Raw genomic sequence first — 85,950 nt, forward strand, 5'->3', positions numbered from 1 at the left:
ATATCGGCTCGGGCGCGCGGGCTTCGGCCATGGTGAGCCAGGGGCGGGTCTCGGCAATGATCGGGGCCAAGCCGGAGGAGCGGCGGCAGGTGCTGGAGGAGGCGGCCGGCATCAGCGGCCTCCGCGCCCGGCGGCACGAGGCGGAGCTGAAGCTTCGCCAGGCGGAGACGAATCTGGGCCGGGCGGAGGATCTGCTCGGCCAGCTGGAGACGCAGCGGCAGTCGCTGCAGCGGCAGGCGCGGCAGGCCAACCGCTATCGCAACATCTCAGGGCTTGTGCGGGGGGCGGAGGCGGAGTGGCTCGCCCTGCTGCGGGCGCGGGCCCAGGCGGCGCTGGCGCTGGCCTCGGCCGAATTCGCCCGCGCCTCGGCGGTGACCAAGGCGGCGGAGGCGGAGGCCGAGGCGGCGGCGATCCGCAGCTTCGCGGCCGATAAGGGAATCCCGGCGCCGCGCGAGGCGGAAGCCGCCGCGCGCACGGCGCTGGAGCGGCGGCGCGTCGAGGCCGAGGGGCTGGATGCCGAGGAGCGCCGGGCGCGCGAGGCGCTGGCGGCGGCCGAGGCGCGGCTCGGGCAGATCACCCGCGACCTCGCCCATGCCGAGGCGGTGGAGGGCGATGCGCTGGCGGCCGAGCAGCGGCTGGCGCGCGAGGATGCGGCGCTGGCCGAGGCGGAGGCGAGCCTGCCGGCCCGGCTGGAGGCCGCCGCCGCGGCGCTGGCCGAGGCGACGGAGGCGGCGCGGGCCGCCGAGCGCGCGGCCAATGCGGCGACGGAGGATGCGGCTGCCATCGCCGCGCGCGTCAATTCGGCGGGGATGGAGCTCGCGGCCAGCACGGAGCGCGCGCGCCGGCTGGTGGCGCAGCGGGAGGCGCTGGCGGCGGAGCATGCGGCCGCGCTGGCGGCCTGCATCGGGCCGGAGCGGCTGGTAGCGGCCGAGGCGGCGGTGGGCGAGGCCGCTGGCCGGCTGGAGGCTGCCCGGACGGCGCTGGCGGAGGCGGAGGCGGCCCGTGCGGCGGCGCAGGAGGCGCATGCGACGGCGCGGCGCGACACCGCCGCAGCCGAGGCGGAGGCGGCCCGTGCGCGCACGGCGCTGGCCGAGGCGGAGCAGCGGGCCGGGCGCATCGGTGCGCAGCATGCCCAGCTCTCGGCCGATCATGGGGCGGCGCTGGCCCAGCGCATCGCCCCGGAGCGGCTGGCCGAGGGCGAGGCCGCCATCGCCGCCGCCGAGGCCGCGCTGGGCGAGGCGCGCAGCCGGCTGGAGGCGGCCGAGGCGGCGCGCGTCGCCGCGCAGGAGGCGCATGCCACGGCCCGGCGGCGCATGGCGGAGGCGCGGAATGGGCGTGACCGTGCGCAGGCGGAGCATGTCGCCGCCGGTCAGCGCGTCGCCGGCGCACGGGCGCAGCATGCGAAGTTACTGGCCGAGCGGGATGCGGCGCGTGCCGCTGCCGTGCCGGCCGGGATCCTTTCTGCCGCCCAGGCCGCGGCTGCCGAGGCGGAGGCGGCCTTGGCCGCCGCCCTCGCCGCTGTGGGTGAGGCGGAGGCCGCGCGTGGCGCCGCCGCCGCGCGCCAGGCCGAAGCCCGCGCCGCCGCTGCCGAGGCGGAGGCCGATCGCGCCCGTGCCGCGGCCGAGGTGGAGGCCTTGAGCGAGACGCTGGCCGCCGGCGAGGCGGCCGGCAGTGCGGCGCCGCCGGTTCTCGATGCCGTCTCCGTGCCACCGGGGCTGGAGGCCGCGCTCGGCGCGGCGCTGGGCGAGGCGCTGGAGAGTCCGGTCGATCCTGCCGCTGCCCGGCATTGGCGCGCCTTGCCGCCCTTCGAGGCGGCGCCGGCCCTGCCAGAAGGGCTCACGCCGCTCGGCAGCCTCGTCGAGGCGCCGCCGGCGCTGGCGCGGGCGCTGTCCCAGATCGGGCTGCTGCCCGAGGGGGCAGATGGCGCGGCGATGCAGGCGCGGCTCGCGCCCGGGCAGGCCGTGGTGGCGCGAGATGGCGCCGCCTGGCGCTGGGACGGGCATACGGCGCGGGCGGATGCGCCCAATCCCGGCGCGGTGCGGCTGCAGCAGCGCAATCGCCTCGCCGCTGCACAGGCGCGGCTGGGCGAGGCGGAAGCGGCGGCCAGTCTTGCGGCCGGGGCGCGGGGGGCGGCCGAGGCGGCGGAGGTCGCCGCCGGCACGGCCGAGGCCGGGGCGCGCGAGGCCAGGCGGCTGGCCGAATCCCGGCTGGCGGCAGCGCGGGCGGAGGCCAGCCGGTTGGCGGCCGCCGCGGCCGAGGCGGAGAGCCGGATCGGTGCGCTGGAGCCGCAGCTTGTCCGGCTGGCCGAGGCGCTGGCGGAGGCAGAGGCCGCGGCCCAGGCGGCGAGGGAGGCGCTGGCCGCCCTCCCCGCCCCGGAGGCGGCGGCGGCCGAGGTTCAGGCGGCGGCGCGGGCGGAAGCGGAGGCTGGGGCGGCAGAAGCCGCTGCGCGGCGGCATCGGGCGGAGGCGGAGACGGGGCTGCAGCGGGCGCGGTCCGCGGCGGCCAATCTCGCGGCCTCGGCGGCGCAGGCGGAGAGCCGGATCGGCGCGTTGGCGCCGCAGCTCGAACGCCTTGGGGCGGAGCGGGCAGAGGCGGAGGCGGCGCTCGCCGCGCTGCGCGAGGCGCAGGCGGGGCTGCCCGACCTCGACGGATTGCGGCATGCGGCTGGGGCGGCGCGGCAGCGCGAGGCGGAGGCGGTCGCGGCCGAGGCGGCGGCGCGCGAGGCGCGCGGCCGGGCCGAAGCGGCGGTGCAGGCGGCACGGGAGGAGGCGGCGCGGCTCGTCGCCGCGGCGGCGCAGGCGGAGAGCCAGGTCGCCGCCCTCGCCCCGCAGCTGGAGCGCATCGCGGCCGATGCTGCCGAGGCGGAGGCGGCGCTGGAGCGGGCGCGGGCGGCGCAGGCGGCGCTGCCGGATCTGGGCGGCATCCGCTCCGGCGTGGAGACGGCGCGGGGCTCGCTCTCGGCCGCGCGGTCGCAGGAGGGAGCGGCGCTCGAGGCGCAGGCCGGCCTGCGGGCGGAGCGCGAGCGGCTGGCGGCGCGCCGGACGGCCATCGGCGCCGAGAGCGCGGATTGGGCCGGGCGGCGGGCCGATGCGGCGGGGCGGCTGGAGGAGCTGCGCCAGCGCACGGCGGAGGCCAGGGCGGCGCGGGACGAGCTGGCCGAGTTGCCGGACGCCGCGGCGGCCAGGCGCCGGCAGGCCGGGGCGGTGCTGGCCGAGGCGGAGGCAGTGCATGCGACGGCGGCTGCTGCCCTCGCCGCGGCCGAGGCGGAGCGGCAGGCATCGGCCGAGGCGCGGCGAGCGGCGGATGCCGCCTTCGCGGCGGCGCGGGAGGCGCAGCTCAGGGCTGAGGGGGCGGCGAGCCAGGCGGAGGCGGCGGCAGCCGCCGTCGAGGAGCGCGTCGCCGAGCGGCTCGGCGAGGGGGCGGAGCTGCCGGTGCCGGAGGAGCTCTCCGATGCCTCCGAGGACCGGGCGCGGCGCAAGCTGGAACGGCTCGCGCGGGAGCGGGAGGACATGGGGCCGGTCAACCTCCGCGCCGATGTGGAGATGGAGGAGATCGAGACCCGCATCGCCACCATCACCCGCGAGCGGGAGGAGATCGGCACCGCCATCGCCAAGCTGCGCGGCTCGATCGGCGCGCTGAACCGCGAGGGGCGGGAGCGGCTGCGGACGATCTTCGCCCAGGTGAATACCGAGTTCCAGGGCCTGTTCGGCCGGCTGTTCGGCGGCGGGCGGGCGCATCTGGCGCTGGTCGGCTCGGAGGATGCGCTGGAGGCGGGGCTCGAGATCTATGCCGAGCCGCCGGGGAAGAAGCTCTCGGCGCTCTCGCTGCTGAGCGGCGGCGAGCAGGCGTTGACGGCGCTCTCGCTCATCTTCGCGGTCTTCCGCTGCCAGCCGGCGCCGGTCTGCGTGCTCGACGAGGTGGATGCGCCGCTCGACGACGCCAATGTCGAGCGGCTCTGCGACCTGCTGGAGGCGATGGCGGCGGAGAGCGGCACGCGCTTCCTCATCGTCACCCACCATCCGCTGACCATGGCGCGGATGCATCGGCTCTATGGCGTGACGATGCAGGAGCGCGGGGTGAGCCGGCTGCTCAGCGTCGATCTCGGCCGGGCGGTCGAGATGGTCGAGGGGCAGCAGGCGGCGGAGTAAGGGTTCAGCCGCGGCCCCGGGCCATCTCGGCCGGGAAGTGCAGCTCGGCATGGGTGCCGGCGCCGCCCGGCCCCGGCCCGCGGTTGAAGCTGCCGCGGAGCTGCGCGGCCATGCCGCGCAGCAGCCGCGTGCCGAGCCCGGTGCCGAGCGGCCGGGCGCGAGTGCCGGTCTGCTCCTCGGGCGGGGTGCCGGCGCCGTCATCCTCGATGGTGAGGCGGAACTCGCGCTCGTGCCGCTTGAACTGCACCTGCACCCGGCCGGGGCGGTCATCCGGGAAGGCGTATTTCAGGGCGTTGGTGACGCATTCGTTCAGCACCAGCCCGACCAGGATGGCGCGCTCGGAATCGAGCGGGTGGGCCTCGGCCTCGGCCGTCAGCACCACGGGGCGGAGGCCCTCGGTGGCGTGGGTGCGGGCAAGCTCCATCGCCAGGCCTTCGACGAAGGCGCGGCTGTCGACCAGGGTCGGGTCGTCCTCGTGGATCGCCTCCTGGGCGAGGAGGGTATGGACGCGGGCCAGCGCACGCGCATGCTCGGCCGCCTCGCGCAGCCCGTCCTGCGCGGCGGAGGAGGGGGCGGCGCGGGCGCGCAGCAGCAACAGGGCGACGAGGGATTGCAGGTCGTTCCGGCTGCGGTGGCGGAATTCCTGCAGCAGCAGGCGGCGCTGGGAATCGGTGCGGGCCAGCGCGGCATGGGCGTCGCGCAGGCGCAGCAAGGTTGCCTGGAAGGCGCCGATCACCAGGCTGATGAAGAGGCTGATGGCCATGAAGAGGGCAAGCCCCCAGAGCTGCCGGGGGTCGTCCACCTTCAGGCTGCCGATCGGCGGCAGATAGGCCCAGCAGAGCCAGAGCACCGACAGCAGGGTGGCGCAAAGGCCGGCGGCCGTGCCGAACAGCGTGGCGCTGACAACGACGCCGAGGATCGGCATCAGGAAGACGTTGGTCACCGGCAGCAAGGCATCCGCAGCCTCCCGGGCGGTGAAGACGCCGGCGACGACCAGCACGGTCAGCAGGAGCCGCGCCCAGGCCGGGAGGGACCGCGCCCGGCCGATGGCCGCCATGAAAGCCGAAAAAGATATCATTGCGCCACCAACGGTCTCAGGCATCGAGAGACGCCTCGCCGCGCGGTTTCGTGAAGCGGGAGCGGGGCCGAAGCCTCGCGGTTCTTGACCTGTGGGGCCGGCGGGCGCGTTGTGGCCGCATGCCCTTCCGCTTCTTCGAGCGCCTGGTCGACCCGGTCGCGCCCCCCGGCTCACCCGCCGCCCGACTTCTCGGCACCGCGGTGCCGGAGGGGCCGCCGCCGCGCAGCCTCGCCGGCTTCTACTGGCATTTCATCGGCCAGGCGCGGGCGCTGTTCGCGGCGCTCTTCGTCGCCGGGCTGCTGGTGGCGCTGCTGGATGCGGCGATCCCGGCGATGATCGGGCGGCTGGTGGCGCTACTGACGGAGCATGCGCCGGAGCGGCTTTGGGCGGAGGCCTGGCCCACGCTGCTTGGCATGGCGGCGCTGGTGCTGGTCGGGCGGCCCTGCGCGGTGCTGCTGCAGAACCTCATCACCCAGCAGGGCATCAACGGCAATTTCACCTCGATGGTGCGGTGGCAAAGCCATTGGCAGGTGGTGCGGCAGGGGCTGCCCTTCTTCCAGGAGGATTTCTCGGGGCGCATCTCCAACCGGGTGATGCAGGCGGGGCCGGCGCTGCGCGAGAGCGTGGTGCAGGTGGTCAATGCCGTTTGGTACATCCTGGTCTATGGCACGGCGGCGCTCGGCCTGCTGGGCGATGCGGACTGGCGGCTGGCCATGCCCATCGCCGTGTGGTTCTGCGCCTATGCGACCTTGCTGCGCTTCCTGGTGCCCAGGATGCGGGACCGGTCGCGTGAGGCGAGCGCGCAGCGCAGCCAGCTCACCGGGCGGATCGTTGATAGCTATACGAATATCCAGACGGTGAAGCTCTTCGCCCGGGCCGAGCAGGAGGATGCCTTCGTCCGCGAGGGGCTGCTCGGGCTGAATGCGGCCTTCCAGCGGCAGATGCGGCTGGTCACGCTGAACGGCTTCCTGCTCGGGACGCTGAATGCTTCGATGCTGACGGCGACTGCCGCGACCGGCATCTGGCTGTGGAGCCATGGGCAGATCGGGCTGGCGGCGGTGGCGACGGCGCTGCCGATGGCCTGGCAGATCGCCAATATCTCCGGCTGGGTGGCCTTCAACGTCACCGCCATCTTCGAGAACCTGGGCGTGGTGCAGGAGGCGATGAACTCCATCGCCGTGCCGCCCACCGCGGCGGACCCGCCGGGGGCGGTGCCGCTGAAGGTCCCGCGCGGGGAGATCCGCTTAGAGGGCGTGCGCTTCGCCTATGGGCGGGAGGTGGGGGTGATCCAGGGGCTGGACCTCGCCATCAAGCCAGGGGAGCGCGTCGGGCTGGTCGGGCATTCGGGGGCGGGGAAGTCGACGCTGGTGAACCTGATGCTCGGCTTCTTCCGCCCCGAAGGCGGGCGCATCCTGATCGATGGCCAGGACATTGCGGGGGTGACACAGGAGAGCCTGCGGGCCGCCATCGGCGTCGTCACCCAGGACACCGCGCTGCTCCATCGCTCGATCCGCGAGAATATCCGCTACGGGCGGCCGGAGGCGGGGATGGCGGAGGTGGAGGCGGCCGCTGCCCGGGCCGCAGCGGCCGAGTTCATCGAGGGGCTGGAGGACTGGCGGGGGCGGGCCGGCTACGATGCGCATGTGGGCGAGCGGGGGGTGAAGCTTTCGGGCGGGCAGCGGCAGCGCATCGCCATCGCCCGCGTGTTGCTGAAGGATGCGCCAATTCTGGTGCTGGACGAGGCGACGAGCGCCCTCGACTCCGAGGTGGAGGCGGCGATCCAGGACCAGCTGGCGGAGCTGATGGCGGGGAAGACGGTCATCGCCATCGCCCATCGGCTGTCCACCATCGCCCGGATGGACCGGCTGGTGGTGCTGGAGCATGGGCGGATCGCCGAGGAGGGGACGCATGAGGGGCTGCTGCGGCGGGGCGGAGTCTATGCCCGGCTGTGGCGGCAGCAGAGCGGGGCCTTCGAGGCGGTGTAGGTTGGCCTGTCCGCCACATGAATTGGCTGAAATTTATCGGTTATGGCCGATAGCGGTGCGCGACGGATTGACACTCCGCGGGGGGGGCCTTACGAGCCCGATGCCTTCCGCCGGGGTCCGACGGAGGAGCGAGGGTTGAACGAGCGCGACGACTTCGAGCGGCGACTTCGGGAGGCACGGACCCGTCAGGGTCTCGACAAGCCGGCCGAGGATGCCAAGGGGGGTCTTCCGCCCGGTCCGATGGGGATCGGGTTCCGCGTCGGCGTCGAACTGGTCTCGGCCCTGGTGGTCGGGGTCGGGATCGGGCTGCTGCTGGACCGATGGCTCGGGACGAAGCCCTGGCTTTTCCTGCTGTTCTTCGTGGCGGGCGCCGCTGCCGGAATCATGAACATCTACAGGCTGTTCAACCCGCGCAGTGGCCGGAAGATCTGACGCGACGGGAGAGGCAGCAGTGGCCGCTGAAGGCAAAGCTATCGACGCGCTGAGCCAGTTCGAGCTGGTGCCCTTCATGGGCGCCCTCGGCGAGTCCGTGCGCTTCAGCCAGTCGAACGCGCATATGCTGCTGGCCTTCGGCCTCATCACCGCGCTGATGATGTGGGGCACGGCGAAGCGCGCCATCGTCCCCGGCCGGCTCCAGGCGCTGGCCGAGAGCGGCTACGAGTTCGTCCATGGCATCGTGACCGGACAGGTGGGCGACCAGGGCAAGAAGTACTTTCCCTTCGTCTTCTCGATCTTCATGTTCGTCCTGTTCGGCAACATGATCGGCCTGCTGCCCTACGCCTTCACCTTCACCAGCCACATCGCGGTGACCTTCGCGCTGGCCGCACTGGTCTTCGTGGTGGTGACGGTGGTGGCGCTGGCCATCCACGGCACGCATTTCTTCAGCTACTTTTTCCCGGAGGGGGCGCCGAAGGCGCTCGCCCCGCTGATCATCCCGATCGAGATCATCTCCTATCTCTCGCGGCCGATCAGCCTCTCCGTCCGTCTCTTCGCCAACATGGTTGCCGGCCACGTCATGCTGAAGGTGTTCGCCACCTTCGTCGTGATGATCGGCTCGGCAGCCGGCGTGCTGGGCCTCATCGGCGCGGTGCTGCCCATGGCGATGAACGTCGCCCTGGTCGGGTTCGAGATCTTGGTCGCATTCCTGCAGGCCTATGTCTTCGCCATCCTGACCAGCATCTACCTGCACGACGCGGTGCACCTGCACTAAGCCCCGCCGTCGTTCGGACCCTCCAACCACACCACCCCTGAAGGGACACTCACATGGAAGTCGCTGCCGCCAAGGCCCTCGGGGCCGGTATCGCCGTCATCGCGCTGTTCGGCGTCGGTCTCGGGATCGGCAACATCTTCTCCTCGCTGATCACCAGCGTGGCCCGCAACCCGGCCGCCCGCGACGCCGTCTTCCCGATCGGCATCCTGGGCTTCGCCCTGACGGAAGCGGTGGCGCTCTTCGCCCTGCTCATCGCCTTCCTCATCCTCTTCACCTGAGCATCGCTGAGGAGGGTGGCCGCCGGCCGCCCTTCTTCCGGCATGCAAGGGAGACGAGCATGAAGAAGACCATCCGGATCGCGACCCTGCTCTCGCTCGCCACCCTGCCCGCCATGGCGCAGGTGGCGTCCGAGCATCCGGGCGCGACCAGCAGCGCCGGCATGCCGCAGCTGGATTTCGGCAATCCCTGGACGATCGCTCAGGTCGTTTGGATGCTGATCATCTTCGGCGGCCTCTACTACGTGATGGCGCGCTACGCGCTGCCGCAGGTGGAGAGCGTGCTGGAGGCGCGGCGGGCGCGGATCGAGGGCGACCTCGAGAGCGCGCAGGCGGCCAAGCAGCGGGCCGATGCGGCGATGGCCGACCATCAGGCCGCGACCGCCAAGGCACGGGCCGAGGCTCAGGCCGCGGTCGGCGCCGCCACGCAGAAGGCGCAGGCCGAGGCCGCGCAGCGGGCCGAGGCGCTCAATGCCAGGCTCGCGGCGCAGATCGAGGCGGCGGAGACGCAGATCGCCTCGGCGCGGGACAATGCCATGGGCGCGCTGCGCCAGGTGGCGACGGATACCGCGGATGCGCTGGTCACCCGGCTCATCGGGCGGAGCGACAGCGCCGCGGTCGCCGCGGCGGTCGAGCATGAACTCGCGGCGCGGGGGCGGGCCTGATGGAGCATCACTACGAACACTTCTGGCTCGACCCGAAATTCTGGGTCGCGGTTTCCTTCGTCATCTTCTTCCTGCTCGTCGGGCGGATGGCCTGGGCGCGCATCACCGCGATGCTGGATGCGAAGGCGGACCGCGTGCGGGCCGAGCTCGCCGAGGCTTCCCGCCTGCGGGTGGAGGCGGAGGCGCTGCTGAAGCAGGCCGAGGCCGACCGGGCCGCGGCGCTGACCGAGGCGCAGGACCTGCTGGCGCGGGCCCAGGCCGAGGCGCAGCGCGTCGGCGAGGCGGCGGCGGCCGAGGCCGAAGCCTCGGCAAAGCGGCGCGAGCGGATGGCGCTCGACCGTATCGCGGCGGCGGAAGCCGGCGCGGTGGCCGAGGTGCGTGGGGCGGCGACGGATATCGCGGTGGCAGCGGCGCGCAGCGTCATCGCCGAGCGGATCGACGCCAAGGCCGATGCGGCACTGATCGACAGCGCGGTGGCGGGGCTTCCGGCCAAGCTGCGCGCCTGACGCTGGCTGCATCGCGGTGGATCTGGAACGGGGATCGCTACGGCGGTCCCCGTTTTTCGTTGTAGCGGCCCCAAAGGCGTGCTGGTTGCGGTTCCGCCCCAGCCAGGCCTCCGTTCACGAATCGGCAATGGCCGCGAGCGAAAAGCAGCTGGCATTCTGGGCTGTGCAACGCCAAGCCTTGGCACGCTGGGCGCGGTGCCATGACGATGGCCCACGAGCGGTAGCCTGGCCTGGAGAATGATGGTGGGACTTGTTCACGAAATGGGAAACAGCCAGGCCCCTGTGGCTGAAGCGCCGGCGGCGCAAGGCGTCACCGCCGAGGACATCGCCACCGCCTTCGAGGTGATGCTCCGGCGTCCGCCGACCGGGCCGGAGGACATCGCCTACCATCTCGACCTCGGTTTCAACGACCGCGACGAGTTGGGCGATTACCTCTGCGCCACCGACGAGTTCCAGCGCCGCCTGGACAGGCTGGCGGCGGCGGGACGGTTGCCGGCGCGGGCGCCGGCCGGGCCTTCCCTGCTGCGGACGGCGACCGTCTTCCTCGGCGACCGGGTGCTGACGCATACGCATCGAGGCTTCAAGATCTACTGCGCTCCGACGGATGTCGACCTGAGCCCGCATCTGATGGCGCATGGGGTATGGGAGCCGCATGTGGAGAGCGTGCTTCAGCGCCTCCTGCGCCCTGGCCAGTGCGCCTTGGATATCGGTGCGAATATCGGCTACCACACCCTCACGCTCGGCGCGGCGGTGGGCGGCGCAGGCCAGGTCCATGCCTTCGAGGCAAGCCCGCGGCTGCACAGCCTGCTCTATGCGAGCGTCTTCGTGAACGGCATGTCGTCCTTCGTGCGGGCGCACCCGCTTGCCGTCATGGACCGCCCGGGCTCCATCATGCTCGCCTCGCAGCCGCTGCATTTCGGCAGCGGCAATGTGGTGCCGGACCGGGAGATGGGCCGGCACTACGATGAGGATTACTCGGACCGGGTCGAGGTGCCGGCGATTGACCTCGACTCCTTCCTTCCCGCGAACCTGACCCTCGACCTGCTGCGCATCGACATCGAGGGCTCCGAACCTCAGGCTCTGCGCGGGGCGGAGGCGCTGATCCGCCGTTCACCTAACCTCCGCATCCTGTCCGAATGGTCGGTCGGCATGATGGCGGTCCGTACCGATGTGGGCGCCTATGTAGACTGGCTGACGCAGCTCGGCTTCCGCTTCTGGCTGGTGACCGTGAGCGGCGGGCTGGAGCCGCTGCAGCCCGGCCAATTGCTCGACCTGCCGCATAGCGACGTGGTGATGAGCCGCCAGGATCCGGGCCTGGCATGAGCCGGACAGGAGCGGGGCGGCAGAGGATGGCCGCTTCCGCCCGTTGTTGGAACGAGCCGATTACCTTTCCCGGGTGATTCCACCCGTCCGGGCTTTGCTCTAACGTCTCCCCGCTTCACGCGCTGGGAGACCAAGCAACAATGCGTCGTTTCGCCCTGGCTGCCGCCCTGCTCTGCGGCACCGCCCTCTGCGCCCAGGCCCAGACCTTCCGCTGGGCCAATGACGGCGACGTCAACTCGATGGACCCCTATACCCGGCAGGAAACCTTCCTTCTGTCCTTCGGCTCCAATTTCTACGAGCCGCTGGTGCGGCGGAATGCGCAGATGCAGCCGGAGCCGGCGCTGGCCGTCCGCTGGGAGCAGCCCTCGCCGACCGTCTGGCGCTTCCATCTGCGCCAGGGGGTGAAGTTCAGCGACGGCACGCCCTTCACCGCCGATGACGTGGTCTTCAGCGCCCAGCGCGCCCGCGCCCCGGGCTCCAACATCCAGTCCGTGCTGGCCTCGGTGAAGGAGATCCGCAAGGTCGACGACCATACCGTCGACTTCGAGACGAATCAGCCGAACCCCATCCTGATCCAGGAGATCACCAACTGGGGCATGTTCTCCCGCGCCTGGGCCGAGAAGAACAATTCGACCCGGCCGGCCGACCTCACCTCGCGCGAGGAGAATTTCGCGACGCGCAACGCGATGGGCACCGGCCCGTTCCTGCTGGTGAGCCGCGAGCCCGACCGCCGCACCGTGCTGCAGCCCAACCCCAATTGGTGGGACAAGCCGGTCCACAATCTCCAGCGCGTCGAGCTGAACATCATCGCCAATGATGCGACGCGCGTGGCGGCGCTGCTGTCGAACGAGGTGGACTTCCTCTACACCGTGCCGCCGCAGGACGTGACGCGCATCTCCAACACCCAGGGCGTGCGCATCATCCAAGGGCCGGAGCTGCGGACCATCTATCTCGGCATGGACCAGTCGCGGCCGCAGCTGCTGAAATCCGACGTGCAGGGGCGCAACCCCTTCCAGGACGTGCGGGTGCGCCGGGCCATGCTGCTGGCGATCGATGTCAACGCCATCCAGCGCACGGTCATGCGCGGCCAGTCGCGGCCATCGAATCTGCTCTATGGGCCTGGGGTGAACGGCTTCGTCGAGGCCGATGACGTGCGGCCGGCGATCAACATCAACGAGGCGAAGAAGCTGCTGGCCGATGCCGGCTACCCGAACGGCTTCGGCGTGACGCTGGATTGCCCGAACGACCGCTACGTGAACGACGAGGCGATCTGCACGGCGACCGTTTCCATGCTGGCCCGCATCGGCATCCGGGTGACGCTGAACGCACAGACCCGCGCCCGCTTCTTCGCCGAGGTGAACGCGCCGCGCTACAACACCAGCTTCTACATGCTGGGCTGGACGCCTACGACCTCCGACGCGCACAACGCGCTGTTCAGCCTGGCCGGCACGCGGGACGGCACGCGGGGCGTCTTCAACAATGGCGGCTACTCCAACCCGCGCTTCGACGCGCTGGTCGGCCAGATCGCGGTGGAGACGGACCCGGCGAAGCGCCAGGGCTTCATCAGCGAGGCGAGCAAGATCCTGCAGGAGGATGTCGCCTACATCCCGCTGCACCAGCAGCAGATCGTCTGGGCGGCGCGGCAGGGCGTCGAGGTGCCGCAGACGGCGGACAACTACATCCAGCTCCGCATGGTACGGATGCCGGCGCGATAGGCAGAACAGGGGCCCGGGGGAGGCGGCGTCCTCCCCCCGGGCCCCTCCCCTTCAGCTCCGCTCGGCGATGGCGAGGAAGTTGGCGCTGCTGTCCTCCGCCACGCGGAACCAGCCCTGCACGTCGCGGCGGAAGCGGTCCCAATGCGCATGCACGCGCTTGAAGCGCGGGTTGCGGTCGCCGATCTCGGCATAGGTGTCCTGCGTCGCCTTGTGGCAGGCGGCCAGCACCTCGCGCGGATAAGCGCGGAGCTGGGTGCCACCGGCGATCAGCCGCCGCAGCGCCTGCATGTTCAGCATGTCGTAGCGCGAGAGGCTCCAGATGGTGGTCTCGCCCGTCACTACCTCGAGCACCTGCTGGTACTGCTTCGGCAGCGCCTCCCAGGCGCGGGTGTTGACCATCAGCTCACCCTGCGAACAGGCCTCCCACCAGCCGGGGTAGTAGTAGTAGGGCGCGACGCGGGCGAGGCCGAGCTTCTCGTCATCATGTGGGCCGACCCATTCGGCGCCATCCACCACGCCGCGCTCGAGCGCCGGGTAGATATCCGCCGCGCCGAGCTGCTGCGCGACGACGCCGAGCTTGGTCAGCACCGTCCCGGCGATGCCAGCGATGCGGAATTTCAGGCCGTTCAAATCCTGCACGGTGCGGATTTCCTTCCGCAGCCAGCCGCCCATCTGCGCGCCGGTATTGCTGCAGGGAAGGGCCACGACGCCCTGGTCGCGGTAGACCTCCTGCATGATCTCGGCGCCGCCGCCGTGATGGATCCAGGCGAGGTGTTGGCGGGCGTTCAGGCCGAAGGGCATCACCGTGCCGAAGCCGAGCGTCGGGTCCTTGCCGATATAGTAGTAGGCGGCGGTGTAGCCGCACTCGACCGTGCCGCCGCCGACCGCATCCATCACCTGCAGGGCCGGCACCAGCTCGCCGGCGGCGAAGGGGCGGATCTGGAAGGCGCCGCCGGTCAGCTCGGCGACGCGGCGGGAGATCATCTCCTGCACGCCCCAGAGCACGTCGGTCGATTTCGGGAAGCTTCCGGCGGAGCGCCACAGGACCTGCGGCTGGGCGGAGGCGAGGTTCGGGGCGGCGAGCACCGGCGCGGCGGCGCCCGCCGCCAGAAGGCCACGGCGGTTCATGTTGGAGGTCTCCCCAGCGATTCTTGCTGGCCGCGCTCGGAGGGGCGGCCTGGGGCAAGTCTAGCCAGGGGAAGCGAGACCGGCGAAGACGAAATCGGCGGAGGTGGGCTCCGGCCGGGCAGGCCGCCCGGCCGGAGCTTGCTTCAACGCTGCGCGGTCGCGGCGGCGAGGAAGTTGCCGAGCGAATCCTCGCCCACGCGCAGCCACTGCGTCTGCTCCAGCCGGAAGGCATCCCACTTCTCGTGGATGCGCTTGAAGCGCGGATTCGTCGCGCCGATCTCGGCATAGAGATCCTGGCTCGCCTTGTAGCAGGCGGTCAGCACGTCGCGCGGGAAGCCGCGGAGCTGCGTGCCGGAGGCGATCAGGCGACGGAGCGCCGCCGGGTTCAGCACGTCGTAGCGCGCCGCCATCCAATGCCAGCTCTCGGTGCAGGCGGCGTTGAGCACGGCCTTGTAATGCGCCGGCAGGTCATCATAGGCCTTGGCATTGACCATCAGGTCCACCGAGGGCGAGTACTCCCACCAGCCGGGGTAGTAGTAATACTGGGCGACGCGGTTGAAGCCGAGCTTCTCGTCGTCATAGGGCCCGACCCATTCGGCGCCGTCGATGACGCCGCGCTCCAGCGCCGGGTAGATGTCCGGCCCGCCGATTTGCTGCGTCACCACGCCGAGCTTGCCGAGGACGTTGCCGCCATAGCCGGCGATGCGGAATTTCAGCCCCTTCAGATCCTCGACCGACCTGATCTCCTTCCTGAACCAGCCGCCCATCTGCGCCGCGGTGTTGCCGGCCGGGATGCCGACGACACCCTGGTCGCGATAGACCTCGGCATAGAGGTCCCGCGCGCCGCCATGGGTCAGCCAAGCCCAGTGCTGGCGCGTCGAGAGGCCGAAGGGAAGGCAGGTGACGATCGCCAGCGAGGGGTCCTTGCCGAGATAGTAGTAACCGCTGGTGAAGCCGCACTCGACATTACCGTTGCCGGCGGCGTCGAGCACCTGCAGGGCCGGGACCAGCTCGCCCGGGCCGAAGACCTGGATCTGGAAGGCGCCGTCCGTCATCTCCGAGACGCGCCGCGCGATGAATTCCTGCGTGCCGTAGAGCGTGTCGAGGGATTTCGGGAAGCTGCCCGGGCAGCGCCAGCGGATGCGCGGCTGGGCGGAGGCGAGGTTCGGCGTGGCCAGCACAGCGGCGCCGGCCGTGCCGGCGGCACCCGTCGCGATGAAGCGGCGGCGATTCATGCAGGATGACTCCCTTGGTTCGGTTTCCTGGCGCCAGATTGCGCGGAATGCGCCCCTGGCGCAACGACCCGGTGGCTTCCGCGCCATGCAGCGGGATGCCAGTCTGCGCGCCTTCAAGGAGGGACGTATGAGCGACAGGATCGGGTTCATCGGGCTGGGGCGGATGGGCCGGGGCATGGCCTCCAGCATCCGCCGCAAGCAACATCCGCTGACGGTGCACGACATCGCGCCGGGGCCGGTGGCGGCGCTGGAGGAGCTGGGCGCGGCCTCGGCCGGCAGCGCGGCCGCCGTGGCGCAGGCGAGCGACGTTGTGCTGACCATGCTGCCGGGGCCGCGCGAGGTTCAGTCCTCGATCCTCGGCGCGGATGGCATCCTCGCCAACATCAAGCCGGGCGGGCTGGTGATGGACATGTCGACGGTCGATCCGGAGACGACCGACGCGCTGGCCGCGGCCTGCGCCGCGCGCGGCATCGGCTTCGTCGATGCGCCGGTCGGGCGGCTGGCCTGGCATGCGGACCGGGGCGAGTCGCTCTTCATGGTGGGCGCGAGCGATGCCGACTTCGCCCGGGTGAAGCCGCTGCTGGAGGCGATGGGCAGCACCATCCATCATTGCGGCGGGCCGGGCGCGGGGACGCGGACCAAGCTGGTCAACAACTACCTCGCCATCATCCTCTGCCAGCTGAATGCCGAGGCGCTGTCGCTCTCGGCGGCCTTCGGCCTCGACCTTGAGAAGACGCTCGAGGTGCTGCATGGGACGACGGCGACCAACGGGCAGCTCAAGGTGAACTGGCCGAACAAGGTGCTCGCGGGCGACACGGAGCCGGGCTTCGCCATCGACCTGGCGCACAAGGACCTGTCGCTGATCGTGCAGGCGGCGAATGCGGCGAAGGTGACGCTGCCGGTGGCGGCGATCGCGCGCGAGGCCTTCAGCAGCGCGCGCGGCCGCGGCTGGGGGCAGAAGGACTTCTCGGCGATGCTCGACGCGCAGTGCGAGCTGGCGGGGATCAAGCCGCCGCGGCTGAAAGGCTAGTCGTCGCGTCCGCCCGGTGTGCTGTCGGTGACGCCGGGCGGGTCGGGGTAGAGGTCGGAAGGCACCTTGGCCTTCGGGTTCGTGGTGGTGCCGCCCTGCTGGACCTTCTCGGCCGTCGTCTTCGATTTGGGGTCGGCGGAGTTCATCGTCTCCGAGGCCCCGGTCGGGGTCTTGTCCGTCATCAGCCGAAATCCTTGCAGGTGAGGCGGTCGCCCGGCGCGAGCAGGCCGGGCATGCCGGCGAGCAGCGCCGCGCGCGCGGCGGCATCGCCGAGCAGCGTGGCGCGCAGGAAGCCAACGGCGAGGCCAGCGGTGCGGGCGTGGAAGGTGGGGTCGGCCCAGCGCGGGCCGGCGGCGCGCTCATCGGCGAAGGCGGCATGGGTGGCGCCGGCCAGCACGGCCAGTGCCTGGGGCGGGCCGCTGATGGAGCGGAAGGGCAGTTCCCGGTCCTCCGCCGTGGCGCCGTCGATGAAGCCGGAATCGAGCGTGCCGGTGACATGCAGCATCGGCCGGGCAATGCGGCCGAAGGCGTAGCGGGGCGAAAGGCCGCGCGGCGGGATGGGCGAGAGGGCGACGCCGGCCTTCAGCCGCACATCCGGCAAGGAGAGGCCGTGGTCGCCGCCGGGCAGGCGCTGGCCCAGCAGGTGCTGCACCAGCCAGGCGCCGTAGGAATGGCCGGCGATGGCGAGGCGGGAGGCATCCACCCGCTCCCGCAGGCCGGGGCGGCGGGTCAGCTCGTCCAGGGCGAAGATGCCGTCCTGCAACCGGGCGAAGGCCTGGCCGGCATCGAGCGCGGCGGCGGCCATGGTGGCGGAGATGTCGGCCCGGCCCTGCCAGATGCCGGCATCGGTGCCGGGATGCTGGATGTGGAGGACGAGGAAGCCGGCTTCGGCCAGCGCCTGGCCGAGATAGGCGAGCCCTTCGCGCGAGCCGCCGAGGCCGTGGGAGACCAGCACCGCGGGCGCTGGCGCCTCGGCATCGGGCAGGCGAATCAGCACCGGCAGGCGGCGGTTGCGGGCCGGGTCGGTCCAGTCCTCGCGGATCATGGGCGCGGGCACGGCGGCCAGGGGAGCAGGGATCGTGGCGAGGCCCGCGAGGGCGAGGAGGCGGCGGCGCTGCATCGGGTCCGGGAAGGGTTCACCCGGGCGGAACGCCGCGTGCCGCTGGCGGTTCAGGCGGCCTCGCCGCCCTTCGGTCCGTAGAACATCATCCAGGCGCCGAAATCGGCCGAGAAATCCTCAAACCGATGATCGCTGCCGACCGGAGCGAAGAGCAGGTCGCCGGCGCGGCAGGGGGTGGGGTCGCCGTCGCAGCGGAAATGCTCCTCGCCGGAGGCGATGACATAAACCTCGTCGTGGTCATGCGGCGTCTGGTTGCCCATGCCGAAGGGGGCATACCAGCGCATGTCGAGCGAGCCGTGGCGGAAGACATCGACGGAGATGCAGCCGGGCCGATTGGGCAGCCGCGCAGCGTGGGCGGCGGCGAAGACATGCGGCATGGAGGCGTCCCTCCCCTTCAGGTGCCTATCCGAGCGCGTTCCTGCAGGGCGAGCAAGAGGCTACCCACATGGTTGGCATTGCCGATCAATCCCTCGGCCAGGCCGGCGAGGACGGTGGCCAGGGGCAGCAGCTCGACGGTGATCTCCTCGCCATGGTCGAGGCGCTGGGCGGCGGTGGGGACGGCGCCCTCGGCGAGGACGACATGGACACGGTTGCCGGCATGGGCGGGGTCGTTCCGCAGGCTGGCGACGAGGTGGAAGGAGGGAGCATCGTAGCCCGTCTCCTCGGTGAATTCGCGGCGGGCGGCCTCGGTCGGGTCAGCCTCCTCCGCCTCGACCATGCCGCCGGGGAGTTCGAGCGCGATGGCGCCGAGGCCCGGACGGAACTGGCGCACCAGCACCAGCCGGTCATCCGGCGTCAGCGCCACGACATTCACCACATCGGGCCAGTCGAGCATGTACCAGGGGTCGAGGACCGCGCCGTCCCCGGTTTCCCAGGATTCGGCGCGGAGATGGACCCAGCGGTCGCGGTGGACGGTGCGGTTGGCCGTCCGCCGCCAGGGCCGCACCGTCACTCGGCGGCCTGGAGGTGCATCCGCTCCGCATAGGCCTCGAGCGGCGCGCAGGTGCAAACCAGGTTGCGGTCGCCATAAACGTTGTCCACGCGCTTCACCGGCGGCCAGTACTTGTTGCCGCGGACGAAGTGGAGCGGGAAAGCCGCTTCCTCGCGGCTGTAGGGATGCGTCCACTCGCTCGCCATGACCTCGGCGGCGGTGTGGGGCGCGTTCTTCAGCGGGTTGTCGGCGCGGTCGCTGCGGCCCTGCTCCACCGCGCGGATCTCGGCGCGGATGGCGATCATGGCATCGCAGAAGCGGTCCAGCTCCTCCTTCGGCTCGCTCTCGGTGGGCTCCACCATCAGCGTGCCGGAGACGGGCCAGGACATGGTCGGTGCGTGGTAGCCGTAGTCCTGCAGGCGCTTGGCGATGTCCTCGACCATGACGCCGCCGCCCTGCTGGAAGCCGCGGCAGTCGAGGATGCACTCATGCGCCACCATGCCGCGCAGGCCGCGATAGAGCACGGGGAAGTGCCCTTCCAGCCGCCGGGCGATGTAGTTGGCGGAGAGGATCGCCACCTGCGTCGCCCGCGTCAGCCCCTCGGCGCCCATCATGCGGATATAGGCGTAGGAGATGGGCAGGATGGCGGCACTGCCGAAGGGCGCCGAGGAGACCGGGCCGTAGCCCGTCGCCGGGCCGGCGCCGCGGTGGAAGGGATGGTTCGGCAGATGCGGCGCCAGATGCGCGGCGACGCCGATCGGGCCGACGCCCGGGCCGCCGCCGCCATGCGGGATGCAGAAGGTCTTGTGCAGGTTCAGGTGGCAGACATCGGCGCCGATGGCGGCCGGCGAGGTGAGGCCGACCTGGGCGTTCATGTTGGCGCCGTCCATGTAGACCTGACCGCCATGGCTATGGATCAGGGCGCAAATCTCGCGGATCTGCTCCTCGAAGACGCCATGGGTAGAGGGGTAGGTCACCATCAGCGCGGCGAGCCTCTCGGCATTCTGCGCGGCCTTGGCCTCCAGGTCCTTCAGATCGACATTGCCGTCGCGGTCGCAGCCGACGACGACGACCTTCATCCCCGCCATCACCGCACTGGCCGGATTGGTGCCGTGGGCACTGGAGGGAATCAAGCAGACATCGCGCTGGTCGTTGCCCTGGGCGCGGTGCCAGGCGCGGATGGCGAGCAGGCCGGCATATTCGCCCTGGCTGCCGGCATTCGGCTGGAGCGAGACGGCGGCGAAGCCGGTGACGGCGCAAAGCCAGGACTCCAGCCGCTTGATCATGGCGAAGTAGCCCTCGGCCTGGTCCTCGGGCGCGAAGGGATGGATATTGGCGAAGCCGGGGAAGGTGACGGGGATCATCTCCGCCGTCGCGTTCAGCTTCATCGTGCAGGAGCCGAGCGGGATCATGCTGCGGTTCAGCGCGACGTCCTTGTCCTCGAGCCGCTTGAGGTAGCGCAGCATCGCATGCTCGGAGTGATGGCTGCGGAAGACCTCGGCGGTGAGGTAGGGGGTGCGGCGGGCGAGCGCCTCGGGCAGGCTGGCCTCGGGGCTCAGCGCGTCAAGCGTGCCGGCGCAGAGCAGCTCGGCCAGCGCGGCGAGCTCGTCGCGCGTCACCGTCTCGTCGAGGGCGATGGAGACGCAGCCCTGGTCGACGCGCCAGAGGTTGAAGCCGCGGTCGAATGCGCCCTGCATCAGCGCGTCGGCACGGTCACCCGCCTCGATGGCGATGGTGTCGAAGAAGGTATCGTGACGCAGGGTGAGGCCGCCGCGCCGGGCGGCATCGGCCAGCAGCCGCGCCTGGAGGTTCACGCGGCGGGCGATGCGCGCCAGCCCCTCCGGCCCGTGCCAGACGGCGTACATGCCGGCCATCACCGCCAGCAGCACCTGGGCGGTGCAGATGTTGGAGGTCGCCTTCTCGCGGCGGATGTGCTGCTCGCGGGTTTGCAGGGCGAGGCGCATGGCCGGGTTGCCGGCGGCATCGACGGAGACGCCGACGAGGCGGCCAGGGAGCAGGCGCTTGAGCCCGTCCTTCACCGCCATATAGGCGGCGTGCGGGCCGCCATAGCCGAGGGGGACGCCGAAGCGCTGGGTGCTGCCGATGACGACATCGGCGCCCATCTCGCCGGGCGGCGTCAGCAGGCAGAGCGAGAGCGGGTCGGCGGCGACGATGGCGAGGCCACCTACGGCCTGGACGGCGGCGATCTCGGGCGCGAGGTCGCGGATCTCGCCGGTGGTGCCGGGGTAGTTCAGCAGCAGGGCGAAGGGCTTCTCGGCCGCGGCTGCCTCGGCGATGCCGGCGGGTGGGGCGACGATCACCTTGATGCCGACCGGCTCGGCGCGGGTGCGGACGACGGCGAGGGTTTGCGGATGCAGGTCGGCGGCGACCAGCAGCGTGGCCGACTTGCCCTTATGCGCCGCATGGGCGAGCGCAACCGCCTCGGCCGCCGCCGTGCCCTCGTCGAGGAGGGAGGCGTTGGCGACGGGCAGGCCGGTCAGGTCGGCGACCATGGTCTGGAAGTTGACCAGCGCCTCCAGCCGCCCCTGGGCGATCTCCGCCTGGTAGGGCGTGTAGGCGGTGTACCAGCCGGGATTCTCCAGCACGTTGCGCAGGATCACCGGCGGGGTGTGGGTGCCGTGATAGCCGAGGCCGATCAGCGACTTCACCCGGCTGTTGCGCTCCGAGAGGGCACGCAGCTCGGCGATGACCTCGGCTTCGGTCGCCGGCGGCGGCAGGGCGGAGAGGTCGGCCCCGGCGATGGCGGCGGGGACGGTGCGGGCGGCCATCTCCTCGAGGCTGGCGGCGCCGACGATGCGCAGCATCTCGGTGATGTCGTCCGGGCCCGGGCCGATATGGCGGCGGGCGAATTCGGTGCCTTCCTCGAGGGCCGCCAGTTCGGCGAGGGCGCTCATGCCTGGCTGTCCACGAAGGCGGCGTAGGCCGACTCGTCCATCAGCGCGGCGATGGAAGAAGCGTCGGACGGCTCGATCTTGAAGAACCAGCCCTCGCCGGTCGGCTCGCGGTTGATGAGGCCCGGGTCGTCGGTGAGGGCCGAATTCACCTCGACGATGCGGCCGGCGATCGGGGCGTAGACATCGGAGGCGGCCTTCACGCTCTCGACCACGGCGATGGCCTCGCCGGCCGCGACCTCGCGCCCGACCTCGGGCAGGTCGACGAAGACCACGTCGCCGAGGGCGTTCTGGGCATGGTCGGTGATGCCGATGGTGGCGGCATCGCCGTCGGCCCGCACCCACTCATGGTCCTGGGTGTATTTCAGCTCTGGCATGGGTCGATGTCCTCAGCGGGCGTAGCGGTGGGGAACGAAGGGCATGGGCGCGATGCGGGCCGCAAGCGGCCTGCCGCGCACGATCAGCTCGATGGGGGTGCCATCGGTGGCATGGGAGCGGGCGACGTAGCCCATGGCCATCGGCCCGCCGAGCGAGGGGCCGAAGCCGCCGGAGGTGACGCTGCCGATGGTCTCGCCCCCGGGGGCGTGGATCATCGTCTCGCCGCGGGCGGGCTGGCGCCCTTCGGGGCGGAGGCCGACGCGCACACGCGCGGTGCCGTTGGCCAGTTCCTCGCGGACGCGCTCGGCGCCGGGGAAGTCCCACTCCATGCGGCGGCGCTTGCCGATGGACCAGGTAAGGGCGGCCTCGACCGGGCTCGTCGCCTCGTCGATATCGGTGCCGTAGAGGCAGAGCCCGGCCTCGAGCCGCAGCGAATCGCGGGCGCCGAGGCCGGCGGGCTGTACGCCGGGCAGGGCGAGCAGGAGCTTTGCCAAGGCTTCGGCCGATTCGGCGGGGGCGCTGATCTCCCAGCCATCCTCGCCGGTATAGCCGCTGCGGCTGGCGATGACGGGGATGCCCTCGATCTCCGTCTCGGCAATGCCCATGAAGGAGAGCGCTGTCAGCGCCGGGGCGAGCGGGCCGATGGCGGCCGCGGCGCCGGGCCCCTGGAGGGCGAGCAGGGCGCGGTCCGGGAGGCGGCGGAGGGTGACGCCCGCAGGCAGCACCGATTCGATCAGGGCGAAGTCGTCATGCTTGCGGCTGGCATTGACGACGAGGAAGAGGCGGTCGCCGCGATTGGCCACCATGAAGTCGTCGAAGATGCCGCCGTCCTGCGTCATCAGCAGGCCGTAGCGCTGGCGGCCGGGCTTCAGCGCCTGGATGTCGGCGGGGGTCACCCGCTCCAGCGCGGCCGCCGCGCCTTCGCCGACCAGTTCGGCTTGGCCCATATGGGAGACGTCGAACAGGCCGGCGGCACTGCGGACATGCAGGTGCTCGGCCATGATTCCGGCCGGGTATTGCACCGGCATGGCATAGCCGGCGAAGGCGACCATCCGGCCGCCGAGGGCGCGGTGCAGGCCGGCGAGCGGCGTCTCGAGCAGCGATTCGGTCTCGGCCACGGGTCCCCCGGCCGCATCTGCGGCGTGAGTTGAAGTCCGTGGCCCCCCTCTGTCCGGGAACCTGAGAGATTCGGCTGGCGGCCTTGGGCCGGGCCTTACTCCTTCGGTGCCGGTGCCTCGCGGCACCAGGCTTTCCAGAGGTCCCTTCTCCGCGCGGCCCTTCTGCCTGAGCGTTTCCGGGGGCCGGTTGCGCCTTCGGCGGGGGTGTCGCCACCCCTCTCTCCCGCGCGGCATCTGCGGGTGCGACTGTCTAGCCCGGCCGGGGCCGGGCTTTCAAGCGGCGATCAGCGCGGCCCGCGGCGGCGGTTCAGCGCCAGGTCCTGCTCGGTGAGCTGGAAGGAGACGAGGATGCGGTAGTCGCCCGCACGCCGATTCGCGCCGACCGGCAGGGTGATGGAGACCGGCGCGCTGTCCACCGTGGTCCGCGTCTCGTTGCGGCCGAAGGCCACCCGGTCGGTGAAATTCTGCCGGCTGAGGATGGTGTCCGTCTGCCGGTCGAGCACGGCGACAAACCAGGGCAGATCGACCGCCCGCCCCTCGGAGGCCGGGCCGCGCTCCACGCTGAAGCCGGCGGTCATCTGCATCTCTATGCTACGCTCGCCCCGCCCGGCCTTGCAGCTGCCGTTGATGCTGACCAGCTTCGCGTCATAATCGAGACCGGTGAGGTCCGGCGGTGCGCCGGGGCGGTAGCGGGTGAGGTCGGACCCCTCCCCCAGCAGCCCCGGATTCGGGCAGGCGATCGGCAATTGGGTACCGGTGCCGGCGCCACACCCGGCCAGAAGCAGCGCCAACAGGACAACTCTCGACCGCATCACCATATCCCCCTTGAGCCCGGACGGCGGGCCGCTAGTGTGCGCCCCGCCCACTGTGCCCGCCGGCCCTTCGGCACGGCAAATAGCGCCAGCGAGCGAGAGGCACCATGGACCTGCACCCCCACGCGCCCGAGCGCAACCTGCCCCGGCTGAACGTCCTTCTCGCCGGCCCCCGCGGCTTCTGCGCCGGCGTGGACCGAGCGATCAAAATTGTGGAGGAGGCGATCCGCCGCTACGGCGCCCCCGTCTATGTCCGGCACGAGATCGTCCACAACCGCTTCGTGGTGGAGAGCCTGGAGCGGCAGGGCGCCATTTTCGTCGAGGAGCTGGACGAGGTGCCGGATGATGCGCCGGTCGTCTTCTCCGCCCATGGCGTGCCGAAATCGGTTCCGGCCGAGGCCAGCCGCCGCAAGCTCTTCTACCTGGATGCGACCTGCCCGCTGGTCAGCAAGGTGCATCGCGAGGCGGAGCAGCACTTCACCCGCGGCCGGCACATCCTGCTGATCGGCCATGCCGGGCACCCGGAGGTGGTCGGTACCATGGGGCAGCTGCCCGAGGGCACCGTCACCCTGATCGAGGATGCCGCCCAGGCCCGCACCGCGCCGGTGCCGGGCGACGTGCCGCTCGCCTTCATCACCCAGACCACCCTCTCGGTCGATGACACCACGGATATCGTGGCGGCGCTGCGCGAGCGCTTCCCCGAGATCCACGCGCCGGCAAAGGAGGATATCTGCTACGCCACCACCAACCGCCAGGCGGCGGTGAAGGCGATCGCCGACCGGGCGGAGCTGATGGTGGTGGTGGGGGCGCCGAATTCCTCCAACTCGCTGCGGCTGGTCGAGGTCGCCGAGCGGGCCGGCTGCCCGAAGGCGGTGATGGTGCAGCGGGGGCGGGACCTCGACCTGTCGCTGGCCGAGGGGCTCACCACCATCGGCGTCACCGCCGGCGCCAGCGCGCCCGAGGTGCTGGTGGAGGAGGTGCTGACCCGGCTACGCGAGCGCTTCACCCTGGTCATCGAGGAGGTGGTGGTGGCGGAGGAGACCATCACCTTCAAGCTGCCGGGCGCGCTGCAGACCGAAGGCGCGCGCTGACCCGTCGATGGCCGTCTATACCGAAGTCACCGACGAGGCGCTGCGCGCGTTCCTCGCCGCTTATCCGCTCGGCGGGCTGCTCGCCTTCCGCGGCATCGCGGAAGGAGTGGAGAATTCCAACTACGCGCTGAAGACCGAGGCCGGTGACTTCATCCTCACGCTTTACGAGAAGCGCGTCGATCCGGCGGAGCTGCCCTGGTTCCTCGGGCTGATGGAGCATCTGGCGGGGCGCGGCATCCGCTGCCCGCAGCCGGTGCAGGCGCGGGACGGGGTGGCACTGCGCGAGCTGGCCGGGCGACCGGCGGCGATCTGCACCTTCCTCCCCGGCGTCTGGCCGCGGCGGGTGCGGCCTGAGCATGGCGCGCCGCTCGGCGAGGCCTTGGCGCGGCTGCATGCAGCGGGGGCCGACTTTGGGGCCGAGCGAGCGAACGGGTTGGGACCTGCGAGCTGGGGGCCGCTGCTGGACCGGTGCCGCGCAGGCGGCGATGCGGTGCAGCCGGGCCTCGTTGCCGAGCTGGACGGGCGGCTGGCGGCGATCCTCGAGGCCTGGCCGGCGCCGGGGCTTCTACCGGTCGGGCAGATCCATGCCGACCTCTTCCCGGACAATGTCTTCTTCCTGCCGGGGGCGGGCGGGAAGCCCGAGGTATCCGGGCTGATCGACTTCTACTTCGCCTGTACCGACCTTCTCGCCTACGACATCGCCGTCTGCCTCAATGCCTGGTGCTTCGATGCGGACGGCGCCTACAACGTGACGCGGGCGCATGCGGTGCTCGCCGCCTACCAGCGCATCCGCCCGCTCATCGCCGAGGAGCGGGCGGCGCTGCCGGTGTTGTGCCGCGGGGCGGCCATCCGCTTCCTGCTGACGCGCCTCTACGACTGGACGGCGACGCCGGCCGGGGCGCTGGTGACGCGGAAGGACCCGTTGGAATACCTGGCGAAGCTCCGCTTCTTCGCCGCTGCCGAAGGACCGGGCGCCCTTGGCCTCTGACGAGACGCAAGCACCGGTCGAGATCTGGACCGATGGCGGCTGCAAGCCCAACCCTGGCCCCGGCGGCTGGGCGGCGATCCTCCGCTATGGCGGGACGGAGCGGGAGCTCTCCGGCGGCGACGCGGCGACGACCAACAACCGCATGGAGCTGATGGCGGCGATCAGCGCGCTCGAGGCGCTGAAGCGGCCGTGCCGCGTCGTGCTGCACACCGACAGCGAATATGTGCGGAACGGCATCAGCCGCTGGATCAACGGCTGGGTTCGCAACAACTGGCGCAACTCGGCGAAGGAGCCGGTCGCCAACATGGCGCTATGGCAGCGGCTGCTGGCAGCGGCCAAGCCGCATGAGGTGGAGTGGCGCTGGGTGCGCGGCCATGCCGGCGACCCGATGAACGAGCGGGCGGACCGGCTGGCCACCGAGGCGCGGCTGCGGCTGGGCTGAGGGCCGCCGCCGCCCGGCGCCGTCAGGCGGCCTGCGGGATGCGCGCGATGGCCTTGATCTCGAAGTCGAAGCCCGCAAGCCAGGTTACGCCGACTGCGGTCCAGTTCGGATAGGGCGGCGCACCAATGGCCTTGTCTCGGACGGCCATCACCGTCTCGAACTGCTCCTCCGGGTCGGTGTGGAAGGTGGTCACGTCAACCACGTCGTCGAAGCTGCACCCCGCCGCCTTCAGCACCGCATTGAGCCGATGGAAGGCCAGCTCGACCTGCTTCGCAAAATCCGGCTCCGGCGAGCCGTCCTCGCGGCTGCCGACCTGGCCGGAGACGAAGAGCAGGTCACCCGACCGGATCGCCGCGGAATAGCGGTGCTTCTCGTAAAGCGCTTCCCGTCCGGGCGGGAAGATCGCGTCGCGTTTGGCCATGTCCGGGCTCCTCATCTGGACGCGCCGGGACCCTTTCCCGGCGGCGAGGCAAGGTTCATATACGCCTCGTATGCGGAGACTTGAACACATACGCATTGTATGTCAACCGGCATGCATGGCGTATGCGGAATTCGGGAGATGCCGATGGCGGCCGGACAGCGTGCGCGGATGATGGAGGAGACCCGGGCCAAGCTCATCCGGGCCGCGCGGAGGGCCTTCGCCGAGCAGGGCTATGCCGCGGCCTCGATGGACGAGCTGACCGCGGCGGCCGGGCTGACCAGGGGCGCGCTCTACCATAATTTCGGCGACAAAAAGGGCCTGCTCCGCGCCGTGATCGAGCAGCTCGACGCGGAGATGGTGGCCAAGGCGCGCATCGCGCGGGAGCGGGAGGACACCCCCTGGCTCGGCTTCCTGGCGGAATGCATCGCCTATATCGAGCTGGCCCTGGAGCCGGAGATCCAACGGGTCGTGCTGCTGGATGGCCCGGCCGTGCTCGGCGACCCGTCGCAGTGGCCGGGCCAGAACGCCTGCCTCCAGGAGACCACGAGGGCGATCGAGGCGCTGATCGCGTCGGGCACGGTCCGGCCCGTGGATGCCGAGGCAGCGGCCCGGCTGGTCAACGGCGCCGCGCTCAACGCCGCGCTTTGGGTCGCCGCCGCGGAGGATCCGCCCGCTGTCCTCGCCAGCGCCGTGGATGCCTTCCGCTGCCTCGTCTCCGGCCTGCTGGCTGCCCGGGACTGACGCTGCCGATGCGGAACCGGTCGGGTCAAGCACGAGCTTATCCCCAATGCCGTGGAGAAAGCTGGGGATAAGCCTTGGGACAGGTGGTGAGACCGATGGCGCCGACACGCCGCGGAACGGCGTTCTCCAGCCGTTCGCCCCGGACGGCATCCGGATCGCGGCCGGCAGAGCGTGGCATCCGGGTCACATCGGTGCCGCCACGCCACGCGCCTTTTCAGCAAAAGACTGGTAAAGCACAGCAACTAGAAGGTGCTGGCCCCGCATCGCCCAGCCGCAGGGCCCGCCGAGAAGGAGTGACCCCCGTTGCAGCTCATGGTCCCGCAAGGCTGGCCCACCGCCCTGCCCCCGGTGCCGCTCGAGGTGCTGCGCCAGCAGGTCGGGCTGTCGGTGCAGCGCCCGGGCCTCGGCCATATGCTGCGGCTGACCGCGCTGGGGCTCGGGCTGACGCTGATTCCCTTCCTCGGCTGGGCGACGATGACCCGGATGGAGCAGGCCGTGCCGGCAGCGGCACAGCTCGTCCCCGAAGGCCGGCGGAAGACGGTGAACCTGCTGGAGCCGGGCATCCTGCGGCGGATCATGGTGCAGGAGGGCAGCCTGGTGCAGGCCGGGCAGCCGCTGCTGCAGCTCGACGTCACCCAGGCTGAGGCCGATGCCATCCGGGCCCGCGCCGCCTATTGGAGCGGCCGCGCCCGCGCCGCCCGCCTGGCCGGCGAGCAGGCCGAGCAGCGGCAGCTCGCCGTCCCGGACGACCTCGTCGCCGAGGCGAAGGCGGATCCGGCCATCGCCATTTTCCTCCAGGCCGAGCAGGCGCTGTTCGCCGCCCGCTGGGCCGCCTTCGACGGGCAGGTGGCGGTGCAGCAGCGGGCCATTGGCCAGCTGCGTGAACAGGCCGCCGGCATCCGGGCGCAGCGCGAAGGCGCGGCGCGGCAGGTGCTGGCGGTGCGGGAGCAGATCGCCGGCTACAATCGGCTGCTGACCGAGGGCTTCGCCTCGCGCTTCCTGATCCTGAACCTGCAGCAGCAGGAGGCGAGCTTCGCCGCCGCCATCGGTCAGGCGGAGGCGCAGGAGGCGCGGCTGCGCGAAGGCATCCTCCAGGCGCAGCGGCAGCTGGACGGGCTGCGGCTGCAACGCCTCGCCGACATCGCCGCCGCCATCCAGGCGAACGAGGCGGCCATCGCCGCCGCGCAGCAGCAGCTTCGCTCGACGCAGGATGTGCTGGACCGGCGCGAACTCCTGGCCTCGGAGGCAGGCCGCGTGACCAATATCCAGGCCTTCACCCCGGGCGCCAGCATCCTTCCGGGCCAGCCCATCCTCGATCTGGTCCCGGCCGCGGACCGGCTGGTGCTGGAAGGCAGGGTCATGCAGCAGGGCACGGAGCGGGTCACGGTCGGGCAGCGCGTCAACATCCGGCTGACGCCCTACAAGATGCGCAGCGTGCCGATGGTGCATGGCCATGTCAGCACCGTCGGCGCCGATGCGATCACGCCCACGGGTGGCGGCGAGCCCTATGTCATGGTGCGCGTCGAACTCGACCCGCATGCGCTGGCACTGGTGCCGGAGGTGCAGCTCGTCGCCGGCATGCCGGCGGAGCTCTACATCCTCGGCACGCCCCGCACGCCGATCAGCATGGTGATGGCGCCGCTCCGCAGCTTCATCCGCCGCGCCTTCCGCGATTGAGCTCAGCTCGTAGGCGGGGCGCGGAAATCGGCCATGCGGGTGAAGTCGTCCGCATCGGCGATGCGGTCGCGCGCCTCCGCCCAGATGCGGGCGGCGGCGGCGTTGAGCGGCAGGGGGCAGCCGACCTCCTCGGCGAGCGCCATGGCGAGGCCGACATCTTTGCGCATCAGCCCGGCGGAGAAGCCGCTGTCGAAGCTGCCGGGCAGGACCCAGCGCGGGACCATTGCCTCGCTCACCGCGCTGCGGCCGGTCGCGGCATTGACGACGGGCAGGACGGCCTCGGCGGGGAGGCCGGCGGCTTCGGCCAGGCGCAGGGCCTCGCCGGTCGTCACCAGATGCGCGGCGACCAGCATGTTGTTGACGAGCTTGGCGATGTTGCCGGCGCCGGAGGGGCCGACATGCATCACCTTGCCCGACAGGGCGGCGAGGACGCCCTCGACCAGCGCGAGGTCCGCCGCCTCGCCGCCGATCATCATTGTGAGGGTGCCCGAGGCCGCACCGGAGGGGCCGCCGCTCACCGGCGCGTCGAGCAGGCCATGCCCGGCCTCGGCCAGCCGCGCGGCGAGGCGGCGGGAGGTGCCGGGGTCGGAGGTGGAGGTGTCGATCACCACCACCTTGCGGTCGCGCCGCTCCAGCAGCCCGCCGGGGGCGGTGACGACGGCCTCCACATCACGGGCATAGGGGAGCGAGAAAACCAGCGCATCGGCGGCGCCGAGCAGTTCGGCGAGGCCGGTCCGGAAGCGGATGCCGGCGGCCTCGGCGGCGTCCCGCCGGGCCGGGTCGATGTCGTAGCCTTCGACGGCGAAGCCGGCCCGGGCGAGGCTGGACGCCATTCCGAGGCCCATATTGCCGAGGCCGACCACGCCGAGGGTGCGGATGTCCATGGCGGACATCCTATGGCCGGAAGGCGGCCGGCAGGCAAGCCAGGCAGCCGGGCGGCCGGACGATCGGGCCTGGAGCGGCGTCACCCATGCCATGCAAGGCGAAGCCGCTTCGGCTTGGTGTCTGTTCTAGCGGCAGGGTTGGTCGCGCACCCGCTCCGCCGGCAGCGTCACCCGCGCAGTGGTCCCCTCCCCCAGCACGCTCTCCAGCGTCAGGCTGCCGCCATGCGCCTCGGCCAGCCCCTTGGCGATCGGCAGGCCGAGGCCGATGCCGCCGACCTTGCGCGTCTGGCCGCTGTCGAGCTGCTGGAAGGGCTCCAGCGCACGAGGGATGTCCTCCGGACGCATGCCGATGCCGTGGTCCCGCACGCTGAAGACGACGCCAGCATCGGCTTCTCGCCCGACCGAAACCTCCACCACGCTGCCGGCCGGGGCAAATTTCACCGCGTTGCCGAGCAGGTTCTGCAGCACCTGGCGGAAGCGCAGCGGATCGACGAAGACCGCGACCGGCTGCTCCGAGGGGAGAAGCTCGACCGCCACGTCCCGCGTCCGCGCCACGCCGCCGACCAGGCTCACCGTCTCCGCCAGCACCGAATCGGCCGGCAGCCATTGCGGGGAGAGCTGCGGCAGCGCCTGCTCCAGGCTGGAATAGTCGAGGATGCCGTCGATCAGCGCCAGCAGGTGCCTGCCGGCATCCTGAATATGGCCGGAATAGCGCCCGACATCCCCTTGGCTCAGGTTGTAGCGCGAGCCGGGGAGCATCATTTCGGAGAAGCCGATGATGGCGGTCAGCGGCGTCCGCAGCTCATGCGTGAGGGTGGCGAGGAAGCGGGCGCGCGCCTCGCTCGCCCGCTCGGCCGCGGCCTTGGCGGCGCGCAATTCCGTCTCGCCCTGCTTGCGCAGCAGCACGTCGATATAGACCGAGAGCGCGCCCTCGATCAGCTCCTGGTCGCCCGGCTCGTAGGGCCGGCTGACATTGCTCTCGGACCGGTTGCCGAGGATGAGCGCATGGCCGGTGGAGCGGTCATGGGCCCAGAGGATGTAGGGCAGGCCGAGGATGCTGGTCAGCGCATAGGCCTGCGGCTCCAGCACGCTGCGGGAGGTGGTGAAGAAGAAGCCGGGCGGCATCGGCAGGCGGAGGGTCGGGACGGCGACCTGGCCGATGGCATGGACGACGCGGAAGCAGCCATCGTCCGTTGGGTCCTGCTGCAGCAGGGCGGCGCCGTCGCAGAGCGCGTTCTCGACGATCACTTCGAGCAGCGAGGCGCCGATCTCCTCCGACGTCATGTGCATGTCGGCCAGGCGATAGGCCTCGCGGATGAGCTTCGCCACGGTGCGGCTGCGGCGTGCCTCGCGGAAGGCTTGGCTCTGCTCCTCCTGCAGGCGCAGCAGCCGGGCACCGAGGTCGTTGCACTCGCGCCGGTAGTAGGCGAGTTCGCGTTCGATCTGGCCGAGGGAGGCGAGCGGCGCGCTGGTTGCCATCAGGAGCGCCTCCGCAGCACGGCTAGGACGCCGGTCCAGTCGAGTGGTCGGCTCGGCTGGTTGGCGAAGGGCGCGATCTCCACGCCCGAATAGAAGCCGAGGAAGGGCAGGCTGGCATCGAGGCCATGGCGGATGACCTCCGCCTCCTCGATCGGCGCGCCGCTGCGCGCGCTGGCCCGTCCGGCGCAGTCGATGTAGAGGGCGAGCAGGCTGTCCGGCCCGACCAGGCGCCGGTTGGCATCGGCCACGCCGCGCTCGACGGAATCGAGCATCAGCCGGTTGTCGCGGCTCATGATCTGCACCCGGTCGCCCTCGGCAAAATCCGGCTCGAACAGTGTCACCGAGCCGGTCGCCGGGTTGGCGCGCAGGATGAGGCGGTTGACATAGGCATTCTCGTCATGCGGCGCGAAGGGGTCGCCCTGCTTCTGGCCGAGCGTCGCCACCAGGGATAGCTCCTGGCCGCGCGAGCCGCCGAGCGGCAGGCCGAGCATCGTCTCGATCACCTCGAGCGCCGGCCTGCCGTCGAGCTCATAGACCTCGGCGCCCTGGATCCGGGTGATCTCCATGAAGGAGCTGACCGGGCGGCAGCCGTGCATGATCACCGTCTCGGCCTCGACGGCGGGCGGGAAGACCAGGGCGATGGCGGCATGCTTGGCGATGCCGGCGCCGTCGAAGACCCAGCCGTCAGAGAGGTTCATGTCGGTCAGCAGCCCGCCGCCGAACAGGCAGACGGGCTTGTTCCGCGATCCGAGATGGAAGCCTTCGACGATGCGGCTGGCATGGTGCAGCCGGGGCGGGGAGCCGCTGGCGACGCTGTCGAACAGCAGGAGCACCGCGGCGCCGTCCGCCGCGTTGGCGGCGACGGCCTGGCCCAGTTCCTCGCCGGCGGCGCGCGCATCGGCCAGCAGGCTGCGGGTGATCACTGCCTGCGGGACCAGCGCCGGGTCCTCGAAGGCGATGAGTCCGATCTCGAAGCCGCCATAGCCGAAGCCGTCGCGGCCGATCGCCCCGGCGGCGGAACCGCCATAGACGGGCACCGGGCCGAATTCCTCCCGCAACGCCGCCTGCACCGCCTCGGGCCCATGCCGCCCGCCGCAAAAGGCCAGGATCAGCTGCGGGGTCACGGGACCCATGGCCGCGGCGCATTGCCGGATGGCGACATGCGGATCGACATGCTTGCCATAGCCGAGCCGGATGGTGCCGGCAGCCTGCCGCGGTGCCCCTGAATGGGCGTCAAACATGGGATGACGCCTCGCTCGTTCCGGAACGGGTCTGCATCCTGCGATACCCCTAAAGCGCGGCGGCAATACCGGTTGTGGTGTGAGGCGCCGGCGCCCCATAAGATTGCATTGGTCCTTAAGGCATACATCCCGGGTAGAGACAGATCACAACTCTATCTGCCACGACCAACGTCTTCTCACGAGTTCGTCATCTCCGGTGCGGGGCGACGACGCTCTCGGCGACGGTCGATGGCTGCAAGGACGGCGGCGACCAGATCGTCTGGATTGAAAGGCTTCAGGAAAACCCGTTCTGTCGCCGGCGGGGGGCGCTTGATCAGCCGTTCGGGGCTCCCGGTCACGTAGAAGATAGCAAGACCAGGTAAACGGTGCCGCGCTTCCGCGGCGAGCGTCAACCCGTCATCGCCCGGGCCGAGATTGATGTCGGTGACCATGACCGCGACCCGCTGCGCCGCGTCGGTCAGGATTCCCAGGGCCGCCAGCGCATTCTCCGCCTCCAGCAGGGTGCAGCCCGCGGCTTCGAGGAAATCCGCCAACGTCGAACGTACGATCGGATCATCCTCGACCAGGAGCACGGTCATGAGACGTCTTTCAGTGGTTGCGACGGCCTTCTCTCGGATCAGAACGGATGACGGGCCAGCAGGTCCAGCAGCAAGCCAGCCTCGCACAGAGTGTTTACCCGTTTAGGTTGTGGGCCAATGAAGGATACAACTCAAAATTTAGCATTTGTCGCGGATTGGTTGAACACATCGGCTCGACAGCAACACTGCTGCCCTGTCTTACAGGGGAGGTCTGTCGATCCGGGCCACGGGAGCGCAAGGTGGGTCGGCAATTACCTTGCCTGCCTCAGGGCAACAGCGCCTGACGCAGCGCCACATCCAAGGCCTCCAACTCGAAGGGCTTTCGCAGCGTAGGCCAGACGGTGCTGTGGTGCGTCGTGTAGCCGGTGATGAAGATCACCTTCAGCGAAGGCCGCAGCACCAGCGCCCGCTCGACCAGCGCCGGGCCATCGAGACCCGGCATCCGCACATCGGTGACCAGCACCTCGATCTCGGGATGCCGCTCGATCTCGCGCAAGGCCGGCTCGCCATCCGCCGCCTCGTAGACGGTGAGGCCGAGCGAGGCGCAATGATCGACCAGGATTTCGAGGATCATCGGCTCATCGTCGACGACCAGGACGCGGCGGCCGGCGAGCGAGACCTCGCCGGGCAGCCGGGAGGCGTAGACGCCCGGCGCCTCGCTCCGCCCGCCATGCGGCAGGTCGCCCTCGCCCGTCGCTAGGGCGGCGCTGGAGGTGAACCTGCGGAGCGCTCTCGAAGCAGTCATATTCATACTCTAGGAACAGACAACGTCAGCGACCAGGGCAGCATGAGCCTCATGCCACGCACTCGTCGGTCGGCACGGCCGCGGCGGCGGCATGCGTCGCGCGCGGCAGCCAGAGCGTTACCTGCGTCCCCTCGCCGGGGCGGCTGGCGAGCTGGGCCGTCCCGCCCGATTGCCGGGCGAAGCCATAGACCTGGGACAGGCCGAGGCCCGAGCCCCGCCCGACCGGCTTGGTCGTGAAGAAGGGCTCGAAGGCGCGGGCCAGCACCTCCTCGCTCATCCCGGCCCCGCTATCGGTCAGGGTGAGGGCGACGTAATCCTGCGGCACCAGCCCGCCGCGGAGCCGCTCCGGCAGCTCGGACAGCGGGACATTGGCGGCGGCGATGGCGAGCCGCCCACCCTCCGGCATGGCGTCGCGCGCATTGATGCCGATGTTCAGCAGCGCCACCCCCAGCTCCGACTGGTCGGCGAGCACCGGCCAGAGCCCCGGCTCCAGCTGCGTCTCGATGCGGATGCGCCCGCCGAGGGTGCGCGCCAGCATGCTCTCGGCGATATCGGGCAGCAGCTCGGCGAGGGCCACCGGCTGCGGCTTCAGCGGCTGCTCGCGGGCGAAGGCGAGCAGCCGACCGGTGATGTCGGCGCCACGCCGCACTGCCCCGGCGGCGCTGCGCGCCAGGCGCAGCAGCGCCTCGTCCGTGGTCCGGCGCATGAGGAGCTGGAGGTTGCCCGAGACGACCATCAGCAGGTTGTTGAAGTCATGCGCGACGCCGCCGGTGAGCTGGCCCATCGCCTCCAGCCGCTGCGCCCGGCGGAGCATCTGCTCGGCCTGCACCCGGGCGGTCACGTCCTGCAGGGTGGCGATGGCGAGCCCATCCCGCCCATCCCTGTCGGGCATCGGGACGAGGCTCAGCTCGAGATGCAGGGTGGTGCCGTCCGGGCGGCGATGGGTCACGGGCTCGCGCTCCAACGCCTCGCCGTGGCGAAGGGCGGCGGCGATCCGGTCGCCCGCCCAGTCCAACGCCTCGGGCATCGCCGCGTCCAGCCGGCGGTCAAGGATGCGCTCCGCCTCCGGATTGGCGAGGAGCACCCGGCCCGAGCCGGCCTCGGCGAGGAGGATGCCGACGGGCATGCGCTGCAACACGCTCCGCAGGCGCTCCTCGCTGTGGCGCAGTGCCTCGGCCTCACGCAGTGCCATCGCCTCGATACGGCGGTCAACCATGGCGGCGACGAGCGCCAGGGTGAGCAGCAGCAGGGTGCAGGTTGCGATGCCGATGGCGAGCGCCTCGGCCGGAATCTCGGCCGGCCGGGCGGGCAGGCCGGGAACCGGCAGGAAGCTGACGGCCGCCATGCCGGTATAGTGCATCCCGGCGATCGCCAGGCCGAGGGCGAGGGCGCCCAGGGCCCGGGCCGGCGCGGACCGCTCGTCGAGGGCCAGCACCAGGGCAAGCGCCGAGGCGCCGATCGCTACCGCGGCGGAGGCCGTGACCAGCAGCGGGTCATAGGCCGGCATCGCCGCCAGGCGCATCGCCTCCATGCCGACGTAGTGCATGAGGCAGATGCCGAGGCCCATGGCGAGGGCGGCGGCGGCGATGCGCCCGCGGCGCGGCACCGCGCTCCGCCCGGCCGCCAGCGCAAAGCCGAGCCCGGTCGCGCCGATCGCCAGCAGCAGCGAGAGGATGGTCAGCCGCATCTCGTAGCGGATCGGGGTGCCGAGGTCGTAGGCCAGCATGGCGACGAAATGCATCGACCAGATGGAGCCGCCGGTCGCCGTCGCCGCCCCGGCCAGCCACCAGAGGCGGATGGCGTCCGCATTCGCCCGCACGCGATGGAAGAGATCCAGCGCGGTCCAGGACCCGAGCACGGCGATGAGGACCGAGAGCGCCACGAGGACCGGTTCATGCGCGCTGTGCAGGTGATGCATCGGCGGGGGCCGGACCCTTCAGTTGAAGCGCTTCCACCCTTTCATCACAGGCTGCGGCATGTATGCAAGCCGCGCCGCTTCAGACCTGCAACAGAGGGTTGGCGCGCAGTCGCTCCACGGCGAGGTCGACGAAGCTCCGCACCCGGGCCGCGGCGCGGCGACCTTCGGGGTGGATGACGTGGATGGGCAGCGGCGGCTCCTCGAATTCGGCCAGGATCCGCTGCAGCCGGCCCTCGGCGAGCAGGCCGGCGACCTGGTAGCTCAGCAGCCGGGTGATGCCGAAGCCGGCCAGCGCCGCCGCGATCGCCGCCGCATTGGTGTTGCAGGAAAGTCGCGGCTGCACGGTCACGCCGCGCGGCGCCCCGGGGCCGAAGCGCCACTCCGGCGAGGCGGAGGCGCCGATCGGGGCGATGATCCGGTGCCGGACGAGCTCGCCGGGATGGGTCGGGATGCCGTGCCGGGCGAAATAGGCCGGCGCACCGCAGACCACCCGCCGCACCGTGCCGACCCGGAGCGCCGCCATGCCGGAATCCGGCAGGTGGCCGATGCGGATCGCCACGTCGATCCCCTCCTCGACGATGTTCACCACCCGGTCGAGGAAGAGGCCGCGGAGGCTGACCGCCGGGTGGCGGTCGAGATACTCGGTCAGGATCGGCAGGACGTAGATCTCGCCGAAGAGGACCGAGGCGGTGACGCTGAGCGTGCCGGTCGGGGTGGCATAGGCGCCGGCGGCGGCCGCCTCCGCTTCGTCGATATCGGCGAGGATGCGGCGGCAATCCTCGACATAGCGCCCCCCGGCCTCGGTGAGGCGCACGAGGCGGGTGGTGCGGGTGAGCAGGCGGGTGCCGGTCGTTGCCTCCAGCGCCGCGACGGCGCGGGTGACCGCGGGCGGGCTGAGGCCGAGCTGGCGGCCGGCGGCGGCGAAGCTGCCGGTCTCGGCGACCTTGGCGAAGATGCGCATCGCCTGCCAGCGGTCCATCACGCCCCTCCCATTGGGCGGAGCCTAGCATGGCCGGGTCGTTTCAGGCCCAGCGCAGCGGCAGCGCGGCCTCGCGGCGGACGATCCGGCGCGGCGTCACGCGCCAGAGGCGCTCGGCGCCCTCGAATGCGGCGAGGTCCGACCCCTGCGGCAGGATTTCCGCTGCGCCGCTGAGCTGCAGCAGGGTGCCCGTCGCCCCATCGACGAAGAGCAGCCCGGCCCGGCGCGTCACGAGGATGTTGCCGAGGGTGTTGAAGAACATGTTGCCGGCATAGTCGGGGATGGTCAGCGCGCCATCCGCCTCGACGCGGATGAAGCCCGGCCGGCCGCCGCGATGCGAGACATCGACCTGCCGGCCCGGCCCCGCCTCGCCGACATGGCTGGCGACGAAGACGGTGTCGGCGCGCCGGATCATCGCCAGGGCGGCGGGGTCGAGGCGCGGCAGGGCCTCGGTGGCGGCCGGGGCGGGCTCCGCCGGGTCGCGGGCGAAGGCGATGCCGCGCGGGGTGATGTAGCGCGGACAATTGCCGAAGCTCTGCTCGACCGCGACGGCGAAGCCCTCGGTGCCGGGCTGCCGGAGGATGCGGCCGTTCAGCCGGTTGCGCCGCCGCGTCGGCAGTTCGATGCCGAGCAGGCCGACCGCATCGCCCGCCTCCATGCCGCGATCGGCTGGGTCGGCGGCGTCGCGCCGGGCGGCAATGCGCAAGGTCCCGGCATCCGGCACGGAGAGGAAGCCGGGATGGCCGGCGAGGATCGTGGCCCAGGGATCGCCCTCGGGATCGACCGCGCCGAGGATGAGGAAGGGAAGCTGCGGGTAGAAGAACCGGTGCTGCTCGATCAGGTGGTCGCGGAGCACGTGCTGGCCGATGGCGGCCATGCGCTCGGCCATCCCAAGCGAGGATTGCAGGGCGATCTCACCGGCATGCCAGGGGGAAGGCTGAACGGTCATGATGGGGTCCTCCGGTGCGGGCGGTGCGCCCTGCCTCGTCCTGGAATGTATTGATCCCGGCGGTGTGCTGAAGCTGCCCGACGGGGAAGGCACTGTTCCGCCACGAGGAATAATGCCCGCTCAATGGATCAGCTTGCTGAGCGCCACCTCGAGGACGATGACGAAGGCGCCGAATAGAGGCGGCGGCGTTGAGGTTGTGCAGCATGTCCGGCGTCCTGACCTCGGGCTGGCCCGACGGCCGGCCTTCCCTGACCCGAAGGATCGGCCCGCCCGCGGCGAAAGGCGAAGCGGAAGGCCGGATGCGGGTCATCCACACGGTGGAAGGCGGGCGGCGCTTGATCCGCCGGAGGAATGTCGGGAGATTGGCGCCATGCTGCATCGCCGCCCCCTGCTTGCCTCCCTCCTCGCCTGCGGGGGCGCCGTCGCGCCGGGCCGCGCCTCCGCCGGTTGGCGGATCGCCACGGAGTATCCAGCGACCGCCATCCCCGGCGAGGGCATTGCCCATTTCGCTGAGGTCGTGGGCCGGCTGGCAGGCGGCGGGTTGAGCGTGGAGCCGCGCTTCAACGCGCCCGACGGGCTGCGCTCCGCCGCCATGCCGCGCGCCGTCGCCGAGGGCCGGCTGGAGGCGGCGGATGCCTTCACTGGCGCGCTGGCGCGCGAGTCGCCCCTTTTCGAGCTCTCCGCCCTGCCATTCCTCACCGCCTCGGCCGCGGATACCGCGCGGCTGCTGCGCGTCGCCCGGCCGGCCTATGAGCGCGTGCTCGGGGCCGGCGGCCTCGTGCTGCTCTATGCGACGCCGTGGCCGGCGACCGGCCTCTGGTCGCGCCAGGCGCTGCCGGGGCCGGAGGCGCTGCGGGGCCTCCGGATCCGTACCTATGATGCCGCCAGCACCGCCGTGCTGCGCGGCGCCGGCGCCGATGCGGTGCAAATCTCCTTCGCCGATGCGCTGCCGCGGCTACGGGCTGGGGAACTGGATGCGGTGCTCTCCTCGGGCGATGGCGGCGCGGGTGCTCGGCTGTGGGAGATCCTGCCGCATTTCACAGTGCTCGATTACGCCTCGCCGCTCAGCCTCGCCTTCTGCCAGGCGACAGCGCTTGCCGCCTTGCCGGCGCCGGTGCGGGAGGCGGTGGCCGAGGCCGGGCGGCTGACCGAGGCGCGGCAATTCGAGGCCATGGCAACGCGCGGGGTGGAGAACACGGCGCGGATGCAGGCCAACGGCGTCGCCATCGCCGGCACGCCCGGCCTGCGCGCGGCGCTCGCCCAGGCCGCCACGCCCGTCATCGCCGATTGGTCGAAGCGCATGGGACCGGAGGGCGAGGCGATCCTCGCCGCCTATCGCCGTGGCGAAGCGGCTAAATAATGATCCGGCGTCGCATCTCTTGGTTGGCCTGGAACTGCGCCCGGACCAGCGGCAACGGCAAATCCCACGATTTTGTTGATAATTTGTCGCAACTACGGGGGCTTACCGCCGCACAAGCCGTTCCGGTTCCAGTCAGCGCATTGCTGTTTCATTTTCCGTCCCGGTTTGCCATCCTGTGGCCTTGGTCGAAGCCTGCGGGACGCCAGACGATGCCGCCGCATCGCTTGCCCTTCGCATTCGGCGATAGGCATGGATGAATCGGAGGAGGCCCGAATGACAACCTACTGGAACGGGGTTCCCTCGGACCCGGAATGCAGTGCCTGGCATTGGGTCGAGGACGCGTCCGGCCTCCGCCCCCTGCTCTGGCGCGGCGACGATTGGCCTGACGCCATGGACCGACGGGAATGGGAGGATGGCGTCGTGGTCTGCGCGCCGGAGGATATGCAGGAGGCAGCCTATTTCGGGCCGGTGGCGATGCCGCCCGCCGTGGCCCGCCGCTTCGCTTCCACCCGGCTGGCACCGGCCTTGTCGCAACCGTCTTTGTCCTGGGAGAAGCGGTTCGGCCTGTCCTGAGCGGCGTCCGGAGCCGCAACAACGCAGATTGTTGCGGCGCAGCGAACCAAGCAAAGCGAAATGGTTCGTGAAATGTATACCTCTGGTCGCGCTATAGCTCTCCGGTGGTCCCGGAGTGCCAAAGATGACGTTTATCAGGTCCGTTTTTTCTGCGACTCAAGATCTCGTCTCGACGACAGGTGATATCAACCCAAGGTTGATTATGGCGAGGCGCATCCGCCCCTGGATGCAGCCATTCCTGACTTGGTTGACGGCGCGTCCGGCTCCAGGCGAAGCCGCGACCGAGCGGCCCGGCGAAACCTTCGTCGCCATCGCCCTGCTGTGGACGCTCGGCGGCATCGCCCTCTCGGCCGCGCCCTTCCTTTTCGCCGATGCACCCATTCTCCTCTGGTTGATGGTGCCGCTCGGCCTGCTGGCGACGAGCTGCGGCCTCGGCCTGTTCCAGGTGGTGGTCTTCCACCATTGCTCGCACGGCACCGTCTTCCGCAGCCGGGCGCGCAACCGCCAGGTCGGCCGCCTGATCTCGGCGCTGCTGCTGTTCAAGCGCTTCGACGACTACCAGCACGAGCACATGCTGCATCACAGCCCGAAGAAGCTGCTGACGGAGGAGGACGAGTTTGCCGATTTCGTCCTCGGCCTCTGCGGGCTGGAGCCGGGCCTGCCGAAGCGGGAGCTGTGGCGGCGGGTCTGCGTCAGCCTGGTCTCGCCGGCCTTCCATGCGCGCTTCCTGCGCCGGCGGATCGGCGCCAGCCTCTTCACCGGCGATGCGGCGCATGACCGTGTGGGGCGCATCGCCTGGGCGGGCGCGTTCCTCGCGGCGGCGGCGGGTGGCGTGCTGCCGGCCTTCCTCGTCGCCTGGGTGCTGCCGGTGACGGTGCTGCTGCAGGCGGCGACAGTGCTGCGCATCCTCTGCGAGCACCGCTTCCCGGAGCCGGAACTCATCGCCATGCGCAACCGCGACTTCGTCTGCCATGCGACGGCGGGCGTCTTCCCCGGGCGGGAGCCGCCGGCGGCGCGGGCCAATACGCCACGGGGCTTGCTGCTCTGGGCCGGCTGGTGGCTGGAGATGCTGACCGTGCATCTCTTCGTCCGACTCTTCGTGCTGGTCGGCGATGCGCCCTGCCACGACTTCCACCACCGCCGCCCGGCGACGCGGCGCTGGACGGACTACATCCATGCGCGCCAGCAGGATCTCGAGGCCGGCTCGCCCGGCTTCCCCTCCGGTTATATCGAGAACTGGGGGCTGATCAGCGCGATCGACGAGAATCTCGCCAGTCTGGCGGCGACCCGGCCGGAGACGATCGGCCGGGCGCCGTAAGCGCCCTCGGGAAATGCGCGGGGGCAGGCCGCCCCCGCCGCGATCTCCATCAGGCGCGAGCCGGCCCGCGCCTGTGGACCAACAGGGCGGTCGCCGCCAGCGCCGCGCCGAAGGCCGAGACCGTGCCCCAGCCGCCAAGGCGCCAGGCCGCCATCGCCCCGGCCGAGCCGGCCGCGCCGCCGAGGAACATCCCCGTCATGAAGATCGTGTTGATGCGGCTGCGGGCCTCCGGCTGCAGCGCATAGATGACGTGCTGGTTGGAGACGAGCGTGCTCTGCACCCCGAAATCCAGGACGATGACGCCGAGCACCATGCCGGCGAGGCTCGGCCAGAGGCCGAAGACCATCCAGGCCGCCAGGGTGAGGGCGGCGCCGAACCCGATCACCAGCCGCGGCCCGCGCCGGTCGGCGAGGCGGCCGGCCAGCGGCGCCGCCGCGATCCCCACCGCGCCGACGATGCCGAACAGCCCCGCCACCTCGGCCCCGAGCCCGAAGGGCGGCTGCTCCAGCCGCAGGGCGAGGATGGTCCAGAAGGCCGAGAAGGCGCCGAACAGCGCCGCCTGCATCCATGTCGCCTGCCGCAGCGCCGGCTGGCCGCGCCAGAGATGCAGCAGGGAGCGCAGCGCCTCGCCATAGCCGATCGGCGCGGCGGCCGGGCGGCGCGGCAGCTTGGCGGCCATCAGCGCCGCGGCGCCGAGCGCCATCGGCACCGCCAGCCAGAACATGGCCCGCCAGCCGGCATGCGCGGCGACGAAGCCACCGAGGGTGCGGCTCAGCAGGATGCCGGCCAGGATTCCGCCGGTGACGATGCCGACCGTGGCCCCGCGGCGATCGGGCGGTGAGAGATGGGCGGCAAACGGGACGATCTGCTGTGCCACCGTCGCCGCCATTCCGACGAGGAAGGAGGCGGCCACCAGCACCACGGCCCCCGGCGACAGCGCTGCTAGCGCCAGGGCGGCGGCGAGCACCACGAATTGCAGGACGATCAGCCGCCGCTGGTCCAGCAGGTCGCCGAGCGGCAGCAACAGGAAGAGGCTCGCCGCATAGCCGAGCTGGGTCGCGGTCGGGATCAACGCGGTCGCATGGGTGCCGGCGAAATCCTGCTCGATGATCCCGAGCATGGGTTGGTTGTAGTAGATATTGGCCACTGCGATGCCGGCGGCGGCGGCCATGGCGAAGGTCGGGGCGGCACCGGGCGGGGCGGCATGGCCAAGCGTATCCGCCCGGCCAGGGGCGGCCTGCATGGGAGCATCGAGCATCGAGGGCTGGTCCTTCGGCGGGCCGGTTCGCGAAGAGAGAGTGAAGGGGGAAGCCCGGCCTGTTCCCCGCGCATATGGGCGTGGATGGGGCCGATTGCTGCCCATCGGCGCAAATGGACATAGCGGGGAATGGTCTGTAGTCACGCCCGCCCGGGCCGTCGACGACGCCTCGTCCTGCGGCGGGACGGGGGACACAGCGTCGTGCGCAATGCTGTTCTGTCGCTTCCGGTATAGGGCGCCGGTTTATTGTTGGCCGCCGCACGGGAGAGATTTGCATCTATGCCAGTCGCACGCGACCCCTTTGCCGGCCAGGGCGAGATGGCGGAGCGCATGCGGCACACCGACTGGGCCGCCACCCCGGTCGGCCCGGTCGAGCGCTGGCCGCAGGGCCTCCGCGCCACCGTGCGGACCCTGCTCGGGTCGCGCTACCCCATGGTGCTGCTCTGGGGCGAGGCCGACCTGATCCAGATCTACAACGACGCCTATACCGGCCTCATCGGCGCCAAGCACCCCTACGCCCTCGGCCGCTCCATCAAGGAGACCCAGGCGGAATCCTGGGACATCATCGGACCGATGATCCACGAGGTGATGGCGACGGGCACGCCCAATTGGGTCCCAGCCCAGTGCATGGCCGTCAACCGCGCGGGCTATGACGAGGAGGCCTATTTCTCCCTGTCCTATAGCGCGGTCGAGGATGACGAGGGCCGCATCCACGGCATGCTCTGCGTCTGCAGCGAGGTGACGGCGCAGATCCTCGTCGAGCGGCGGCTGAAGCTCCAACGCGACATCGCCGCCCGGGTGGGCGAGGCGCAGGACGCCGGGGCACTCTGCCGCGAGATCGGCGAGGCCATCGCCGGCTGTCCCTCCGACATTCCCTTCGCCCTGCTCTACCTGCGCGAGGGGGAAGGGTTCCGCCTCGCGGCCGCGGTGGGGCTGCCGGCGGGCCATGCCGGGGCGGCGGAAGCGGCCTGGCCGCTCGGCCGCGCTGTGGCGGGCGAGGCCGTCCTCATCGAGGATGCCGCCGCCCGTATCGGCCCGCTGTCTGGCGGGCCCTTCGGCCAGCCGGTGCAGGCCGCCCTCGCCCTGCCGCTGGCCGGAAGCGGCGGCGCGGAAGCGCTTGGCGTGCTGGTCTGCGGGATCAACCCGGCCCGCGCGCTGGATGAGGGCTATCGCGGCTTCTACGACCTGCTCGCCGGCCAAGTCGCTGCCGCCATCCGCAACGCGCAGGCCTATGAGGACGAGCGCCGCCGCGCCCAGGCGCTGGCCGAGCTGGACCGGGCGAAGACGCGCTTCTTCGCCAATGTCTCGCATGAGTTCCGCACGCCGCTGACCCTGCTGCTCGGGCCGGTGGAGGATCTGCTCGCCCGGCCGGGCCTCGGGCCGGAGCTGCGGGAGGAGCTGGCCATGGTCCGGCGCAACGCGCTGCGGCTGCTGCGGCTGGTGAACTCCCTGCTCGACTTCGCCCGCGTCGAGGCCGGCCGGGCCGAGGCCTGCTTCGTGCCGGTGGAGCTCGGCCAGGCCACCGCGGACCTCGCCGGGGCCTTCCGCTCCGCCATCGAGCGGGCCGGGCTGCGGCTCGAGGTGGATTGCCCGCCGCTCGCCGAGCCGGCCCATGTCGACCCCGACCTCTGGGAGAAGATCGTCCTCAACCTGCTCTCCAACGCCCTCAAGCACACCTTCGAGGGACGGATTGCGGTGCGCCTGCGCCAGGAGGGCGCGGCGATCCGGCTCACCGTGGCGGATACCGGCATCGGCATCCCGGCCGACCAGCGCGACCGCGTTTTCGAGCGCTTCCATCGGGTGGAGGGCGCCCGCAGCCGCACGCATGAGGGCTCCGGCATCGGCCTCTCCCTGGTGCGGGAGCTGGTCGGGTTGCATGGCGGACAGGTCTCGGTCGAGAGCGAGCCCGGGCGCGGCGCGACCTTCATCGTCGAGATCCCGGCCGGCCATGCGCATCTGCCGCCGGAGCGGATCGGCGCCGCGCCGCGGCTGTCCTCCACCGCCCTCGGCGCCGGGCCCTTCGTCGAGGAGGCCATGCGCTGGTTCGCCGATGCGCCGGCGCCCGACCCCAAGGTGGTGCCGATGCCGCCTCGGCGGGAGGCGCCGGCCCGTCGCCCCCGCCTGGTGCTGGCCGACGACAATGCGGATATGCGCGCCTATGTCGCCCGGCTGCTCGCGCCCGACTACGAGGTGGCGGCCGTGCCGGATGGCGCGGCGGCGCTCGCCGCCCTGCGTGCCGCCCCGGCCGAGCTGCTGCTAACTGACGTGATGATGCCGGTGATGGACGGCCTCGCCCTGCTGCGGGCGGTGCGGGCGGACCCGGCGCTGCGCACCCTGCCGGTGGTCGTGCTCTCCGCCCGCGCGGGCGACGAGGCGAGCAGCGAGGGGCTGGAGGCCGGCGCCGACGACTACCTCGCCAAGCCCTTCGCCGCCCGCGAGCTGCGCGCCCGCATCCGCACCCATCTGGAACTCGCCCGTCTGCGGCGCGAGGCGGAGGAGCAGGCGCACCAAGCGCGCAAGATGGAAGCCGTGGGCCAGCTCACCGGCGGCGTGGCGCATGACTTCAACAACCTGCTGGCGGCCATTCTCGGCTCGCTCGACCTGGCGGAGCGGCGCGTGGACGACGAGCGGGCGCTGCGGCTGCTGCGCAACGCCATGCAGGCCGCCCGCCGCGGCGCCGGGCTGACCGCGCAGCTCCTCGCCTTCGCCCGGCGGCAGCGGCTGGAGGCGCGGCCGACCGACCTGAACCGGGTGCTCTCCGGCATGGGCGACCTGCTGCACCGCACGCTGGGCGGCCGCATCGGCGTTTCGCTCCGCCTCGCCAAGGAGCTGTGGCCCGCCACGGCGGATGCCGGGCAGCTGGAACTCGCCGTGCTCAACCTCGCCATCAACGCCCGCGACGCCATGCCGGAGGGCGGCGAGCTGTCGATCGAGACGCGCAACCTGCCGGGCGCCCAGGGCCGCGGTGACCGGGTCGCGGTGGAGGTGCGGGATACCGGCACGGGCATGCCGCCCGAAGTGCTGGCGCGGGTCTTCGAGCCCTTCTTCACCACCAAGGGCATCGGCAAGGGCACCGGGCTCGGCCTCGCCCAGGTGCATGGGACGATCGGCCAGCTCGGCGGCGAGGTCGCGGTCGAGAGCCGGGTCGGCGAGGGCACGCTGGTGCGGCTGGTGCTGCCGCGCGCGCAGGGCTGCCCGTCGCTGGAGCCGGAGCCCGGCCCGGGCGAGGAGCAGGCCGAGGCCGGCGGCCTGACGGTGCTGCTGGTGGATGACGACCCGCATGTGCGCTCATCCGTCGTCGCCATGCTCCGGGAGCTCGGCCATCGCGTCGTCGATGCCGAGAGCGGCCGCGAGGCGCTGCGCCTGCTGCGCGGCGAGGCGGGCTTCGACCTGCTGCTGAGCGACCATGCCATGCCGGGCATGGCGGGCGGCGAGCTGACGCTGCGGGCGCGAGCCCTGCATCCGGGCCTGCGCGTGCTGATCATGACCGGCTATGCAGGGGGCGATTCCCAGCCGCCCCGCGACGGCGTGCTGCTGCGCAAGCCCTTCGACCTGGCCGAGCTGCGCGCCGCCCTGCGCCTCGTTTCGGAAAACCGGGCGCCGCGCGGCAAGGCCCGGCCGCAGCAGGCGGGCTAGCTCTCCTTGTAGCGGTAGCCGATGCCGTAGAGCGTCTCGATCTGGGCGAAGTCGTCGTCGGCCTGGCGGAACTTCTTGCGCACCCGCTTCACGTGGCTGTCGATGGTGCGGTCGTCGACATAGATGTTCTCGCCATAGGCGGCGTCGATCAGCTGGTCGCGGTTCTTCACCATGCCCGGGCGCAGCGCGAGGGCCTTCACCAGCAGGAATTCGGTGACGGTGAGCTGGATGTCGGTGCCCTTCCAGTGGCAGGTGTGCTTCGTCTCGTCGAGCACCAGGTCGCCGCGGACGATGACGCCGCCGGCCGGCGTGCCGCTGCCCTCCGCCCGGCTCGCCTCGTTGCGGCGGAGCAGGGCGCGGATGCGCTCCAGCAGCAGGCGCTGGCTGAAGGGCTTGGTGATGTAGTCGTCGGCGCCGAGGCGGAGGCCCATCAGCTCGTCCACCTCCTCGTCCTTGGAGGTGAGGAAGACGACCGGCATGGCGCTGCGCTGGCGGAGGCGCTGCAGCAGCTCCATCCCGTCCATGCGCGGCATCTTGATGTCGAGCACCGCGAGGTCCGCCGGGCGGGCGAGCAGGCCCTGCAAGGCGCTCTCCCCATCCGTATAGGTGCGCACGGTGAAGCCCTCCTGCTCCAGCGTCATGGAGACGGATGTGAGGATGTTGCGGTCGTCGTCCACCAGGGCGATCGTGGCTGGCATGGTCGGGTCTCCGCCGGCTCGTCCGTAGGGTCAGACGCTCCATATAGTGCGGCATTGTGGCACAACCCGGACGGGATCGCGTGATGGGGACGGAAAACCTGGGCTTCGAGGCTCGCTGCCTGCTTCGCGGCGCCGCCGCGGCCACCCTGGCGACGGCGGCCGAGGGCCAGCCCTTCGCCAGCCTGGTGACGCCGGGGACGGCGCCGGACGGGGCGCCGCTGCTGCTGCTCTCCTCCCTCTCCGAGCATACCCGCCAGCTCCGGGCGGAGCCGCGCTGCGCCCTGCTGGTCAGCGGCGCTCCGGAGAGCGCGAACCCGCAGACCGCACCCAGGGTGACGTTGACCGGCCTCGCCGAGCCTGTGCCGGAGGCGGAAGCCCCGGCGTTGAAGGCACGCTGGCTGGCGAAGCACCCCTATGCGGCGATGTATGCCGATTTCGGCGACTTCGCTCTCTGGCGCATCCGGCCGGGCGGGGCGCTGCTGGTCGGCGGCTTCGCCCGCGCACATCGCATCCGCCTTGCCGACCTCCGGCCGGCGCCCGAGGCTGTGGCGGCGATCGAAGCCGCGGCGGCCGACATCATCGGCCATGTGAATGCCGACCACGCCGATGCGGTCGTGGCGATCGCCACCGGCCTGCTCGGGGGCGCGCCTGGTGACTGGCGCATGGTGACGGTGGATGTAGACGGCGCCGACCTCGCCGCGGGCGAGGAGGTGCGCCGCCTCGCCTTTAGCGCCCCGGTGGCCGATCCGGGCGGGGTCAGGACAGAACTAATGCGCGCAGCCCGCGACGGCCGCTCGCGCATAGGTTAGGGGACCTGTCGTCAATGTGCGGCGGATCGCGTTGACCGGATCTGTCATCGCGCCTTAATTTAAGCATAGACACGGCGGATAGGGGCCCCATGGCGGTGCCTCGTCCCAGAAGGGGCCCGGGTGCCTCTCGCCTGTAACGAACCGGAGAAGACACTGCATGTCAGCGCCCGAGACCGCCCTTGCCGGGACCGGTGTGGCCAGCGCCACGACAGTTCATGCCAACCTGACCGCCGCCGGCCTCTATGCGCATGCGCTGCGGCGGGGCGAGGGCCGGCTTTCCGCCGAGGGCGCCTTCATGGCGGTGACCGGCGTGCATACCGGCCGCTCCGTGCAGGACAAGTTCGTTGTCGACGACCCCGAGGTGCATGACCAGATCTGGTGGGGCAAGATCAACCAGCCGATGGCCCCCGAGAAGTTCCGCGGCCTCGCCGGCAAGGTCCGCACCTGGCTCGGCGCCCGGCCGGAGCTCTTCACCGAGGACCTGTATGCCGGTGCCGACCCGGCGCACCGCATCAAGGTGCGGCTGGTGACGACCAATGCCTGGCACGCGCTCTTCGCCCGCAACATGTTCATCCGCCCGGAGCGGGCGGAGCTGGAGGGCTTCACGCCCGACTTCACCATCCTGCACGCGCCGGAATACGAGGCGAACCCGGCCGAGGATGGTTGCCGCACCAGCACCTGCATCGCCCTCTCCTTCGCGGCGAAGACCATCCTGATCGCGGGCACCTCCTATGCCGGCGAGATCAAGAAATCGATCTTCACCGTCATGAACTGGCTGCTGCCCGAGAAGGGCGTGCTGCCGATGCATTGCAGCGCCAATCTCGGCAAGGGCGGCGACACGGCGCTGTTCTTCGGCCTCTCGGGCACCGGCAAGACGACGCTCTCCTCCGACCCGGAGCGCAGCCTGATCGGCGATGACGAGCATGGCTGGTCGGATACCGGCGTCTTCAACTTTGAGGGCGGCTGCTACGCCAAGGTCATCCGCCTCTCGCGCGAGGCGGAGCCGCAGATCTGGGACGCCTCGCACCGCTTCGGCGCCGTGCTCGAGAATGTCGTCGGCGACGAACTCGGCCGGCTCGACCTCGATGACGGCTCGCTGACCGAGAACACCCGCTCCTGCTACCCGCTCGACTTCATCCCGAACACGGTGAAGGCGGGCCGCGCGGGCCTGCCGAAGAACGTGGTGATGCTGACGGCGGATGCCTTCGGCGTGCTGCCGCCGATCTCGAAGCTCTCGGCGGCGCAGGCGATGTATCACTTCCTCTCCGGCTACACGGCGCGCGTCGCCGGCACGGAGAAGGGGCTCGGCAAGGAGCCGCAGGCGACCTTCTCCACCTGCTTCGGCGCGCCCTTCCTGCCGCGGCACCCGGAGGTCTACGGCAAGCTGCTCGAGGACCTCATCAAGCGGCACGGCGCGGATTGCTGGCTGGTGAACACCGGCTGGTCGGGCGGCGCCTATGGTATCGGCAAGCGCATGTCGATCCAGCACACGCGGGCGCTGCTGCGCGCGGCGCTCGACGGCTCGCTGGCGCAGGTCGAGTACGTTGCCGACCCCTTCTTCGGCCTGCAGATCCCGAAGTCGGTGCCCGGCATCCCGGCCGAGGTGTTGAACCCGCGCGAGGCCTGGGCCGACAAGGCAGCCTACGACCGCACGGCGAAGGAGCTGGTCTCCCGCTTCGAGGCGAATTTCGAGACCTTCTCGGGCGGCGTCAGCGAGGCGGTGCTCGCCGCCGCCATCCGCGCGGCGGCCTGACGCAGCGGGCGTCGCGGCGAAGGCTGCGGCGCCCACTTTTTTCTGACCGGACCGCGTCTTGCCGCACCGCCATCACCGACGGTTAAACCGTCCGGCGGATGAGGAGCGCGAGGCCATTGCCCCAGTCAGGACAGGCGACCGAAGCGAAGCCTTCCTTCGTCCTGGCTGATGGCGTGAGACAAGCCCCGGCGGCGGTCCATGCCGACCGGTTGCCGGCCTGGCTTCAGGTGATCCTGGCGGGGCTGTTCGGCCTGGCCCATGCCGCGGTGCTGTTGCGCCTCTCCCTGGTGACGGCGGGCGACGCCTTCTGGCAAAGGCCGCCCGGCGACCTGGCGATGGCCACGATGGGCGCCGAGGCGCTGCTGCGCGATGGCTGGCACTTTCCCCTCTCGGCGACCGCGCTGCTCTCGGCCGGCGATCCCCTGCCCATCGTCTATACCGACAGCATGCCCTGGCTGGTGCTGCTGCTGAAGGCGCTCGGCCTCTCGGCGGAGCTGGTGGCGCCGATGGGCCTCTGCATCCTGCTCGGCTTCGTGCTGCAGCCGGTCGCGGCGCTGGCCCTGCTGCGGGCCGTGGGCATCCGGCGCTGGGAGGTGCTGCTGGCGGGCATCGCCTTCGCCTCCTTCCTGCCGGCCTGGATCCTGCGCCTGCACATGCATCACCTGGCACTGGCCTCGCACTGGACGCTGCTGCTGGCCCTGGCGCTGGCCGTACAGGCGGTGCGGCGGGGCGTCTCCGCGGCAGTCATCGCGGGTTTCGCGGCGCTCGGCGCCCTGGTGATCGGGTTGCACGCCTATCTCTGGGCCATGGTGGCGGGCATCGCTCTGGGCGGGCTCTTCGCCGATGCGGCGAGGCGGCCCGCCCTCGGCTCCGTGTTGCGCGGCGGGCTCGGCTTCGGCGCCCTTCTGGCGAGTTCCGTACTCGCGGCCTGGCTGCTCGGCTACCGAACGGAAAACGGAGCGCCGACCGGCTTCGGCTTCTTCTCGATGAACCTGCTGAGCCCCGTCGTGCCGCAACTCTCCGGCCTGTTCGGCACGCTATCGGCGGGGCCGGTGGCCGATGGCATCCTCGACGCCACAGGCGGCCAGTATGAGGGCTTCAACTATCTCGGCCTCGGCATCCTGCTGCTGCTGGCCGCCGCGGCGCTGCATCTGGCGCGTCACGGGTTGCGGGCGGCGCCGGGCCTCTGGCGGGCTGCCCTGCCGCTCGGCCTGGTGCTGTTCGGCTGCCTGCTCTTCGCGCTGAGCAACCGCATCCTCATCGGCGGCTTCGCGCTGCCGACCATCCCCCTGCCCCGCAGCCTGGATGGGCTGGTGAACCAGTTGCGGGCCTCAGGGCGCTTCTTCTGGCCGCTGGCCTATCTCCTCCCCGTCCTGGCGCTGGCGGTGCTGGCGCGGGCACGGCACCGGCAGGCGGTGGGCGCCGTGCTGGCTGGGTTCGTCCTCCTGCAGGCGGGCGATATGGCGCGGCTGGACGGGATGCTGCGGACGACCTTCCGCGCGCCGATGCCGGCGGATGTCGACCCGGCACCGCTACGGCATGTCGGGCTGGATGGCCGCACCGTGACGCTGCACCCGCCGCTGGCCTGTACGCGCCCGGGCGGCTGGCCGCTCGACTTCTCCCAATTCGCCATGGCGACGATGCGGGCCGGGATGCGCGTCGAGGGCGGGCCGGTCACGCGGCTGACCGGCGGGCGGAGCTGCGAGTCCGCCCGCCGGAACGCGCTGGCGGGGCTGCAGGACCGCGACGGGCTGCATGTCTTCCTCGCCGGCCAATGGCCGGAAGCCCTGCTGCTGCGCGCGGCCGCCCAAGGCTCGTGCCGCGGCTTCGAGATGGGGCTGGTCTGCGGGAACCCGGCCCTCATCGCCGGCTTCGCCCAGCCCCTGCCGGCCCCGCCGCCCCCGTTGCGGCCGGGGGTCGAGCTGTCCTTCGCCGCGGGCGAGGGCGGCATCAGGCTGCTGGGCGCCGGATGGTCGATGCCAGGGCCCTGGGGCGTGCGCTTCACGGCTGCCGAGGCGGAGCTGGTCCTGCCGATGCCGGCGGATCGGGAGGGGCCGGCGAGGCTGACGCTGCGGATGCGCGGACCTACGGCGCCCGGCCGGACGGTGATCGTCGAGGCGGGGGGAGGTGAGGTCGCCCGGCAGGCCATCGCCGCGAGCGACGCCATCACCCTCACCCTGCCGCCGGAGGTGGTGGAGGATGGCCTCCTCGCCCTACGCTTCGTGGTACCGCAGGCGGGTGGCGGCCCGATGGATGACCACCAGCGTGAGCTGGGCCTCGAGGCCATCAGGCTGGAGCCGCACTGAGGCGCTCCGGCTTCACGCCCAAGCTTGTGGACGGCACCCGGCGATCCGGCGCAGATTGGCTCCATCCGGCACCGCTGCCGGCTGTTGACCACCCGTATTGCACGGAGGCCTGCCGATGCCGGATGGCGGAATGGGACCGGGACGCTGGCCGCCCAAGGGCCAGCCTTCCGCGACCAATGTCCTGGGCGGCCCGCTGCTGCCATGCTCGGTCGCGCCGCTCACCGGCTTCTACCGCGACGGCTGCTGCAACACCGGCGTGGAGGATCGCGGCCTCCACACCGTCTGCGTGGAGGTGACGGCGGCGTTCCTCTCCTTTTCCCGGACCTGCGGCAACGACCTCTCGACGCCGGTGCCGCAATACGGCTTCCCCGGACTGAAGCCGGGTGACCGCTGGTGCCTTTGCGCCGCGCGCTGGGAACAGGCGCGGCAGGCGGGCGTCGCGCCGCGCGTGCTGCTGGAGGCGACGCATGTGGCGACGCTCGAGATCTGCGCGCTGGAGGACCTGAAGGCGCACGCCATCTCGGACTGACCTACAGCCCGAGATAGACCTGCCGCACCAGGTCGTTGTCCTGCAGCGCCGCGGCGCTCTCGCCCTCGAACTCGATATGGCCATGGACGATGACATAGCCCCGGTCGGCGATGCGCACCGCCTGGTGGAAATTCTGCTCGGCCATCAGCACGGTGAGACCGAGCCGCGCCTTCATCTCGGCGATCATCTCCATGGTCCGCGCCACCAGGATCGGCGCCAGGCCGACCGAGGGCTCGTCCACCAGCAGGATGCGCGGCGCCGACATCAGCGCGCGGCCGAGCGCCACCATCTGCTGCTCGCCACCGCTCATGCTGCCGACGAGCTGTGCGCGGCGCTCCGCCAGCCTTGGGAAAAGCTCGTAGCAGAGGGCGAGGTTCTCCCCCATCGCCGCCCGCGCCGTCGCCCGGTAGGCGCCGAGCCGCAGGTTCTGCTCGACGCTGAGCCGGGGGAAGAGCCGCCGCCCCTCCGGCACCAGCACGATGCCGAGCTCCACCACCTGCTCGGGCGACAGGCCGACCAGCTCCGTCTCCTGCCCCTCGATGCTGGCGCGGATGCGGCCCGCCGTCGCGCGGATCTGGCCCATGATGCTGCGCATCAGCGTCGTCTTGCCGTTGCCGTTGGTGCCGAGCAGCACCACCGTCTGTCCCGCCGGCACGCTGAGCGAGACGCCCTGAAGCACCCGCACCGCGCCGTAGCCGGCGTCCAGCCCCGCGATCTCGAGACTATTGCCGGCCAAGATAGGCATCCTCTACCTCTTGCAGCGCCAGCACCTCGCGCGGTGCGCCATCGGCGATCTTGCGGCCGGCGACGAACACCACCAGCCGCTCGGCGAAGGCCGTCACCGCGCGCATGATGTGCTCGATCATGATGATGGCGGTGCCCGTCGCATTCAGCCGGAAGAGCAGGGTGAGGATCTGGTCGACCTCGGCATTGGAGAGGCCGGCCATCGCCTCGTCGGCGATGAGTAGCTTGGGATCGAGCGCGATGGCCCGCGCCAGCTCCAGCCGGCGCAGTTCTACCTGCGTCAACTCCTTCGGCAGGCACTCCGCCTTGCCGGCCATCTCCACCTGCTCCAGGCACTGCATCGCCCGCGCGGTCGCCGAGGCCGCCGGCCCGGCGAAAAGCACCGGCACCCGCACATTCTCGAGCACGGAGAGGCTGCCGAAGGGCTGCGGCAGCTGGAAGGTCCGCGCCAGGCCGAGCCGCGCCCGCCGATGCGGCTTCAGCCCATCGAGCGCCTGGCCGCCCAGGCTCACCCGCCCGTCATGTGCGGCGAAGTCGCCCGAGATGCAGTTGACGAAGGTGGATTTGCCCGAGCCGTTCGGCCCAATCAGCCCCAGCCTCTCGCCTGGGCGCAATTCGAGGTCGACCGCATGCAGTGCGGTGAAGCCGCCGAAGCGCTTGCCGACGCCCTCGGCCTTGAGCAAAGCCTCGCTCATCGCCGTTTCCGGAACCAGCCGAGGATGCCGCGCGGCGCCACGGCGACGAAGATCACCAGCATCCAGCCGACAATGAAGAGGTTGAGCGCCGAGGAAATCGTCACCGTCGCTGCCTGTTGCAGGCTGCCGAGCAGCACCGCGCCGATCACCGGCCCGGCCCAGGTGCCCGCGCCGCCGATCAGCGGCATGGCGATGGCATTCACCGCATAGGCCAGGCTGAAGGCGCCCTCCGGGTTGAGATAGCCGCTGTAATAGGGCAGCGGCGCACCGGCCACCGCCATCAGCGCGCCGCAGAGCGCCGTGGCGATCAGCTTCAGCCGCAAGGTCGGCACGCCCACCGCCTCGGCCGCTCGCTCATTGTCGCGGATGGCCTGGAGGCCGCGCCCGAGCCGCGTCACCTCCACCGTGCGGGCGATGCCGACGGCCAGCACCGCCAGCACCAACATGACGAGGAAGAGGTATTCGCCATAGCTGGTGAAGGGCGCCACCTCGCGCGGCCGGACGATGTAGGCGCCGCGCGAGCCGCCGACATAATCCCAGTTCACCACCAGGGTTTGCAGCACGACGGCGAGGCAGAGCGTGGCGATGGAGAAGTAGACCCCGCGCAGGCGCAGCGTGAGATAGCCCGTCCCCAGCCCGAGCAGCGCGCCCACGGAGGCCGCCGCCGCGATGCCCGGCAGCAGGTCGAGCCCCGTCGCCTTGCGCAGCGCGATCGCCGTATAGGCCCCGGCCGCCATGAAGCCGGCCGCGCCGAAATTCACATAGCCCGCATAGCCGCCGAGGATGTTCCAGGCCGTCGCCAGCACGACATATTGCAGGATGAAGTAGCCGGCGAAGTAGCCGTAGTCGTTGCCGATCGCCCGCAAGGCGACGAAGAGCAGCACGGCGACGCCGACCGCGCCGAGCCAGAAAGGCAGGTGCCGCCGCCCGCCTGCGGCCATCGCCGGCGCCGGCGCGAGGGGCAGCGAGGCGCCGCTCATGCCAGCTTTCCGAACAGGCCCTGCGGGCGCACCGCCAGCACCACCAGCAGCCATCCGAAGGCGACCGCCGGCGACCAGGAGGGGCCATAGAAGCTCGCCGTCACGTTCTCGACCACGCCGAAGAGGAAGGCGGCGAGGATGCAGCCCGGCAGGCTCCCCATCCCGCCCATGATGCAAACGGCGAAGACGCGGCCGATGAAGACCTGGCCGGAGGATGGCTCCACAGGCTGCACCACCACCAGCGCCCCGCCGGCAATGGCCGCCAGCGCGACCGACAGGCCGAAGGCCAGACGCTTGATCCGCACTGGATTCACCGCCATCAGCCTGAGCGCCTCGGCATCCTGCGCCACGGCGGAGATGGCGAGGCCGGTGAAGCTGCGGCGGAGGAAGACCCACAGCGCGCCGATCGCCGCCATCGCCAGCAGCGCCGGCGCCAGCATCCGGAGCGGGATGTCGATCTCGCCGATGCGCCAGGTGATGAAGGCGTAGGGCGGGTCGAGGAAGCGCTGCTCCGGCCCGAAACTCATCACCAACCCGACTTCGATGATGAACATCACCCCGAAGAAGAAGGCGAGGCCCTGAAGCGCCTCGTCACCGCGCCGCTCGAAGAAATGGTGGTAGAAGGTGTAGATGGCGACGCCCAGGAAGTAGAAGGGCACCGCCAGCAGCACGGCCACCAGCAGCGGGTCGAGCCCGAGCGCGGTGCCGACCAGCACGACGAGGAAGCCACCCGCCACCATCAGCGCCGGATGCGCGATGTTGACGATGTCGAGCATGCCGAAGGACACCGCGAGCCCCGCCGCCGCCGCGGCATAGAGGCCGCCCAGCAGCAGGCCGGAGACGATGCCGTTCAGCAGGAGGGCAAGATCGCCGTCCATACCGGGTCAGGCCGGGGCGCCGTAGGGGATCCGCGGCTCGCCGGATTTCAGGTTCTCCGGGAAGAGGATCACCTTGGCGCCGGGCCTCTTGTACTTTTCGAGGTCGCCGTCGCGGATGCCCTGGAATTGCACCAGCAGGTTGCGCGGCTCCGCCCATTCGCCGTGGGCGCCGAAGCGGATGTCGCCGACGACGGTGTTGAAGGTGCTGGCGTGCATGTCCTTGGCCAGCGCCGCCTGGTCCAGCTTGCCGACGCGGTTCAGCGCCTGCTCCACCACCTGCATCTGCGCATAGGCATAGGGTTGCAGGTAATTGCCGAGCACATCCACCTGCTCCTGCACGGCGCGCGCCCGGTACTTCTCCTGGAAGGCGCGGATGCCGGGGAAGTCCATCGTCGGCTCCGGCGAATAGATGTCCCAGGTCACCAGATTGTTCAGGATGGGGCCGAGCTGCGCCTGCACCGCCGCGATCTGCGGCCCGATCATGCCGCCGCCGAACATCTGCGCGGTGATCCGCAACTCGCTGGCCGCGCGCAGGATGCCGTTGGAATCCGGAGGGTAGGAGCCGATGAAGATCAGGTCCGGCCGCGCCGACTGGATGGAGCGCAGGGTCGGCGTGAAATCGACCGTCGTCGGCGGGTAGGAGCGGTCATAGACGATGCGCAGCCCACGCTGCTTCGACAGGTAGCGCGCGCTCTCGGCCGCTTTCTGGGCGAACTCATTGTCCACGGCGAGGATGGCGATGGTCCGCGGCGGGGTCGGCAGCTTGGCCGCGACGTCGAGGAAGCCCTTGGCATAGTTGGCGCGGATGTCGTCGCCCGTGACATTCATGTTGAAGTAGCGGTCGTATTTGAACGCTTCGTTCACTCCGGCCCCGAGCAAGGTGACGTAGCACATGTTGCGCTGCATGATGACCGGCATGGAGGGCGCGATCATCACCGTCGCATAGGATGACGTGACCATGTCGACCCGATCGACATCGAGCAGCTTCGTGTAGAGGCCGGGAACATTCGCCGGGCTGCTCTGGTCGTCGTAGTAGACCAGCTCGACGGGGCGGCCGAGGATGCCGCCACGAGCATTCACATCCTCCTGCCAGATCTTGTGCGCGAGGAGGGAAGATCGTCCGTTCGGCGCCAGCCCGCCCGAGAGCGACATGGAATAGCCGATGCGGAGCGGGTTGGAGCCCTGGGCGAAGGAGAGGCCCGGCGCCGCCGCCAGCACGGTCGCCCCGGCCGCAAGCCGGCCGAGCGTCCGCCTCGTCATCCTGGTCATTGTTGTTGTCCCTCCCCGAAACCCCTGCCGCGGCTATCCTGCCGCTGGCATCAGCTTTGATGGATCAGAGCCTACCCTCCCGCCGCCATCCCCGGCGCCGAGGCGCGAGAGGCGGAAATCGTATTGCACGGCCGGCAGGTCCGCCCGCGGCGCGCCGGGCAGGCCCATCGCCTCCCGCACCACCAGCGAGCGGGAGACGCCGAAGACGGTGTCGCTGTCGATATTGGGGTCGTCGCCAAAATAGAGCGCCGTCACCAGCTCCCGGTGCCCTGGCGCGGCGACGAGGATGTGGATATGCGCCGGCCGCATCCCGTGGCGCTTCTGCTGATGGACGAACTTGCCGACCGGCCCGTCCATCGGGATGCTGTAGCCGATCGGCTTCACCGTGCGCATATGGAAGCGCCCCTCGGCATCGGCGCGGAAGCGGCCGCGCATGTCCATCACCGTGGCGTCACCCGCCTGCAGGTCGTAGAGCCCCGCGGCATTGGTCTGCCAGATGTCGATCTCCGCGCCCGGCAGCGGCCGGCCCTCGCTATCCGTCACCTGGCCGAAGATGACGATCTCTGTCCCCCCCGTGTCGTGCACGGCGATGCTCTCGCCGAGCGCGAATTCCGGCGCCTGCTCGCGGAAGAAGGGACCGAGCAGGCTGGTCTCCGTCCCCGCCGCCTCACGTCCCTCGGCGTCATGCATGAGGTTGACGAGGCGCGAGAGGCCGAGCACGTCGGAGAGCAGGATGTATTCCTGCCGGTAGGGCGTGCAGGCCTGGCCGACCGCAGTGAGGAAGGCGATGCCGGCCAGCCATTCGTCCGGCTTGAGGTTCACCTCCTGCGCGAAGGCATGCAGGTGGCGGGTCGCCGCCGCCATGATCTCCCGCAGCCTGGGATCGGGCGTCGCCGCCATCTGGGCGATCGCCTCTCGGGTGACGCTCTCGCGGTCGAGATCGGCCATGATGCCTTCCTCCCTTGTCCCTGGCGGCGAGGATTCTCCTTCCGCCTTGCGACGGTCAATCCTTGGGTTCACTCCCTCTGAGGCGGGTCGCAGGCCCGGGTCGCCATGTCGCCGGGGATGGAGAGTTCGAGGATCTCCACATCATCGGAGGTGGCGATCTCGTTATGCTTCATTCCGCCGGGAATGAGGATGGCGTCGCCCACGCCGGAGCGGGTGCGGGTGCCGTCCTCGAATTCCAGCTCCACCCAGCCCTTCAGGATGTAGATGAACTGCGCCTCGCATTCATGGGTGTGCCAGCCGGTCGGCTCGGTCATGCCGGTGATGGCCTCCATCACCTGGGCGCGGAGCTTGCCTCCCGTCGCCGCCTGCACGCCAAGGTCGCGGTAGCGGAAGAATTTGCGGCGCCCCTTCACGAAAGGCTGTTCGTCCTTCTTCGCCACGATGAGCTTGATCTCGGGGCGCGAGGCGCCCGCGACGATGCCGTCCATGGACCTTCTCCTCCGGTGTTTGAAGGGAAGGCTACACCCGGAAGGCTCCGCCGCAAGAAGGATATTGGGCGCTAGCGCTCCGCCCCCGTCTGCTGCTGCCGCTCGAAGCGGGCGCGGTCGTCGGGGGCAAGGCGCACGGTCACGTGAATGGCATCATCGCTGTCCTGCCGCCCGATCACCTCGCCATGGCCGTAGAGCCAAGCGAGCTGCGCCCCGTCCGAGGCGGGTATGTCGTAGCCGACCGTCACCATCCCCTCGGAGAGCCGCGCGTCGATCGCGCCGAAGAGGTCCGGCAAGCCCTCCCCCGTCCGCGCCGAGATGGCGATGTTGCCCGGCCGGGTCGGCACCTGGGCCGTGCCGCCGAGCAGGTCGGCCTTGTTCAGCACCTCGATGCTGCGGCGCTGCCAGTCCTCGCGCAGCGTGCCGTCCCGCACCATGCCATCGAGCACGCCGATGACATCCTCGCGCTGCGCTTGGCTGTCGGGATGGGCGGCATCACGCACATGGAGGATGAGGTCCGCCTCCGCCACCTCCTCGAGCGTAGCGCGGAAGGCCGCGACCAGCTGCGTCGGCAGCTCGGAGATGAAGCCGACCGTGTCAGAAAGGATCACCCGCCGCCCGGAGGGCAGTTGCGCGCCCCGCAGCGTCGGGTCGAGCGTGGCAAAGAGCTGGTTCTCCGCCAGCACGCCGGCGCCCGTCAGCGCGTTGAACAGCGTCGACTTGCCTGCATTGGTGTAGCCGACCAGTGCGACCACGGGGAAGGGCACGCGCCGCCGCGCCTCGCGGTGCAGGCCGCGGGTGCGGCGCACCTCCTCCAGCTCGTGCCGCAGCCGGGCAAGACGCTCGCCGATCATGCGGCGGTCCGCCTCGATCTGCGTCTCGCCCGGGCCGCCGAGGAAGCCGAAGCCGCCGCGCTGCCGGCCGAGATGGGTCCAGGACCGCACCAGCCGGCTGCGCTGGTACTGCAGATGCGCCAGCTCCACCTGGAGCGATCCCTCCCGCGTCCGCGCCCGCTCGCCGAAGATGTCGAGGATGAGGCCGGTTCGGTCGATGACCTTGCAGCCCCATTCCTGCTCGAGGTTGCGCTGCTGCACCGGGCTTAGCGCCGCATCCACCACGGCGAGGCCGATATGCTCGGCGCGGACCCGCTCGCCGAGGCTCGCCACCTGGCCGGAGCCGAGCAGCGTCGCTGGCCGCGGGTTGCGGAGGGGCAGCGCGGTACAGAACCGCACATCCAATCCTATAGAGCGCGCCAGCTCCTCCGCTTCGGCCAGTCGCGCCTCGGCGCTGCGGGCCTCCACGGCGGCATCGGCGAGGGGCAGGATCACCGCGCTCCGCATCGGCGCGGCTTCGGTGGGATGCAGGGAATCGCTCATGGTGCCGTCCGCGTCATGGATCGGGCCGTAACGCGGCGGCGTGGCCCGCGTTAACGGCGCAGCACACGAAAACGCCCCGTCCTGCCTTAGGAACTCTATCTTGCCGAATCGCGCTTAAAGGAAACTAGAGTGGAGCGGCTAGGCATGGCAGCAGATGGGATTGGACAGGGGCGCCTCGCGTGAGGCCGGCGCTCTGGGGTGGCCTCGAATGCAGCGTCCTTCGCTCCGCTTGTGGCTGGCGTGATCAGTACCGGGAAACCGGGCACCATGACCGTATCGCCGATCTCGAGGCGGTTGCCGCGCTCGGCATCCGCAGGCTGCGCTACACCGTCTCCTGGGAGCGGGTGGCGCCGGACAGCCCGCTGGAGTGCGACTGGGCCTGGCATGACGAGCGCCTGGCGGAGCTGCGCCGCCTCGGCATCGCGCCCATCCTCGGCCTTGTCCACCATGGCAGCGGGCCGGCCCGGACTGGGCTCGACGATCCGCGCTTCCCCACGCTGCTTGCGGAATTCGCCGGTCAGGTCGCGCGCCGCTACCCTTGGGTCACCGACTGGACGCCGGTGAACGAGCCGCTGACCACGGCGCGCTTCTCCGGCCTCTACGGCCACTGGTCGCCCTTCGGCACCGGCGAGGCGAGCTTCCTCCGCATCCTCGCCCATGAATGCCATGGCGTGCTGCTGGCGATGCAGGCGATCCGCGATGCCGTCCCCGGCGCGCGGCTCGTGCAGACCGAGGATATCGGCCACACCTTCTCGACCCCGCCCCTGGCCTACCAGGCGCGCTATGAAAACAGCCGGCGCTGGCTCAGCCTCGACCTGCTTTGCGGCCGGGTCGGGCGCGAACATCCCTGGCATGGCCGGATGCTCGCCGCCGGCGTGCCGGAGGCGCTGCTGGAGGATCTCGCGGCCGGCATCCCCGGCCCCATGCTGCTCGGCCTGAACTACTACGTGACCAGCGAGCGCTTCCTCGACCACCGGCCCGGCCTCTATCCGCCTGCGACCCATGGCGGGAACGGCCGCCACGCCTATGCCGATACCGAGGCGGTGCGGGTGCCGGTGCCGCTCGCCAGCACCGGCTGGCTGCCGCGGCTGCGCGACGCCTGGCAGCGCTACCCGGGCCTGCCGCTCGCCGTTACCGAGGCGCATATCGGCTGCACGGAGGATGAGCAGCTCCGTTGGCTCGCCGGATGCTGGTCGGCGGTGGAAACGTTGCGCGCCGAGGGCGCTCCCTTCGAGGCAGTGACGCCCTGGGCCTTGTTCGGTGCCGTCGACTGGTCCAGCCTGCTCACCCGTCGTGGCGGGGATTACGAGCCGGGCGCCTTCGACATCCGCGCCCCGGGTCGCCCCCGCCCGACGCTGCTGGCCGAAGGCATCGCCGCCCTCGGCCGGCATGGCCGCATCGACCATCCCTTGCTGGAGACGCCTGGCTGGTGGGCGCTGGAGGACCGCGTGCATCCCGAATTGCGGCAGACCGGTTGAGCCCCACCCGGGCACTCGACCTCCTCAACATCCTGCTCTCCGACGTCCGCTACGGGCTCGGGGCCTATCTCGGCGTCTACCTGCTGACCGAGCACCATTGGGATGCGGGCGAGATCGGCCTCGCGCTCTCCATCGGCGGGCTGGCCGGGCTGCTGGCGCAGACGCCGATCGGCCTCCTAGTCGATGCCATCCGGGCGAAGCGCGCCCTGCTCGCCGGCGCCGTGCTGGTGGTGATGACGAGTTGCCTCGTCATCCCGTTGGCACCGCAATTCTGGCCCGTCGTCCTGGCCGGCGTCGTCGGCGGGCTGGCCGGCACCTCCATCGCCCCAACGCTGGCCGCCATCTCCCTCGGCATGGTCGGGCCCGCCGCCTTCGCCCGCCGGGCCTGCCGGAACGAGGCGCTGTTCCATGCCGGCAACGGCGGAGTGAACCTGCTGATCCTGGCGATGGCGCCCCTCTTCGGCACGCCGGTGCTGTTCTGGGTGATGGCGGGGACCGGCCTTGCCAGCGCCGCGGCGGCGCTCGCCATCCCGGCCCGTTCCATCGACCATGCGGTGGCGCGGGGCCTGCTGCCGGGGGAAGCAGGCGTTGCGCCGCGCCAGGGCTGGCAGGTGCTGGCGCGCAGCCGGCCGCTGCTCGCCTTCGCCCTCACCGGCGCGCTCTTTCACATGGCGAACGGCTCCATGCTGGCCCTGGTCGCCCAGAAGCTCGCCCTGCAGAATATCGGCTGGGGCGTGGCGCTCACCGCCATCTGCGCCATCGCTGCGCAATCGGTGATGGTGCCGACCGCCGCCCTGGCCGGAGCGCGGGCCGAGACCTGGGGGCGGCGGCCGCTGCTGCTCGCCGCCTTCCTCGCGCTGGCGCTGCGCGGCCTGCTCTATACCGCCTCGGACCATCCGGCCTGGCTGATCGGCGTGCAGCTGCTCGATGGCGTCGGCGCCGGGCTGATCGGCGCGCTCTTCCCCGTCGTCATCGCCGACCTGACGCGCGGCACCGGGCATTTCGCCGCGGCGCAGGGCGCGGTCGGCACCGTGCACGGCCTCGGCGGGGTGGTGAGTGGGGCACTCTCCGGGCTCGTCGTCGTCCGCTACGGCTACGACGCCGCCTTCCTGGCGCTGGCGGCGACCGCCGGCCTCGGCGCGGCGTTGTTCTGGCTCACCATGCCGGAAACCCGGCCCCTGCCCTTCGAGAAGGACCTCGCCCATGACCATCCCGCTGCTTGAGACGGCGCTGACCCGCATGCCGGCGCTCGGCTTCGGCACCTGGCCGATGCGTGGGGCGGAATGCCAGGCGGCGGTGGAGTCCGCCCTCGGCCTCGGCTACCGCCATGTCGACACCGCCGAGATGTACGGCAACGAGGAGGCCGTTGGTGCCGGCATCGCCGGCTCCGGCCTGCCGCGCGAGCAGATCTACCTCACCACCAAGGTCTGGAACGACAAGCCAAAGGGTGCCGAGATCCGCCGCGCCGCGGAAGCCAGCCTGGAACGCCTGCGCCAGCCCTATGTCGACCTGCTGCTGATCCATTGGCCGAGCCCGCAGCTCGACCTGCCGGATGCGCTCGCCTCCCTCGCCCGGATGCGGGAGGAAGGCTTGGCGCGCGCGGTGGGCGTGGCGAATTTCCCCCTCGGCCTGCTGCGCCGCGCGGTGGAGTTGGGCATCGCCCCGCTCGCCTGCCTTCAGGTCGAGCACCATGTCTATCTCGACCAGTCCCGCCTGCTCGCCTATTGCCGCGAGCAGGGGATGGTGCTCACCAGCTACACCCCGGTCGCCAAGGGCGAGGTGTTGAAGGACGAGGCGATCGCCCGCATCGCCCGCAAGCACGGCGCGACCGCCGGGCAGGTGGCGCTGGCCTGGCTGCTCGGGATGGAGGGGGTGGCGGCCATCCCCAAGGCGGCCTCGCCGGAGCGGCAGCGGGAGAACATGGAGGCGGTGTCGCTCCGCCTCGATGCCGAGGACCGGGCGGCGCTTGCCGCGCTGCCCAAGGACCGGCGCATGGTGAATCCCGGCATCGCACCGGACTGGGATGCCTGAACCCGCCAGCCGCATCCCTCCAGCGGCTGGTGCGTTGCTGCCCTTCGGGCGACCGGAACCGCCGCCGACCAGGAGCGCCATCGTGCTGTCCAGCGACACCTGCGAAGCGGGAATTCGGAACCGGTTGCTCGCCGCCCTGCCGGAGGATGAATTCGCCCGGCTGAAGCCCAGGTTGAAGCTGGTGGAGCTGGAGCCTCGCCAGATTCTGGCGGTGCCCGAGCGGCGTATCGAGCATGTGCATTTCATCGAAAGCGGCTGGGTCTCCGTTCTCGTTCCTCTCGATGAGGGCGAGAGCGCTGAGGTCGGCCTCACCGGCGCCGAGGGCATGACCAACTGGCAGGTCGCGCTTGGCGAGGAGACCGCCGATTTCGAGACGATGGTGCAGGCCTCCGGCACCGCCTGGCACCTCGCCGTCACCGATGTCCACGACGCGCTGCAGGCGGCCCCGGTGCTGCGCAGCCTCATGATGCGCTTCGCTCTGGCGCAGCATGGCCAGCTCGCCTGGATTGCAGTTTGCAACGGTCAGCACACGATCGAACAGCGGCTCGCCCGCTGGCTGCTGATGGCGCATGACCGCAGCGAGGACGACACCATCTTCGTCACTCACGAATTCCTGTCGATGATGCTCGGCGTACGCCGGGCCGGCGTGACCATCGCCGCCGGCGGCCTGCAACGGGCCGGGCTGATCCGCTACGGCAGCGGGCGGGTCACCATCGCCGACCGCGGCGGGCTCGAAGCCACCTGCTGCGAATGCTACACCGCAGCCCGGCGCGTGCAGGAACGGCAACTCCCACGCGCCGGCATTCTCGGCTGCCGCTGACCCACCGGTCAGCCGGGCGCGGAGCGCGCCTCCACCTCATGCAGCAGCAGGCCGGGCGCCAGTACCTGCGCCGCTTCCGGCCGCGCCAGGCGGTTCAGCGCCTCCTCCATGCCGCGCTCACCCGCCGCCCAGCGGTCGGCAAGGGTGGCGCGGGAGAAGTCAAAGACCTTGCCCGCACCCGCCTCATCCTCCGCGGCGTGGTAGTTCAGCAAGACCACTGCCGCCTCGGCATGGGCGAGCAAGGCGGCCAGCTCCGCCTCCCGCTCCCGCTCCGGCGGCAGCTCGGCGGCGAGGCGGCCAACCAGCGCGCGCATGCGGTACTCGCGGATGCGGGCATTGAGCGCCTGCCGCGTCTGGTTGCCGAAGGCGAGGTCGCCCGCCCGCGCCACCGCCGCGCTGAGCGAGGCCGGCCGGCGCCCCGAGCGGGCGAAGAGCTCCACCACCAGGCATTGCAGCGGCCCTGCCCCAGGCGCATCGAGCACGATGTCGACCGGCGCATTGGTGGAGATGCCCCCGTCGGCCAGCAGCCGCCCCTCGACCTCGACCGGGGTGAAGAGCGGCAGCAGGGCGGAGGAGGCCGTGATGTGCTCCGGCCCGATCCGCGCGCCTTCGGCGGTGTCGAAGACCACGCGCTCGCCGGTTTCCACATCCGTCGCGGTGATGGTGAGGCGCGTGTCGCCGCCGTTCAGTCGCTCGAAATCGATGAATTCCGGCAGCATCCGCATCAACGGGTCGAGCTCGTAGAGTGAGGGAGCCGGTCCGAGTTCCGGCATCAGCCGCGGCCGGAACAGCGCCGGATTGCCCAGGAGCAAGGTCTGCATCGCGCTCAGCTGGTTGTACCCACGGCGCCAGAGCCCGGCCTCCGGCGGCGGGCCGAAGAACGCGCCGGTGAGCGGCATCGGCTCGGTCGCCGCCCGCTCCCAGAAGCGGCGCAGCGCGGCGACGCGCTGCCCCGGTGCGTTGCCGGCGATGATCGCCGCGTTCAGCGCCCCGGCCGAGGCGCCGAGCAGCCAGGGTGGCGCCCCGCCTTCCGCTGCTTCATAGGCGGCATAGGCCCCGGCCTCGAAGGCGCCGAGGGCGATGCCGCCCGAGAGGACAAGGGCGCGACGCGGGTCGGCAGGGACCGGGGCGGCTTCGGCTGACGGGTTCGGATGATGCATGTCCATGACGGCTTACCTCGAAACCGGGCCAGGCTTGGCCGAAGGCGCCATCGCCTCCAGCAGCCGCGCACCGGCGGTCAGGCCGAGATCGGCCATATGCATCGGCAGCGCCGCCCAGGCGAGCGGCAGCGCGGCGAGGCTGGTCGCGGTGGCGAGCGGCGCCCCGCCGGCGCCGGCCCGCTTCCGCCAGCCGCCATCGACGGCCATGCCGTCCTCGGATGGAGCGAAGAGGATGCCCGGGCTGTCGCCGCTCGGCTCGTCGGCGAGGAAGCCGCGATGCAGGCTTCGCCCCGTGAACCAGGTGGCAAGGGTCGGCGCCAGCCGCTCCTGCGCCGCGGCGATCTGGCCGAAGCCGCCGATGATCACCTCCGCCTCCGGTCGTTCGACCAGGCGCAACACGGCGTCCGCCACCTCCTCGGCGGCATAGACGGGCGGCGCCGCCTGCACGCGGCGGCCGCTGTAATTGGCGGCATGCTGGAAGAAGGGCGTGTCGACCACCGAAGGCAGCAGGGTGCAGATCTGGATGCCGGGCTGGTCCAGCACTTCCTGACGCAGCGCCTCGGACAGGCCGCGGATGGCGAATTTGCTGGCGGCATAGGCGGTGCCGTCCGGCTTCGCCGTGCGGCCGACGATCGAGGCGTTCTGCACCAGCATGCCACGGCCCTGCGTGCGGAACTGCCGCATGGCGACCTTGGCGCCGTGGACATAGCCGAAGAGGTTGATCTCGATCAGCCGCCGCCAGGCCTCCATCGGGATGGATTCCAACCGGCCGAAGGCGGCGACGCCGGCATTGTTGAACCAGACGTCGATGCGGCCGAAGCGGGCAAGGGCCCGGCGGCCAAGCTCCTCAACCTGCGCCTCCTCGGTCACGTCGGTGGGCACGGCCAGCGCCTCGCCACCCGCGGCGATGCACTCCCACGCTGCCTCCTCCAGCATGGCGGCGCGGCGGGCGGCAAGCACCACCCGGTCGCCGCGCCGGGCGAAAGCGAGGGCGGTGGCGCGGCCAATGCCGCTGGAGGCGCCGGTGATGACGATGGTGCGAGGCTCGGGCATCGGGAATCCTGTGGCTGTCATGTTGCAATGCAATATGACCAAGGGAACGAGCCGCCCCGCGTTGGGGTTCCTTCCACCCTCAACCCATGCCGGGCCGCAGCCGCATACTGTGGACCATGTAGGGCAGCAGCAGCGGCGGCGGGTCGCCGCAGGCCTCGAGAAGCTGGAGGTAGGTCTCATCCGGCAGATGCTCGAGCGTGACGACCAGCGCCTCGGCCTCGACATCACCGGGTTCGCCGGCGGACTGGATCACCGGGTTCCGCTCCAGGGCTTGCATGCAATGGCCTAGCATCGCCTGTTCCGCCGCGCTGTCGTGGCCGCGCACCGTCAGCAGGTAGCGCAGCCGCATCCCCACGCCTTCCGGCGGATCGGCCCTGGAAGCGGTCCGCAACGGCGGGGTGTTGCCAGCACTTTCCTCCGGCTGGACGCGCCAGAGAATCAGGGCGATGCCATGGCCCGGATTGGTTCGTGCCTGGGAGAGGGTCATCGCCTCCACCTCCATCCCGTGCAATTCGCCGTCGCGCTCCAGGCTGGCGCGGAGATGGCGGGTGAGGGCGGCGCTGGCGGCTGCGATGGGCATGGCGGACTCCGACGCTGTGCCGGCGCCAACGAGCAGGGCGAAGCCGGGGTTTCCGGACGGTGGTGCCGGAGGGGGTGCAGCAGGATCACCGTTCTCTCCACCGGGAGCCGGCAAGCCGCGACCGTCATCCACGAAAGTGGTATGGAGCCGGTCCATGCCGCGGCCCGTAATTGAGCTGCGGCCACACGAGGCAGAGCGGAGCCCCCCATGGGTGCACAAGAGACGAGCGGCAGCATCCCGGCGACCCTGATCCCGGGCGACGGCATCGGCCCGGAGATCACCCGGGCCGTGGTCGCGGTGCTGGAGGCGCTGGGCTCGCCCTTCGCCTGGGACGTGCAGCAGGGCGGCCTCGCCGGCATCGAGGCGCATGGCGACCCGCTGCCCGGCGTCACGCTCGATTCCATCCGCCGCACCAAGCTGGCATTGAAGGGGCCGCTGACCACGCCGGTCGGCGGCGGCTTCCGCTCCGTCAATGTCCGGCTGCGCGAGGAATTCGGCCTCTACGCCAATGTCCGCCCGGCGAAGACCATGCTGCCCGGCGGCCGCTACGAGGATATCGACCTCGTCATCGTGCGGGAGAACATCGAAGGACTCTATGTCGCCTTCGAGCACTACATCCCGATCGACGGCGACGCGCATGCCGTCGCCATCTCCTCCGGCGTCAACACCCGCGCCGGCTCGCGCCGCATCCTGGAATACGCCTTCGACTACGCAGTGAGGAACGGCCGCAAGAAGGTGACGGTGGTCCACAAGGCGAATGTGCTGAAGGCGCTGACCGGCATCTTTCTGGAGACGGCGAAGGAGGTGGCGGCCCGCTATGCGGGCCAGGTCGAGTGGGATGACCGCATCGTCGATGCCTGCGCCATGCAACTGGTGCTCGATCCCTGGCGCTTCGATGTCATCGTCACCACCAACCTCTTCGGCGACATCCTCTCCGACCTGGCGGCCGGGCTGATCGGCGGGCTCGGCACCGCGCCGGGCGCCAATATCGGCGCCAATGCCGCGATCTTCGAGGCGGTGCACGGCTCGGCGCCCGATATCGCCGGCAAGGGCATCGCCAACCCGCTGGCGATGCTGCTCGCCGCGGCGCTGATGCTGGAGCATGTCGGCCGCGGCGACCTGGCCACGCGCCTGCGCGCGGCGGCGGACGCCACGCTGACCACGGATGGCATCCGCACCCGCGACCTCGGCGGCAGCGCCTCCACCATGGAATTCGCCGAGGTCGTCATCCGCCGCCTGCGGGAGAACGGCGCATGACCAAGGGATCGGACCTGCTGGTCGCCGCCCTCGAGAACGAGGGCGTCGACCGCATCTTCGGCGTGCCCGGCGAGGAGAATCTCGACGTCGTGGAGGCGCTCCGCACCTCCTCCATCCAGCTCGTGCTGACCCGGCACGAGCAGTCCGCTGCCTTCATGGCCGCGACCTATGGCCGCCTCACCGGCAAGCCGGGCGTCTGCCTCTCGACCCTCGGGCCGGGCGCGCTGAATCTCGTCACCGGCGCGGCCTATGCGCAGCTCGGCGCCATGCCGATGGTCATGATCACCGGCCAGAAGGGGATCATGAGCAGCCGTCAGGCGAAGTTCCAGATCGTCGACACCATCGCCACGATGAAGCCGCTGACCAAGCTCAGCCGGCAGATCGTCAGCCCGGCCACCATCCCGACCCTGGTGCGGGACGCCTTCCGCGTCGCGCAGGAGGAGCGGCCGGGCCCGGTCCACTTGGAACTGCCGGAGGACATCGCGGCCGAGCGGGTGGCGAATCCGCCGCCGATGGTGCCGCCGCATCCGATCGAGATTCCGGTGGCGCATCGCGCCGCCCTCGACCGCGCGGCGGAGATGCTGCTCGCCGCCGAGCGCCCGCTGATCATGCTCGGCGCCGCCGCCAGCCGGCCGCGCGCCACCGCCGGGCTGCAGGGCTTCGTCCGCCGCACCGGCATCCCCTTCTTCACCACGCAGATGGGCAAGGGGACGGTCGCCGGCGGCACCAACCTCTACATGGGCACGGCGGCGCTCTCGGAGCGCGACTACGTGCATGAAGCGATCGAGCGGGCCGACCTCATCCTGGCCATCGGCAATGACACGATCGAGAAGCCGCCCTTCATCATGGGGCCGGGCGGGCCGAAGGTGATCCACCTCAGCTACACCGCGGCCAATGTCGAGCAGGTCTACTTCCCGCATGCCGAGGTCATCGGCGATGTCGGCCCGAGCCTCGAACTGCTCGCCGACCGCGTCGAGGGCCGCTTGCACCGGGCCGGCGCCCTGCTCGCGTTGCGCGAGGGCATCCTCGCCCGCATCGCCGACCGCGCGGAGGAGGCTCGCTTCCCGCCGACGCCGCAGCGGCTGGTGCATGACATCCGCCAGGTGATCCCGCCGAACGGCATCGTCGCGCTCGACAACGGCATGTACAAGATCTGGTTCGCGCGCAACTACCGCACCCAGGTGGCGAACACGCTGCTGCTCGACAACGCCCTCGCCACCATGGGCGCCGGCCTGCCCTCGGCGATGATGGCCTCCATGCTCCACCCGGAGCGGCGGGTGCTCGCCGTCTGCGGCGATGGCGGCTTCATGATGAACAGCCAGGAGATGGAGACGGCGGTCCGCTTCAGGCTGAACCTCGTCGTGCTGGTCCTCGTGGACAACGCCTACGGCATGATCCGCTGGAAGCAGTCGGTCGACGACTTCGCCGATTTCGGCATGACCTTCGGCAACCCGGACTTCGTGAAATACGCCGAGGCCTATGGCGCGCAGGGCCATCGCGTCGAGGCGACCGAGGCGCTGATCCCGACGTTGGAGGCCGCCTTCAAGGCCGGCGGCGTGCATCTCGTCGCGGTGCCGATCGACTATTCCGAGAACAAGCGCGTGCTGGTCGATGAGTTGAAGGCTCGGCTGCCGGTCACCTGAGGCGCTATCGCGCCTTCGGCACCGGCGCGCCGAACTCGGCATTCGCCTCGCCGAGCGCCGGGGCGCCGCGCTCCACCGGCGGCCTCGCCCGGTCGAAGGAGACCGGCAGGCCGATGCCCTTCGGCGCATCCGGCGCGGCGACAACCATCCCCAGCGCCTCGGTCTGCGGATGCGCCGCGACCGCCGCCAGGTCATGGATCGGCGAGCACGGCACGCCCGCCGCCTCCAACGCCGCCGCCCAGTCCTCGCTGCCCCGCGTTAGCATGGCCGCCTCCAGCAGCGGCAGCAGGATCTCGCGGTGCGCGATGCGGTCCTTGTTGGTTCGGAAGCGCGGGTCGGCGCCCCATTCCGGGCGGCCGAGCACGGCGGCGAATTTGGCGAAGAGCCGGTCGTTCGCCGCCGCCACCACGATCTCGCCGTCGGCCGTGTCGAAGGCCTGGAAGACGATCAGCTTCGGGTTGCCGCTGCGGTGCCGCGGCGGCTGCCGCCCCGTCTCGAAATAGCCCGCAAAATGCTGGCCCATCCAACCGAGCCCGGTCTCGAAGAGCGAGGTGTCGACCGTCGCCCCTTCCCCCGTCAGGTGCCGCCGCTGCAGGGCGGCAAGGCAGCCGAGCGCCGCCCAGACCCCGGTGCCGAGGTCCAGCACCTGCATTCCGACCCGCGCCGGCGGTGCCTCCATGCTGCCATTCACGCTGAACATGCCGGCGAAGGCCTGCACAATCGGCTCGTAGCCCGGCTTCAGCGCCAGCGGCCCGGCGGCACCGAAGGCGTGCAGCGAGCAGTAGATCAGCCGCGGGTTCAGCGCCCGCACCGCTTCCGCCCCGAGGCCCATCGCCTCCAGCGAGCCCGGCCGCATGTTCTGGACGAAGATGTCGGCGCCTTTCAGGAAGCCGCGCAGCCATTCGACCGCCGCCCTGTCCTTCAGGTCGAGCGCGATGCTGCGCTTGTTGCGGTTGATCGCGTGGAAGGTCGTCGCCGTGCCGGCATGGAAGGGCGGCCCCCAGCCGCGCGCGTCATCGCCCTCCGGCCGCTCGATCTTCACCACCTGAGCGCCGAGCAGGCCGAGGATCTCGCTGGCATAAGGGCCGGCCAGGTTCTGCCCGAGCTCGACCACGGTGATCCCCTGCAAGGGCAGCATGGCGGCGCATTCCTTCCGCGGAGGTTCCGCAGAAAGTCTGGGCGCCGCCGCCGCCCACGGTCAAGCCAAGGCGGTCAGGCCGGCTGGAAGTCGAACTCCCCATCATGCGACTGCCACTGCTGCACGGTCAGCACCTGCGCCCCGCTCTCGCTCTCATGCGGCCCGTGCACCTGTCCGGCCGGATGGGTGAGGAACCCGCCCGGCCCCAGCCGCTGCCCGCCATCGATCAGCTCGCCGCTGAGCACGTAATGCATCTCCGAGCCCTTGGTATGCGAATGCGCCGGGATGAAGCCGCCCGGCGGGATGTGGACGATGCTCGTCACCACGCCCCGCTCGGCATCCTCGTTCAGCACCTGGATGCGGAACTCGCCGCGTGCCCCTGGAATGACGAAGGGCGTCGCCGCCACCTCCGCCGCCGCCTGCCTGATCCCGTCCGCCATGCCTGTCGCTCCCCGGATTGTCGCCGGGCCAACGCCTGCCCGCCGCACCGGGTTGCCGCCCCGCTCCCGATCTGTTGACCGCCCGATCATGGCCTGACGGGTTCCGCAGCACACGCGATGCAGCATTGTGCCCACCGCTTCCCTCAACCCTGGCGCGTCAAACGGCATTGGTGACACTCCGCTTCATCGGCCTGCGCGCGTTGCCGCCTCTGCTGCTGGCTCCGGCGGCGCTTGTCCTGGCGGCGCTCGCCCTGTGGCAGGCGGATGCTGCGAGCCGCGCCCGGATCGCCCTGCCCGTCTTCCTGCTCTTCGCCCTCGCCCTCGTCATCGCCATCCGCCTCGCCCGCCGTACGGCCGAGCGCGACCGCGCCCGCGCCGGCGAGGCGGATGGCGAGCGCCGCTTCCGTGCCCTGGCCCGCGCCGGCGCCCTGGTGCTGTGGCGCGGCGATGCCGAGGGCGCCATCATCGAGGCCGAGGGCTGGACGGAACTCACCGGCCAGAGCCTGGAGGCGCTGCGCGGCACCGGCTGGCTGGAGATGCTGCACCCCGCCGACCGCGCCCCGACCATCGCCGCCTGGGCTGCCGCCCGCGCCGCCCGGGAGCCGGTCGATATCGAGTACCGCATCTGGATACGGGCCGGCGCCTGGCACTGGGTCCGCGCCCGCGCCGTGCCGACCGGGGAGGAATGGGTCGGCCTCATCGAGGATGTGCATGAGCGTCGCCAAGCCGCCCTCGACCTTGCCGAACGGCAGGAGAAGCTCCGCCTCGCCCTCGATGCCGCCCGGCTGGTGAGCTGGGAATACGATGTGAACGCCGATCGCGGCCGCCGCATCAGCCGCCTCGACGAGGTGGTGGACGCACCCGTGCTGCCAAGCTTCACCCTGGCCGACTGGGCGGCAGCCGTGCATCCCGAGGACCGGCCGGTGGCACTGGCCCGGCTGCAGGCCGCCATCGCCGGTGAGGCCGCCGAATTCACCGCCGAATTCCGCGTCGCCCGCCGCCCGCCGGCCGAGGGCTGGGCCTGGGTCTCCTCCCAGGGCGCGGTGACGGAGCGGGACCCGACGACCGGGCGGGCGCTGCGCCTCTCCGGCATCTCGCGCGATGTCAGCGAGCGGCGCGAGGCGGAGCAGCGTCGCCTCCTGCTGATGCGTGAGGTCGACCATCGCGCCAAGAACGTGCTGGCCGTGGTGCAATCCGTCCTTCGCCTCACCCGGCGCGACCGGCCTGAATCCTACATGGCGACCGTGGAGGCCCGGGTCGCCGCCCTCGCCCGCGCCCATACGCTGCTGGCGGAGAAGGGCTGGGTCGGCGCCGATCTCCGCCTCCTCGCCGAGCGCGAGCTTGCCGGCTGCCCACCGGACGCGGTGCGGCTGGAGGGGCCGTCGCTCGCCATCGGCGCCGGCGCGGTGCAGCCGCTGGCGATGGTGCTGCACGAACTGGCGACCAATGCGGTGAAGCATGGTGCCGCCTCGGTGCCGGCGGGGCGGATCAACCTCGCCTGGCGGCTGGAGGATGGTCAGCTCCGCCTCGACTGGAGCGAGCGCGGCGGCCCGCCGGTGCGAGCGCCGGCCGGGCGCGGCTTCGGCACGCGAATGCTGGAGGCGGTGCTGCGCGGTCAGCTCGGCGGGACGCTGGCGCTCGACTGGAAGCCGGATGGGCTGGAATGCCGAATCGCCCTGCCCGCCGCCCGCGTCCTGGCGGGTGCCGACCCCGCCCCGGTCCGTCCCGACCCGCAGCCTACGCCGTGAGCTGATCCAGCGGCCAGCGCGGCCGCGGCGCGTGGCCGAGCGGGTCGGCCAGGCCGCGCCGCAGCCGCTCGATCCCGGCCCAGGCGACCATCACCGCATTGTCGGTGCAGAGCCGGATGGGCGGCGCCACCAGCGCCAGCCCCCGCTCCCCCGCCACGCGGCCGAGCGAGGCGCGGATCGCCGCATTGGCCGCGACGCCGCCGGCGACGACCAGCGCCGTCGCCCCCGGCAGCATATCGAGCGCATGCCGCGCCCGGTCGGCCAGCACCGCCGCCACCGCTGCCTGGAAGCCGGCGGCGAGGTCGGCCCGGTCTTGCGCTGGCAAGGCGCCCGGCGGATGCTTCGCCACCGCATGGGCGACGGCCGTCTTCAGCCCGCTGAAGGAGAAGTCGCAGCCCGCCCGCCCGAGCAGCGGCCGCGGCAGGGTGAAGCGGCCGGGATCGCCGCCCGCCGCCAGCCGCTCCAGCGCCGGGCCGCCGGGCCAGGGCAGGCCGAGCAGCTTGGCGGATTTGTCGAAGGCCTCGCCCACCGCGTCGTCGAGGGTGGTGCCGAGGCGCCGGTACTGCCCGACCCCTTCCACGGCGACGCATTGGCAATGCCCGCCCGAGAGGAGCAGCAGCAGGTAGGGGAAGCGCACCCCGCCCTCGACCAGCCCCGGCAGGGTCGCGGTCAGCGCATGCGCCTCCAGGTGGTTCACCGCGACGAAGGGCAGGCCATGGGCGATCGCCAGTCCCTTGCCCAGGCTCGCCCCGACGATCAACCCGCCGATCAGCCCGGGCCCGGAGGTGGCGGCGATGCCGGCAAGGTCGCCGAAGCCGAGCCCCGCCTCCGCCATCACTCGCGCGGCGAGGCCCGGCAGGTGCTCCAGATGCGCCCGCGCCGCGATCTCCGGCACCACGCCGCCGAAGGCCGCATGCTCCTCCAGCTGGCTCAGCACCGCCTCGGCGAGGATCGTCCCATCCGCCCGCAGCACCGCCGCCGCCGTCTCGTCGCAGCTCGATTCGAGGCCCAGCACCGTGGCCGAGGCGTCCATCTGCACTTTCCCCTTGTTCGCTGCGGTTCTATGACGCCGCGATGCCGCTCGACGATACCCTTGCCAAGGTTCCGCGCCATGGCCGCGCCCTGCCGCTACGCGTCGGCACCCGCGGCTCGCCGCTGGCGCTGTGGCAGACCCGACACTTCCTGTCGATCATCACCCGCGTCTGCCCGGTGCTGCGGGCGGCCGAAGCCTTCGAGGAAGCGGTGATCGCCACCTCCGGCGACCGCATCCAGGACCGGCCGCTGGCGGATATCGGCGGCAAGGGCCTCTTCGCCAAGGAGATCCACGAGGCGCTGCTCGACCGGCGCGTCGATTTCGCCGTGCACAGCCTGAAGGACCTGGAGACGGAGCTGCCGGCCGGCATCAGCCTGGCTTGCACCCTGGCGCGGGAGGATGCGCGGGACGCCATCGTGCTCGGCCCCGGCTGCACGCCGCCGGACCCGGCCGACCCCTATGGCTGCCTGCCGGCAGGCGCCCTGATCGGCACCGCCTCCGTCCGGCGGCAGTCGCAGATCCTGCATGCCCGGCCCGACCTGCGCTGCGCGGTCATCCGCGGCAATATCCAGACCCGGCTCGGGCGGGTGCGGGGCGGCGACTTCACTGCCTCCTTCCTGGCGCTGGCCGGTCTGCGCCGGATGGGCCTCGAGCGCGAGGCGGGCGTCGTCCTCGATGCCGAGGCGATGGTCCCGGCCGCGGGCCAGGGCATTGTCGGCATCACCTGCCGCAGCGCGGATACCGAGCTGCTGGAGTTGCTCTCCGCCATCGAGGACCGCGCCGCGGCGGCGGTCAGCCGGGCGGAGCGTGCGCTGCTCGGCGCACTGGACGGGTCCTGCCGCACGCCGATCGGCGGCCATGCGCGGCTGCTGCCGACCGGGGCGCTGCACCTCACCGGCCTCGTCGCCCGGCCGGATGGCAGCTTCCTGCTGAAGCGCTCCGTCACCGGCGCGGCGGCGGATGCGGTGCGGCTCGGTGCCGCCCTCGGTGCGGAGCTGAGGGCCGACAGCCCGGCCGATCTCTTTGCCTGAGGCCGTGCTCGTCACCCGGCCGGAGCCGGGGGCGGAAGAGACGGGACGCCGCCTCGCTGCCCTCGGCTGGGAGCCGGTGCTGGCCCCTGCCCTGCGCCTCGCTCCGCGTCCCATGGCCGCCCCCGCCGGCGTGCAGGCGCTGCTGCTGACCAGCCGCGCTGCGGCCCGGGCAGTGCGCCCCGGCCCGCTGCCGGCGGGCCTGCCGGTCCTCGCCGTCGGCGAGGCAACAGCGGCCGAGGCCCGGCATAGCGGCTTCGTGAAGGTCGAGGCCGCGGCGGGGGATGCCGCCGCACTGGCGCAACTGGCGGCTGCACGGCTGGACCCGGCGGCCGGGCCGCTGCTGCTGGCGGTTGGTCAAGGATATGGGCTGGAGGTGACGCTGGCGCTCAGGCAGAGCGGCTTCCGGGTGCAACGCCGGGTTGCCTATGCCGCCGCCCCGGCGCCCGCATTGCCCGATCGGGCCAGGAACGCCCTGGCCGATGGCCGGGTCGTTGCCGCGCTGTTCTTCTCGCCGCGTTCGGCCCATTGTGCCATCTCCTTGTTCCACGAGGCCGGGCTGGCCGAAACCGCCGCGTCGGTCATGGCGTTGGCGCTGAGCCCCAGGGTCGCGGCGGCGCTGCGAGCAGCACCCGCCCCCCTGGCGTGGCGCGCCGTGCAGGTCGCCGACCGGCCCGACCAGGACTCGCTTCTGCAACTGCTCGGACCCAGGTTAGCGAAACGATGAGCAAAGCCCCCGACCCGAAGCCGAAGGCCTCGCGCGCCGCCACGCCCAGCCGGCCGCCGAGCGAAGCCCCAGCCGCCACGCCCGCCAGCCCGCCGGGCGCTGCCCCGGCGGCGCGGGCGGAGTCGATCCCGGCCGCTGCGGGCATCACGCCGCCGCCCGCGGCGCCCGTTGCCGCGCCCGCACCGGCCCCCGCCGCGGCACCAGCACCGGCGCCCGCCGCGGTCCAAGCCCCGGCTCCGGCCCCGACCCCGAAACCGGCGATGGCCTCACCGCTGCCGCCACCTCCCCCTCCCCCACCACGGAATTCGCCATTGAACGAGCCTGGACCGCAGCCTTTCATCGGCAAGCGAATCGACCCGGCGGCCATCGTCATCGGCATCGGCGGCGTGGTGCTGGTGATGGCCCTCTGGTGGCTGCTGACGACGCCGCGCTCTTCGCAGGAGGCCAACGTCGATCCGGCCCGCGTGGCGCAGATCGAGCAGCGGCTGACGGCGCTCGACGGGCTGCGCGGCGAGGTCGGCGCGCTGAACGGGCGCATTCAGCAGGTGCAGCCGCTCGAGGCGCGCATCAAAAGCCTCGAAGAGCGGCCGGTGGCGACCGACACCCGGCCCATCGAGACCCGCCTCGCCGCGCTCGGCGAGCAGGTGGCGGCGAATGAGCGCAATTCCGGCCAGGCCAATGAGCGCGACACCGCGGTGGAGCGCCGGGTGCAGGCGCTGGAGGCGCGGCCTGCCGTCGATCCCGCCGGCTTCGCCCAGCGCGATGCGGTGGAGCAGCTCTCCGGCCGCGTCGAGCGGCTGACCGAGCGCGTCGAGCAGCAGGCCGGGAGCCTCGACGGCCGGCTGCAGGACCAGGCCCGCGCCGCCGAAGGGCGCCTCGCCGCGCAGGACAAGGCGGTGCAGGACCGGCTGGGTGCGCTGGAGGGCACGCTCAACCAGCGCATCACGGCGCTGGAGGGCACGCTCAACCAGCGCATCACGGCGCTGGAGGGGACGCTCGGCCAGCGCATGGCCGCGCTGGAGCAGGCGCAGCAGCGACTGGCGGCGATCGAGGGGCGCACCGCCCGCCTCGCCGCCATCGACGGGCTGCGCGGCGCGCTGACGGCCGGGCAGCCGCTCGGCGCGGCGCTCGGTCGCATCGAGCAGCCGCCGCAGGCGCTCTCCCGCTTCGCCCAGTCGGCGCCGCCGACCGAGGCCTCGCTGCGCCTCTCCTTCGAGGATGCGGCCAAGGCAGCGCGCGCCGCCTCCGACGCCGCGCAGCAGGGGCCGGACGGCACCCGCGCGGGCGTGGTGGACAGCGCCCTCTCCCGCCTCGGCGGGCTGGTGACGGTCCGCCGCGGCGACCAGGTGGTCTGGGGCGATGCGGCGGAAGCCGAGATCGAGCGCGCCCGGCGCGCGCTGGAGGCCGGGGATATCGAGATGAGCCTGCAGCATATCGACAAGCTGCCGCCGCAGGCGCGGCAGGCCATGCAGGGCTGGGCCGATCAAGCCCGTGCGCTGATCGCGGCGCGCGCGGCGCTCCGTCAGCTGGCGGCGGGCTGAGCCGATGGCGCGCGCGATCTGGGTGCTGCTGCTCCTCGGCATCGGCACCGCCGCCGCCATGTGGCTCGCGGAGCTCGGCGGCACCGTCGAGATCAAGGTGGGGGATGCCTGGATCGGCACCAGCTTCCCCATCGCCCTGCTGATCCTCTGCCTCGCCTTCCTGGTGCTGCACGGCATCCTCAGCCTGATCGGCGCCATCCGCCGCTGGCCGGGGCGGGCGCGGAACCGCCGCGCCTGGCGCCACCGGCATGACGGCGACGCAGCGCTGACGCGGGCGCTGGTCGCGCTCTCGGCCGGCACCGCGGAGGCGGCGCGGCTGGAGGTGCGGAAGGCCCGCAAGCTGCTCGGCGATACGCCGCAGACCCTGCTGCTGGCGGCCGAGGCGGAGCGCCTCTCGGGCCATGACGAGGCCGCCGCCGCCGTTTTCCGCCAGCTTGCGGAGCGGGACGATGCACGCTTCATCGGGTTGCGCGGCCTGCTGCGGCAGGCGATGGCGCGGGGCGACTGGAATGCCGCCCTAGCCCTCGCCAAGGAGGCCGAGGCGGTGCAGCCCGGCGCCTCCTGGCTGCGGGAGGAGCGGGCGCAGCTCGCCCTTCAGACGCGCAATTGGCGCGAGGCGCTGAGCCTGGCGCCGGCGGATGCGCCCCGTGCGCCGCTCGCCCTGGCCGCGGCCGGGCAGGAGCCGGACGGGGCCAAGGCGGCGGAGCTGGAGCGGCAGGCCTTCCAGGCCGACGCCACCTTCGCCCCGGCGGCCATCGCCCATGCCAGGCGGCTGCGCGGCGAGGGCAGCCCGCGCCGCGCCAAGGGCGTGTTGGAGGAGGCCTGGGCGGCCGCGCCGCACCCGGACCTAGCCGAGCCCTATCTGGCCGACGATACCGACCCGCTGGCGCGGGTGAAGGCGGTGGAGCTGCTGATCCGCCGCAACCCGACGGCGGCCGAGAGCCGGCTGCTGCTGGCGCGCGTCTCGCTGGCGGCCGGGCTCACCGGCCGGGCGCGGGGCGCGCTGGAGGCGGTGGTGAAGTCGGGCGAGGCAGATCGGCGGGCCTATCTGATGCTGGCGGAGCTGGAGGAGGCGGAGCATGGCGAGACAGCCGAATCCCGCGCCGCCCAGGCCCGCTGGCTGCGCGAGGCCGCAGGCGCCCGGCCGGAGCCCCGCTGGCGCTGCGGGCATTGCGGCACGGAGCACCGGCGCTGGGCGCCGGTCTGCGAGGCCTGTGACACCGCCGGGCGCATCGCCTGGGCGGCGGAGCCGACGGTGGACCGGGATGCCGCGCCCATCGGTGGGAAGGCGATCAGCGGGCCTTTGCAGGCCGTGACCGGCTGATCTGCTTGATAGGGTGTTGCCGTGGCGAGCGGGCGCTTGTATTGAGCGCCCGTCTGCGTCGCCGACATAGCTCAGCGGTAGAGCAACTGATTCGTAATCAGTAGGTCCCCAGTTCAATCCTGGGTGTCGGCACCAGACTTTCTCCTTTGTTTTCTGTAGGTTTTGAGGCGGCGCTGGTCAGGCGGCTCCGCCAGTTAGATGGCCCTGTGGCCGGTTCTGTGCTGCCCGCCCTATGGCCACATGCAGGTCTTGGGTGCGGAGATGGCCGTAGCGGGAGGTCATCTGGATGGTCGAGTGGCCGAGGATTCGGCTCAGGTGGTAGAGATCGCCGCCCGCCTGCACGAACCATGAGGCAAAGGTGTGCCGGAGGTCGTGCCACCGGAGCCCAGTGATCCTGGCTCGCCGGCAAGCGGCACCGAACCCCTTCTTCATGTCTCCGTACCGGCTCCCGTCAGCCTTGACGAGCAGAGTGGCGGCGCCCCTTGGTCGGTCCTTGTCGGCGAGGACGGCCTGGATGGTCGTGATCGCGGTATCGCTAAGGGGCACCCTTCGTGGGGCTCCACTCTTGGTCCGGTCCAGCACGATCTCTCGGCGATGGAGGTCGAGCGCTGCCAGGGTCAGTCCGAATAGCTCTTCCTTCCGCAATCCGGTTTCGACCGCGAGGACGATGGCTGGCCGGACATGATCGGCCGCTTCCGCCAGTAGGGCTTGGTACTCGGTCGGGCTGAGGAATCGGGTTCGAGGCCGGGCCTCCTTCAGGGTTCGCTTGCTGAATGCCGTGACCGGATTCGTGTCCAGCCATCCCCATCGGGTCGCCATGGCACACATCGAACTGAGGAATGCGAGATCACGACGAATCGTCGTGTCGCTGACGCCGCCCCGCTTCCGCCATGAGACGAACTCTCCGATTAGGCGCCGGTCGATCTCGTCGAGGTGGTGCCCGGCGAAGGTTGAGCGGCACGCCCGATCAGAGGTCGCATAGCAGGCGCGGGTCTTGGGCCGGATCGACGCCTCGTCGAGAAAGCGTTGTGCGGCATCCTCGTAGAGGTGACGAGGACGATCACCTCGGGCCTTCCTGGCGTACTCAGCTAATAACCGTTGGAGAAATGCCTGCGCCTCAGCCTTCTTGGAAGTGTGGGCAGACCGGCGGACATGATGTCCATTGGCACGAAATCGAACCCAGAACACGCTGCCGCGCCGGTACACAGATGCCATCCAACCCTCCAACCACGATGACTTATCAGATCGGAGCATGGGAGATGCAGGTCGTCTAATTCAATTCGAAGAATCACTGAATTATTTGATTTGGTCACGGTCGGCGGTCGAGACGCGGACATAGAGGGTGGCGCCCTTGGCGGCGGGACGGTTGACGGTCATCCTGCGAAACAACCACATCACTTTGCGATGCCAACGAATTAGATGATTCTGAGCAGCCCCGAGGCGGAGTGAGCCCAAGCTCAAATGCGGGTTCCGGTGGGCTGATTGCAGGGGATTAGCGACCACCTGCGGCCTGCCGATTTGCGGAAGCGTCCTTTGAAGTCGCCCTTACATGGTCCCGACCTGCGATCGGCGGCGGAACCTCGGCGGCGATCCACCTCAACCCTGGGCACAAGCTTGAAGGCAACGGCACTAGCTGATCCGAGACCGAAGTGACCGATTGCTTTGATCCCGGATCGTCAGATGGCTTGGAGGCAGGGCAGGACCCGGCAGAATACGTTGCAAAATGGTCCAGACCGCAAACCATCCTCAGCCGCGACCCAGTTCGGCGATCTCGCCCGGTAGTCAGCAAACAATCTCTATACCGTTACAAAAGATGGTATCAATATCGTACAAATCGGGGGTGACGGGCGGGTTACCGGGCAGCGCGCAGGAATGGCGGAGCGGCGCCGGGATGGTTGTTAGCCAGCACGATCAAGATACCCCGCCGCTGGGCGCGACCTGGGCCACCATCCCATGCGCAATTATCAATGGCTCCCGCAGCACCTCAATCCGACATGGTGTGAGAGGCGCAGCGCAAAAATCTCCGACACTAAATAGAAGCATGCATGATCCAGCCGACTACCCCCACTCCGTCCGCCTCCCAATCTCCCGCGCTGTCCTCGGGCGTCGCTTCGAGGAAGCCTTCCAGAGATGTCGCCATGCCGCGCATATTTTGTCGAAGCATGATTGCTACATCCAAGCCATCTATGAAGACCATCAGCGCGTTGGCTACGAGTTCTGCTTTCGGAATTTACTGATGGTAATGCGGCTCTGCCTCTATCATCAGTCTGTCTTACAGGGACGGCCTTTCCCTCTCGCAAAGTGGCGGTAATGCGGTACTGGGAAATCGCAGACAGCGCAGCCAAAGTTGTCAAACCGAAGCTGCTGCCCACCAACTCAGCGCATAAAGCCTACGGCGCCAAACAGCTAGCCCGACCTCACGGCAACACCGAACGTGAGTTCATGAAGAAAGCCGCTATCCTGGCGCCGAAGCCGTGAGCCGAACTCCACGATCCACCCGCGCCATGCTCTCGCGGGCTGAGGCGCTACAATCTGATGTAATCTCCGCCCTGTTCGCTGCCGGCAGCCTTGAGGTCGCCGAAAGGCTCCAGCGCTGCCAGGAAGAAAGAATGAGTAGGCGAGGTGGTGAGGCAGTAAGGGGTTGGCCTTGGCGGTGCCGCTCCGCTGGCTGTTGGGCATGTCGCCGGGCGATATGTCAGCGCTGGTGGCAGGGGGTCACACTCTGGCCCAGCGATGCTGACCCCAGCGTCAGTCTTGTCCATCTACCGTTCGTGTATCAGCCAGGGAGGCTCCGCCCAGCAGTTCGATACCATCGCCGGGCCTGCCGGGATTTGCGGGATCGCCGAGCGCGGCAGAGCCATCGATGGCGACTGGTGGCGATGGCGGGGATGGTCTTTGACGACAGGACTATGCTGCTGGTGGCTAGGCATGCGGGCATTAACAGACGAGAGATTGCACAGGCCTTCCAATCGCGGTGGCCGGACGCTTCCGTAGGGAAGATCGGCACAATGCCGGCATCGTGGGAGTTCGATCTCGATGATGCGGTTGAGCTTGCCCGTGTCCGCCGGGGCGTGGAGCCTCTGCGAATTGTGGTGCTGCCTCAGCGTGGAGTTCATGCCGGCGTCCAATCCGAACGAAATGTGCGAACCGGCGGTTTGGAGCCGATGCCCTTTTTGTTCTAACCGAGCATCTAGCAGCAAGGGTGCTGCCGATTTGTGCGACGAGCACGACTCTTTGCAGGAGGTAACAGGGAGCCGATCACAACCCGTCCTGTGAGGGCGACTCCCTGATCATCCGCTGGCTAGAAGACAAGCCCCTGGCCCGCCTCCCCTACCCAATGATCTGCGGTGGCGCCCGCGATGAATGCCTCGCTGAAGTCATGCTCATGCTCGACATCCTTGGGATGCCCTTTGAGCCGTTGAGCAACACCATTTATGGATAAGGGATCGCGGTGGTTACCCACCGCGCCCCGTTATCAAACCCCGAACTGGTAGTCCACGCCGGAGTTGCTGGGGACGTAGTAGGCCACCCCCTCGTAGTCATACGCGTGGTCGAGTGTGCGGATCACGATATCCCGCTCCTCCTCAGACGCCGTGTAGAAATGCGTCCCGCTCTCGGGCTTGAAGAAGCGATGAACGGCGGTGAAGCCATCCTGTGGAGTGTCGCTGACCGAGAAGGTCGGTCCCTCATAGTCGTACCATTGGCCGAGGGTGTTGATGACGATATCCCGCTCATGCTCGGACGCGGTGAAGAAGTGCGTGCCGGTGTCCGACCTGTAGAAGCGATAAAGGGGGCTCACACCCACATCGCCCGGATCGGCCGCATGATAGGCCACGCCCTCATAGGTGTAGGCATGGCCGAGATTGGCGATCACACTGTCCCGCTCCTGCACGGAATCCGTGTAGAAGTGGGTGCCGGTACCCGGCTTGTAGAAGCGGAAGACCTCCGGGTTGGCGAAGTGCAGTTCGTCGATCCCGTTCAACCAATCGCTGCCATCCCGCCACGCCTTGGTGTCGGTCACGGTGAACTCTCCACCACCGTAGGAGATTACGTACTCGGAGCGCGGCCCCTGGTAGTAGGCGATGTTGTAGCCATCGCCGCCGAGGATGACATCATTGCCCGCGCCACCAGCCAGCTTGTCATCGCCAGCCCCGCCGTTGAGGTTATCCGACCCACCCTTGCCCGCGATGGTGTCGTTGCCCATGCCGCCGGGGAGGGAGTTGTCGTTGTTGTCGCCGATGATGAGGCGCGGGATGGAGGCGCCCGGTCCGGGGTTGGGAGGCACCACAACGGGCGGCTGGGGCTCCGCTGGAGGCTGTGCAGGCGGTTGCGGTTCAGCGGGAGGCTGCGGCTGTGCAGGGGGCTGTGTGGGCGGCTGCGCAGGTGGCTGAGCAGGTGGCTGGGGCTCAGCAGGCGGAGGCTCGACCGGCGGGGTGACGGCCACATCCCGCCAGCCCACCGCCATGTCCACACCGCGATCCACCGCCGTGACACCCTCGATTCGGTAGGTGCCCGCCGCCGTGCCATCGGTGCGCCACAGGCTTGGATCGCCATGCCCGGCCCAGAACAGCGCAGTGCCATCCCCCATGGCCTGGAAATCGCGGGGGTTGGAGTTGCCGGGGAAGCCGTCAATCTGCTCGGGAAGGATGTCGAGCAGCAGATGGGCATCAGTCCCATCGGTGACGTAGAGTTCCCGCCCGGTCGCGTGGTTGAAGGCGCTGAACACCATCAGCCCCGGCCGCAGCAGGGTGAAGTTGGTCGCATAGGACCCTTCGGGGCCAGGGTTGAGATATTGCAGGACGCGGGTACCGGCCTCCGTCCCATCGGTGACCCAAATCTCCGGGTCAAGCGGCTGAAGACCACTGCCGTCCGCGTGGAAGCCGAAATTCATGTGGGTGACGAAGATGGCCCGCCCATCGCCCAGGGAGGTGAGCTTGGAGGGCATGCTGAAGGCGCCATCGAAGGCGCTGAACTCGGGCACGAGGTCGTCCACCCGGCTGATCTGGTAGTCCCCTTCCGCAGCGGAGAACTCCACCCGGAAGAGTTGCCGGCCCACCGCCCCCATATAGTCCTGGCTGGCGAAGAACAGGCCCACGCCGGGCGACAGCAGGGTGAAGTCGCTCGGCTGCCCATCGACCGGGCCGCCCACATCGGCGAGCAGGCGGGTGCCCTCGGGCGTGCCATTGGTCACATAAAGCTCGATGCCGCGCTCGCTCTGCGCGCCGAAGACCGCCGTGCCGAGGTTGATGTTGCCGAGATCAAGGAACTCGATCGGCTTGGTGGGCAGGTTGCCCTCCACCAGATCGGCCAGCCGCTTGGTGCCCTCGACGGTGCCATCGGTGACCCAGGGCTCGCTGACGCCCTGCGCATCCTTCGCGCTGAACAGCACCTTGGTGGTGCCGCCCATGCCGTCCTTGCTGGGATGGAGGATGGTGAAGCCCGTAGGATCGCTGCCATCGTTGCCAGGGATGATGTCCATCAGGCGCTTGGTGCCCTCGGGCGTGCCATCGGTGACGTAAAGCTCCCGACCACCGCCCGAGCTATCGCCACTGAAGATCGCCCGGCCGCCCGGCAGCGCGAGGAAGTCCTTGGGATTGGTGGAGCCGCCGCCCTGGCCGGGGGTGAGGTCGTTGAGGATCATGGTCCCCTCGGGGGTGCCATCGGTGATCCAGGCCTCGCGCCAGTTGCCGAAGCGGAAGGCGGAGAAGATCACCCGCCCATCGTCGAGGGTGGTGAACTCGGACGGGTTGGAGCTTTCGTCGTCTGCGTAGATGTCCTTGAGCAGACGGGGGCTCTCGCCGTAGCGATTAGTGATCCAGAGTTCAGTGCCACCTTGGCCTTGGGCGGCGAACACCACATACGGGACCTGCATACAATCTCCCACGACCACAGTCCTAAGTCGTATAATGGGAGCCTTTTAGTTTCGAAATGCGTATTATAATCTACCGATCGTAAAAAGCTCGTTATATATACGTTCTACGAACAAACGAATTCAATTTTCAACCTTTTGGTGATTTAGCCCTCATTTTCGCTCATGCACGTTCTTGAGCCGAGTGCAAAGCGTTCTGATCTACTACCCAGATCGCGCAGAAATAGTCAGCAGTTTATGTGTCCGCCTGCCCATGCCCCTGAGAACTGATTTTAGTTGGTCCGGAGGCGGGTTTAAAAATGGGTGAACTCGGCGATCCATTGGTCAGCGCATGACCAAAGTTGGGTCGGCGGCAAATCGCTGTGCCACGTGATTTCTCCGGACTTGCCGTCCCCAGCGTCCGTCCACCCGCTTGCACTTACATGGCTCAGAGAATGGTTGCAGTTCAAACTGCCCTGCCGCTCAGGCGGCGATCTCCTCGCCATCCTCCTCCTCATCATCCTCGTTCAGATCATCGCCCCCCAGGCCATGCTGACGCCGGGTTGCACCATGCAGCCTCGCCAAGGCGGTCTGCGGATCGGCGGCTACCAACTTGACCCCATTCGCGGCGAGGCCCCTCAGGAGGGTTGCCTGTGCACCATCTGCCGGCGCTTCGTTCTTCGGTCCGGCACATTGGTCGAGGACCCATAATCCACCACCAACACGTCGGAGTGCTACCAGTATCCGGAGTTCGTCGGCGATGAGGTAGACGCCCGTGCCGTCAATGAGGCGCAGATGGTGTTCTGCTGCTCCCCAATGGTGCAGCGCCAAACAGTTTTGAAACTCCTTACCGAGCCGCTGAAGCTCATCAGTGCTGGCGATCAGCCGGTAGGGTGCGGGCACCAGAAAGCCTGGGTCAGGTGCCGGTAATCGCCCGAGTGCTCGCGTGAGACGGCGCACCAAGGCCGGCAGCCCCGCCTTGGGTGGGAGGTGGAGATCGTCTCCACGGACGACCCCGTGCGCTCGCAGGAATGCCACCAAGCTGTCGGCGAACTCTGCATGGTAGCGGTCCCGAAGCCTGACAAAGATGGCAGCGACCTCGGCGTCCATAGCGAGGAGTGCTTCGCAATGGGTGAGGCATGCCTCGTCGATCGCTTTGGCTTCGAACAGCGCATCAGCGAACGGACCGGCGGCGATTTTGCCGACCCGTTTGTAGAATTCCTGCTTGCGAACCCGATCTCCCGCGCGGTCGAGTGCTCGGTAAAGTCGTGACGGAGAATTCGGCAACGCGGCAGCGAGAAGGTCGCGCGGGTCGGTGTCGTTGATCATGGCAGCAATCTCAGCATCAGGCCCGGCGGCATCTGGTGCGAGGTGGAGAAAGGCGCCAATCGAATGCACGGCCTCTCTGGGCGCCATGATGAGGCGGGCGATCAGGATCGGCCTCACCCGGATCAGGGCGGCCATCCGCCCAGCGTGCCCGCCAAAGGCAAGCAGGAGAGGGGCACGCTCGGTGGCGGGCTGGCTGCGGTCGTCGCTCATCCTTCTGGCTTAGCCGAGAACCGAAATTTGGCAATGAAATCGGTCAGGTGGTGCGGTGAGGCTCGTTGGAAGCACCTTCCCGACCCCCATTGGTCCAGTCAACTAGACCCGTGCGAAACCAGATGATGGACCTCGCCGACGCATAGGGGGGGCTCTGTTGCACAAATGGCCTGAGGGGGATTCATCTCGTGAATCCAGCGTGATAGCTGGACGGCATGAGCAGACCGACACCGCCGACTTAC

At 70.6% G+C, this 85,950-nt stretch carries 75 protein-coding genes, 1 tRNA gene and 2 riboswitches (1 of these 78 cut by a window edge); of the genes, 35 read left to right on the forward strand and 41 right to left on the reverse strand.

Annotation, left to right across the window (positions count from 1 at the left end; translation table 11 throughout):
• Positions 1-4,148: the 3' portion of an AAA family ATPase gene (locus EP26_RS10230; RefSeq protein ID WP_052389018.1), read on the forward strand. The gene continues 460 nt to the left of window position 1, outside the view; 4,148 of the gene's 4,608 nt are visible here — the last part of the coding sequence; the start codon falls outside the window, past its left edge; its stop codon occupies positions 4,146-4,148.
• 4 nt (positions 4,149-4,152) lie between these two features.
• Here EP26_RS10230 and EP26_RS10235 read toward each other — a convergent pair whose 3' ends face one another.
• Entirely contained in the window at positions 4,153-5,205 is a 1,053-nt protein-coding gene (locus tag EP26_RS10235; protein ID WP_043338285.1) for a sensor histidine kinase, read from the reverse strand.
• Between the two features lie 140 nt (positions 5,206-5,345).
• Here EP26_RS10235 and EP26_RS10240 point away from each other — a divergent pair, with 140 nt between their 5' ends.
• The 8 genes from EP26_RS10240 (at position 5,346) to EP26_RS10275 (ending at position 12,905) form a co-directional block, all read left to right on the forward strand.
• Positions 5,346-7,211, forward strand: coding sequence for an ABC transporter ATP-binding protein (locus EP26_RS10240; protein WP_043338288.1), 1,866 nt, complete (start codon positions 5,346-5,348; stop codon positions 7,209-7,211).
• A 135-nt stretch (positions 7,212-7,346) separates the two neighbouring features.
• On the forward strand, positions 7,347-7,643 hold the full coding sequence (locus EP26_RS10245; RefSeq protein ID WP_043338289.1) for an AtpZ/AtpI family protein: 297 nt from the start codon (positions 7,347-7,349) through the stop codon (positions 7,641-7,643).
• A 19-nt stretch (positions 7,644-7,662) separates the two neighbouring features.
• Positions 7,663-8,421, forward strand: a complete 759-nt coding sequence (locus EP26_RS10250; RefSeq protein WP_043338291.1) for a F0F1 ATP synthase subunit A — start codon at positions 7,663-7,665, stop codon at positions 8,419-8,421.
• A 53-nt stretch (positions 8,422-8,474) separates the two neighbouring features.
• Positions 8,475-8,699: an ATP synthase subunit C family protein gene (locus EP26_RS10255; RefSeq protein WP_043338292.1), complete on the forward strand. Its 225-nt coding sequence runs from the start codon at positions 8,475-8,477 to the stop codon at positions 8,697-8,699.
• A 59-nt stretch (positions 8,700-8,758) separates the two neighbouring features.
• Complete coding sequence (locus EP26_RS10260) at positions 8,759-9,361, forward strand: F0F1 ATP synthase subunit B family protein (RefSeq protein WP_043338295.1); 603 nt, start codon at positions 8,759-8,761, stop codon at positions 9,359-9,361.
• Positions 9,361-9,867, forward strand: coding sequence for a F0F1 ATP synthase subunit B family protein (locus tag EP26_RS10265; protein WP_043338296.1), 507 nt, complete (start codon positions 9,361-9,363; stop codon positions 9,865-9,867). Before EP26_RS10260 ends, EP26_RS10265 begins: the two co-directional genes overlap by 1 nt.
• A 282-nt stretch (positions 9,868-10,149) precedes the next feature.
• Positions 10,150-11,190 carry an FkbM family methyltransferase gene (locus EP26_RS31825; protein WP_169747379.1) on the forward strand — a complete coding sequence of 347 codons (1,041 nt, stop codon included), beginning with the start codon at positions 10,150-10,152 and terminating at the stop codon, positions 11,188-11,190.
• A gap of 140 nt (positions 11,191-11,330) precedes the next feature.
• Positions 11,331-12,905 carry an ABC transporter substrate-binding protein gene (locus EP26_RS10275; RefSeq protein WP_043338298.1) on the forward strand — a complete coding sequence of 525 codons (1,575 nt, stop codon included), beginning with the start codon at positions 11,331-11,333 and terminating at the stop codon, positions 12,903-12,905.
• Between the two features lie 51 nt (positions 12,906-12,956).
• Here EP26_RS10275 and EP26_RS10280 read toward each other — a convergent pair whose 3' ends face one another.
• Together EP26_RS10280 and EP26_RS10285 are read right to left on the reverse strand one after the other, a co-directional pair.
• The gene (locus EP26_RS10280; RefSeq protein WP_043338302.1) at positions 12,957-14,033 is read right to left on the reverse strand and encodes a TRAP transporter substrate-binding protein; all 1,077 of its coding nucleotides are present in this window, start codon (positions 14,031-14,033) and stop codon (positions 12,957-12,959) included.
• Positions 14,034-14,176: 143 nt separating this feature from the next.
• Positions 14,177-15,268, reverse strand: coding sequence for a TRAP transporter substrate-binding protein (locus EP26_RS10285; RefSeq protein ID WP_043338303.1), 1,092 nt, complete (start codon positions 15,266-15,268; stop codon positions 14,177-14,179).
• Positions 15,269-15,395: 127 nt separating this feature from the next.
• On the opposite strand from EP26_RS10285, the gene EP26_RS10290 reads away from it, so the two are divergent.
• Complete coding sequence (locus tag EP26_RS10290) at positions 15,396-16,298, forward strand: NAD(P)-dependent oxidoreductase (protein ID WP_043338414.1); 903 nt, start codon at positions 15,396-15,398, stop codon at positions 16,296-16,298.
• On the opposite strand, the gene EP26_RS10295 is transcribed toward EP26_RS10290, so the two are convergent.
• The 8 genes from EP26_RS10295 to EP26_RS10330 all read right to left on the reverse strand — a co-directional run bounded on the left by EP26_RS10295 (position 16,295) and on the right by EP26_RS10330 (position 23,569).
• Complete coding sequence (locus EP26_RS10295) at positions 16,295-16,480, reverse strand: hypothetical protein (protein WP_043338305.1); 186 nt, start codon at positions 16,478-16,480, stop codon at positions 16,295-16,297. The two genes, EP26_RS10290 and EP26_RS10295, sit on opposite strands and share 4 nt — an antisense overlap.
• Positions 16,480-17,418: an alpha/beta hydrolase family protein gene (locus EP26_RS34740; protein ID WP_043338306.1), complete on the reverse strand. Its 939-nt coding sequence runs from the start codon at positions 17,416-17,418 to the stop codon at positions 16,480-16,482. Before EP26_RS34740 ends, EP26_RS10295 begins: the two co-directional genes overlap by 1 nt.
• A gap of 50 nt (positions 17,419-17,468) precedes the next feature.
• Positions 17,469-17,795 (reverse strand): cupin domain-containing protein, encoded by a 327-nt coding sequence (locus tag EP26_RS10305; protein WP_043338307.1) that lies wholly within the window; start codon positions 17,793-17,795, stop codon positions 17,469-17,471.
• Between the two features lie 17 nt (positions 17,796-17,812).
• Positions 17,813-18,370, reverse strand: a complete 558-nt coding sequence (locus tag EP26_RS10310; RefSeq protein WP_043338309.1) for an NUDIX hydrolase — start codon at positions 18,368-18,370, stop codon at positions 17,813-17,815.
• The gene (gcvP, locus tag EP26_RS10315) at positions 18,367-21,264 is read right to left on the reverse strand and encodes an aminomethyl-transferring glycine dehydrogenase (protein WP_043338311.1); all 2,898 of its coding nucleotides are present in this window, start codon (positions 21,262-21,264) and stop codon (positions 18,367-18,369) included. Before gcvP ends, EP26_RS10310 begins: the two co-directional genes overlap by 4 nt.
• Positions 21,261-21,638, reverse strand: coding sequence for a glycine cleavage system protein GcvH (gcvH, locus tag EP26_RS10320; RefSeq protein ID WP_043338313.1), 378 nt, complete (start codon positions 21,636-21,638; stop codon positions 21,261-21,263). Before gcvH ends, gcvP begins: the two co-directional genes overlap by 4 nt.
• A 12-nt stretch (positions 21,639-21,650) precedes the next feature.
• A complete protein-coding gene (gene gcvT / locus EP26_RS10325; RefSeq protein ID WP_043338314.1) occupies positions 21,651-22,757 on the reverse strand; it encodes a glycine cleavage system aminomethyltransferase GcvT in 1,107 nt (368 codons plus the stop codon).
• 46 nt (positions 22,758-22,803) lie between these two features.
• Positions 22,804-22,898: riboswitch (glycine riboswitch) on the reverse strand.
• Positions 22,899-22,901: 3 nt separating this feature from the next.
• A riboswitch (glycine riboswitch) is annotated at positions 22,902-22,993 on the reverse strand.
• Between the two features lie 48 nt (positions 22,994-23,041).
• On the reverse strand, positions 23,042-23,569 hold the full coding sequence (locus EP26_RS10330) for a hypothetical protein (protein ID WP_157033478.1): 528 nt from the start codon (positions 23,567-23,569) through the stop codon (positions 23,042-23,044).
• Between the two features lie 107 nt (positions 23,570-23,676).
• Between EP26_RS10330 and ispH the strand changes: the two genes are divergently transcribed.
• From ispH to rnhA, 3 genes are read left to right on the forward strand one after another with little or no spacing between them, the layout of a single operon-like run.
• Positions 23,677-24,660, forward strand: coding sequence for a 4-hydroxy-3-methylbut-2-enyl diphosphate reductase (gene ispH, locus EP26_RS10335; protein ID WP_043338318.1), 984 nt, complete (start codon positions 23,677-23,679; stop codon positions 24,658-24,660).
• Between the two features lie 7 nt (positions 24,661-24,667).
• Positions 24,668-25,648 (forward strand): homoserine kinase, encoded by a 981-nt coding sequence (locus EP26_RS10340; RefSeq protein ID WP_043338319.1) that lies wholly within the window; start codon positions 24,668-24,670, stop codon positions 25,646-25,648.
• Complete coding sequence (rnhA, locus tag EP26_RS10345; RefSeq protein ID WP_043338322.1) at positions 25,638-26,090, forward strand: ribonuclease HI; 453 nt, start codon at positions 25,638-25,640, stop codon at positions 26,088-26,090. Before EP26_RS10340 ends, rnhA begins: the two co-directional genes overlap by 11 nt.
• Before the next feature lie 22 nt (positions 26,091-26,112).
• Here the strand turns inward: rnhA and EP26_RS10350 are convergent, their stop codons facing one another.
• Positions 26,113-26,511: a RidA family protein gene (locus EP26_RS10350; protein WP_043338324.1), complete on the reverse strand. Its 399-nt coding sequence runs from the start codon at positions 26,509-26,511 to the stop codon at positions 26,113-26,115.
• A 144-nt stretch (positions 26,512-26,655) separates the two neighbouring features.
• Between EP26_RS10350 and EP26_RS10355 the strand changes: the two genes are divergently transcribed.
• Together EP26_RS10355 and EP26_RS10360 are read left to right on the forward strand one after the other, a co-directional pair.
• Positions 26,656-27,252 (forward strand): TetR/AcrR family transcriptional regulator, encoded by a 597-nt coding sequence (locus EP26_RS10355; protein ID WP_043338325.1) that lies wholly within the window; start codon positions 26,656-26,658, stop codon positions 27,250-27,252.
• A gap of 312 nt (positions 27,253-27,564) precedes the next feature.
• The gene (locus EP26_RS10360; RefSeq protein WP_245624365.1) at positions 27,565-28,929 is read left to right on the forward strand and encodes an HlyD family type I secretion periplasmic adaptor subunit; all 1,365 of its coding nucleotides are present in this window, start codon (positions 27,565-27,567) and stop codon (positions 28,927-28,929) included.
• A gap of 2 nt (positions 28,930-28,931) precedes the next feature.
• Here EP26_RS10360 and EP26_RS10365 read toward each other — a convergent pair whose 3' ends face one another.
• The 8 genes from EP26_RS10365 to EP26_RS10400 form a co-directional block, all read right to left on the reverse strand.
• Positions 28,932-29,906 (reverse strand): NAD(P)-dependent oxidoreductase, encoded by a 975-nt coding sequence (locus tag EP26_RS10365; protein ID WP_281177076.1) that lies wholly within the window; start codon positions 29,904-29,906, stop codon positions 28,932-28,934.
• Positions 29,907-29,939: 33 nt separating this feature from the next.
• A complete protein-coding gene (locus tag EP26_RS31830; RefSeq protein ID WP_052389021.1) occupies positions 29,940-31,292 on the reverse strand; it encodes a sensor histidine kinase in 1,353 nt (450 codons plus the stop codon).
• On the reverse strand, positions 31,292-32,533 hold the full coding sequence (locus tag EP26_RS10375) for an FIST signal transduction protein (protein ID WP_043338329.1): 1,242 nt from the start codon (positions 32,531-32,533) through the stop codon (positions 31,292-31,294). Before EP26_RS10375 ends, EP26_RS31830 begins: the two co-directional genes overlap by 1 nt.
• Positions 32,534-32,709: 176 nt before the next feature.
• Positions 32,710-33,111 carry a response regulator gene (locus EP26_RS10380; protein WP_043338330.1) on the reverse strand — a complete coding sequence of 134 codons (402 nt, stop codon included), beginning with the start codon at positions 33,109-33,111 and terminating at the stop codon, positions 32,710-32,712.
• Between the two features lie 265 nt (positions 33,112-33,376).
• Positions 33,377-33,856, reverse strand: coding sequence for a response regulator (locus EP26_RS10385; protein WP_169747380.1), 480 nt, complete (start codon positions 33,854-33,856; stop codon positions 33,377-33,379).
• Positions 33,857-33,905: 49 nt separating this feature from the next.
• A complete protein-coding gene (locus EP26_RS10390) occupies positions 33,906-35,774 on the reverse strand; it encodes an MHYT domain-containing protein (RefSeq protein ID WP_052389023.1) in 1,869 nt (622 codons plus the stop codon).
• A 79-nt stretch (positions 35,775-35,853) separates the two neighbouring features.
• On the reverse strand, positions 35,854-36,753 hold the full coding sequence (locus EP26_RS10395; protein WP_043338332.1) for a LysR family transcriptional regulator: 900 nt from the start codon (positions 36,751-36,753) through the stop codon (positions 35,854-35,856).
• Between the two features lie 43 nt (positions 36,754-36,796).
• Positions 36,797-37,702: a pyridoxamine 5'-phosphate oxidase family protein gene (locus tag EP26_RS10400; RefSeq protein WP_043338334.1), complete on the reverse strand. Its 906-nt coding sequence runs from the start codon at positions 37,700-37,702 to the stop codon at positions 36,797-36,799.
• 370 nt (positions 37,703-38,072) lie between these two features.
• Here EP26_RS10400 and EP26_RS10405 point away from each other — a divergent pair, with 370 nt between their 5' ends.
• From EP26_RS10405 to EP26_RS10415, 3 genes are all read left to right on the forward strand, one after another.
• Positions 38,073-39,062, forward strand: coding sequence for a TRAP transporter substrate-binding protein (locus tag EP26_RS10405; RefSeq protein WP_043338335.1), 990 nt, complete (start codon positions 38,073-38,075; stop codon positions 39,060-39,062).
• 273 nt (positions 39,063-39,335) lie between these two features.
• Positions 39,336-39,635, forward strand: coding sequence for a hypothetical protein (locus EP26_RS10410; protein WP_043338338.1), 300 nt, complete (start codon positions 39,336-39,338; stop codon positions 39,633-39,635).
• A gap of 226 nt (positions 39,636-39,861) precedes the next feature.
• On the forward strand, positions 39,862-40,953 hold the full coding sequence (locus EP26_RS10415; protein ID WP_169747381.1) for a fatty acid desaturase: 1,092 nt from the start codon (positions 39,862-39,864) through the stop codon (positions 40,951-40,953).
• Between the two features lie 49 nt (positions 40,954-41,002).
• Here EP26_RS10415 and EP26_RS10420 read toward each other — a convergent pair whose 3' ends face one another.
• Entirely contained in the window at positions 41,003-42,211 is a 1,209-nt protein-coding gene (locus tag EP26_RS10420; protein ID WP_245624359.1) for an MFS transporter, read from the reverse strand.
• A gap of 279 nt (positions 42,212-42,490) precedes the next feature.
• Between EP26_RS10420 and EP26_RS10425 the strand changes: the two genes are divergently transcribed.
• Positions 42,491-45,847, forward strand: coding sequence for an ATP-binding protein (locus tag EP26_RS10425; protein ID WP_052389024.1), 3,357 nt, complete (start codon positions 42,491-42,493; stop codon positions 45,845-45,847).
• Here EP26_RS10425 and EP26_RS10430 read toward each other — a convergent pair.
• The gene (locus tag EP26_RS10430; RefSeq protein WP_043338340.1) at positions 45,844-46,545 is read right to left on the reverse strand and encodes a response regulator transcription factor; all 702 of its coding nucleotides are present in this window, start codon (positions 46,543-46,545) and stop codon (positions 45,844-45,846) included. The two genes, EP26_RS10425 and EP26_RS10430, sit on opposite strands and share 4 nt — an antisense overlap.
• Positions 46,546-46,628: 83 nt before the next feature.
• Here EP26_RS10430 and EP26_RS10435 point away from each other — a divergent pair, with 83 nt between their 5' ends.
• The 4 genes from EP26_RS10435 (at position 46,629) to EP26_RS10450 (ending at position 51,942) form a co-directional block, all read left to right on the forward strand.
• Positions 46,629-47,354 (forward strand): HugZ family pyridoxamine 5'-phosphate oxidase, encoded by a 726-nt coding sequence (locus EP26_RS10435; protein ID WP_043338341.1) that lies wholly within the window; start codon positions 46,629-46,631, stop codon positions 47,352-47,354.
• A gap of 157 nt (positions 47,355-47,511) precedes the next feature.
• Positions 47,512-49,107 (forward strand): phosphoenolpyruvate carboxykinase, encoded by a 1,596-nt coding sequence (locus EP26_RS10440; RefSeq protein WP_043338344.1) that lies wholly within the window; start codon positions 47,512-47,514, stop codon positions 49,105-49,107.
• Between the two features lie 173 nt (positions 49,108-49,280).
• Complete coding sequence (locus EP26_RS10445) at positions 49,281-51,413, forward strand: hypothetical protein (RefSeq protein WP_157033480.1); 2,133 nt, start codon at positions 49,281-49,283, stop codon at positions 51,411-51,413.
• 115 nt (positions 51,414-51,528) lie between these two features.
• Positions 51,529-51,942, forward strand: a complete 414-nt coding sequence (locus tag EP26_RS10450) for a DUF2237 family protein (RefSeq protein WP_043338347.1) — start codon at positions 51,529-51,531, stop codon at positions 51,940-51,942.
• 1 nt (position 51,943) lies between these two features.
• Here the strand turns inward: EP26_RS10450 and EP26_RS10455 are convergent, their stop codons facing one another.
• From EP26_RS10455 to hflX, 8 genes are all read right to left on the reverse strand, one after another.
• Positions 51,944-52,678, reverse strand: a complete 735-nt coding sequence (locus EP26_RS10455) for an ABC transporter ATP-binding protein (RefSeq protein ID WP_245624360.1) — start codon at positions 52,676-52,678, stop codon at positions 51,944-51,946.
• Positions 52,665-53,381 carry an ABC transporter ATP-binding protein gene (locus EP26_RS10460; RefSeq protein ID WP_043338351.1) on the reverse strand — a complete coding sequence of 239 codons (717 nt, stop codon included), beginning with the start codon at positions 53,379-53,381 and terminating at the stop codon, positions 52,665-52,667. The genes EP26_RS10455 and EP26_RS10460 overlap by 14 nt, the downstream gene beginning before the upstream one ends.
• Entirely contained in the window at positions 53,378-54,361 is a 984-nt protein-coding gene (locus EP26_RS10465; RefSeq protein WP_084112445.1) for a branched-chain amino acid ABC transporter permease, read from the reverse strand. The genes EP26_RS10460 and EP26_RS10465 overlap by 4 nt, the downstream gene beginning before the upstream one ends.
• The gene (locus EP26_RS10470) at positions 54,358-55,239 is read right to left on the reverse strand and encodes a branched-chain amino acid ABC transporter permease (protein WP_043338352.1); all 882 of its coding nucleotides are present in this window, start codon (positions 55,237-55,239) and stop codon (positions 54,358-54,360) included. The genes EP26_RS10465 and EP26_RS10470 overlap by 4 nt, the downstream gene beginning before the upstream one ends.
• A gap of 6 nt (positions 55,240-55,245) precedes the next feature.
• Entirely contained in the window at positions 55,246-56,508 is a 1,263-nt protein-coding gene (locus EP26_RS10475; RefSeq protein ID WP_043338355.1) for an amino acid ABC transporter substrate-binding protein, read from the reverse strand.
• A gap of 33 nt (positions 56,509-56,541) precedes the next feature.
• Complete coding sequence (locus tag EP26_RS10480) at positions 56,542-57,456, reverse strand: dioxygenase family protein (protein ID WP_043338356.1); 915 nt, start codon at positions 57,454-57,456, stop codon at positions 56,542-56,544.
• A 68-nt stretch (positions 57,457-57,524) separates the two neighbouring features.
• Entirely contained in the window at positions 57,525-57,944 is a 420-nt protein-coding gene (locus EP26_RS10485) for a cupin domain-containing protein (RefSeq protein WP_052389025.1), read from the reverse strand.
• A 71-nt stretch (positions 57,945-58,015) separates the two neighbouring features.
• On the reverse strand, positions 58,016-59,320 hold the full coding sequence (gene hflX / locus EP26_RS10490; RefSeq protein WP_052389026.1) for a GTPase HflX: 1,305 nt from the start codon (positions 59,318-59,320) through the stop codon (positions 58,016-58,018).
• A gap of 179 nt (positions 59,321-59,499) precedes the next feature.
• Here hflX and EP26_RS37375 point away from each other — a divergent pair, with 179 nt between their 5' ends.
• From EP26_RS37375 to EP26_RS10510, 4 genes are all read left to right on the forward strand, one after another.
• Positions 59,500-60,798 (forward strand): family 1 glycosylhydrolase, encoded by a 1,299-nt coding sequence (locus EP26_RS37375; protein ID WP_043338357.1) that lies wholly within the window; start codon positions 59,500-59,502, stop codon positions 60,796-60,798.
• On the forward strand, positions 60,795-62,021 hold the full coding sequence (locus tag EP26_RS10500) for an MFS transporter (protein ID WP_245624361.1): 1,227 nt from the start codon (positions 60,795-60,797) through the stop codon (positions 62,019-62,021). Before EP26_RS37375 ends, EP26_RS10500 begins: the two co-directional genes overlap by 4 nt.
• Positions 62,002-62,829 carry an aldo/keto reductase gene (locus EP26_RS10505; protein ID WP_043338358.1) on the forward strand — a complete coding sequence of 276 codons (828 nt, stop codon included), beginning with the start codon at positions 62,002-62,004 and terminating at the stop codon, positions 62,827-62,829. Before EP26_RS10500 ends, EP26_RS10505 begins: the two co-directional genes overlap by 20 nt.
• An 82-nt stretch (positions 62,830-62,911) precedes the next feature.
• A complete protein-coding gene (locus EP26_RS10510) occupies positions 62,912-63,649 on the forward strand; it encodes a Crp/Fnr family transcriptional regulator (protein WP_245624362.1) in 738 nt (245 codons plus the stop codon).
• A gap of 8 nt (positions 63,650-63,657) precedes the next feature.
• On the opposite strand, the gene EP26_RS10515 is transcribed toward EP26_RS10510, so the two are convergent.
• The 3 genes from EP26_RS10515 to EP26_RS10525 form a co-directional block, all read right to left on the reverse strand.
• Complete coding sequence (locus tag EP26_RS10515; RefSeq protein WP_052389027.1) at positions 63,658-64,815, reverse strand: patatin-like phospholipase family protein; 1,158 nt, start codon at positions 64,813-64,815, stop codon at positions 63,658-63,660.
• 6 nt (positions 64,816-64,821) lie between these two features.
• Positions 64,822-65,862, reverse strand: a complete 1,041-nt coding sequence (locus EP26_RS10520) for an SDR family oxidoreductase (protein WP_052389028.1) — start codon at positions 65,860-65,862, stop codon at positions 64,822-64,824.
• Positions 65,863-65,941: 79 nt separating this feature from the next.
• Positions 65,942-66,442 carry a Pvc16 family protein gene (locus EP26_RS10525; protein WP_043338360.1) on the reverse strand — a complete coding sequence of 167 codons (501 nt, stop codon included), beginning with the start codon at positions 66,440-66,442 and terminating at the stop codon, positions 65,942-65,944.
• 207 nt (positions 66,443-66,649) lie between these two features.
• Between EP26_RS10525 and EP26_RS10530 the strand changes: the two genes are divergently transcribed.
• Entirely contained in the window at positions 66,650-67,699 is a 1,050-nt protein-coding gene (locus tag EP26_RS10530; RefSeq protein WP_043338362.1) for an isocitrate/isopropylmalate dehydrogenase family protein, read from the forward strand.
• On the forward strand, positions 67,696-69,342 hold the full coding sequence (locus EP26_RS10535) for an acetolactate synthase large subunit (RefSeq protein ID WP_043338363.1): 1,647 nt from the start codon (positions 67,696-67,698) through the stop codon (positions 69,340-69,342). Before EP26_RS10530 ends, EP26_RS10535 begins: the two co-directional genes overlap by 4 nt.
• A 4-nt stretch (positions 69,343-69,346) precedes the next feature.
• Here EP26_RS10535 and EP26_RS10540 read toward each other — a convergent pair whose 3' ends face one another.
• Together EP26_RS10540 and EP26_RS10545 are read right to left on the reverse strand one after the other, a co-directional pair.
• Positions 69,347-70,480: a CaiB/BaiF CoA transferase family protein gene (locus EP26_RS10540; protein WP_043338365.1), complete on the reverse strand. Its 1,134-nt coding sequence runs from the start codon at positions 70,478-70,480 to the stop codon at positions 69,347-69,349.
• Between the two features lie 74 nt (positions 70,481-70,554).
• On the reverse strand, positions 70,555-70,920 hold the full coding sequence (locus EP26_RS10545; protein WP_043338367.1) for a cupin domain-containing protein: 366 nt from the start codon (positions 70,918-70,920) through the stop codon (positions 70,555-70,557).
• 170 nt (positions 70,921-71,090) lie between these two features.
• On the opposite strand from EP26_RS10545, the gene EP26_RS31835 reads away from it, so the two are divergent.
• Positions 71,091-72,668 carry a PAS domain-containing protein gene (locus EP26_RS31835; protein ID WP_157033482.1) on the forward strand — a complete coding sequence of 526 codons (1,578 nt, stop codon included), beginning with the start codon at positions 71,091-71,093 and terminating at the stop codon, positions 72,666-72,668.
• On the opposite strand, the gene tsaD is transcribed toward EP26_RS31835, so the two are convergent.
• Complete coding sequence (tsaD, locus tag EP26_RS10555; RefSeq protein ID WP_043338368.1) at positions 72,658-73,701, reverse strand: tRNA (adenosine(37)-N6)-threonylcarbamoyltransferase complex transferase subunit TsaD; 1,044 nt, start codon at positions 73,699-73,701, stop codon at positions 72,658-72,660. The genes EP26_RS31835 and tsaD overlap by 11 nt on opposite strands.
• A 41-nt stretch (positions 73,702-73,742) precedes the next feature.
• Between tsaD and hemC the strand changes: the two genes are divergently transcribed.
• On the forward strand, positions 73,743-74,732 hold the full coding sequence (gene hemC / locus EP26_RS10560) for a hydroxymethylbilane synthase (protein ID WP_043338369.1): 990 nt from the start codon (positions 73,743-73,745) through the stop codon (positions 74,730-74,732).
• On the forward strand, positions 74,725-75,456 hold the full coding sequence (locus EP26_RS10565; RefSeq protein WP_052389030.1) for a uroporphyrinogen-III synthase: 732 nt from the start codon (positions 74,725-74,727) through the stop codon (positions 75,454-75,456). The genes hemC and EP26_RS10565 overlap by 8 nt, the downstream gene beginning before the upstream one ends.
• A 144-nt stretch (positions 75,457-75,600) precedes the next feature.
• On the opposite strand, the gene EP26_RS34745 is transcribed toward EP26_RS10565, so the two are convergent.
• Positions 75,601-75,768: a hypothetical protein gene (locus tag EP26_RS34745; protein WP_157033483.1), complete on the reverse strand. Its 168-nt coding sequence runs from the start codon at positions 75,766-75,768 to the stop codon at positions 75,601-75,603.
• Here EP26_RS34745 and EP26_RS10570 point away from each other — a divergent pair.
• From EP26_RS10570 to EP26_RS10580, 3 genes are all read left to right on the forward strand, one after another.
• A complete protein-coding gene (locus EP26_RS10570; protein ID WP_043338373.1) occupies positions 75,768-76,997 on the forward strand; it encodes a COG4223 family protein in 1,230 nt (409 codons plus the stop codon). The two genes, EP26_RS34745 and EP26_RS10570, sit on opposite strands and share 1 nt — an antisense overlap.
• A gap of 4 nt (positions 76,998-77,001) precedes the next feature.
• On the forward strand, positions 77,002-78,321 hold the full coding sequence (locus EP26_RS10575) for a heme biosynthesis HemY N-terminal domain-containing protein (RefSeq protein ID WP_084112450.1): 1,320 nt from the start codon (positions 77,002-77,004) through the stop codon (positions 78,319-78,321).
• Between the two features lie 60 nt (positions 78,322-78,381).
• Positions 78,382-78,456, forward strand: a tRNA-Thr gene (locus tag EP26_RS10580).
• A gap of 42 nt (positions 78,457-78,498) precedes the next feature.
• On the opposite strand, the gene EP26_RS10585 is transcribed toward EP26_RS10580, so the two are convergent.
• The 4 genes from EP26_RS10585 to EP26_RS10595 form a co-directional block, all read right to left on the reverse strand.
• Entirely contained in the window at positions 78,499-79,536 is a 1,038-nt protein-coding gene (locus tag EP26_RS10585) for a tyrosine-type recombinase/integrase (RefSeq protein WP_043338375.1), read from the reverse strand.
• A gap of 814 nt (positions 79,537-80,350) precedes the next feature.
• Entirely contained in the window at positions 80,351-80,485 is a 135-nt protein-coding gene (locus EP26_RS38095) for a hypothetical protein (RefSeq protein WP_281177077.1), read from the reverse strand.
• Between the two features lie 1,311 nt (positions 80,486-81,796).
• Positions 81,797-84,193 (reverse strand): hypothetical protein, encoded by a 2,397-nt coding sequence (locus tag EP26_RS10590; RefSeq protein ID WP_043338377.1) that lies wholly within the window; start codon positions 84,191-84,193, stop codon positions 81,797-81,799.
• A 459-nt stretch (positions 84,194-84,652) separates the two neighbouring features.
• Positions 84,653-85,708, reverse strand: coding sequence for a hypothetical protein (locus EP26_RS10595; RefSeq protein WP_043338378.1), 1,056 nt, complete (start codon positions 85,706-85,708; stop codon positions 84,653-84,655).
• Positions 85,709-85,950: the final 242 nt, after the last annotated feature.

This window comes from Belnapia moabensis DSM 16746, from assembly GCF_000745835.1.
GTDB lineage: Bacteria > Pseudomonadota > Alphaproteobacteria > Acetobacterales > Acetobacteraceae > Belnapia > Belnapia moabensis.

Coding starts and splice junctions, on each gene's coding strand:
- EP26_RS10235 (WP_043338285.1), bottom strand. CDS start 5,205: ATGGCGGCCATCGGCCGGGCGCGGTCCCTCCCGGCCTGGGCGCGGCTC.
- EP26_RS10240 (WP_043338288.1), top strand. CDS start 5,346: ATGCCCTTCCGCTTCTTCGAGCGCCTGGTCGACCCGGTCGCGCCCCCC.
- EP26_RS10255 (WP_043338292.1), top strand. CDS start 8,475: ATGGAAGTCGCTGCCGCCAAGGCCCTCGGGGCCGGTATCGCCGTCATC.
- EP26_RS10260 (WP_043338295.1), top strand. CDS start 8,759: ATGAAGAAGACCATCCGGATCGCGACCCTGCTCTCGCTCGCCACCCTG.
- EP26_RS10265 (WP_043338296.1), top strand. CDS start 9,361: ATGGAGCATCACTACGAACACTTCTGGCTCGACCCGAAATTCTGGGTC.
- EP26_RS10275 (WP_043338298.1), top strand. CDS start 11,331: ATGCGTCGTTTCGCCCTGGCTGCCGCCCTGCTCTGCGGCACCGCCCTC.
- EP26_RS10280 (WP_043338302.1), bottom strand. CDS start 14,033: ATGAACCGCCGTGGCCTTCTGGCGGCGGGCGCCGCCGCGCCGGTGCTC.
- EP26_RS10285 (WP_043338303.1), bottom strand. CDS start 15,268: ATGAATCGCCGCCGCTTCATCGCGACGGGTGCCGCCGGCACGGCCGGC.
- EP26_RS10290 (WP_043338414.1), top strand. CDS start 15,396: ATGAGCGACAGGATCGGGTTCATCGGGCTGGGGCGGATGGGCCGGGGC.
- EP26_RS10295 (WP_043338305.1), bottom strand. CDS start 16,480: ATGACGGACAAGACCCCGACCGGGGCCTCGGAGACGATGAACTCCGCC.
- EP26_RS34740 (WP_043338306.1), bottom strand. CDS start 17,418: ATGCAGCGCCGCCGCCTCCTCGCCCTCGCGGGCCTCGCCACGATCCCT.
- EP26_RS10305 (WP_043338307.1), bottom strand. CDS start 17,795: ATGCCGCATGTCTTCGCCGCCGCCCACGCTGCGCGGCTGCCCAATCGG.
- gcvP (WP_043338311.1), bottom strand. CDS start 21,264: ATGAGCGCCCTCGCCGAACTGGCGGCCCTCGAGGAAGGCACCGAATTC.
- gcvH (WP_043338313.1), bottom strand. CDS start 21,638: ATGCCAGAGCTGAAATACACCCAGGACCATGAGTGGGTGCGGGCCGAC.
- EP26_RS10330 (WP_157033478.1), bottom strand. CDS start 23,569: ATGCGGTCGAGAGTTGTCCTGTTGGCGCTGCTTCTGGCCGGGTGTGGC.
- ispH (WP_043338318.1), top strand. CDS start 23,677: ATGGACCTGCACCCCCACGCGCCCGAGCGCAACCTGCCCCGGCTGAAC.
- EP26_RS10340 (WP_043338319.1), top strand. CDS start 24,668: ATGGCCGTCTATACCGAAGTCACCGACGAGGCGCTGCGCGCGTTCCTC.
- EP26_RS10350 (WP_043338324.1), bottom strand. CDS start 26,511: ATGGCCAAACGCGACGCGATCTTCCCGCCCGGACGGGAAGCGCTTTAC.
- EP26_RS10355 (WP_043338325.1), top strand. CDS start 26,656: ATGGCGGCCGGACAGCGTGCGCGGATGATGGAGGAGACCCGGGCCAAG.
- EP26_RS10360 (WP_245624365.1), top strand. CDS start 27,565: ATGGTCCCGCAAGGCTGGCCCACCGCCCTGCCCCCGGTGCCGCTCGAG.
- EP26_RS10365 (WP_281177076.1), bottom strand. CDS start 29,906: ATGGCATGGGTGACGCCGCTCCAGGCCCGATCGTCCGGCCGCCCGGCT.
- EP26_RS31830 (WP_052389021.1), bottom strand. CDS start 31,292: ATGGCAACCAGCGCGCCGCTCGCCTCCCTCGGCCAGATCGAACGCGAA.
- EP26_RS10375 (WP_043338329.1), bottom strand. CDS start 32,533: ATGTTTGACGCCCATTCAGGGGCACCGCGGCAGGCTGCCGGCACCATC.
- EP26_RS10380 (WP_043338330.1), bottom strand. CDS start 33,111: ATGACCGTGCTCCTGGTCGAGGATGATCCGATCGTACGTTCGACGTTG.
- EP26_RS10385 (WP_169747380.1), bottom strand. CDS start 33,856: ATGACTGCTTCGAGAGCGCTCCGCAGGTTCACCTCCAGCGCCGCCCTA.
- EP26_RS10390 (WP_052389023.1), bottom strand. CDS start 35,774: ATGCATCACCTGCACAGCGCGCATGAACCGGTCCTCGTGGCGCTCTCG.
- EP26_RS10395 (WP_043338332.1), bottom strand. CDS start 36,753: ATGGACCGCTGGCAGGCGATGCGCATCTTCGCCAAGGTCGCCGAGACC.
- EP26_RS10400 (WP_043338334.1), bottom strand. CDS start 37,702: ATGACCGTTCAGCCTTCCCCCTGGCATGCCGGTGAGATCGCCCTGCAA.
- EP26_RS10405 (WP_043338335.1), top strand. CDS start 38,073: ATGCTGCATCGCCGCCCCCTGCTTGCCTCCCTCCTCGCCTGCGGGGGC.
- EP26_RS10410 (WP_043338338.1), top strand. CDS start 39,336: ATGACAACCTACTGGAACGGGGTTCCCTCGGACCCGGAATGCAGTGCC.
- EP26_RS10415 (WP_169747381.1), top strand. CDS start 39,862: ATGCAGCCATTCCTGACTTGGTTGACGGCGCGTCCGGCTCCAGGCGAA.
- EP26_RS10420 (WP_245624359.1), bottom strand. CDS start 42,211: ATGCTCGATGCTCCCATGCAGGCCGCCCCTGGCCGGGCGGATACGCTT.
- EP26_RS10425 (WP_052389024.1), top strand. CDS start 42,491: ATGCCAGTCGCACGCGACCCCTTTGCCGGCCAGGGCGAGATGGCGGAG.
- EP26_RS10430 (WP_043338340.1), bottom strand. CDS start 46,545: ATGCCAGCCACGATCGCCCTGGTGGACGACGACCGCAACATCCTCACA.
- EP26_RS10435 (WP_043338341.1), top strand. CDS start 46,629: ATGGGGACGGAAAACCTGGGCTTCGAGGCTCGCTGCCTGCTTCGCGGC.
- EP26_RS10440 (WP_043338344.1), top strand. CDS start 47,512: ATGTCAGCGCCCGAGACCGCCCTTGCCGGGACCGGTGTGGCCAGCGCC.
- EP26_RS10450 (WP_043338347.1), top strand. CDS start 51,529: ATGCCGGATGGCGGAATGGGACCGGGACGCTGGCCGCCCAAGGGCCAG.
- EP26_RS10460 (WP_043338351.1), bottom strand. CDS start 53,381: ATGAGCGAGGCTTTGCTCAAGGCCGAGGGCGTCGGCAAGCGCTTCGGC.
- EP26_RS10465 (WP_084112445.1), bottom strand. CDS start 54,361: ATGAGCGGCGCCTCGCTGCCCCTCGCGCCGGCGCCGGCGATGGCCGCA.
- EP26_RS10470 (WP_043338352.1), bottom strand. CDS start 55,239: ATGGACGGCGATCTTGCCCTCCTGCTGAACGGCATCGTCTCCGGCCTG.
- EP26_RS10475 (WP_043338355.1), bottom strand. CDS start 56,508: ATGACCAGGATGACGAGGCGGACGCTCGGCCGGCTTGCGGCCGGGGCG.
- EP26_RS10480 (WP_043338356.1), bottom strand. CDS start 57,456: ATGGCCGATCTCGACCGCGAGAGCGTCACCCGAGAGGCGATCGCCCAG.
- EP26_RS10485 (WP_052389025.1), bottom strand. CDS start 57,944: ATGGACGGCATCGTCGCGGGCGCCTCGCGCCCCGAGATCAAGCTCATC.
- hflX (WP_052389026.1), bottom strand. CDS start 59,320: ATGAGCGATTCCCTGCATCCCACCGAAGCCGCGCCGATGCGGAGCGCG.
- EP26_RS10505 (WP_043338358.1), top strand. CDS start 62,002: ATGACCATCCCGCTGCTTGAGACGGCGCTGACCCGCATGCCGGCGCTC.
- EP26_RS10515 (WP_052389027.1), bottom strand. CDS start 64,815: ATGGACATGCATCATCCGAACCCGTCAGCCGAAGCCGCCCCGGTCCCT.
- EP26_RS10520 (WP_052389028.1), bottom strand. CDS start 65,862: ATGCCCGAGCCTCGCACCATCGTCATCACCGGCGCCTCCAGCGGCATT.
- EP26_RS10525 (WP_043338360.1), bottom strand. CDS start 66,442: ATGCCCATCGCAGCCGCCAGCGCCGCCCTCACCCGCCATCTCCGCGCC.
- EP26_RS10530 (WP_043338362.1), top strand. CDS start 66,650: ATGGGTGCACAAGAGACGAGCGGCAGCATCCCGGCGACCCTGATCCCG.
- EP26_RS10535 (WP_043338363.1), top strand. CDS start 67,696: ATGACCAAGGGATCGGACCTGCTGGTCGCCGCCCTCGAGAACGAGGGC.
- EP26_RS10540 (WP_043338365.1), bottom strand. CDS start 70,480: ATGCTGCCCTTGCAGGGGATCACCGTGGTCGAGCTCGGGCAGAACCTG.
- EP26_RS10545 (WP_043338367.1), bottom strand. CDS start 70,920: ATGGCGGACGGGATCAGGCAGGCGGCGGCGGAGGTGGCGGCGACGCCC.
- tsaD (WP_043338368.1), bottom strand. CDS start 73,701: ATGGACGCCTCGGCCACGGTGCTGGGCCTCGAATCGAGCTGCGACGAG.
- hemC (WP_043338369.1), top strand. CDS start 73,743: ATGCCGCTCGACGATACCCTTGCCAAGGTTCCGCGCCATGGCCGCGCC.
- EP26_RS34745 (WP_157033483.1), bottom strand. CDS start 75,768: ATGGCGAATTCCGTGGTGGGGGAGGGGGAGGTGGCGGCAGCGGTGAGG.
- EP26_RS10575 (WP_084112450.1), top strand. CDS start 77,002: ATGGCGCGCGCGATCTGGGTGCTGCTGCTCCTCGGCATCGGCACCGCC.
- EP26_RS10585 (WP_043338375.1), bottom strand. CDS start 79,536: ATGGCATCTGTGTACCGGCGCGGCAGCGTGTTCTGGGTTCGATTTCGT.
- EP26_RS38095 (WP_281177077.1), bottom strand. CDS start 80,485: ATGCTTCGACAAAATATGCGCGGCATGGCGACATCTCTGGAAGGCTTC.
- EP26_RS10590 (WP_043338377.1), bottom strand. CDS start 84,193: ATGCAGGTCCCGTATGTGGTGTTCGCCGCCCAAGGCCAAGGTGGCACT.
- EP26_RS10595 (WP_043338378.1), bottom strand. CDS start 85,708: ATGAGCGACGACCGCAGCCAGCCCGCCACCGAGCGTGCCCCTCTCCTG.